Raw genomic sequence first — 115,343 nt, 5'->3', positions numbered from 1 at the left:
GCGCGTGGATGGCCTTGTCAGCCAGCGCCACGATGCTGCGGCCTTCCGGCGTTTCGTCGGCCAGCGAGGCCAGGCGGGCCGCATCCGCCAGTTCACGCGGGGACACGCCCGGCGCGGGCAGGAAGGTGGAGGCCTGGCGGTTGCCGAAGGTGATGGTGCCGGTCTTGTCCAGCAGCAGCACGTCGACGTCGCCCGCCGCTTCCACCGCGCGGCCCGACGTGGCGATGACGTTGGCGCTCATCATGCGGCTCATGCCCGCCACGCCGATGGCCGACAGCAGGCCGCCGATGGTGGTGGGGATCAGGCAGACCAGCAGCGCCACCAGCACGGTCACGGTGACCGCCGAGCCGCCGCCGGCCGCGCTGACCGCGTAGATCGAGAACGGCATCAGGGTCACGACGACCAGCAGGAACACCACGGTCAGCCCGACCAGCAGGATGGTCAGCGCCAGTTCGTTCGGCGTCTTCTGGCGCTTGGCGCCTTCCACCATGGCGATCATGCGGTCCAGGAAGCTCTCGCCGGGATCGGCCGCGATGCGCACGAAGATCCAGTCGGAGAGCACGCGCGTGCCGCCCGTGACCGACGAGAAGTCGCCGCCGGATTCGCGGATGACGGGCGCGGATTCGCCGGTGATGGCGCTTTCGTCCACCGAGGCGACGCCCGCGATCACTTGCCCGTCGCCGGGGATGGTCTCGCCGGCTTCAATCAGCACCACGTCGTCGCGGCGCAGCAGGCCCGAGGGCTGGCTGACGGCCTGGTCCCGCCATTGCCCGGGTTGCGCGTCGCGGATGTCCGCCTCGCGGAAATTCTTTAGCAGACGGGCATTGATGGTGGTGCGCAGGCCGCGCAGGGTGGCCGCTTGCTGCTTGCCGCGCCCTTCGGCCAATGCTTCGGCGAAGTTGGCGAACAGCACGGTGAACCACAGCCATACGGAGATGGCCAGGATGAAGCCCGCAGGGGCCTCGGCCTGGCCGCGCAGGGCCATCACCCACAGCAAGGTCGTCAGGATGCTGCCGACGTAGACCACGAACATCACGGGGTTCTTCAACTGCGCGGCGGGCGAAAGCTTGCGCAGGCTGTCCAGCACGGCTGGCCCGACCAGCGAGCGCGACCACATGCCGAAGGAACGGTCTTGGGACGCAGCGGCGGGCGCGCGGGCGGCACCGCCGCCTGCGCTGGTTGTTGGCATTTCAATCTTGGCCATTTTCTTTCCTAGCCTGTTGCATTCAGGGTTGCAGGTGTTCCGCGACCGGGCCCAAGGCCAGCGCGGGCACATATGTCAGGGCGCCCACCAGCAGCACGGCGCCGATGAGCAGCACCACGAAGAGGGGGCCGGTCGTGGGCATGCTGCCGGGGCCGGCGGGCAGCCGGCGCTTGGCCGCCAGCGACCCGGCCATCGCCATCACGGCGATGATCACGGCGAAGCGGCCGAACCACATGGCGATGCCCAGCAGCACGTTGTAGAAGGGCGTGTTGGCGGACAACCCGGCGAAGGCGCTGCCGTTGTTGTTGGCGGCGGACGACAGCGCGTAGAGGATTTCCGAGAAGCCGTGGATGCCGGGGTTCAGCACCCCCGCCTGGCCGGCCGACACGGAGACAGCCAACGCGGTGCCGCCCAGCACCAGCAGCGGCGTGGCCAGGATGACGATGGAGACCATCTTCATGTCGTAGGCCTCGATCTTCTTGCCCAGGTATTCGGGCGTCCGGCCGATCATCAGGCCGGCAATGAAGACCCCCAGGATGGCAAAGGCGAGCATGCCGTAGAGACCGGAACCCACGCCGCCGTAGACCACTTCGCCCAGCTGCATCAGCAGCATCGGCGACAGCCCGCCCATCGCGGTCAGGGAGTCATGCATGCCGTTGACCGCGCCGCAGGAGGCGGCCGTGGTGATGACGGCGAACAGCGACGTCGCGGCGATGCCGAAGCGCGTTTCCTTGCCTTCCATGTTGCCGCCCGGCGAGAACGCCGTCATTGCGCTGTCGGCGCCGGCCTGGGCCGCCATGGGGTTGGGCTGCTGCTCAAAGTAGGCGGTGCCCAACGCGAAGACGGCGAACAGCACCGTCATCGCCGCCAGGATCGCGATGCCCTGGCGCCGGCTGCCCACCATCTCGCCAAAGGTGAAGCACAGCGCGGCGGGGATCGCCAGAATCGCCAGCATCTCCAGAAAGTTCGCCAGCGGCGTCGAGTTCTCGAACGGATGTGCCGAGTTGGCGTTGAAGAAGCCGCCGCCGTTGGTGCCCAGCAGCTTGATGGCTTCTTGCGAGGCGACCGGGCCCATCGCCAGCGTCTGCGTCGAGGTGACGGCGGGATCGGTCACGGGCTGGCCCTTGGCATCCAGCACCGGCTGGCCCTGGGCGTCCACGCGCGGCTGGTCGTAATGCAGGGCTTCCACCGTCTGCACGTCCTGGTAGGGGCTGAAGTTCTGGATCACGCCCTGGCTGACGAGCGCCAGCGCCAGCACGAAGGACAGGGGCAGCAGCACATACAGCGTGCAGCGGACCATGTCGGCCCAGAAGTTGCCGACGGTGGCCGAGCAGTGCCGCGCCAGCCCGCGGATCAGCGCGAACAGGACGGCGATGCCGGTGGCGGCCGAGACGAAGTTCTGCACCGTCAGCGCCAGCATCTGCGTCAGGTAGCTCATCGTGGATTCGCCGGCATAGCCTTGCCAGTTGGTGTTGGCGACGAAGCTGATGGCGGTGTTCAGGGCCGAGTCCGGCGTCACGGCGCCCATGCCGGCCGGGTTCAGCGGCAGCATGCCCTGGAGCCGTTGCAGGCCGTAGACGACCACGATGCCCAGGATGTTGAAGGCCAGCACGGCCAGGGTGTAGCGCTTCCAGCCCATCTCGGCCTGCGGGTCGATGCCCGCAAGCCGGTAGATGCCGCGCTCAAGCGGGCGGCCCCAGGCGGTCAGCCGGGATTGCCCGTTTTCCATGGCGATGCGGATGTAGCGCCCGAGCAGGGGCGCGATCGCAAGCAGGACTGCCAGGTACAGGACCAGCAATCCGACGAATTCGGCGGTCATCAGAATTTCTCCGGTTTGAACAGGGCGACCAGCAGGTACACGAACAGCAGGGCGGCGGTCAGGCCGCTGACCCAATAGAGCCAGTTCATGACGGCTCTCCCGTAGACAGGGCTTCGCAGAAGCGCAGCAGGGCGACAGTCAGCCCGGCCATGACGGCGAAGACGGCGATATAGATGGCATCCACGTTTTTCCTCCCGGGAGCACGGCTCCCTTCGAACGACGGGCCTGCGCGGCAAAGGCGGATGCGCGCCGGGCAGGCCAGGTGACCAATCAGGACACCGGCAGGTTACGGAGCAGGGGATAAAAACGGGATATACGTTCGGGAGGGGGGTGTAAACAAAAAATAAAGAGGGGTGGGCCCCCACGCCGCACTCGCTTCGCGAGCTTGCTGCCCCCCAAGGGGGCTGCGCCGCCTTGGGGGCGGCCCGGCGGCGGCGCAGGGAGTGCCCCCACGCTGCGCGCGCTTTGCGCGCTTGCTGCCCCCCAAGGGGGCTGCGCCGCCTTGGGACGGCCCGGCGGCGGCGCGGCTATTCTGGCGGCGTGTGGGGCGTTCTTGCGAGCGTTGCGGGGTTCTTTTGAAGGGTGTTGCTGCCCTTTGGAGCCGCGCCCGATTCCGGGCATGCTGCGGTGGCGATCGTCATATTCCGGGATCGGCGGGATTTCTGAACTTGGCTCAATTCGTGCCTTTTCGCCAAAAAATCCCAATATTTAGAACTTTTCGGTCAAATTGCACTACTGTGGTGCATGGAATATGTAAATGAATGCTCCGTCTTAGGGCATTCCCCTAGTGTGGCATTCCCGCACTTGGTGCAGAATCTCTTCCCATGCAGGTGAGGAGACAAAGCCCTGCATGGGCAAATACCGGCGGCACCGGTACATAAAAAAAGTAAAGCAGTACTCAAAAAAAGCAAAACGCACAACGGCTGGCACCAGGCAGTGCCAGCCGTTGTCGCATAAAAAGCCCGAATATCATCCGCCAGGGCTTTTCAGACGCAGCGTTTCGCGCTATCCAGGTAGGGTCTGAACATCCTAGCTATGCCCGAACCCCTCGCTTCTACCTCCAAGCCCGCTTCCACCCCCTATTGGCGCCGCAATTTGCGGCTGATCGTGTTGCTGCTGGCCGCCTGGGCGGCGCTTACCTTCATTCCCGCCTTTTTTGCCCGCAGCCTGACCTTCGATTTCATCGGCTGGCCGTTCGCTTTCTGGATGGCGGCCTACGGGGCGCCGCTGGCCTACCTGATCATCATCGGCGTGTATGCCCGGATCATGAACCGGGCCGACGAGCGCGCCGAGGCAGAAGCCGCGGGCGGGGACCGCTGATGCCGTTTTTCAGCGGAGACACTCCCCAGGAATTTCGGATCCGACTGCGCCGCATCTACGTGTTGTACACGGCCGGCTTCGCGCTGATGATCCTGTTGATGGCGCTGGCCGAAATCCTGGGCATGCCGCGCAACTGGATCGGCTACGTCTTCCTGCTGGTCACGGTCAGCCTGTACGCGGGCATCGGCATCGTGTGCCGCACCTCGGACCAGGTCGAATACTACGTGGCGGGGCGGCGCGTGCCCGCCATCTATAACGGCATGGCGACGGCCGCGGACTGGATGTCGGTCGCGTCCTTCATCGGGGTCGCGGGCACGCTGTACCTGACCGGCTATGGCGGGCTGGCCTACATCATGGGCTGGACCGGCGGTTACGTGCTGGTGGCGATGCTGCTGGCGCCATACCTGCGGCGCTTCGGCCAGTACACCATTCCCGACTTCATGGGCGCGCGCTATGGCGGCAACATGCCGCGCCTGGCGGGCGTGGCCTGCGCCATCCTGTGTTCGTTCACCTATCTGGTGGCGCAGATTTACGGCGTGGGCATCATCACCACGCGCATGACCGGCATTTCGTTCGAGCTGGGCATCTTCGTGGCGCTGGGCGGCATGCTGGTCTGTTCGTTCCTGGGCGGCATGCGCGCCGTGACGTGGACACAGGTGGGGCAGTACATCATCCTGGTCATCGCCTACCTGGTGCCGGTGGTGTGGCTGTCGATCAAGCACACCGACATGCCCGTGCCGCAGCTGTCGGCCGGCGTGGTGCTGCAGCAGGTGACCGAAAAAGAGATCTACCTGCAGAACGACCCGTCCGAAATCGAGGTGCGCCGGCTTTGGCAGCAGCACGCCGACCAGATGGCGCAGCGCGTGCAGGCGCTGCCCGAATCCTGGACGCTGGAAAAGGACAAACTGCGCAGCCGGCTGGCGCAGTTGAACGCCAGCGATGCGCCCATGGTCGAGATCCGTTCCGCCGAACGGGAATTGGCCGCCTATCCCGCCAGCGTGGAAGATGCGCGCGTGCTCTGGTCGCAAGCCCGTGCGACCTTCGAAGCGCGGGCCGCTCCGCCCACACCGCATGCCGAACCCTTTCCCGCCAAAGACCCGGAAGAGCGGCGCAACATGCGCATCAATTTCCTGGCGCTGGTGCTGTGCCTGATGCTGGGAACCGCGGGCATGCCGCACATCCTGATGCGGTCCTACACCACGCCCTCGGTGATCGAGGCGCGCAAGTCGGTGTGCTGGTCGCTGCTGTTCATCCTGCTGCTGTATTTCATGGCGCCCGCGCTGGCCCTGCTGGTCAAGTACGAGGTCTATACGCAGGTCGTGGGGTCGAATTTCCTGAGCCTGCCCAATTGGGTACACGCCTGGAGCGCGGTCGACAGCAACCTGCTGGACGTCACCGACATCAACCGCGACGGCGTCGTGCAGCTAAGTGAAATCAGCATGGGCGCCGACGTGGTGGTGCTGGCCATGCCCGAGATCGGGGGGCTGCCCTACGTGATTTCAGGCCTGGTGGCGGCCGGCGGGCTGGCGGCCGCGCTATCCACCGCCGACGGCCTGTTGCTGACCTTGTCCAATTCCCTGTCGCACGACATGTGGTACCGGATGGTGTCGCCGCGCATGTCGGCCGCGCGCCGGGTGATGGTGTCGAAAATCCTGTTGCTGGTGGTGGCGTTCGGCGCGGCCTGGGTGGCGGCGCGCAAGCCTGCCGACATCCTGTTCATGGTGTCAGCCGCCTTTTCGTTCGCGGCGTCGTCCTTTTTTCCCGCCCTGGTCATGGGCGTATTCTGGCGCCGCGCCAACAAATGGGGCGCCACCTTGGGCATGGCGGCGGGGCTGGCGGTGACCTTTGCCTACATGACGCACACGCATCCGTGGCTGCGCGAATGGGTCCTGGGCATTTCACGCACGCAGCCGGTCGACCTGTGGTGGGGCATCCAGCCTATCGCGGCCGGCATATTCGGCGCGCCCGTGGCATTTCTCACGATCATCGTGGTGTCGCTGCTGACGCCGCCGCCTGACCGCGCGACGCTGGCGCTGGTGGATTATCTGCGCCACCCGGGCGCGCCTCGCCCGCCGGCCGAAAACGCCTAAGGCGCGCCGCAGGCGTCGGTCTTGCGGTTGTCCGGATCAGTGCAGGCCGCCCACGCCGCGTCGGGCATGGCTTGCAACAAGGTAAACGTCTGGCCCGGCGCCCATAGCCATTGCACACCGCCCGGCGTCTGGCCGGCGGCTTCCCAGATGCGCTGCTTCTGCGCGGCGGTCAGGGCGAACTGGCCGCCATTGCCGCTGTTGCCTTTGGCCAGCACCTGTGCGGGGTCGCGCTTGGCGGCGTAGATGTCGCGGCCGCCGTTGCCGGGCGTGGGCCGCACGATGGCCCAGTCATAGTGGTACGAATCCAGCGCGGGCGGCTTCCAGGTCGGGCCCGGCAATACCAGCACGGCGTAGTCGCTTTGAATCTCGCGATAGGGCAGCCCCAGCGCAGGGCCGTCTTCGGCCCACCCGATGTGGGGGCGCAGGTAGCGCTGCACCGTGCGGCCCTGGCCGTCATAGGCCACGACCTGCGACGCCTCGCCGGATTTCTCCTGATACGCGATGACGCGCAGCAGCCGGCCTGCCGCGTCATGCACGTAGCGGGTCATCGGTTGGGAGGCGGCGGCGCAATCGTTGGCACCCAGTTCGGCCAGCCAGCCGTGTTCGTCATAGCGCAGGCAGTAGCGTACCGGCGGGTTCGGGCGGCCGTCCGCCGCGCGGGAGCGCTCTTCATAACCGGTCAGACGGTCGCCATCGCCATAGTAGTAGCGGGTTTCCGAGTCAGGTGACGGCAGGGCGGCCTTGCGGGATTCACGGGCCGCATCCACGGCGTTGGCGCTGTAGCGCGCGATGCCGCACAGATGCCGGCGCCCGTCGGCGCCGGTTTCGAAGCGCAGCATCGCGACGCCGATACGCGCATCCGGCGCGGCGGCGTACACCGACCAATCCACGTGTTCGGCCCAGATCACAGGCGTGGCGCGCGCGCCGGTCTCCACCGAGACGGCGGGCTGCCATGACTGGATGCGCGAACCGTCCAGCGCCAGCAACGTGTTGGTGCCCTCCAGCGGGATGTCCGCCACCTGGGTCTGGCGCTGCGCGGACGCCGCCAACGGCTCGCAGAGCGCGCTGGCCAGGCCGGGCGCCATCGACAACGCCGTCAGCGCAAGCAGGCGCAGGACGGGTTCAATGCGCGGCATTGTGCAGGTAGGCAACCAGCCCCCAGAGTTCGCTGCTGACCCCGCCCAGGCGCAGCGCGCCGCCGTGCGTATCCATCAGCAGGAACGGGTAGGCGTTGCGTTCCAGCTTGCCGGGGGGCGGCAGCCGGTAGGGCGTGAAATGCTTATCCGACAGCAGGTAGGTATTGGTCATGTCGCCCACGTCCACGTGCAGATACCAGACGGTCAGGTCCGCGACCTTCAACGCCGGGTCAGCTTCCGGATACACGCCGCCCTGGCCGGCGGGGATGCCGCTGTCCAGCACGCCCAGGAACACCGCGCGCGGACCGTGTTGCGGGAGATAGGCCCCGTCGCTGCCACGCCGCGCGAAGCTCTGGCGGATGAATCCCGCTGCGCGCGATCCGGGCACCACCGTGCGGGCGAACATCGAGTCCAGCTCGGCCTCGGATAGCGGGCGCCGCGAGGCGGACAGGCGGTCCAGATCTTGCTTGAAGTCCGTCAGCCAAGCCCGGTAGCGCACGAGCTCTGCGGCGCGGTTGAACTCCTGTGACCACGCGTTGCCGGCCAGCAGGAAGGCAAGGCAGCCCACGCACAACCAGGCCGCCAGCCAGCGGCGGACCCACGACGCAGCCGGCGGCGCGAGGGGGCGGCTCAATGCGAGACGGATTTCGAAAACACGTTCATCACCACCACGCCGGCGATGATGAGGCCGATACCGATCATCGCCGGCGTGTCCAGGTGCTGCTTGAACAGCACCGCGCCCACGATCGAGATCAGCACGATGCCGACCCCGGACCAGATGGCGTAGGCGATGCCTACCGGGATCTCGCGCAGCGTCAGCGACAGGAAGTAGAAGGAGATCAGGTAGCCGGTGACCGTGATGAGGGACGGCACCAGGCGGGTGAAGCCTTCAGAGCCCTTCAGGGCGCTGGTGGCGAAGATCTCGGCGATGATCGCCACGCCCAGGTAGAGCCATTTCATTTGCGCATTCCTTCGGATTGCCGCAACAGCACCAGCAGGGCGCCTGCGCCGCCTTCGCGTTCTGGCGCCTCGGAAAACGCCAGGACTTCATTCTTCTGCACCAGCCAGGTGCGCGCTTTGTCTTTCAACACCGGCTCCAGCCCTTGCGAGCCATAGCCCTTGCCATGCACGACGCGCACGCAGCGGATGCCGTGTTCCTGGCATTCGTCCAGAAAGGACAGCAGCGCGTGGCGGGCCTGTTCGACGCGCAGGCCGTGCAGGTCCAGCTCCGCGCCCGCACGCCATTGGCCGCGGCGCAGGTTGCGGGCGGTGTCGGGTGCTGCGTCGCTGCGCACGAAGGCGGTGCCGCCTTCGGACAAGAGGTGCGTGATTTCGCCGCCGTCGGACACGCCGGCGTCTGCGCGGGACGGCGTTTCGCCCAGCGCATTGGCGCGGCGCAGCGCCGGGGCGGGTTCCGCCACGGGCTTGTGCTCCGCGCGGGCGGCCGCCTTGATCGGCGTGACGGACTTCATCGTGCGCTGGAAAGCGGCAATGTCATCCAGGGGCGCGCTTTCCGGTTTCTTCAGCACCGCGACCCGCTTGGCGAGCGCTTCGCGTTCGCGCTCGGCCTGCAGGTCTTTCTTCAGGCGTTTCAGGTCGGCCAGGCCGACCTTACTGCCCCGCATTCTCCAGCCACCGTTGGGCGTCCAGGGCAGCCATGCAGCCCGTGCCGGCGCTGGTGATGGCCTGGCGGTAGACGTGGTCCTGGACGTCGCCCGCGGCGAACACGCCCGGGACGGAGGTCATCGTGGCCATGCCGGACAGGCCGCTCTTGGTGACGATGTAGCCGTCCTTCATTTCCAGCTGGCCCTGGAAGATTTCCGTATTCGGCTGGTGGCCGATGGCGATGAAGGCGCCGGTGACCGGCATGTCTTCGGTGACGCCAGTGTCCACGTGGCGTACGCGCACGCCGGTTACACCGCTGTCGTCGCCCAGCACTTCTTCCAGCGTGTGGAAGGTCTTGAGCGCCATGTTGCCGTTCTCGACCTTGGCCATCATCTTGTCGACCAGGATCGGTTCGGCGCGGAATTTGTCGCGGCGATGGATCAGGGTGACCTTGCGGCAGATGTTCGACAGGTACAGGGCTTCCTCGACGGCGGTGTTGCCGCCGCCGACCACGACCACGTCCTGGTTACGGTAGAAGAAACCGTCGCAGGTGGCGCAGCCGGACACGCCGCGGCCCATGAAGGACTGCTCGGACGGCAGGCCCAGGTACTTGGCCGAGGCGCCGGTGGCAATGATGAGGGCGTCGCAGGTGTAGATCTTGCCGGTGTCGCCGGTCAGCGTGAACGGGCGCTTGGACAGGTCGACCTTGGCGATGTGGTCGAACAGCATTTCGGTGTTGAAGCGTTCGGCGTGCTTCTGAAAGCGCTGCATCAGGTCCGGACCCTGCACGCCATCCGCGTCGGCCGGCCAATTGTCGACGTCCGTGGTGGTCATGAGCTGGCCGCCTTGGGCCAGACCTGTAACAAGAACAGGGCTCAGATTGGCGCGTGCCGCATAGACGGCCGCCGTGTAACCGGCAGGGCCGGAACCGAGTATCAAAACTTTAGCGTGCGTAGGCGTGGACATGGGCGGGTATCTTTAGGTTAACGCCCAATTATAATGAGCCGCATGCCGCGTATCTCGACTGCTTCTCCGCGCGCCTCGCGCAACACCCGCAACGGGCCTTCGCCGCTACAAACGCGTATTTCCGCGTTGCTGCGCGAAGCCCGCTGGATCCTATTTGCCGCCCTGGCGGCCTGGCTCACCCTGGTGCTGGCCACCTGGAGCGCGTCCGACCCTGGCTGGTCGCACTCCGTGCCCGGCGACGTCGTGCGCAACCACGGGGGACGGCTGGGCGCCTATCTGGCGGACATCCTCCTCTATCTCTTCGGCTTCTCGGCCTGGTGGTGGGTCGTCCTGCTGCTGCACCGGGTGCGCGCGGGCTACCGGCGACTGGCCAGCCAGCTTAAAGTAACTAATAGTAAACAACCGGAAGTGTTGCCGCGCGTCCACTGGGAAGAGGGCATCGGCTTCTTCCTGCTGCTGCTGGGTTCGCTGGGCATGGAAGCCCTGCGCCTGGCCAGCCGCGGCACGCATCTGCCCGGCGCTTCTGAATCCGCCAGCGGAGCAGGCGGCGTCATCGGCCATACGCTGGCCGACCTGATCAGCCGCAGCATCGGCTTTACCGGCAGCACGCTGGCCTTCCTGGTCATGCTGGCCATCGGCCTGAGCCTGTTCTTTTCGTTCTCGTGGCTGGCCGTGGCCGAACGCGTGGGCTCCTGGATGGAAGGCCTGATCCGCCGCGTCCGCAATTCCTACGCCGCCCGCGAAGACCGCAAGGTCGGCCAGGTGGCCAAGGCCGTGCGCACCGAGCAGGTCGAGGCCAAGCAGGAAAAACTGGTGCACGAGCAGCCGGTGCGCATCGAACCCGCCATTACCGTCGTGCCCAAGTCCGAACGCGTCGAAAAGGAAAAGCAGCAGTCGCTGTTCTTCGCGCCTTCGGGCGGCGCCGAAGGCGACCTGCCGGCCATCAGCCTGCTGGACCCGCCGCTGACCAATCAGGAAACGGTGTCGGCCGAGACCATCGAATTCACCTCGCGCCTGATCGAAAAGAAGCTGGCCGACTTTGGCGTGTCCGTCACGGTCGTGGCGGCGCAGGCCGGCCCGGTCATCACGCGCTACGAAATCGAGCCGGCCACCGGCGTGAAGGGCAGCCAGATCGTCAATCTGGCCAAGGACTTGGCCCGTGCGCTGAGCCTGGTCAGCATCCGGGTGGTGGAAACCATCCCGGGCAAGAACCTGATGGGCCTGGAACTGCCTAACCCGCGCCGCCAGATGGTGCGCCTGTCTGAAATCCTGGGTTCGCAGACCTATCACGCCAGCCATTCGGTGGTGACGATGGCGCTGGGCAAGGACATCGCCGGCAACCCGGTCGTGGCCGACCTGGCCAAGATGCCCCACTTGCTGGTGGCCGGTACGACGGGTTCGGGCAAGTCGGTGGGGATCAACGCCATGATCCTGTCCTTGCTGTACAAGGCCGACGCGTCCCACACCCGCCTGATCCTGATCGACCCGAAGATGCTGGAAATGAGCGTCTACGAGGGCATCCCGCACTTGCTGGCCCCCGTCGTGACCGACATGCGCCACGCGTCCAATGCGCTGAACTGGTGCGTGGGCGAAATGGAAAAGCGCTACCGGCTCATGAGCAAGATGGGAGTGCGCAACCTGGCGGGCTACAACACCAAGATCCGCGACGCCATCAAGCGCGAAGAACCCATTCCGAACCCGTTCTCGCTCACGCCCGACCAGCCCGAGCCGCTGTCGCCGCTGCCCACCATCGTGGTGGTCATCGACGAGCTGGCCGACCTGATGATGGTGGTGGGCAAGAAGATCGAAGAACTGATCGCCCGCCTGGCGCAGAAGGCGCGCGCCGCCGGCATCCACCTGATCCTGGCCACGCAGCGCCCCAGCGTGGACGTCATCACGGGCCTGATCAAGGCCAACATCCCCACGCGCATCGCGTTCCAGGTGTCGTCCAAGATCGATTCGCGCACCATTCTTGACCAGATGGGCGCCGAAACCCTGCTGGGCCAGGGCGACATGCTCTACATGCCGCCGGGTACCGGCTTGCCGGTGCGCGTGCACGGCGCGTTCTGCAGCGACGATGAAGTGCATCGCGTGGTGGAAAGCCTGAAGGCGCAGGGCGAACCCAACTACATCGAAGGCCTGCTGGAAGGCGGGGTCGAGGGCGACAACGGCGAAGGCGCCAGCAGCGTCACCGGCATCGGCGGCGACGCCGAGTCCGACCCGATGTACGACCAGGCCTGCGAAGTGGTGCTCAAGCACCGCCGCGCCTCGATCTCGCTGGTGCAGCGTCACCTGCGCATTGGTTACAACCGCGCGGCCCGGTTACTCGAGCAAATGGAGCAATCGGGTATGGTGTCGGCGATGCAATCCAATGGCAACCGGGAAATCCTGGTCCCTGCCGCAGCCGCCGCCCGAGAGGAAGCATGATGAAGACGTTTCGCCGCCTGGCCATCGCCACCGCCTTGAGTCTGGCGCCTGCCCTGGTGTTTGCCGCCAGCGCGCAAGAGCAATTGAAGGCCTTCGTCTCGTCCGTCACGGCGGCCACCGGTTCGTTCTCGCAGTACACGGTGAACAACCAGGGCCGCACGCAGCCTGCGCAGACCGGCGTGTTTTCGTTCCAGCGCCCGGGCAAGTTCAAATGGGCGGTGCAGAAGCCGTACGAACAGCTCGTCATCTCGGACGGCCGCACGGTCTTCCAGTTCGACCCTGATCTGGCGCAAGTGACCGAGCGCAAGGTGGATGCCGCCATCGGCACCTCGCCCGCCGCGATCCTGTTCGGCTCCGGTTCGCTTGAGCAATCGTTCGACGTGTCGGCGCTGCCGGCCAAGGACGGCGTGGAGTGGTTGCGCGCCAAGCCGCGCACGGCCGACGCCGGTTTTTCGCGCGTGGACATCGGCATGAAGGACAACCTGCCGGTGCGCGTCGAACTCCTGGATTCCTTCGGCCAGACGACGCGCGTGGACTTGTCCGCAATCGCGGCCAACCCGTCGCTATCCGCCAAAGAATTCCAATTCACGGCGCCCAAGGGCGTAGACGTCGTAAAAATGTAGGCAGGGCCGTAGGATGGGTGAAGCGCGAGAGAACTGTGCGCAAAACACCAGCCGCCCAGCGCGCGCAACCCATCAAGCAGCGGTTGTGTTGTGGCTAAATCAGATAAGAAGCGTGGCGCTGCTTGATGGGTTGCGCGCGCTAGGCGGTGGTGTCTTTGCGCACATTCTCTCGCGCTTCACCCATCCTACGTAGCAACGCCTCCATCAAGGCCGCTTGTACGCCACGCAATCGATCTCGACCTTGGCGTCCACCATCAGGCTGGACTGCACGCAGGCGCGCGCGGGCGGGTTTTCGCCGAAGTATTCCTTGAAGACCTTGTTGAACGACGGGAAGTCGCGGGCGTCGTCCAGCCAGACGCCGCATCGCACCACGTGTTCCGGGCCGTAGCCGGCTTCCTTCAGGATGGCCAGCAGTTGCTGGATGGCCTTGTGGCACTGCGCCACGGTGCCGCCTTCGATCACTTCGCCGTTTTCCATCGGCACCTGGCCGGACACGTGCAGCCAGCCGTCGGCGGCGACGGCGCGCGCGAACGGCATGTGCGAACCGCCCTGGCCGGTGCCGCCGGCGACGCCGTAGCGGGTGATGCCATTCTTGTCGGGCGTGGGGGCATTGCTCATGGTGAGACTCCTATTGGGATGGGGTTGATGCCGGAGAAAGGGAAGACGCCGCCGCGAAGCTCGCGCGCAGGTCGCCGTTGCGCGGCAGCCAGCGGCCGGCGCGGTCGCCGGTGGGCTGCCCCTGGTGGTACGACAGGGTGCCGTTGACCCAGACGGCTTCGATGCCGGCGGCGGTCTGTACCGGCGCGGCGAAGGTGGCGCGGTCGATGACAGTGTCCGGATTGAACAGCACCAGATCAGCGTGATAGCCCTCGCGCACCAGGCCGCGATCGGCCAGACCGAAGCGGGCGGCGGACAAGCCGGTCATCTTGTGCACGGCCTGAATCAGCGGGAACAGCCCGACGTCGCGGCTGTAATGGCCCAGCACGCGCGGGAAGGCGCCCCACAGGCGCGGATGCGGCATCGGGTCGTTGGGCAGTCCGTCCGACCCCACCATCGTCAGCGGGTGCGACAGCACGCGGCGCACGTCGTCCTCATGCATGTTGTGATAGACGGCGCCGGCCGGTTGCAGGCGTTGCGCGGCCTCTCGCAGCGTCACGCCCCAGTCGGCCGCGATGGCGGCCAGTTTGCGGCGGGCTTGCTCGGGATGCGGCACGGACCAGGTGATGTCGATGTCGAACTCATCGGTGACCTGCTTCAAGTCCAACGTGGACGAGCTGGCCGAATACGGATAGCAGTCGCAGCCCACGTGTTGCAGGCGCCCCGCGTTCTCCAGCTTGAACAGCACTTCCTTCGTGCGGCCCCAGTTGCCGGCGCCGGCGCATTTTAGGTGCGACACCACCACCGGCACGCGGGCGTGCAGGGCGATGTCGAACGCTTCCTGCATGGCCTCGAGAATGGCCGCGAACTCGGAACGCAGGTGCGTGGTGTACAGCGCGCCGAATTCATCCAGCGCTTCGGCCAGCAGCTTGACCTCGGCCGTGTCGGCCTCGAAGGCGGACGCATAGGCCAGGCCCGTGCTCAGCCCGATCGCCCCGTGTGCCAGCGCATCGCGCAGTTGCTCGCGCATGGCCAGCACTTCGTCCTGCGTGGCGGCGCGGTCCAGGCGGTCCATGTGGTTGCTGCGCAGGGCGGTGTGGCCCACCAGCGCGGCTACGTTCACCGCCGGTTGCGCGGCTTCGATGGCGCGCGTGTAGTCGGCGAAGGTGGGGTAGTTGAAGTCTTCGCGGCCGCCCAGCAGGTTCATCGGATCCGGGGGCTCGGCGCGCAACGACACGGGCGAAGCGCTGATGCCGCAATTGCCCACCACCACGGTCGTCACGCCCTGGGACAGCTTGGGCAGCATGCCCGGCGTCCGGATGACGTTGGTGTCGTCATGCGTGTGCACGTCGATGAAGCCGGGGGCCAGCGCCAGTTCCGTGCCGTCGATGATGTGGCGGGCTTGCGCGCCGGGCAGGGCGCCGATGGCGGCGATGCGGCCATCGGCCAGGGCCACGCTGGCGCGGATTTCGGGGCCGCCGGTACCGTCCAGGACGCGGACGTTGCCAATGAGGGTGTCGTACATCTTGGGTTCCAGGTTCAATCGCCCAGCGGCAAACGGTTCGGGCCGCCGCGGTGCTCGTCCAGCGCCAGCTTGATGCGGCGCAGGCGTTCGCGGTTTTCCTCTTGGTTCAGCATGGCCAGTTCGGTCGACAGCAGGTCGATGGCCAGCATCATCGCGTAGCGCGATGCCGAGGGTTTGTAGATGAAGTCGGTTTCGTCCGTGCGGATCGGCAGCACCACGTCGGCCAGCTTGGCCAGTTCAGAGGTGGCGTCCGTGATGGCGACGATGCGGGCGCGGTATTGCTTGACGATGCGGGCGGCGCCGACGATTTCGGGCGTCAGGCCGGAGGCCGACAGGATGAGGACCGCGTCGCGCTCGTCCAGGGTGGCGGCCACCATGCGCAGCAGCACCGCGTCGCTGTAGACAGCGATGGGATAGCCCAGGCGCACCAGGCGCGACTGCACTTCCTGCGCCAGCACGGCGGAGGCGCCGCCCATGCCGAACACGTAGATCATGCGCGCGCCGTCGACGATGGATGAGGCCTGCTCGAACAGCTGTTCGGTGAAGGTAGGCAGATGCGCGCGCAGCGTACTTTCGATGTCGGCGTAGATGCGGGCGTAGAAGGTGCTTTCCTCGGCGGGCGCGCTGGGGTCCAGGAAGCGGCTGCCTACCGTGCTGGCCTGCGCCAGCTTCATCTTGAGGTCGCGGGTGTCTTCGCAGCCCACCGTGCGCGCAAAGCGCGAGATGGTGGCGATGCTGACGCCCGCCTTCGTCGCCAGCTGGTCGACCGTGGCGCTGGCGCCCCACATGATGTCGTCCAGGATGGCGTCGGCGACCTTGCGTTCAGTCACGCTCAATGCGTCCCGCCGACTGCGTATCTGGAAGACGATGTCGCGGATGATGTTCATGTGGGGTTCCTGGATCAGATCGGGGCGGGGCAAAGGCTAGGCCAGCTCGGGGTCGTCGATGCGCGAACAGGCCACGAAGTGGCCGGGGCCCACGCTGACGGCCTGCGCGTCGATCGTGGCGCAGGCGTCGATGGCATGCGGGCAGCGCGTGCGGAACACGCAGCCGGATGGCGGATTGACCGGGCTGGGGATATCGCCTTTGAGCAGAATACGCGAACGCGGCGCGCGCGGATCCGGCACGGGCGCCGCGGACAGCAGCGCGCGGGTATAGGGGTGGCGCGGGCGGGCGTAAACCTCGCTGGTCGGGCCGCGTTCCATGACGCGGCCCAGGTACATCACGACGACCTCGTCGCACAGGTAGTCCACCACCGCCAGGTCGTGGGCGACGAACAGCATGGTCAGGCCCAGGTCGCGCTGCAGGTCCTGCAGCAGGTTCAGCACCTGCGCCTGCACCGACACGTCCAGCGCCGACACGGGTTCGTCCGCCACGATGAAGTCGGGCTCCACCGCCAGCGCCCGGGCGATGCCGATGCGTTGGCGCTGGCCGCCCGAGAACTCGTGCGGGTAACGGCGGCTGTGGTCGGCGTTCAGGCCCACGCGCTCCAGCAGTTCGCCGATGCGGGCCGAACGACGATGCTGCGCCAGCCGGTGCGTGTCCAGCGCCTCGCCCAGGATCTCGGCCACCGTCATGCGAGGGTTGAGGCTGGCGTACGGGTCCTGGAACACGATCTGCATGCGGCGGCGCCACGGCAGCATCTGCTTTTCATTCAGCGTGGTGATGTCCTGCCCGTCGAACAGGATGCGGCCGGCGGTTGGCGCGAACAGGCGCAGCAGCGCGCGGCCGGTAGTGGTCTTGCCCGACCCGGATTCACCCACCAAGCCCACGATGGTGTTTCTGGGCACGTCGAAGCTTACGCCGTCCACGGCCCGCACGACGGGGGCGTTGCGCGCTTGCGAGGTCGGGAAGTGGACTTTCAGGTCTTCAATGCGGACCAGCGGATCTTCGGCGCGCACGCTCACTTGGGGGCTCGTCATATCGGTTTCACCTTGATGCAGCGCGCGCGGTGTTCGGGTTGCACGGCGATCAGTTCGGGCACGGCGGCGCGGCAGTCGTCAGCAGCCAGTTCGCAGCGCGGCGCGAACGTGCAGCCCGCCGGCAGCGACAGCACGCTGGGAACGTTGCCGGGGATGGCGCGCAGGCGTTCGCCCGAAGCCAGCAGGGCGGCCGTGGGCAGACAGGACAGGAGGCCGCGGGTGTAGGGGTGCGTGGGCTTTTCGAACAGGTCGTAGACGCCCGCGTCTTCCACCACGCGCCCGGCGTACATGACGGCCACGCGATGCGCGATCTCGGCCACCACACCCAGGTTGTGGGTGATGAACAGGATGCTCATGTTCATCTCTTTCTGCAGCCGGCGCAGCAGGTCCAGGATCTGGGCCTGCACGGTCACGTCCAGCGCGGTGGTGGGCTCGTCGGCGATCAGCACCGCCGGGTTGCAGGCCAGCGCCAGCGCGATCATCACGCGTTGGCGCATGCCCCCCGACATCTGGTGCGGGTACTCGTTGACGCGGCGGTCGGCGGCGGGGATCTCCACGCGTTCCAGCATGTCGCGGGCGCGCCGGATCGCCGAGGCATAAGAGCCGCCTTCGTGCTGCAGTACGGCTTCGGCGATCTGGTCGCCCACCGTGTACAGCGGGTTCAGGCTGGTCATCGGTTCCTGGAAGATCATGGCGATTTCGGCGCCGCGGATCTTCTGCAGGGTGGCGGGCGTGGCGCGGGCCAGGTCGTGCTGCGTGCCCTGGCGGTCGCGGTACAGGATCTTGCCGCCTTCGATGCGACCGGCCGGTTTGGGCAACAGGCCCATGATGGACAGGCTGGTCACGGATTTGCCGGAACCGGATTCGCCCACGATGGCCAGCGTTTCGCCGCGGGCCAGATCGAAGGTGACGCCGTCCACGGACTTGGCGATGCCGTCGCGGCTGTGGAACCAGGTCTTCAGCCCTTCCACGGACAGCACGACGTCTCGGGTGCTTGCCGTCATGATTACAGCTCCTTGCGCAGGCGCGGGTCGAGTACGTCGCGCAGGCCGTCGCCGACCAGTTGCAGCGACAGCACGGACAGGACAATGGCGATGCCGGGGAAGATCATGATCCAGTCGGCCGAGCCCATGTATTGCTGGCCGGCGTTGATCATGGTGCCCCAGGTGGGGATGTCGGGCGATACGCCCACGCCCAGGAACGACAAGCCGGCTTCGGCCAGGATCGCGTAGGCGAAGATGAACGTGCCCTGCACCAGGATGGGCGACACCAGGTTGCGCAGCACGTGCACGGTGACGATGCGCCAGGTCGGCACGCCCAGCGCGCGGGCTGCCTCCACGAAAGGCAGTTCACGGATCACGAGCGTCGAGGCGCGCACGATGCGGGCCAGGCGCGGCGTGTAGACGATGCCCAGCGCGATCACCACGTTGATCAACGACGGCCCCAGCGCGGCCACCAGCGAGATGGCCAGCAGGATGTCGGGAAACGCCATCATGGCGTCGATCAGGCGCGAGACGAACTTGTCGGCCGAACGGAAGAAGCCGGCGACAAGGCCCAGCGCGATGCCCAGCACGCTGGACACGATCACGACGGAAAAGCCCACCATTAGCGACAGCCGGCCGCCATAGATGACGCGGCTGAACACATCGCGTCCGAAGTCGTCGGTGCCGAACCAGTGCGCGGCGCCCGGCGCCTTCAGCCGGTTCATGATGGACAGCTTGAACGGATCGTAGGGGCTGACCCACGGCGCCAGCAGCGCGGCGGCCACCAGCACGATGATCACGATCAGGCTGATCAGGACCGTCTTGCGCGACACCAGCAGGCGCAGCACCTGCCAGCGGTCGGTTCCGGAATTCACGGTAGTCCCGGTTGTCATGTCAGTTGCTCCACTTGCGGTGCATCGGTAAGCGCTGCGGGCGCTTCGGGGGTAAGACGCATCATCAGTAACGGACCCGAGGATCGACCACCAGGTACAGCAGGTCGATAAGGAGGTTGATCAGCACGTAGATGGCCGCGATGACCAGCAGCGCGCCCTGGATGACGGGGTAGTCGCGGCGCAATACCGCCGACACCACCAGGCTGCCCACGCCGGGCAGGCCGAACACCGTTTCCGTCACGACCGCGCCGCTGATCAGGAGGGCCGTCGTCAGGCCCAGCACCGTCAGGATCGGGATCAGCGCGTTGCGCACGGCATGCTTCAGGATGACCTTGCTTTCCGGCAGGCCTTTGGCCCGCGCCGTGCGCACGTAGTCGTCGCGCAGCACGTCCAGCATGCTGGCGCGGATGAAACGGGTGATCAGCGCGGAATTCACCAGGCCCAGCACCACGGCGGGCAGGATCAGGTGCGACAGGCGCGTGGCCAGCGACGCATCGGGGCCGCCATAGCCGGACACGGGCAGCCAGCCCAGTTTCACCGAGAAAATCTGCATCAGCAGCAGGCCCAGCCAGAAGCTCGGCACGCTGGAGGTGAACATCGAGAACGACAGCACCGACTGATCCAGCGTTGTGCCGCGTTTGACGGCGGACAGGATCCCCACCGGCAGCGCGATGGCGCTGGCGATCAAGAGCGACATCAGCGTCAGCAGGATCGTCGGTTCGGCGCGGTCGGCCAGCGCCGACAGCACGGGCTTGTTCATGAAGATGGATTGGCCCAGGTCGCCCTGCGCCAACTTGCCCAGCCACGACAGGTACTGGATCGCCATGGGCTGGTCCAGCCCCAGCTGCGTGCGCAGCGCGGCGATGTCTTGCTGGCTGGCCTGCGGACCCAGCATCACTGCGGCCGGGTCGCCTGGCGTGACGCGGATGATGACGAACACGATGGTCGCGACGATGAACATCACGGCCACCAGCCCGACCAGCCGGTTTAAGAGATAACGCAACACGATGATGTCCTAAAAAGCGTCGTTCGGTGCAGGGAGACGGTTCGTGGGGGGCGTAGGATGGGTGTAGCGCGAGAGTGCTTGGGCAAGAACATTGCCGTCGAGCGCGCGCAACCCATCAAGCAGCGGTGATTTCTTGGCAACTTCAGCCACAACGCAACCGCCGTTCGATGGGTTACGCGCGCTGGGCAATCGAGTTCTTCGTTAAGAACTCGCGCGCTTCATCGATCCTACGTACCACGTGCCGTCACTTCGGGGCCTTCCAGGCGTTCCAGAAGAACGGCCACGGGGCGGGCTTGGTGCCTTGCAGCGACGGCGAGCGCGCGGCCTGGGCGTTGAAGTCACCGACCTTCACGAAGGGGATCTCGTCATACACGGCCTGCTGCACGTCGGCCCAGCGCTTGATGCGCTCTTCCTGCGTGCGTGCCTGGTTGAAGGCGTCCATCACCTGCGCGCGGCGCGGCGTGTCCCACCAGCCCGGCGCGTCCTTGGACGGGAAGTCGATCAGCGCGGGTTCCGGCAGGAACACGCTGTGGGTGATGAAGATGTCCCACACGGCCGGATCCTGGCGGCGTTGCGTCAAGGTGGCCCAGTCAACGACCTGCATGTCCACCGTGAAGCCGGCGGCCTTCAGATATTCCGCGGCCACCAGCGCCATCTTGTAATGGAACTCGTACTGCTGGCTGGTCAGGATGCGGATCTTCTTGTCAGCCACATTGGCGCTGTCCAGCAGCTTCTTGGCGGCAGCGGAGTCGGCCTTGTTGTAGACCTTGCCGCCCAGCGACGTGGCCCACGGGTAGCCTTCCGGATACAGGTCGCCGTTCAGCTTGTAGAACTCCTTGTTGCCAAAGGCGGCGAACAGCATGTCCTCTTCGTTCAGCGCCAACTGCACCGCCTGGCGCACGGCCAGGTTGGACATGATGCCTTGCTTGGTGTTGAGCACCAGGCGCGGCCAGCCGAAGGGCTTGAGCATCACCGGGTCCGAACGGCCGCCCTTGAGCTTGTCCAGCGCTTCCACGGGCAGCGAGTCGACATAGTCGAACTGGCCGGCGGCGGCGGCTTCCGAACGGGTATTGGCATTGCTGACCGGCACAAAGCGGATTTCGTCCAGGTATTGCTTGCGCGCGCCGCCGTAGCCGTCGGGCTCGCCTTCGCGCTGTTTGTAGCCTTCGAAGCGCACCAGCTGGATGTACTGGTCCGGCACGCGGGCCTTCAACTGATAGGGGCCCGTGCCAACGATTTCGGTCAGCACCGGCGCGATCTTGCCCTTGGGCATGATGACGGCCGCGGCATTGTTCATGGCCAGCAGTGCGGTCAGCGGCGCATACGGTTCTTTCAGCGTGATGCGGATGGTGTTGGCGTCCGGCGCTTCGATGCTGCTGATGACCTTGGCGGCGCCCTTGCCGCGCGTGGCGGTTTCGGTCCAGCGCTTCAAGGAGGCCAGCACGTCAGACGAATCCATCTTCGAGCCGTCATGGAACGTGATGCCCTGGCGCAGCGGGATCGTGTAGATCAGGCCGTCCGCGGAAACCTCCGGCATCTTGTCGGCCAGCAGCGGGGTCAGGTTCCACTTGGCGTCGAAGGTGTAGAGCGTTTCGAAGAAATGCTGCGTCAGGATGCCCACCAGGTCGGCGGTGCTGGTCATCGGGTCCAGCGTGGGCGGCTCACCGATGGTGGCGACGGATATCGTGCCTCCCTTGACCGGCGCGGCACAGAGGGCGGGGGACGACAATGCGGTCAAGCCAATTGCGCCGGCCGCGAGCAGGCTGGTCAGCCCACCGCCTCGCCGGGAGGTACGGAAGTTCATGATTCTCTCTCCAGAGGGTCAAAAACAGGTTGTCGCGTGGTATCGGGTAAGCGCCGGGATCCCAGGTCTTTCAGCCCCCTCGGGCCTGGCGCGGTGCGGCAGGCAGGGGGCGTTCAGAAGAAGGTTTCGGCCACGTCGGTGACGCGGTACTGCTCGTCCACCAGCAGCACCTGGCGCCACTTGTCGAACGTCAGGCAGGGGTGGGAGATATCGAAGGCGATCATGTCGCCGACCTGGATGTCGTCGCCTTCGCCGATCTGCATGAAAGCGTGCTGGTCCATCATGGCGGTCAGCTTCCACGTCTGGGACGCGAGGGCGGGCGCATCCTGGCCGGGACGGAAGTGCAGGGCGGGCGTGGGCAGGCCGGCGTCAAACGCGGCGTCGCGCTTGCCCATCGCGATGATGGCGCGGCCGGGTTCGGGCAGCGATTGCACATAAGCCCAGACCTGCAAGGCCGGCAGCAGGCCCGGTTCCATTTTCTTGGCCACCGGGTTGTGGGCGTTGATGCGTTCAGCAGCCGAGCGGTAGACGCCCACGTCGTGCGACAGGTAGCAGCCGGGGCGCAGCACCACTTCCAGCGGCGTGCCGATATCCAGCTGCGAGAATTCTTCGGCCACCACGTCGAACCAGGCCGAACCGGCGCCGGAAATCAGCGCGGGGCCGCTCTTGCGCAGGCGGCCGGCGGTGGCCAGGCCGCGCAGGGCGTCGGTGGCGCGGCGCAGGAAGGCGCGGATGGCGCCTTCTTCCTGCAGCACGCCTTCATAGACTTCGATGCCCGCCAGCGCCAGGCCGGGCCAGCGGCCGATTTCCTCGACCACCGCTTGCAGCTGCGCGTCGTCGCGCACGCCCGTGCGCCCGCCGGTCGGGCCCAGTTCGATCAGCACGGACAGGGTCAGGTCCTGTTCGCCGAAAAACTTGCCCAGCTGGGCGGCATTGGCGGGGGAATCCACAATGCAGAAATAGGTAAAGGCCGGATCCTGCAGCAGGCGGGCGATGATGGCCATGTTGGCGTGGCCAACCAGTTGGTTGGCCATCAGCACCCGGCGGATGCCGTGCTGATACGCGGCCAGCACCTGCGGCGCGGTCGCCAGCGTGATGCCCCAGGCGCCGTTGTCGATCTGGCGCTTGAAGAGCGCCGGGCTCATCGTGGTCTTGCCATGCGGGGCCAGCTTGACGTGGTAGGCCTCCATGAACTCCTGCATCCACTGCAGGTTGTGGCGGACACGGGCTTCGTACAGCACCGCCACCGGCAGGCTGATGTCTTCGTCCAGCAGGTTCCAGTTCAGGGCCGCCACGTCGGCGGTAGTACAGGAGTCGGGAAACGCGCCCAGGCCTTTGCCGTTCACGTCCAACAGGGCTGCGGGGGAGGAAGAGTTCGTCATGGTGGGCGCCATCTCTGGAAAATATTTACGTCAAATGCTGTTTTTTTCATTATCGTGAAAGAAATTTACAAGCGGGAGCTAGGAGTTTCCCGTAGTCGGCGCGCAGCGCCGGTTGGCGCGACAATAGGAAAACCCGGGAAATTGCCCGAAAAACGATCCCTCAAGGAAAGAGTCATGCTGAAAGTCGCTTTGGGCCAGTTCGCCGTCAGCCGCGTCTGGGAAGAGAACGCCCAGGTCTGCGTCGACCTGATGGAGCGCGCCCGCGAGGGCGGCGCCGACTTGCTCGTGCTGCCCGAAGGCATCCTGGCCCGCGACATCACCGATCCGCAGATCGTGCTGAAGGCCGCGCAGCCGCTGGACGGGCCCTTCATGACGCGCCTGCGCGAGGCCAGCCGCGGCTCGTCCCTGTCGACGATGATGTGCGTGCACATCCCGACGGGCGAAGGCCGGGTCTGGAATACGCTCATTACGCTGCGCGACGGCGAGATCGTCTCGCAGTACCGCAAGCTGCATCTGTACGACGCCTTCAACATGAAGGAGTCCACTAACGTCACCCCCGGCACCGAGATCCCGCCCTTGCTGGAAATCGCCGGCCTGCGCGTGGGGCTGATGACCTGCTATGACGTGCGCTTTCCCGAAATGGCGCGCCGCCTGGCGCTGGACGGGGCCGATCTGCTGGTGCTGCCGGCCGCCTGGGTGCGCGGCCCGCTCAAGGAAATGCACTGGGAAGTCCTGGTCACGGCGCGTGCCCTGGAGAACACCTGCTATGTGGCGGCCACCGGCGAATGCGGCGAACGCAATATCGGCTGCAGCATGGTGGTGGATCCGCTGGGCGTCGTGACGGCGCGCGCGGGCGAAGCGCCGGCGCTGGTGTTCGCCGACATCGACCCCGAGCGCCTGGCGCATGCCCGCCGCGTGCTGCCCGTGCTGGCCAACCGCCGTTTCGCGCCGCCGGAATTGTCCTGAACGCCGCGCTGCCCGCTGGGTCGGGCGGGGGCGGCGGGCATGGTGTAATACCGACTTGAACTTCTTGCTGTCTTCCCTCATCTGCTGCCAATGAGCAACGATCTCTTCGCGGCCGATCCAGCGCATCGGCCCTATGTGCCCCTGGCCGAACGCCTGCGCCCGCGCACCTTGTCCGACGTGGTCGGGCAGTCGCACCTGCTGGGCCCGGACAAGCCCCTGCGCGTCGCTTTCGAATCCGGTCGTCCGCATTCCATGATCTTCTGGGGGCCGCCGGGGGTGGGCAAGACCACGCTGGCGCGGCTGATGGCCGACGGCTTCGACGCCCAGTTCATCGCCATTTCGGCCGTGCTGGGTGGCGTCAAGGACATCCGGGAAGCCGTGACGGTGGCGCAGGTGGCGCAAGGCCAGGGCCGCCGCACCATCCTCTTCGTCGACGAAGTGCACCGCTTCAACAAGGCGCAACAGGACGCGTTCCTGCCCTATGTGGAAAGCGGGCTCTTCACCTTCATCGGCGCCACCACCGAAAACCCCTCGTTCGAGGTCAACTCGGCCTTGCTGTCGCGGGCGCGGGTGTACGTGCTGCAGTCGCTCTCCCCCGAAGAACTGCAGCAACTGGTCGACCGCGCGGTCGACGCGCTGAACGACGGCCTGGAAGAGGGCGAGGCCATCCGGGTGGAGGCCGACGCGCGCGAGCAGCTGGCGGCCTGGGCCGATGGCGACGCGCGCCGCCTGATCAGCGCGGTGGAAGTCGTGGCCGAATCCGCGCAGTCGGCGGGCCGGGACTCGGTAGACGCCGCCTGGCTGGAGATTTCGCTGTCGCAGAACCTGCGGCGCTTCGACAAGGGCGGCGACGCCTTCTACGACCAGATCAGCGCGCTGCATAAATCGGTGCGCGGCTCCAACCCCGACGCCGCGCTGTACTGGTTCTGCCGCATGATCGACGGCGGCGCCGATCCCAAATACCTGTCGCGCCGGCTGGTGCGCATGGCGGTCGAGGACATCGGCCTGGCAGACCCTCGCGCCACCGACCTGGCGGTCAACGGCGCCGACATCTATGAACGCCTGGGTTCGCCCGAAGGCGAACTGGCGCTGGCGCAAGCGGTGGTCTACATGGCCTGTGCGGCCAAATCGAACGCCGTCTACAACGCCTACAATCAAGCCCGCCAGTTTGCCGCCGAGCACGGCAGCGCGCCGGTGCCCATCCACCTGCGCAATGCGCCCACCAAGCTGATGAAGCAACTGGGCCACGGCAAGGCGTACCGCTATGCCCACGACGAGCCGCACGGCTACGCCGCGGGCGAACAATATTTCCCTGATGGACTGAAGCCTTCCTTCTATCGGCCGACCGATCGGGGGCTGGAGGCTAAAATCCAGCAGAAGTTGGCATTCCTGCGCGAGTTGGACGCACAGGAACGCGCCAAGAACCGGTAACGGGCCACGCCCGTTGCTTTCCGCCACCTCACTGACATCACCATGCTAGACCCGATACTGCTGCGCAAAGACCTGCAAACCGTCGTAGACCGCCTCAAGAGCCGTGGCGTGTCCTTCGACACGGAACGGTTCAACGATCTGGAGTCTCGCCGCAAGGCCGTCCAGACCGAAACCGAGTCCCTGCAAGCCCGCCGCAACGCGCTGGCCAAGCAGATCGGTCAGTTGAAGGCGAAGGGCGAAGACGCCAGCGCCGTCATGGCCGAATCGCAGGCCGTGCCGGTCCGCTTGAAGCAGCTGGAAGAAGAGCTGGCCGCGCTGCAGGCTCCGCTCAACGACCTGCTGATGTCGGTGCCGAACCTGCCCCACGCCAGCGTGCCGCTGGGCGAATCCGCCGACGACAACGTCGAGGTCCGCCGCTGGCTGCCTGGCGCCGCCGGCGCTGACGGCAACCCGCCGGCTCTGGCGTTCGAAGCGCGCGACCACGTCGCCATCGGCGAACCGCTGGGCCTGGATTTCGACATGGCGGCCAAGCTGTCGGGCGCGCGCTTCTCGTTCATGCGCGGCCCGATCGCCCGTCTGCACCGTGCGCTGTCCCAGTTCATGCTGGACCTGCAAACGGGCACGCACGGCTACACCGAGTGCTACACGCCCTACATCGTCAACGCCTCGACCCTGTACGGAACGGGCCAGTTGCCGAAGTTCAAGGACGACATGTTTGCCGTGTCCAAGGGCGGCGGCGACGACGATCCCAAGGTGGACGCGGCCGGCAACCCGTACGTGCGTGAAGACCAATACCTGATCTCCACCTCCGAAATCACGCTGACCAGCGTGGCGCGCGACACCATCCAGGCCGCCGCCGACCTGCCGCTGAAGCTGACCGCCCACACGCCTTGCTTCCGCTCGGAAGCCGGCAGCGGCGGCCGCGACACCCGCGGCATGATCCGCCAACACCAGTTCGACAAGGTCGAAATGGTGCAGATCACGCAACCCGACCAGTCCTACGAGGCACTGGAAGACATGGTCGGCCATGCCGAGCGCGTGCTGCAGTTGCTGGGCCTGCCGTACCGCGTGGTGCTGCTGTGCACGGGCGACATGGGCTTTGGTTCGGCCAAGACCTATGACCTGGAAGTGTGGCTGCCGGCGCAAAACACCTGGCGCGAGATTTCGTCGGTGTCCAACTGCGAGACCTTCCAGGCCCGTCGCATGCAGGCGCGTTTCCGCAATGCCCAAGGTAAACCGGAATTCGTGCATACCTTGAACGGTTCCGGCCTGGCGGTCGGCCGCGCATTGGTGGCCGTGTTGGAAAATCACCAACAAGCCGACGGCAGCGTGCTGATTCCGGAAGCGCTGCAGCCTTATATGGGCGGCATTTCGGTGCTGAAACCCTGACGCGCAACGCGCCTATCCTCCATTTGGCGGATAAAAAGACGGAGCCTGCGGGCTCCGTTTTTTTTTATCATGCGACATATTCCTGTCGCTTTTGCTCATTATCGTGAGCGCGTGTGTGCTTGATTTTGATGTGAGCAATTGTGTATTTTCAATAAAAGGGCCGGATAGTTGCGGCACAATACACCCGCGTTCTACACGCTTCATTCACATATAAAACAAGGAGTTGTCCATGACTTCAAGAATGATTGGAGATTTTCGTGTGAGATGCTCTGTCGCTCATGAAGACGAACAGGGCTACCGCGTGCAGATATGGACCCGCCGAGTCGGCGGTACCGCACCGGAAAAATGCTGGACTGTGCCGGGACAGGCGCCGTTCTCTGACTTGCACGAAGCAGAACAGGAAAGCCGTCAATTGTTCCAAGAAATCAATGGTGTGCGTTTTAACGGTGAACCGGAGTTTGCTCATGCGTCCGCATAATGGTTGGTGGCGGGCGTCAAGTGCGCCCCGTAGATGGATCGATCTTGTTCAGGAATCGTCGCAAGAGGCCAATAAGGCCAACGCGGCATTGCAAAAGCCGGCCGCCCTGGCTGGCAAACCGGTACCGGCTCCCGCAGCTTGATACCGCTCCAACGGGGCACCGGACAATGTCCCCAAGGAAAAAGCAGTGCAGCCCTCCACGCGTCTCACGCGTTGCGGGCAATAAAAAAAGGCCACTCATCGAGTGGCCTTTGCCTTTTTAACGGCGCCAATCGCCGTGGCCGTGCCCGTGTCCGCGGTAATAACCCGGGCCCGGGCCGTAGTAGCGCGGGGGCGGGCCGCCGCGCCAGTAGGGGCCGCCGCGGTAATAGACCGGAGCGGGGTAGACCACCGGGGGCGCCACGTACACGGGGGCCGGGCGGTAGTAGACGGGCGGCGGCGGGGCCACGTAGACCGGTGCGGGCGCGACATAGACCGGCGCCGGATAGACCACCCCGGGTACGCCGATGGAAATGCCCACATCCACACGGGCCAATGCGACGCTGGAGATCAGCAGACCTGCGGCACCGGCACCTGCGATAAGCCATTTTTTCATGTTGCACCTGCCTGCTGCACGACACAGCAAAGTTGAGTATTCGACGGCCCTATTTTCGGACTTTCCCGCTCGGTTTTCGTAAGCGGGCCTCCCTCAATAGCGACAATCCGCAACCGCTCTGTTGCCTGCATCCCGGTTCGTGCTGCACTGCGGCGTGGTGCGTCCGCTCTGGTAAACCCGCACTTGAAATCGATTGAAATCAGCTGGAATAGGATGAAGTTCAACAGGGGTGTTACACGTCGTCACCATCGTGGCAGGGCCTGCAAGCCGCACGCCCGTGAGCAACGCGCTATTCGGCCTGCTGACGGCGGAATTCCACTACCCAGACCCACGGATTCGCGGCCCAGGCGTGGGAGCCGTAACGCTCACACCACGTCAACGCAAACGCAGTTTGCAAGGGCACGCCCGGCAGCAGCGCCGAGGATTCATACAAGGCTTGTGTGCCTTCGGCGCGTGCGTCGGCTTCGGTCAGGTTCTGTAAACGCTGTATGCGTACGCCCACGATCACCGCGGTCGCGAACGGCTGGCCCGCTTCATCCGTCAATATGATGCTCTCGCCGGATTTCCCATAGGGACATCTGACCCAGCTGGAGGTCTTGCGCAGTTCCGAAGGGTTGTCGCGGCCAGGGCCCATGGCGACCCATCTGCCGGAGTCCTCCGCATCCGCGTACCAGACCGTGGTGGGTTTAGTCGGCTGCGGCTTCAAAATGCGGCGGCTCTGCACTTTTGAACCGTTCAAGACGGCTTGCTTAAGCGGTTCGCTGAATTGAAGTGACTGCCTTTTCATGCGCTCGCTATTCTCCTCTCGATTAACGTCCCGCGCGTTTCCGCTCGCGCGTCGAAATCGATGTGTGACCAGTGCACCAGCTATTTTTATCTAGGTGGAGGCAGTATGACGTGTCGTGTTCATGATGTCAGGCACGGTTTGTATTAGTGTTGTCTTTTTGTACCGCCGTCGTTATTTGTATACTCAAGGCATGACTACAGACCTGCATGACCTCAAGCCTGGCTACTACTGGTACACCATGGCCAACGACCCGCTGGCCGTCATCCACATCCATGAAGACGGCGGCGCATCGCTGATGGGTACGGACTACCGCATCGGCGCCGAAGGCGTGGCCGACATGGTCCGCCAAGGTGAACGCTTCTTCTGGATCGAACCGCCGCAAGGTTGATGCCGAAGGGGTTTGCGTAGCCGGCCGCTGGGGCCGGCCGCCTGCGCTTGTGCGGAACACACCATGACCGACCTGTTATTGAAGAATGTCCGCGTGTCGCCCGCCGATACCGTGGACGTGCTGGTGCGCGCCGGCCGCATCGCCCACATCGGCGCTGCCATCGAAGGCGCAGCCGATGCCCTGGTGGAGGACGGCGGTGGCGCCTTGCTGCTGCCGGGCCTGATCGAAGGGCACACCCACCTGGACAAGACCAACTGGGAATCGCCCTGGTACGTCAACGAGGTCGGGTCCGCGCTGACGGACCGCATCGACAACGAACGCGCCTGGCGCGCCAGCACGGGCCATGACGCCGCCAGCCATGCGCGCGCCTTGGCGCTGGCCTTTCTGCGCGAAGGCACGACGCGCATCCGCAGCCACGTCGACGTCGATACCGATGCCGGCTTGCGCCACCTGGATGGCGTGCATGCCACCCGAGAAGAACTGGCCGGCCGCATCGAAATCCAGACGGTGGCTTTCCCGCAATCGGGCTTGCTGATCCGTCCGGGTACGGCCGAATTGCTGGACCAGGCGCTGGCCCAAGGCGCCGACGTGCTGGGTGGCCTGGACCCGTCCGCCATCGACCGCGACCCCGCAAGATCCCTGGATGTGCTGTTTGGCCTGGCCGACAAGCATGGCAAGCCCGTGGACATCCATCTGCACGAACCCGGCGAGCTGGGCGCGTTCACGCTGGACCTGACCCTGGACCGCGTCGCGGCACTGGGCATGCAGGGCAAGGTGGTCATCAGCCATGCCTTCTGCCTGGGCGGGATCGACGCCAAGCGGCTGGACGGCCTGCTTCGGCGGCTGGCCGCGCTGGACTTGGCCGTGCTGACCACGGCGCCGCCATCGCGGCCCGTGCCGGCCGTGCGCGCCTGCCGCGAGGCCGGCGTGACGATCTTTGGCGGCAATGACGGCATCCGCGATACCTGGACGCCTTATGGCAGCCCCGACATGCTGGCGCGCGCCATGATGATCGGCTTGCGCAACGACCTGCGTCGCGACGACGAGGTCGAATGGGCATTCGACTGCGTGACGGGAGCCGCGGCCCGCGCCTGTGGTTTCGCGGATTACGGCCTGACGCCGGGCGCGCGCGCCGATCTGGTTCTGGTGGATGCCAACTGTGTGGCCGAAGCCGTGGTGACCCGCAAGCCCCGCCGCCTGGTCGTGTCCGCCGGCGCGATCGTGGCACGCAAGGGGCAGGACGCGATTGCCTAAGGCTGGGACAGGCCGAGCTGCGACTCGGTCAGTTCCACGAAGGCCCGCATCAGCTCCGACCGCACGCCGGCGCGCAACCAGATCGCGCCTACCGTGCGCACCGGGCAGGGCGCCGGCAACGGCCAGCGCTTGACCCGCGCCGCCAGCGTGTCGGAGGCGGCCCAATCCGGCAACAGCGCCACCCCCAATCCCTCTGAGACCAGCTTGGCGATGGAATCGATGCCATCGAGCTCGAATCGTACGTGCGGCCGCAGGTTGCGCGCCCGCAGATAGTCGTCCGCCATTTTCCCGCCAACCACGCTGCGGTCGTAGCAGATGTAGGGCTCGCGCGCGATTACCGCCAGCGGGTCGCGCACCTTCATGTCGGCGGGGGTGACCAGCACCAGCGGTTCATGGCGCAGGTCGCGCCACGCGCAGGTCTTGGGCAGAGAGAACAGTGGGTGCACCAGCAACGCACCGTCCAGTTCGCCCGACAGCACCTTGCCGTACAGCAGCGTGGTGGGCGCGGGTTCGATATAGATTTCGATGTGCGGGTGGCGGGCGACCCAGGTGCGCAGCACGGGCGGCATGATGCCGGTCAGCGCGGTGGGCGTGGCGCCCAGCCGCAAGGGGCCGGCGGGCAGCTCGGTGTCGCTGGCGGCCGAGCGCAGGTCCCGCACGTCGCGCAGGATGTGGCGCGCGCGGTCCAGGATGCGCAGGCCGGCCGGCGTCGGTTTGACGGTGCGCCCGGAGCGGGCGATCAGCGCGCTGCCTACATCAGCTTCCAGCGCCCGCAGCCGCTGCTGCACGGTGGCCGGCGTCAGCCCCTGGTGCCGCGCGGCCTGGGCGATGGACCCCAGTTCCACGACATGCACATAGGTTTGCAGAAAGCGCGAGTCCACGGCGGCAAGCCTCTTGGGAAGATGGAATATCCATATTCTAAAGATGCATGACGATAATTGTTGTTTTCTTTGGCGAGGGGAAGAATACGTCCAGAGCATTCAGCCCGCGCAAGCTGCGTTGGCGCCGCCTGTCGGAATTTTTCCCTTATCAAGGAGCCTGCCGTGCCCATCATTGAATCCATTGACGTATGCGCCGCCGCGGTGCCGTTGGACAAAGTCACTTCCTTCTCGAACCGCACCGTCTCCACGCGGCACTATGGCCTGGTCAAGGTGCGTTCCAGCGACGGCGTGGAAGGCATCGGTTTTTGCTACGTGGGCAGCGCCGGTGGCGCCATCTTCGAGGCGGCGGTGCAAAGCCTGCTGGGGCCCGTGCTGCTGGGCAAGGACTCGCATGCCGTGGAAGGCCTGTGGCAGGCCATGTACCAGGAGGCGCTGCTGCAAGGCCGCCAGGGCACCGTGATGCGCGCGTTGAGCGCACTGGACATCGCGCTGTGGGACCTGAACGCCAAGACGGCCGGCCTGCCGCTGCACAAGTTCCTGGGCGCCGTCGAACTGGAAACCGTACCCGCCTATGCCAGCGGCGGCTACTACCTGGACGGCAAGACGCCGCAGCATCTGGGCGAAGAAATGGCCAGCTATGTGGACAAGGGCTTCAAGGCGGTCAAGATGAAGACCGGCCGCTTGTCGCCGCGCGAAGAAGAAGCGCGCTTGAAGGCGGCACGCGAGGCAGTAGGCCCGGACGTCGAACTGATGATGGACTGCAATAACGCCTGGCAGGACGTGACTCAGGCCATGCAGTACATCCGCCGCTTCGAGCAGTACGAGCCCTATTTCATCGAAGAACCGTTCAGCCCGGACGATATCGACAGCCATGCCAAGCTGGCGCGCTTGACGCATCTGCCGATCGCCACCGCCGAAATCGGCTATGGCCGCTGGTATCACAAGGAGCTCTTGGACAAGGGGGCGGCAGGCATCCTGCAGACGGACGCGGCGGTGTGCGGCGGCATCACTGAATGGAAGCGTATTGCGGCGACTGCCGCCAGCTATGGCGTGGTTGTTTGCCCGCACTGGTTCCACGACGTGCACGCGCCGCTGGTCGCAGCCACGCCTAACGCCCGCTACGTGGAATTCTTCTGGGACGACCAGGTGCTGAACTTCCGCAAGCTGGTCGATCGCCAACTGACCCATAAGCAAGGACGCGTGGTGTTGCACCAGGAGCCCGGCTTGGGCTTCGGCTTCGACGAACGCATGGTCGAACGGTTCGGCAAGTGGACCCGCGTCGGCCGCTGAGGTCGCATTACCCGCAGGCAGTGCTTCCCTAAAACCAGTCGCCGGCCTACGGGACCGGCGCGAGGAGACAAGAATGCAACGCAGGCAATTCATGACCGGCGCCGCGGCGCTGGGGGTGGGGCTAGTCCTGCCCGCCGCGGCCCGGGCGCAACAGCCGGACTTGCCGTCCGGCCCCGTGAAAATCGTGGTGGGCTTTCCGGCAGGCGGCGGCACTGACGTGCTGGCCCGCTTGCTGGGGCAGAAGCTGGGTGTGATGTGGAACATCCCCGTCATCGTGGAGAACCGCGCGGGCGCGGCGGGCATCATCGCCGCCGAGCAGGTGGCGCGCCAACCCAACGACGGCAACACCCTCTTGATGGCGCATGTGAACAGCCACGGCATCGCGCCGGGCCTGCAGCCCAAGCTGGCCTATTCGGTGGACCGCGACTTCTCGCCCATCGCGCTGGTGGGCAAGACGCCCACCATCCTGATCGGCGGCGCGTCGCAGCCGGCCAAGACCTTGCCCGACCTGGTCAAGCTGTGCCGCGCACAGCCCGGCAAGATCGTGTTTGGTTCCGCCGGCGCCGGTTCTGCGCAGCACCTGGCGCTGGAGATCTTCAAGGCGCGTGCCGGCATCGACGTGCTGCACGTGCCGTACAAGGGCTCCGCGCCGCTCATGAATGACCTGATGGGCGGCCATGTGCAGTACTGCTTTGAAGGCATGACGACCGCGACGCCGCTGCTGCAGTCGGGCAAGGTGATCGCGCTGGCGCAGACCCTGCAGCAGCGTTCGAAAAGCCAGCCGGACGTGCCGACGGTAGCCGAACAGGGTTATCCGGGGTTCGAGGCCAGCATCTGGTTCGGCATGGTGGGGCCGGGCAAGATGCCTGAGGGCATGGTCCAGCGTATGAACCGCGACATCGACCGTGTGTTGGCCATGGCGGACGTGCAGGAAAAGTTGGCGCAGGTGGGGGCGGAAGACGGCGGCGGCAGCGTCCAGCGTTTTGCCGACTTCATGACGCAAGAGCAACAGAAATACGCCAAGACGATCAAGGATGCGAAGATCGTCGTCGAAAGCTGACGCGGCAACGGGCCCGCGACGTGGCGGCTCAGCGCGCGTCCGGGTCCACCCAGCCCGCCATCGCCGAGATCGAACGGGCTTTTTCCCGCAAGAGGCGCGCGGTGCCGGACTCCAGTTCATCATCGATCGCGCCCACCGGACCCATCAGGGTAATGGCCGCGGTCATCTCGCCCAGCATGTCGAAGATGGGCGCCGACAGCGACGTGAAGTGCGGCAGCAGCGCGTGGCGGCAACGGCTGATGTGATGCTTCTGCACTTCGTCGCGGATCGCCTGCACGTCTTTCATCGTGTAGGAATTGCCCGGCGTGCCGCCATGGCTTTCCGGGACTGACGAAGCCAGTTCCTGCGTCAGCAGGTCGCGTGTCAGGGCATCCGGCAGATGGGCCAGGAAATTGCGCCCCAGCGCGGACGACAGCAGCGGCATCACGCTGCCCACGCGCAGTTCCAGCAACGGACGGCTGCGGCTGCCTTCGACGCGATAGACGATCGTCGGCCCCTTATTGCCCCATACCCCCAGGAACACGGTGTGCCCGGTGACGGCGGCCACTTCGGCCATGATGGGCCGTGCCGTGGTGAACACGTCGAACTGCTCCAGGGCTGCCAGGCCCAGCCGCAAGGCATAGGGCCCCAGGCCGTAGTGGCCGGTGTCGGCATGCTGCTGCACCACGCCCACCTTCTGGAAGCTGACCAGGTAGTAGTGCACGTTGGGCACGGTCAACTCACAGGCGTCGGCGATTTCCTTCAAGGGCATGGGACGGCCGGTCTTGCGGATCACGTCCAGGATCCGGAACCCCACTTCGATCGATTGGATGCCCCTGCGCGCAGCGGTCGGCGCCTGTTCCGCGTTCTTTTCAACCTTGCCGGCGGGCCTTGCCATCACTGCCTCCACTGTGTCTTTGGCGGCAGTGTAGCAGCGGCCCCGCCGCGCTTCGGACGATGGCGGGGACAGGTTTTCCGGGTTTCCCCCAGCTAGGTGCGGCCTGGATTCAAGTTTGATAATAGTTAATGCGTACAGCAGTATCAATTAAAAACGATCGGGGAATGCAAGCATGGAAGCCAATGTCGCAATGCCGCGGATAGACGCCGCGCCGACGCTCAGCCGGAAAGAGGAACGCCAGGTGGTGGTGGCCTCAACCTTGGGCACGTTGTTCGAGTGGTACGACTTTTTCATCTACGGGACGCTGGCCGTCTTCATGAGCCAGGTGCTGTTCCCGCAGGACAACCCCACCGTGGCGCTGCTTGCCGCCTTGGGCGCGCTGGCGGTGGGCTTCATCATCCGCCCGCTGGGCGCGGTGATGTTCGGCTATCTGGGCGACAAGTGGGGCCGCAAGTACACCTTCCTGATCACCGTGGTGATGATGGGCGGCGCCACCGTGCTGATCGGCTGCCTGCCCACGTATGAATCGGCAGGCCACCTGTCGTGGATCCTGCTGCTGACGCTGCGCGTCGTGCAGGGTCTGGCGGTGGGTGGGGAATACGGCGGCGCCGTCATCTACGTGGCCGAGCACTGCGAACCCCGGCGCCGCGGCCTGTTGACGGGCTGGATCCAGATCACCTCGTCGGCCGGCCTGATCCTGTCGCTGGTCGTCATCCTGTGCACGCAGGCCGCCATGAGCGCCGAGGACTTCCGCCAATGGGGCTGGCGCCTGCCGTTCATCCTGTCGATCGTGATGCTGGCCATTTCGATCTATGTGCGTGCCAAGCTGCATGAATCGCCGGTCTTCACGCGGATGAAGCAGCAGAACCGCCTGTCCAAGAACCCCATCAAGGAAACGTTCGGCCAATGGTCCAGCCTGCGGCTGGTGCTGCTGGCGCTGATCGGCGTGACCGCCGGGCAGGGCGCGACCTATTTCACGGGGCAGTTCTACGTGATGATCTTCCTGCAGCAGGCGGTGCAGATCGACCAGACCAGCGTCTACACGCTGATCCTGATCGGCTTCATCATCGGCGCGCCGACCTTCGTGTTGTTCGGCTGGCTGTCCGACCGCATCGGCCGCAAGTGGATCATGATGGCGGGCCTGTTCATCGCCGCCATCGGCTACCACTCCATGTTCGACGTGCTGCTGAAAGCTGGCAACCCGGCGCTGGCGCAGGCCATGCAAAGCACGCCGGTGCGGGTGCACGCCGACACCAGCGGCGGCGCTTGCGACTTCGGCCTGCAGGCTGCGATGATCGGCAGCCACGCCGACCACAAGAAGGTGTGCGTGCAGGCCAAGAAATTCCTGGTGGGCAAGGGCATCAACTTCGAATACGCCGCCCCGCTGCCGGGGCAGGACATCGCCATGAGCGTGGGCGGCGTCACCGTCAATGGCTTCGACCGCGCTGGCTACGCGCGTGCGCTGACGGCCGCCGGCTACCCGGACCGCGCCGATCCCGCACGCGTGGACCGCACCACCATCATCCTGATTCTGGTGCTGATGACGGCGGTGGTCGCCATGGTCTATGGACCGGTCGCGTCCTATCTGGTCGAACTGTTCCCGGCCCGCATCCGCTACACCGCGCTATCCTTCCCGTATCACATCGGCGCCGGCATCTTCGGCGGGATCGTGCCGTTCACTGCGACGTACCTGGCGCAGGCAAGCGGCAATATCTTCGGCGGTTTGATGTATCCGGTGGTCGTGATGGTGGTGGTGGGCATCATCGGCAGCCTGTTCCTGCCGAACACCCGCGCCCAGGCCATCGACGAAGACCCCATCCACTAGAAAAGCGAGGAGAGACATGTCCGTGCAATCCAGTTTCAAGGCTGCCGTCATCCAGGCGGCGTCCATCCCGACCGACAGCCTGGCCTGCGCCAACAAGGCGGCCTCCCTGATCCGCCAGGCGGCAGAGCAGGGGGCGCGCGTGCTGGTGTTCCCCGAAGCCTTCCTGGGCGGCTACCCAAAGGGCAATTCCTTCGGCGCGCCCATCGGCATGCGCAAGCCCGAAGGCCGCGATGCCTTCGCCAGCTATCACCAGCAAGCCATCCGCCTGGACGGCGAGGAAGTTGCGGTGGTGGCCCAGGCCGCGGCCGACACCGACACCTTCGTCGTGATGGGCTGCATCGAGGCCGACGGCGGCACGCTGTACTGCACCGTGCTGTATTTCAATGGCCAGGAAGGCCTTGCCGGCAAGCACCGCAAACTGATGCCGACCGCGGGCGAGCGGCTGATCTGGGGCTTTGGCGACGGCTCGACGATGCCCGTCTTCGATACGCCCTACGGCAAGATCGGCGCCGTCATCTGCTGGGAAAACTACATGCCGATGCTGCGCATGTACATGTACAGCCAGGGCGTCGCCCTGTATTGCGCGCCGACGGCGGACGACCGCGACAGCTGGATCCCCAGCATGCGCCACATTGCGCTGGAAGGCCGCTGCTATGTGCTGACCGCCTGCCAGCACTTGCGCCGCGACGCGTATCCGGAAGACTTCGAGTGCGCGCTGGGGGACAGCCCGGACACCGTGCTGATGCGCGGCGGCAGCGCCATCATCGATCCCTTGGGCGAGGTGTTGGCGGGCCCGGACTTTTCCGCCGAAACGATCCTGTACGCCGACATCAACCCCAATCAGATCCTGCGCGGCAAGTACGACTTCGACGTGTCCGGCCACTACGCGCGGCCGGACGTGTTCCAGCTGCACGTCGACACCCGCGAGAAGCGGGCGGTATCCGCCATCAGCGCGACTGGCCCGCAGGAGCCCTGAGCCATGCATTTCGATTTCAGCGCCTTGCCATCGCAGACGGTCTACAAGCTGTTGACCTCGACCGTCACTCCGCGTCCGATCGCGTGGGTCACCACAATATCGGACGAGGGCTGCGTCAACGCGGCGCCGTTCAGCTTCTTCAACGTCATGGGCCACCAGCCGCCCACGGTGGCCATCGGCCTGATGCGCCGAGCCAATGGCGAGCTCAAGGACACCAGCGCCAACATCATCGAGAACGGCGAATTCGTGGTGAACCTGGTGGCCGAGTCGATGATGCAGCAGATGAACCAGACCTGCGCGGACTACCCGCCCGGTGTGGACGAGCTGGCCAAGGCGGGGCTGACGGCGTTGCCGGCCGCGCATGTGCGGCCGCCGCTGATCCAGGGCAGCCCCGTATCGTTGGAATGCGTCAGCCAGGCGACGATCGTGACCGGGCCGCACCAGGTCGTCGTCATTGGCCGGGTGCTGGGCGTGCACGTGGATGACGCCTTTGTGGAGGATGCCGAGCGCGGGTACGTGAAGACCACCGAGATGGGCCTGGTTGCCCGCATGCACGGCAGCGGTTGGTATGCCCGCAGTACGGACCTGTTCCAGCTGGCGCGGCCTACTGTCGCAGACTGATGGTCCAGGCGGCCGTGATGGCCGCCTTTTTTTTGCCCGCGGCGGCCTCGGGCCGGTTTTGCAAACGCGGGAGCTTCTGTCAAAAAGTTCTCCATTTCCCCCGATGCCCGCCAAATTCCGGCTGCTAGCATTTGCCGGACCGTTGCGGGAATCCTCGATTCCGACTTCTCCGGCGGCATTTTTTCGACACAACGAACACCAATATTTTGGGGGCGGATCATCCAGGGGCTTGCGGGCGTCTGGCTTGCAGGGGTTTCGGCAGCTGGCCGGCGCCCGGCAACTGCCGAAACCCGCATCCGAGCGCCTGGCTGGATGCTGGAGGCAGTATGAAGAATATGAAGCTTGGAACCCGCCTTGCGGGGGGCTTTTCCGTTTTGCTGGCCATGATCATCCTCATGTGCGTCGTGGGGCTGGTCAGCTTGGCTAACATCAATGAATCGGTCGAAACCGTCACGCAACGTTCGCTGATCAAGGAACGCCTGATCAACGATTGGGCCCGCAATATCCAGACCGGGGTCACCCGGACCACCGCCATCGCCAAAAGCGCCGATGCCAGCCTGGCCGGCTTCTTCACCGAAGAGGCCGCCACCTCCACCCGCAATTCCTCGGCGCTGCAGCAGCAGATCGAACCGCTGATCGAAACCAGCGACGAAAAGCTGCTGTGGGACGGCATCCGCAAATCCCGCGGCGAATACCTGCGCACGCGCGACGCCATCTTCAAGGCCAAGCAGGACGGCGACGTGGAGGCCGCCAACAAGGTCTTCACGCAGGAATTCCTGCCGGCCACACGCCAGTTCATCGATCAGATCACCAAGCTGTCGAACCTGCAGCGCGCCGAGATCGACGCGAGCGCGGCGGATATCCAAGGCGCCCACCGCAGCGCCAATTTCTGGATGATCGCAATCGGTTCCATCGCGGTTGTCAGCGGTTTGCTGCTGGCCATCCTGCTGACCCGCGGCATCACGCGGCCCTTGTCCGCCGCCGTGCGCGTGGCGCGCACCGTCGCGGGCAATGACCTGACCAGCGTGATTACCGTGAAGTCGCGCGATGAGATCGGCCAATTGATGCAAGCGCTGGAGTCCATGAACGCCAATCTGGCCGGCACCATTGCAAGCATCCGTACCGGCGTGGACAGCATGGCGTCCGCCTCGGGCGAAATCGCGGCCGGCAATACCGACCTGTCTTCCCGCACCGAGCAGCAGGCTGCCTCGCTGGAAGAGACCGCGGCGTCCATGGAGCAGCTGTCTTCCACCGTGAAGCAGAACGCTGACAGCGCACGCCAGGCGAACCAGTTGGCCGCCGCCGCGTCCGACACGGCATCTCGCGGCGGGGCCACCGTGTCCGAAGTGGTCAGCACGATGAACGCGATCTCGGCGAGCTCGGTCAAGATCGCCGACATCGTTTCGGTCATCGACGGCATCGCCTTCCAGACCAACATCCTGGCGCTGAACGCGGCGGTGGAAGCGGCGCGGGCGGGCGAACAGGGTAAGGGCTTCGCCGTGGTTGCCGCCGAGGTCCGCACCCTGGCGCAGCGCAGCGCCCAGGCCGCCAAGGAAATCAAGACGCTGATTGAAGATACCGTGCAGAAGATCAGCCAGGGTTCGGTCAGCGCCGAGCGTGCGGGCTCGACGATGCAGGAAATCGTCAGTTCGGTGCAGCGCGTAACCGACATCATGGGTGAAATCGCCGCGGCGTCCGCCGAACAGGCCGACGGCATCGAACAGGTCAACCGGGCCGTGTCGCAGATGGATGAAGTCACGCAGCAGAACGCCGCGCTGGTGGAAGAGGCTGCCGCGGCGGCAGGCTCGATGCAGGATCAGGCAGCCGAGCTGACGCGGGCAGTCAGCGCGTTCAAGCTGCCGGGGGCGGGGCAGGCGGGCGGAGGCGAGGCGCAGGCGGTGCGGCTGGCGGCGCCTGTCCGGCAGATTGCGGCGTATTGATGCGGGTAAAGCTTCGGGCGGGGTTTCCCGCCTGATCTTTCACTAGAGACACACAGAAAAACACAAAGAAAAAAGCCCCTGATTTCTCAGGGGCTTCGTTCTTGAATACTGGCGGAGAGGGTGGGATTCGAACCCACGGTACGGGGATACCGTACGCCTGATTTCGAGTCAGGTACATTCGACCACTCTGCCACCTCTCCGTGGCTGGGTTCCAAAACGGCGTTGCCTCTAAGAGACTTCACGGAAAGATCCCTGGTCGGAAGGATCTTCGTTGTTGGAGCAGCGAAGCCCGCAATTCTACAGGATTTTTTTTGCTTGTGTAAAGGGGGCGCGAAAAAATCTTTACAGGGGCTTATCCCGGGCTTCCGGCGGCGCTGATCTTTGCCCAGAATCGGGTCCATGGATCTAATCCTCATCCTCCTGCTTGCCGCTGTCCTGTGCGTGCCCATCACCCAGCGGCTGGGGTTGGGCGCCATCCCGGGCTACCTGATCGCGGGCGTGCTGATCGGGCCGTCATGCCTGAAGCTCGTGACCAATGTGGACACCATGATCAGCGTGTCCCAATGGGGCGTGGTGATGATGCTGTTCATCATCGGGCTGGAGCTGTCGCCCAAGCGGCTGTGGGCCATGCGCAGCGAGGTCTTCGTGTTGGGGTCGCTGCAGATGCTGGCCTGCGGCCTGCTGCTGGGGCTGGTGTTCGGGGCGGCGCTGCGGCATCTGGCGGGCATGGAGTGGCAAGCGGCGGTGCTGTGCGGGCTGTCGCTGGCGTTGTCGTCCACGGCGGTGGCGCTGCGGTTGCTGGACGAGCGCACGCTGACGCGTACGCCGTTGGGCCGGTCGGCGCTGGGCGTCCTGCTGTTCCAGGACATGGCGGCGATTCCGATGCTGGTGGCAGCCGGGCTGCTGGGCTCGGACGGCACGTCGGCGCCGTCTTTCAAGGAAGCGCTGATTGCCGTGACGGTCGTGGCGGTGGCCTACCGGCTGCGGCTGCTGGGCTGGGCCGCGAAAGCGCAGTTGAACGAGCTGTTCACGGCGGCGGCGCTGTTGATGGTGGTGGGCGCGGCGCAGTTGTTCGACTATGCGGGATTGTCGGCAGGCCTGGGCGGCTTCCTCGTCGGGGTGCTGATGGCGGAATCGCGCTACCGGCACGATCTGGAAAAAGCGATCGACCCCTTCAAGGGCCTGCTGCTGGGCCTGTTCTTCCTGGCCATCGGCATGTCCATCAACCTTGGGGTGGTGGAGGTCCACTGGAAACTCATCCTGGCGGGCGTGGCGGCCTTGCTGGCGGTCAAAGCGCTGGTCCTGTATGGATTCGCGCGCTTTCTGGGGTTGCCGCGCTACCACCGGCTGCTGTTCGCCATGGTGCTGGCGCAGGGCGGGGAGTTCAGCTTCGCCATCTTCAACGAAGCCTGGGACAACCATCTGATGAACCTGGAGCAGCGCGACGTGCTGTCGGTGGTGGTGGCGGTATCGATGGGCGTGGTGCCGGTGCTGATCAAGCTGCTGGAACGCGTGCCCGAGAACCGGGGCGGCATGGCCGATCTGCCGACTGCCGAGCCCGTCGCGGCCAACGCTGACGACGCGTCGCCGCCCACCGAACCCCGGGACAAGCCGCCGTCCGCTTGACCCCGCGCACTGTGGGGACATGGCATGATCGCCGTCACGCGAGGCAGCTACACTTGAACCCCGCTTTCGCATCCCGCACACCGCCAGATCACAGGAGAATGCTCATGCTCAAAGGAAAAGTCGCCCTTGTCACCGGTTCCACCAGCGGCATCGGCCTGGGTATCGCCACCGCCTTCGCCCAGCAGGGCGCCGATATCGTCCTGAATGGTTTCGGCGACGCGGCCGAGATCGAAAAGGTGCGCGCCGGCCTGGCCGACAAGCATGGCGTGAAGGTGATCTACGACGGCGCCGACCTGTCCAAGGGCGACGCCGTGCGCGGCCTGGTCGAGAGCGCGGTGCGCCAGTTGGGCCGCATCGATATCCTGGTCAACAACGCCGGCATCCAGCACACCGCGCTGATCGAGGACTTCCCGGCTGAAAAGTGGGATGCCATCCTTGCGCTCAACCTGTCGGCCGTGTTCCATGGCACCGCCGCCGCTTTGCCGTACATGAAGAAGCAGGGCTTTGGCCGCATCATCAACATCGCGTCGGCGCACGGCCTGGTAGCTTCGGCCAACAAGTCGGCCTATGTGGCCGCCAAGCACGGCGTGGTGGGCTTCACCAAGGTCACGGCGCTGGAAACCGCCGGCCAGGGCATTACGGCCAACTCCATCTGCCCGGGTTGGGTCCGCACCCCGCTGGTGGAAAAGCAGATCACCGCGCTGGCTGAGAAGAATGGCGTCGACCAGGAAACCGCTGCGCGTGAATTGCTGAGCGAAAAGCAGCCGTCGCTGCAATTCGTGACGCCGGAACAACTGGGCGGCACCGCCGTGTTCCTGGCCTCGGACGCCGCGGCCCAAATCACTGGAACGTCCGTCTCCGTCGATGGCGGCTGGACGGCGCGTTAATCAAGTAAAGGAATCCCCGAATGTTGTTTCTGCTTTCCCCCGCCAAGAAGCTGGACTACGACTCGCCGCTGCACATCGAGACGCATACCCAGCCGCTGTTCGTGGACCAGGCCGCCGGCCTGATCAAGGTCTTGAAGACCAAGTCCGCGGACGATATTTCCGAACTGATGAGCCTGAGCCCGGCGCTGTCCGAGCTGAACGCGCAGCGCTACGCCCACTGGAAGCGCACCTTCACGCAGACCAACTCGCGCCAGGCCGTGCTGGCCTTCAATGGCGACGTGTACGAAGGGCTGGACGCGTCGACCCTGTCGGCCAAGCAGCTGGAATGGGCGCAAGAACACGTGGCCATCCTTAGCGGCCTGTACGGCGTGCTGCGCCCGCTGGACCTGATGCAGCCGTACCGCCTGGAAATGGGCACGCGGCTGGAGACGCCCAAGGGCAAGAACCTGTACGAGTACTGGGGTTCGACTATTGCCGCCTACCTGAACGAACGCCAGGAAGGCAAGAAGTCGCCGGTGATCGTCAACCTGGCGTCCGAAGAGTATTTCAAGTCGGTCGACCTGAAGACGCTGAAGGCTCGCGTGGTGCAGTGCGTGTTCCAGGACTGGAAGAACGGCGCCTGGAAGATCATCAGCTTCCACGCCAAGCGCGCACGCGGCCTGATGGCCCGTTACGCGATCCAGCACAAGGTCACCAAGCCCGAAGGCCTGCAAGGCTTCGACCTGGAAGGGTACGCGTACGACGCGTCGGCATCGTCGGAAGACAAGCTGGTGTTCCGCCGCAAGCTGTAAGGGGCGATTGCCGTATGGGGAGGCCGGACGCGCTTGTGATGGCGCGCGGGTTTATCGACCGTAGGATGGGTGAAGCGCGAGAGGGCGTAGGCAAGAACTCGTTTGTCGATCGCGCGGAACCCATCAAGCGGCGGTGAATCCTTAACGGCTTCAGCCACAACGCAACCGTTGCTTGATGGGTTCCGCGCGTTTGGATATCAGGTTCTTGCGGGCATTCTCCCGCGCTTCACCCATCCTACGACCCTGACGTTAAGCGCCCGTGTTCAGGACGCCGCCGCCGCCACCGGCGGCGCGTGCGTCGGGTCGGCCAAGGCCTGCAGTTCTTGCCGGATCATGTGGGACGCCTTCAGCATCTGCTTGACGGGGTAGGCCAGCGCGGCCTGTTCGCCTTCGGTGTCGAACTGCGTGGGCAGGTTCGCGGCGATCTCGGGGCGGCGTTCATCCAGCAGGTCGACCATGCCGTTCATGGCCAGTTGCACCGCTTCGGGCGTCTTCGGCAAGGCCGCCAGAATGGGGATCGCCGCGGTGATCTGCGAGGCCAGCACGTGGTTCTGGATCAGCAGGTTGTTCAGTTCCGGCACGCTGACCTGGTGCGATTTCGGCTCGCTCATCATGCGATAGAAGGCTTCGGCGAAATTGCTGAACGCGATGTGCACGTTCTTGCGCGCCAGGCGCCAGGCCAGGTCGGCATCGATCACCGCCGGCTTGTCGGCCGCGGCGTCGCCGACCGGTGCGCCATGCGCCTGCATGGCGTCGGCGTAGCGCAGGCCGGCGATCAGGTATTCGCGGTTGGCGCGCGTGGCGGCGGCAGCCAGAGGCTTCAGGTAGCGGGCCTCCCACCACGGCAGGATGTAGCTGCACACCAGCGCCAGCGCGCAGCCCAGCAGCGTGTCGAGGGCGCGTTCGCCGATCACGGACATGGACACGGTGCCCGGCGACACGAAGTGGAACACCAGCACCACGAAGAGCGTGTTGAAGATGGCGCTGGCCATGTAGTTCAGCTGCACCAGGCTGTTGCCCATGACGCAGGCGCCCAGCAGCACGGCGAAAAGTATCTCTGGCCGGTCGGTGACGTTGAACAGCAGCAGTGCGCAGATGCAGCCGATCAGCGTGCCGCCCAGCCGCCAGCCGTTGCGCTGCCGCGTCAGCGCAAAACCCGGTTTCATGATGATGACGATGGTCAGCATGATCCAGTAGTTGTGCGCCGAAAACGCCGGCGACAGCCAGCGGCTGGCCAGCGTCATGGCGATGGCCGCCGCCGCCGTCACGCGCAGCGCATAGCGGAAATGCGGCGAATCCAGCCGCAGGTTGCTGGTCAAGAGACCGAAGCGGAATTCCTGGCGCGAGATGAATCGGGTCAGCGACTTGTTGATGCGCAGCACGTCGGTGGGCTTGGCATCCGGCGAAGCCGCGGTGTGATCGGCCAGCCGGTCGACGATGCGGGCGGAATTGCGCAGCCGGCGCAGCACCTGGATGATCAGCGCCAGCATCTCGGGTTCGCGCTCGCCCAGGCCCTGTTGCTTCAACTGTTCGATCTCGTATTCGATGGCGCGCAATTCGGCGCGGGCGCTGCTGCGGTACTGCACCTGGCGGCCGCGCGACACGTCCAGCGCGATGCGGTTCAGCTCCAGCGACATCTTCACCAGCGCGTCCCGCATGAACATCAGGCAGTCGTTGCCGGCCAGCGTGCGGCGCAGCGCCGCGTAGTCGGTGTGCGTGGCCACCAGCGTGTCCAGCAACTGCAGCATGTCGACGAACATGTTCCAGATCATCACCCGCTGGCGGTCGCCCAGGCCTTTGCCGCGGGGCAGGGCGCGCAAGACCATGTCGCGGGCGGCCTGATGCTTTTCCGTCATGACGGACTGGCGCTGGATCAGCGTTCGGTAGGCCTCGTCCAGGTCGGCGGTCGCATCGTAGAAGGCGGCGCGGGCCGCCACGTAGTCGCCGGTGGCGAACAGCGCCACAGACATGGCCTGCTGTTCCTCGCGCAGCCAGAACAGGCGCGAAAAGCCCAGGCTGAACACCACGTAGAACAGGGCGCCGCCCAGGGTGGCGGCGGCATGCGCCAGGACCTCGTGCGGCTCCAGCGGCGAATGCATGGTCAAGGTCATCAGGAGCAGGCCGGCAAAGCCGATCAGCCCGCCGCGCTTGCCGAACACGGTGAACATCGAATAGACGAAGCACTGGGCAATGACGACCAGCCAGATCAGCACCGGGTGCGTGGACGCCAGCCCGGTGATGATGACGGTCAACGTGCCCAGCGCGGCCCCGCCCAGCATCTCGTTCGTGCGATGGCGCTGCGGCCCGCCCGGCTGGTCGATGATGGCCAGGCACTGCGCACCGAAAGTCGCGACCAGCCCCGTGGTGTAGTTGCCGAAGATGCCGCCCAGCACCAGCACGGGCAACAGCATGCCGACCCCCTGGCGCACCCCTCCGAAGAAGTAGTGGCTATAGAGGAAGCGGCGGATGCTGGCAATGCGCAAATCCATGGGAAGGCGGCGGGCTGTGGGCGACCGGATAAGTATAGAGACGTCGTCTGGATTTTTGGGGTCAGATCGTTACCGGAGTTTCCCTGCATGCTTGGTGCATCGCCCGTGCAACGGTTGTCAAACCTTGATTTGCTACCTTTGACGCAACGCGGTAAATTCCATCTCTTGCGTCGGTCTGCCTATCCGAAACCGGCGCGTTGAGGCGGATGGTCAGGGTCACCTCCCAGCCATCCTGCCGCAGTGATACTTGCTGTTGGCCGCGCCACAAGCGTGTGTTGCCAAAGCTTCCATTTCGACCTCCAGCGTCCCCAAGGGGCGTTTGCACTGCGTTCTGTCGAGCGTGTGCCGGGTCGGCAGGGTGTCCGGGTGGCGTGGCTCCGTGAGCCGCTAAGCGCCGGATCATGTTGTCGTAGCCGGTATGGGTTCCGTTGCCGCCGTATCCGGGCGAGCAGCAGTCAGGGTTGCAGGGCCGGTACTGAAAGGAAATACAACATGGAAATGAATGGCGCCGATATCGTCGTGCGCTGCCTGGCCGATGAGGGCGTGGAACACGTTTTCGGCTATCCCGGCGGCGCAGTGCTTTACATCTACGACGCGATCTTCAAGCAAGACAAATTTCAGCATATCCTGGTTCGTCACGAGCAAGCCGCCGTGCACGCCGCCGATGCCTATTCGCGCTCGTCGCAAAAGGTCGGCGTCTGCCTCGTGACCAGCGGCCCGGGCGTGACCAATGCCGTCACCGGCATCGCCACCGCCTATATGGATTCCATCCCCATGGTCATCATCAGCGGGCAAGTGCCCACTGCGGCCATCGGCGAGGATGCCTTCCAGGAATGCGACACCGTCGGCATCACGCGTCCCTGCGTCAAGCACAACTTCCTGGTGCGCGACGTCAAGGACCTGGCCGAAACCATGCGCCGCGCGTTCTATATCGCGCGCACGGGCCGTCCCGGCCCGGTGCTGGTGGATATCCCCAAGGACATCACCGTCGCGCAGTGCAAGTACACGCCGCCCAAGGGCGAGATCTCGATGCGTTCCTACGCGCCCGTGAACAAGGGCCACCAGGGGCAGATCAAGAAAGCCGTGCAGATGCTGCTGGCCGCCGAGCGGCCGATGATCTACACGGGCGGCGGGGTCATCCTGTCGAACGCCGCGCCCGAGCTCAACAAGCTCGTGTCGCAGCTGGGCGCGCCCTGCACCAGCACCCTGATGGGTCTGGGCGGCTACCCGGCCAGCAGCGGCCAGTTCGTGGGCATGCCGGGCATGCACGGCACGTACGAAGCCAACATGGCGATGCAGCACTGCGACGTGTTGCTGGCCATCGGGGCCCGTTTCGACGACCGTGTGATCGGCAATCCCAAGCACTTCGCGCAGAACGCCCGCAAGATCATCCATATCGATATCGATCCGTCGTCGATCTCCAAGCGCGTGCGCGTGGACGTCCCGATCGTCGGTAACGTCAAGGACGTGCTGGCCGACCTGAGCGCCCAGTACGAAGTGGCGGCCGCCGAGCACAAGCCCGCCTCCATCACCAAGTGGTGGGAGCAGGTCGAGACCTGGCGCGGCAAGGAATGCCTGAAGTTCGCCAACTCGGATGAAGTCATCAAGCCGCAGTACGTGGTGGAAAAGCTCTGGGAAGTGACCGGCGGCGACGCCTTCGTCACGTCCGACGTGGGCCAGCACCAGATGTGGGCGGCCCAGTACTACAAGTTCGACAAGCCGCGCCGCTGGATCAACTCCGGCGGCCTGGGCACCATGGGTGTGGGGCTGCCGTACGCGATGGGCGTGCAGATGGCCAACCCTGGGCACGACGTCGCCGTCATCACCGGCGAAGCGTCGATCCAGATGAACATCCAGGAACTGTCGACCTGCCACCAGTACCGCCTGACGCCGAAGATCGTCTGCCTGAACAACCGTTTCTTGGGCATGGTCCGGCAATGGCAGCAGATCGATTACGGCTCGCGCTATTCCGAGTCCTACATGGATTCGCTGCCCGACTTCGTCAAGGTGGCCGAGGCCTATGGCCACGTGGGTCTGCGCATCGAGCGTCCGGCAGATGTCGAACCGGCGTTGCGCGAAGCGTTCGGCAAGCACAAGGAACGTCTGGTCTTCCTGGATTTCATCACCGACCGCACCGAAAACGTGTGGCCGATGGTCAAGGCAGGCCGCGGGCTGACCGAAATGCTGCTTGGCTCTGAAGACCTGTAAGGAGGCCACTATGAAGCACGTGATTTCCGTCCTCCTCGAGAACGAACCCGGCGCGCTGTCGCGCGTGGTGGGGCTGTTTTCCGCGCGGGGCTACAACATCGAGACCCTGACCGTGGCGCCCACCGAGGATTCCACGCTGTCGCGCATGACCATCGTGACGACCGGTTCCGATGAAGTCATCGAACAGATCACCAAGCACCTGAACCGCCTGGTGGATGTCGTTAAAGTGGTGGACCTGACCGAAGGCGCCCACATCGAGCGCGAGCTGATGCTCGTGAAGGTGCGCGCCGTGGGCAAGGAACGCGAAGAGATGAAGCGCATGGCGGACATCTTCCGCGGCCGCATCATCGACGTCACCGACAAGTCCTACACCATCGAATTGACCGGGGTGCAGGAAAAAGTACAGGCCTTCCTGGAGGCCCTGGACCGCAGTGCCATCCTTGAAACCGTACGCACCGGCGTGTCCGGCATCGGACGCGGTGAACGGATTTTGAAGATTTGACCGGCCTTCCAGGCCAAGCCGCACCCTACATCTGAACCAATCGAATATCCAAATACTGGAATCTGGAGCACAACCATGAAAGTTTTCTACGACAAAGACTGCGATCTGTCCCTCATCAAAGGCAAGACCGTTGCCATCATCGGCTATGGTTCGCAAGGCCACGCGCACGCGCAGAACCTGCATGAGTCGGGCGTGAAGGTCGTCGTCGGCCTGCGCAAGGGCGGCGCTTCGTGGAACAAGGCCGCCAACGCCGGCCTGGAAGTTAAGGAAGTGGCTGATGCCGTCAAGTCCGCCGACATCGTCATGATGTTGCTGCCCGACGAGAACATCGCCTCGGTCTACAACAAGGAAGTGCACGCCAACATCAAGGCTGGCGCCGCCCTGGCTTTCGCCCACGGCTTCAACGTTCACTACGGCCAGGTCGTGCCGCGTGAAGACATCGACGTCATCATGATCGCCCCGAAGGCCCCGGGCCACACGGTGCGCAACACGTACAAGCAAGGTGGCGGCGTGCCCCACCTGGTGGCCGTGTACCAGGACAAGTCGGGCGCCGCGCGTGACGTGGCCCTGTCGTACGCCAGCGCCAACGGCGGCGGCCGTGCCGGCATCATCGAAACCAACTTCCGCGAAGAAACCGAAACCGACCTGTTCGGCGAACAAGCCGTCCTGTGCGGCGGTACCGTCGAACTGATCAAGGCCGGTTTCGACACGCTGGTGGAAGCCGGCTACGCGCCCGAAATGGCGTACTTCGAATGCCTGCACGAACTGAAGCTGATCGTCGACCTGATCTATGAAGGCGGCATCGCCAACATGAACTACTCGATTTCGAACAACGCCGAGTTCGGCGAGTACGAAACGGGCCCGAAGATCGTCACCGACGAAACCCGCAAGGCCATGCGCCAGTGCCTGACGGACATCCAGACCGGCGAATACGCCAAGAAGTTCATCCTGGAAAACACCGCCGGCGCCCCGACCCTGACCTCGCGCCGCCGCATCAACGCGGAATCGCAGATCGAGCAAGTGGGCGGCAAGCTGCGCGCCATGATGCCCTGGATCGCCGCCAACAAGCTGGTGGACAAGTCCAAGAACTGATCGACGCCCATGCGCGGGGGGTTAACCCTCGCGCAACAGCGATCAAAGCGGCATGCCTGCGAGGGCATGCCGCTTTTTCTTGGCTTATTGCTCAGGCACGCGGCTTGCTCTGTCCCGCAAGCGGGGCCAGATGGGTTAACCTTTCACAGTCCGTTGTAAGTTATTGAGACCATGCCCAATTTTTCCATGCGCGATTCCGAGAACCGCCACCGAAGCATCTACCTGCTGCCCAACGCATTCACCACTGCGGCGTTGTTTGCGGGGTTCTATGCCGTGGTGCAGGCCATGAACGATCGCTTCGAAGTCGCCGCCATCGCCATTTTCGTGGCCATGGTGCTGGACGGCATGGACGGCCGGGTTGCCCGGCTGACCAACACGCAGTCCGCCTTCGGCGAACAATACGACTCGCTGTCGGACATGACGTCCTTCGGCGTGGCGCCCGCGCTGGTCATGTACGAGTGGATCCTGAACGACTTGGGCCGCTGGGGCTGGCTGGCCGCCTTCGTCTATGTGGCCGGTGCCGCCTTGCGCCTGGCACGGTTCAACACCAATATCGCCGTCGTCGACAAACGCTATTTCCAGGGCTTGCCCAGCCCGGCTGCGGCCGCGCTGGTGGCGGGTTTCGTCTGGCTGGCCGTGGACAACAAACTGCCTATCCATGACAGCCTGATGGCCTGGGTGGCGTTCACGCTGACCATGTACGCCGGCATCACCATGGTGTCGAACGCCCCGTTCTTCAGCGGCAAGAGCTTCGCCCTGGGCCGCAGCGTGCCGTTCTGGGGCATCTTGCTGGTGGTGGCCGTGTTCGTCTTCGTGTCCAGCGATCCCCCGGTCGTGCTGTTCGGTCTCTTCGTGCTGTACGGTCTGTCGGGCTGGATCATGTGGGGTTGGCGCTGGAACAAGGCCCGTCGCCTGACGCAAGAGCGCCGCGGCCATTCTTCCTGATCCGCTCGCACCATTCAAAACAAAACCCGCCGATCCGGCGGGTTTTGTTTTTGAGGCGGGGGAAGTCAGCGCCACATGAACTTGTCGTCGTCGTACATGGGGTCGGGGCCGGGGTGGAAGTGCGTCAGCTTGCTGCCGTCGCGGCCCATGTAGACGTACATCAGCGAATTCCAGACGCCGTTTTCCTTGTAGCGATACGACCACACGACTTCGCGCTTTTCGCCCAGGCCCGCTTCTTCGATGCGCGCTGGCGGCCCGAATTCGCAACGCACGCGGTCCGGTCCCCATTCGCCCACTTCCAGCACCTTGAAGTGCTGGTCGGTCAGCAGCGGCACCACTTGGCCCACGCGGCCGTCGGTGCCCACATTGGTCCCCCAGGCGAATTGGCCCATGGGCTGTTGCGTCCAGATCACACGTTGGCCGCCGCCGGCTTGCGGGCAAGTAAAGTTGGGCTGGCCGAACTGGGTCAGGACCTCGCCGTAGGGCGTGCCGGGGGGCACCTGGGCCAGGTTGGCACAAGCCGCAAGCCCGGTCAGCGCCAGCGAGGCGAGGGCGGTGCGGGCGATTTTGTAATATTTAGACATATATTTGCTCCTCTGGGGCGCCCGTCGGGCACCTACCGGCCTCTGCCGATCGGCCGAAACCGTCTCTGGGGTAATTCTAGCGAATCAGCTATAATCATCGAGCTTTATCAAGTGTATTGATTTTGCAAGATGCTTTGCGCCGGCAGTCCGGCTGGAGAAGGAACCGCCTTCAGAGGGCCCCTTCACAGCTATTGAAGCAGCAGTGAGAAAGCAAAAACGCTTATCGCCGGGATCGCAAATTTTTTCCAAACCACGTCAGGGCACCTCGGCCCTGTCGCATGTCCGAAGAGGTCATCAATGTCTGTAGCTGACATCAAGAAATCCGATATCGTTGCGCAATTCCAACGCGCTCAAGGCGATACCGGCTCCCCCGAAGTTCAGGTGGCTCTGCTCACCGCCCGTATCAACGAACTGACTGGTCACTTCAAAGAACACATGAAGGACCATCACTCGCGCCGCGGTCTGCTGCGTATGGTCAGCCGTCGCCGCAAGCTGCTCGACTATCTCAAGGGCCGCAATCCCGATTCGTACCGCGCTCTGATCGAAAAACTCGGTCTGCGTAAGTGATCGACGGGGCTGGCTCCCCATGACGCAATAACCGTGGTCGGTGCGACGTATTGTCGCGACGGCCACGGTTTTTCATTTGTAAGGAATAATCGTCATGTTCAACAAAGTGACAAAATCGTTCCAATACGGCCAGCATACGGTCGTTCTGGAAACTGGCGAAATCGCTCGCCAGGCCTCCGGCGCCGTTGTGGTGTCGATCGAGGACACCGTTGTTCTGGCCACCGTTGTGGCTTCCAAGAAGGCCAAGCCGGGTCAAACGTTTTTCCCGCTGACCGTCGACTACATCGAGAAGACCTACGCTGCCGGCCGTATTCCGGGTGGGTTCTTCAAGCGTGAAGGCAAGCCGTCCGAAAAGGAAACGCTGACCTCGCGCCTGATCGACCGTCCGCTGCGTCCGCTGTTCCCCGAAGACTTCTACAACGAAGTCCAAGTGGTCATCCACACGCTGTCGGTCAATCCCGAGATCGATCCCGACATCGCCGCCATGATTGGTGCCTCGGCCGCTCTGGCCATTTCGGGCATCCCGTTCAACGGCCCGATCGGCGCCGCGCGCGTGGGCTACATCGATGGCCAGTACGCCCTGAACCCGACCGCTTCGCAGCTGAAGTCGTCCAAGCTGGACCTGGTTGTCGCCGGTACCGAAAACGCCGTGCTGATGGTGGAATCGGAAGCCCAACAGCTGTCCGAAGAAATCATGCTGGGCGGCGTGGTCTACGGCCACGAGCAGATGCAGGCTGTCATCAACGCCATTCACGAACTGGTGAAGGACGCTGGCAAGCCCGACTGGGACTGGCAAGCTCCGGCCAAGGACGAAGCCCTGATCGCCGCCGTGACCTCGGCTGCCCAGGAAGGCCTGAACGCCGCCTACCAGATCCGCGAAAAGCAAGCCCGTACCGCCAAGCTGCGTGAAGTGTCGGCTGACGTGTCGGCCAAGCTGGCTGCCGCCGCCGCTGAAAAGGGCGAGTCGCTGCCGGACGCCGTGACCGTCGACAACATCATGTTCTCGCTGGAATCGGCCATCGTCCGCGGCCAGATCCTGAACGGCGAACCGCGTATCGACGGCCGCGACACCCGCACCGTGCGCCCCATCAGCGTGCGTCTGGGCGTGCTGCCCCGCGCACACGGCAGCGCGCTGTTCACCCGTGGTGAAACGCAAGCGCTGGTCGTTGCCACGCTGGGCACCAAGCAAGACGAACAGATCATCGACGCGCTCATGGGCGAGTACCGTGACCGCTTCATGATGCACTACAACATGCCTCCGTTCGCCACTGGCGAAACGGGCCGCATCGGTGTGCCCAAGCGCCGCGAAATCGGCCACGGCCGTCTGGCCAAGCGCTCGCTGATCCCGCTGCTGCCGGCGCCTGAAGACTTCCAGTACACGATCCGCATCGTGTCGGAAATCACCGAGTCCAACGGCTCGTCGTCGATGGCTTCGGTCTGCGGCGGCTCGCTGGCCATGATGGACGCCGGCGTGCCGGTCAAGGATCACGTGGCCGGCGTGGCCATGGGCCTGATCCTGGACGGCGGCAAGTTCGCTGTGCTGACCGACATTCTGGGTGACGAAGATCACCTGGGCGACATGGACTTCAAGGTTGCGGGCACCGAAAACGGCGTCACCGCACTGCAGATGGACATCAAGATCCAGGGCATCACGAAGGAAATCATGCAAGTGGCGCTGGCGCAAGCCCGCGAAGGCCGCCTGCACATCCTGACCAAGATGAAGGAAGCGCTGGACGGTTCGCGTGGCGAGCTCTCGGCTTTCGCCCCGCGCATGCTGACCATCAAGATCAACCCCGAGAAGATCCGCGACGTGATCGGCAAGGGCGGCGCCACCATCCGCGCGCTGACCGAAGAAACCGGCACGCAGATCGACATCTCCGACGACGGCACGATCGTGATCGCCAGCGTCGACGAAGCGCAGGCCAAAGAAGCCCAGCGCCGCATCGTCGAACTGACCGCCGACGTCGAAGTGGGCCAGATCTACGAAGGCTCGGTCCTGCGTCTGCTGGACTTCGGCGCCATCGTGCAAGTGCTGCCGGGCCGTGATGGTCTGCTGCACATCTCGGAAATCGCCAACTACCGCATCGCGAACATCAACGATGTGCTGAAGGTCGGCCAGCAAGTCCGCGTCAAGGTCATCGAGGCCGACGACAAGGGCCGCCTGCGCCTGTCCATCAAGGCGATCGGCGGCATCGAAGCGCAGCAACCCGCTGCCGCTACCGAAGCTGCCCCCCAATCGGAACCGCAAGCTGAATAAGCTGGCAGGCTGATTGAACGAAGAACGGCGCCGCGAGGCGCCGTTTTTTTTGCTGCGCCACAATAAATCGGCCAGCGGCCTGATTCATCTTCTTGCGACTTCACCCCGCTGACGTCTCCCATCTTCGCCGACCTTGCTGTAAAGTCTTGCGGCAGAAAAGGGGGAATCGGATGAGTCAGGTATGACGGGATGGCCAGGTGGCGCCACCGCCGCGGTGCTGCTTGCCGTGCTGCTGACTGGCTGCATGAGCAGCCCCGGTCCGGGCCAGCGCGGACCCAATAGCGAAGACATGTCGGCCGACCAGTTCGGACAGACCGACTTCAACCGCACCGTCACGCTGGAAGTCCGCGACAACCTGGCGAGCCTGTATTCCCTGCTGGACAAGCTCTACCGCCGAAACCCCCGAGAATGGCGCAAGACCGGCGTGGCGGACCAGAAGACGGCCGTGAATCGCGTCAAGCACGCCATCGAGGTCCGCATCCCGCCCAGCGACCTGGCCGGCCTGCGCGACATCCAGATCCTGGCTGTGTCGCTGGACCCCAACTACTCGGGCGACCGCGTCGGCGCCTTCATCTACGGCCTGGCCGACACCATCATCGCGGCCCACAACGGCAAGACCCGGCTGTATGCCACCGACGCGCTGGACGGCCAGCGGGTCTACAATGCCGCACGGAATGTCGAGGCCGCCGCCTGGTTGCTGGCGTCGCGCCGCAACAACCAAGGCGAGCCGCTGTTGCTGGCCAACGAAATGTCCCCCAACGCCACGAACCTCAGCTTCGAGCGGGAGTTCGGCGCCATCATCGGCCGGCTGGACCTGATCGCCAACCTGCTGGGTGAAAACTCGCGGCGCATCGGGATCAACTATGCGCAGGGCCTGCTGCTGTTCAATTTTCTGCCTGTCCGCTAACCGGATCTACCCATCGTGATCGATATCGCCTCTATCCAGACCGCCCGCGAAAACCTGCGCGGCCAGGTGCTGAAGACCCCCTTTACCCTGTCGCGCACGCTGTCCGACATTTTCGGCGCCGAGATCTGGCTGAAGTTCGAGAACCTGCAGTTCACGGCTTCGTTCAAGGAACGCGGCGCGTTGAACCGCATGCTGACCCTGTCCGACGAAGAGCGCGCCAAGGGCGTGATCGCGGTATCGGCCGGCAACCATGCCCAGGGCGTGGCTTACCATGCGCAGCGCATGGGCGTGCCCGCCGTGATCGTGATGCCGCGCTTCACGCCGACGGTCAAGGTGGCCAACACGCGCCGCTTCGGCGCCGAAGTGGTGTTGGCGGGCGACACCTTCGACGACGCCAAGGCCCATGGCTATGAGCTGGCGCAAGCGCGCGGGCTGATCATGATCCACCCCTATGACGACGAAGCCGTCATTTCGGGGCAGGGCACCGTGGCGCTGGAGATGCTGGAAGACCAGCCCCAGCTGGACACGCTGGTCATCGCCATCGGCGGTGGCGGCCTGATCTCGGGGATCGCCACGGCAGCCAAGGCCTTGAAGCCGGGCATCGAAATCGTTGGCGTGCAGACCGAGCGCTTCCCGTCGATGTACGCCGCCGTCAAGGGCGTGTCCATGCCGCAGGGCCAGTACACCATTGCCGAAGGCATCGCCGTGAAGTCGCCGGGCGCGTTGACCCAGCCCATCGTCAGCCAACTGGTCGACCAGATTGAACTGGTCAGCGAAAGCGATATCGAGCACGCGATCGTGGTGCTGCTGGAAATTGAGAAGACCGTGGTGGAAGGCGCCGGCGCCGCGGGTTTGGCCGCACTGCTGCGCGCGCAGGAAGCGGGCAGCGACCGCTTCAAGGGCAAGCGCATCGGGCTGGTGCTGACGGGCGGCAACATCGATCCGTTGATGCTGGGCGAACTGATCGAACGCGGCATGGTACGCGCCGGGCGTCTGGCCCGCATCCGCGTGGACTTGCGCGACTTGCCGGGTGCTTTGGCGCACGCCACCAAGCTGATCGCCGACGCCCAGGCAAACATCACCGAAGTGCATCACCAGCGCGCGTTCACCTCATTGCCGGTGCGTAATGTCGAAGTGGACTTCGTGTTGCAGACGCGTGGTCCCGACCACATTCTGGAAGTGATCGACATTCTGAATGCTGCCGGGTTTGCGGCCAGCAATCACGATCACTAGAAACGACGGTTAGCCGGGCGATCAGGCGGCGTCGCGTTGCGCGGCGTCGCGCGCCACCAGGCTCTTCAGGCCGTACAGGCGTTCGCGATGCAAGGTCGTGGATAGGGGCTCGGGCTCGCGGCCCAGCGCGACGTAGTCGGCGGGAATCTGGGCGATGGCTTCGCGCATGCGCGCCGCGTTGGCCTGCCACCATTGCACCAGCATCCGGTCCGGGTTGTAGACATCCAGCCCTTGGCGGCGCAATTCCGACCGGTTGAAATCCTTCAGGTTCCAGGTGGCGATCTGCACGACGGGCGGTTGTTGCAGCCCGCAGCGCGCGCGCCGCGCCAGGCCGGCCGCGATCACGTGGAAGTCTTTCGGGTCGCTGTAGCGCAGCGAGGCTTCGTACACCTGCGTGTCGGCTTCGTTGGCCTCGGGAAATCGCGCGTTCATGTCGGCCCAGAATTCCGCCAGCACTTCCGGCGGGATGTCCCAGATGCGTGACGCGTTTCGGCGCCATTCTTCGCCGATGCGTTCCGTCCAGACCGGAATGAACACGCCGGCCTCGGCCAGACGCAGCAGCAACCGGCGCAGAATGCCGGACATCAGCACGCAGGCGTCCAGGACGATGAAGGGGGCGGGGGCGGCAGGAGCGGTCAAGATGGGAATGTGAAAGGCCAAGGCCTTCGAACGGCAAAAATAGTGGTGCCCGAGACCGGAATCGAACCGGTACGACCTTGCGGCCGAGGGATTTTCTTACCACTTCGGCTTTCGCCGCCAGCGCGGGGCGCTGTTCGTGGTCTGGAGCACGCCTTCACCATAGCCTTGCGGCCTTAGGTGCCCGCCGTCTGCTCTCTACACCTTCCCCGGTTTTTCAACCGGGGCTTGGCTCGGCGTTGGCTCGGAACAGGTCCAGGGCGTTCGCCGAATTTGACGGGCTACACCTTTGGAGTTTCCTCCAAAGGGCTCAAATTAGTTTAAGTCCCTTGTGTCTACCAATTTCACCACTCGGGCGTTGCACGGCTCATGCAGGGCCGGCAGCGGGCGTGACTATACCATCTTGGGCGCAGGGATATTGTCGCGCCCGCGGCAAACCGGGGCAACCACGCGCCTACTTCCGGCCGAACAAGCGGCCAAGGAACCCGCGCGGTGCGGCAGCGGCATCTTCCGCCGCCTGGGCGCGGCGCAGCGACAGATCCTGGTATTCGGGCTTGCCATTCTGCTGGTATGAGGCCGCTGCCTGGCGGAAGGCCATGGCCGATTCTGCATGGCGCTTCAGGTGGCCGTAGATTTCGCCGCGCGAAAACATGGCCCAGCTGCGGTAGTCGGGATCCAGCCCGATCAGGCGGTCGCACGCGGCAAGCGCTTCTTCCTGTTGCTTGGCGGCAATCAGCGCGTTGATGCGTTCGGCGTGCAGGGGGCCGCTGTCCGGCCACTTCGTGAGTGCGCGGTCGGCATCGGCAACCGCCTCGGCGCCACGGCCCAGGTTCGTCAGCGCGTCGATGCGGACCCGGCGCCACTTCAGCCAGTCGGGGTCCAGCGAAATCGCCACTTCCGACAACGGCAGGGCTTCGGCGTAGCGCTCCAGGCGGGTCAGCATGTCGGCGGCGTTGCCCGGCAGGAAATCGTTGTCGGGCGCAAGTTCATAGCCGCGCAGGTAGTAGGCAAGCGCGGCTTCCCAGTTGCGCTGGTCGCGCTGCGCGTTGCCGGCGACGAAGAGCAATTGCGCGTCGCCGCTGTTCATCGGATCCAGCCCTTGCAAGGCTTGCTCGGCCAGCTCAGGGTCGCCGCTGCGCACGTACTCACGGGCCTGTTCCTTGCGGCCTTCCCAGCCGTTGTCCGACAGCGCGTCCAGATGCCGCCACAACGGCACGGCCTCTTGGGCGCGGCCCAGGCGGTGCAGCGACCGCGCCTTGCCTTCCAGCGGCCAATCCCAATCGGGTTCGCGGCGCAGCAGGCTGGTCCATTCTTCAACCGCGTCTTCATGACGCTCCAGCGCTTGCAGGCATGACGCCCGGTTGTGCTGGATGGCGTTTTCCTCGCCCAGGATGGCGCGGGCGCGGTCGAACATCGCAATGGCGTTCTTCAGGTCGCCCAGGCGGCGGTAGTTGTTGCCCGCGTCATACAGGAAGCCGCCGTTGTTGGGCGCAAGCGCCACGGCGCGCTGATGGTAGGGCAGGGCGTCCTGGTAGCGGCCGGCGTTGTGCAGGTTGGAACCGATGTAGCAATGCGGGGCCGCGGCGGACGGCCGTAGCTGGGAGGCGCGGGTCCAGCATTCGATGGCGTCTTCCAGCCGGCGGTCGTTGATCAGCAGATAGGCTTCGGACATCATCAAGCCGAAATGCGAGGGCGCGCGCTGCCGCGCGTCGCGCAGCAGGCGCCAGGCTTCCTGCTGTTCGCCGGCGTCATAGAGCGCGGTGGTGCGCACGCGCAGGGCGTCGCTGCACTGCGGGTCCAAGGTCAGCGACCGGGCTAGGTCGGCATCGCGCAAGGCGTGGGCGCTGCGCTTGTCGTGATAGCGGGCGCGCAGGGCCCACATCACCGCGGACCCGGGCTGTTCGCGCACGCCCTGTTCGCACAAGGCGAGCATCTGCGCGTGGTCGTGGCCGTCGTCGGCGCGGTGGATGGCTTCGATCAGACTGGACATGCGGGGTGTTCCGTATTCAAAAGGGCGGACTAGCGCGCAAAGGCGCTGGTGTCGTGGCGGCAGCTATAGGGGCGGTCGGCTTGGGCGATATCGTCGCTGCCGCACTGCCAGCGGCGGATGCCGCCGCCTTTCTTCTCCGATCGCAGCTCCGGCAGGTACATCAGGTGCTTGCCCGCCAGCGTGGGAAAACCGTCCTCGCGCGGCGTGCCGGCAATCGTCAGCCGCAGCACGCCGTTGATGGGGTTCATCTCCAGCTTGGAAAAGCCGCTGTTCTGCAGCGATTCCTGGGTCATGCCGATATCTTCCAACGTTGCGGGAAAGGCCTTCTTGCTGCGGTAGTGGTTCTCGACCAGCATGCGGATGGGGTCGGACACCAGGTCAAAACGGCGGACGTCGGCATGCAAGGGGTTGTCGCTATCGTCCCCGCTCATGACGCCCACCCCGATGACCACGCCGCCCAGCACCAGCGCCAGCACGCCGAATACGAAGAACAGGAACTTGCCCGTGCCGGTGACCGCGGGCGCCTTGGCGACGGCTGCCTGCACCGCACGCGGGTGCGCCCGGCTGGCGACGACGTGCGTGCCGGCCAGGGCGTTGTGCATCGCCCGTTCGCCGAAGATGGCTTGCTGGATATGGTGGAACAGACCCGGCAGCGCCAGGTTCAGCGTGTACTTCAGCGTGTGCCGCCATATCGAGCGGGCGAGGCCCGGGGCCTGCCCCTTGCGGTTCACCACGCGCAGTTTCAACAGGCGTTTGCCGGGGGATCCATTGGTCCAGGCGTCCATGAAGGCCGGCAGCAGCCAGCCGATCAGCCCGGCCAGCACCAGCAGCAGCACGGGCCGGGGCTCGCCGGTCAGACCCTCGTAGGTAAGCGAGGCGGCCCAGATCAAAGTGAATATCGCCGCCACCATGAACAGGCCGTCGATGGCGGTGGCGCCCAGCCGGACCCAGATGCTGGGGAACACGGGCGCATTCTGCGCCGGGGCTGCCCGCTTGGCGGGGGCGGACGCAGGCGCTGCCGCTTTGACCGGCAACGGCGCTTGGCAACTGAAGCACAGGGTATTGGAGGCCGGGTTCTGCCAGTTACAGCGTGGGCATTGCATGGGGGCGCGTGATCCGCAAAACGAAGGCCGCTGAGCGGCCGGACTGCGGATCATACCCAGGTCCTGCGTGCGGGAAAACCCCGATCCCTCCTCGGGCGGGCAACGCGGGACACTTCCTGCCATGAAGCCTGTCCTGCCTGTCCCGTCAGCCCCCCGTGATATCGACCCCGTATCGCTTCGATTGTTCTTGTCCGCCTTGGAAGAAGGCAGCCTGGCCCGCGCCGCCGCGCGCGAAAACATCGTGCCGTCCGCCGTCAGCAAGCGCATGTCCGAGATGGAAGAAGCCTTTGGCGTGCCCCTCCTGGAGCGCGGCGTCAAAGGGGTGCAACCCACGCCGGCGGGCAACGCGCTGGCCACCCATGCGCGCCGCCTGCTGCAGGACATGGACCGCATGCATCGCGAGATGGCGGGGTTTGCGACCGGCGTGCGCGGCCATATTCGGCTGGCCGTCAGCGTGGCGGCCCTGTCGGGCGAGCTGCCCGCCCAGATCCAGTCGTTTCGCCGGGCCTATCCGCAAATCGATATCTCGCTGGAAGAAGACACGACCCAAGCGGCGTTCCGCGCCGTGCTGGACGGCCACGCCGATGTGGCCGCCGGGTCGGATTTCGGCCATGACGGCTTGCAGGTGTTCGCCTGCGGCCATTGCGAGCTGGCGGCGGTGGTGCCGGGCCAGCACCTGCTGGCCGACCGCGAGATGCTGGATTACGCGCAATTGCTGCCCTTTGAGCAGATCGAGCTGAACCGCGACAACGGCATCAGCAGCGTATTTGAACAGGCCGCGAAAGACGCGGGCGTGATGCGGCGCATCAGCGCGCGGGTGAGTTCGCACGAGACCATCTGCATGTTGGTCGCGCGCGGCATGGGCGTGGCCGTGGTGCCGCAGTACCTGAAGGCGCGCTTGTCGCACCTGGACATCCGCTTCGTGCCGTTGACTGGCCCGTGGTCCAGCACGCCGATCTGTATTGCAGTGCGGGATCCGGATGCCCTGTCGCCCGCCGCCCGGGCCTTGCTGGCCCATTTGGGCGTGCTGCCGGCAGGCGAGCGTTAGGGGCAAACCCGGACGTTCCCAAACGAGAATGCCCCCGTGCTGAAAGACCGCTACCCGGAAGACGGGCAGGCCCGCGATGATGGACGCATTCGCGGGGCGGCATGACGGTCTTCTGACCTGGCCGGCACGCATCCGACCACCCGGCAGGCAGAGGAAACGTTGATGAGCGCAGCACCGGCTTCACCCTTCATGGATAGTTCTGAGTTACCCCTGCGGGGAATCAAGGTGCTGGAACTGTCCCACATGATCATGGGGCCGGCCGCCGGCCTGTCGTTGGCAGACCTGGGCGCCGACGTGATCAAGGTGGAACCCATCGACGGCGACCGCACGCGCCGCCTGAAAGGGTCGGGCAGCGGTTATTTCCCGGTGTTCAACCGCAACAAGCAGAGCCTGGCGATCGATCTGAAATCGCCTGAAGGGCAGGACGTGGTGCGCAAGCTGGCCCTGCAGACCGACATGGTGGTGGAGAACTTCCGCGATGGCAGCCTGGCGCAGTACGGGCTGGACTACGAGTCCCTGTCGGCCGAAAACCCGGGGCTGATCTATGTGTCGTTGAAGGGTTTTCTGTCGGGCCCGTACAAGCATCGTACGGCGCTGGATGAAGTCGTGCAGATGATGGGCGGGCTGGCCTATATCAACGGCGGCGCGGATACGCCGCAGCGGGTGGCGGCGTCCGTCAACGACATTCTGGGTGGCACCTTCGGGGTGGTGGGCGCGCTGGCTGCGCTGCACGACCGCCATGCTACGGGCCGCGGCCGCCATGTGCGGTCGGGCCTGTTCGAGAACAACCTGCTGCTGGTGGCGCAGTTCATCGCGCAATATCAGCTGACCGGCACGGCGCCCAAACCCATGGGCGCGGAGCGCAAGCCGCCGTGGGGCGTGTACGACGTCTTCGAGACGGCGGACGGCCGCGTGTTCGTCGCCGTGGTGGGGGATGCGCAGTGGCGCAATTTCGCTCAGAAATTCCTGCCGCCGGAGTGGGCCGCCGACCCGCGGCTGGCCACGGCCGTCGACCGCGAAGCCGCCCGGTCATGGTTGGTGCCCGGCGTGGCCGAGATCCTGAAAACCTGGAAGACCGATGCATTGTGCGAGGCCCTGGAGGCCGCCAATCTGTCTTACGGACCGATCCGCCAGCCGCATGACTTGCTGGACGACGCGCACCTGAATGCGGGGGGCGCATTGCTCAAGACCCTGCTGCCCGACGGCAGTGAAATATCCACGGCTGCGCTGCCCATCGAATTCGACGGGCGCAAGGCCGGCAAGCGTTGCGATCCGCCCGTACAAGGCGGCCAGACCCACGCCATCTTGCAGAGCCTGGGGCTGGATGCGGCGCGTATCGATGCGCTGCGCGCGGCGGGAGTCATTGCATGACCAGGCCATAGCGCTTGTGCCCTGTCGACGCGGCGCCAGACCGCCAAGACATCCATCAAAGAGGAGACCCCATGATTCGAAAACTGATTGCGCTGGCCGCGTTGGCCGTCGCCTGCACGGCCAACGCGCAGGACTATCCCAACAAGCCCATCCGCATCATCATCCCGTCCACGCCGGGCGGCGGCACCGACTACATCGGCCGCCTGATGAGCAACAAGCTGCATGAGCTGAACGGCTGGGCCGTGGTGCCCGAGAACAAGCCCGGCGCCGGCACCGCGCTAGGTCTGGCTGAAGCGGCGCGCGCACCGGCGCAAGGGTATGACCTGGTGATCGGCCAATCCGACAACGTCACGCTGATTCCGTTGCTGATGAAGGTGGCCTACGACCCCATCAGGGATCTGGCGCCCGTGGCCTTGGTGGCCACGACGCCCATGGTGCTGCTGGTAGCCGAGAACTCGCCCTACAAGACCTTGCCGGAAGTGATCGACGCCGCCAAGAAAGAGCCCAACAAGATCTCCTATGGCACGTCGGGCACGGGCGGCGGGGTGCACATCGCCATGGAAATGCTGCAGCACGAGGCCGGCTTCAAGATGCAGCACGTGCCGTACAAGGGATCGGCACCCGCGCTGGCCGACCTGATGGGCGGGCATCTGCAGTTTGCCGGGTCGTCGATCTCGTCGGCGGCCTCGCTGATCAAGGCGGGCAAGGTGCGCGCGCTGGCGGTGACGTCGCCCAAGCGCAACCCCGCATTGCCGGATGTGCCGACCGTGGCCGAGCTGGGCTACAAGGATTTCAGCGTGGTGACCTACTACGGCGTGCTGGCGCCGGCCAAGACGCCCGCCGACATCGTGGCGCGCTTGAATGCCGATTTCAACAAGCTGCTGTCGCGCAAGGACGTGCAGGAGGCATTGGCGTCCCAGGGGCTGGAAACGGACCCGGTGTCCAGCGCGCAGTTCGCCGCCCTGATCCAGTCGGATATCGGCAAGGCGCAGCAGACGATCAAGAGCGCCGGCATCGTGGTGCAGCAATAGGCTGCGCAGAGGCTTGGGTACACGACAGGAGAGCACATGAACCAGGAAGTCAGGCTTTGTGAGGTGGGGCCACGCGACGAGCTGCAAATGGCCAAGGGCATGATGCCGGCGGCCGACAAGCTGCGCTGGATCCGCCAGATGGCAGAGGCGGGCTTGCGGGAAATCGAGGTGGGCAGTTTCGTCTCGCCGCGGTTGGTGCCGCAGATGGCGGACACGGGCGTCCTCCTGCCTCACGTGCTGAAGATAGACGGCCTGACCGTCTGCGCGCTGGCCTGCAATCTGAAGGGCGCCATCGCCGCCTACGAGGCGGGCGCGCACGTGCTGTCGTTCCCGATCTCGGTCAGTGACACGCACAGCCATGCCAACGTGGGCAAGGGCACCGACGCGCAGGTGGAGATGATGGCGTCGATCGTCGACTGGGTGCGGTCGCAGCCGCGCCCCATGCGCATCGACGCGGCAGTCGCCACGGCGTTCGGGTGTTCGATGGAAGGGGACGTGCCGGTGCGGCGCGTGGCGTTGGTGGCTGCGGCCGTGGCGCGAACCGGTGTCGATGAAATCGCGCTGGCCGACACCGTGGGCTATGCGCATCCGGCTCAGGTGCGCGACGTGGTGCGCGCCACGCAGGATGCGGTGGGCAGCCAACTGACCAAGCTGCATCTGCACGACACCATGGGGTTGGGCCTGGCCAATGCGCTGGCTGGCTTGAACGAAGGCATCCGCAGCTTCGATTCCTGCCTGGGCGGCCTGGGCGGATGCCCCTTTGCGCCGGGCGCATCGGGCAACATCGTCACCGAGGACTTGGTGTTCATGCTGGAAAGCATGGGCTACCGGACGGGGGTGGACCTGGGCCGGTTGCTGGCCGCGCGCGCGTTGCTGGCCGAAGCCTTGCCGCAAGAGACCCTGCGCAGCGGCGTGGCCGCTGCAGGCATCCCCAAGACGTTCCACGGCGCGGCGGCCGTGGCGTAACGGCCCGCAGGCCTAGCGGTACACCAGTACCGGCACGGTCGAGTGCGCCAGGACCTTTTGCGTCTGGCTGCCCAACAACAGGGCGGCCATGCCGCTGCGTCCGTGCGAGGTCATGGCGATCAGGTCGCAGCCTTGCGTCAAGGCGATGTCGATGATGACCTGGTAGGGCGTGTCGCTTTCCCGCATTTCAGTCGTGCAAGGCACGCCCAAGGCCTGGGCCCGGGCGGCGGCTTCTGCCAGGTACGAGCCAGCCAGTTCCTTGGCCTGGTGTTCGTAGGTCTTGCGCACGCCCTCCAGCTGCACGGTTTCCATCGATGGCATATGGAAGGAGCCGTATGCCGTCACCACGGTAACGCTGGCGCCCAATGCGCGGGCCAGGCCCAGCCCTTGTTCCAGGCCGGTATTGGCCAGGCTGGATCCGTCGATGGGGATAAGAATGTGCTTGTACATGGCAACCTCCGAGGGTGGGGAGGGCGGCGCGGGTCATGGCCGCCACGCGGGGCGAGGACAACAAGTCCCATACTACGCCTGCGCTACCCGGCCCGGTAGGCGCGCGTCCGCCCGCGCCTGACGCGGATCAAGCGCCGGCTACGAAGCGCAGCCGGCCGGTCTTCACCAGCGGTAAGTGGCGGTGCCCACGACGGTGCGCTGGTCGCCGTAGTAGCAGTTGCCATAGCCGCAGTTGGCGATGTAGGTCTTGTTGGTCAGATTGCGGGCGTTCAGCGCCAGGGTCCAGTTCTTGATCTGGTAGCCGATCATCGCGTCGAACAGCAGGAACGACGGCACCTTGGCCGGCGCGGCTTCGCCGTCGCCGAAGTTCGTGCCGGTGTAGCGTGCACCCACGCCGACCTTGATGGCGGATTCGAACCGGTAGTCCAGCCACAGCGATGCGCGATGCTTGGGTACGGCGGTGGCCTGCTTGCCGACCTCTGCGGGATTGCTGCTTTCGACCACGTCGGCCTTGGGCGTCCAGGTATAGGCGGCCACGACATTCAAGCGGGGCAGGGGTTGGAAGGTGGCTTCAAGCTCCAGGCCGCGCACCAGCACTTCGCCCTTCTGGCTGGGCATCGATTGGTCGTCGTAGGTGATGTAGTTCTTGCGGCGCAGCTCGAAGACCGCGGCGCTGTAGCTGTCCGTGCGTCCGACCGGTTGGTAGCGCACGCCGGCTTCGTATTGCTTGCCGGTTTCGGGCTTGAACGGGGTGCCGCTGACGGGATCGATGGTTGCGGTGGGGGAGAACGATTCCGAATAGCTCAGGTACGGCGCCCAGCCCGTCGGATCCACATACACCAGGCCGGCGCGGCTGGTGAAGTGGTTATCCGGAAAGCGCGTGGTGGATCCGTCTTGGCGGTTGCGCATCTTGCCCGATACGTCGTCGTACCGGCCGCCCAGGGTCAGGACCCACCGGTCGTTCCATTTGATCTGGTCTTGCAGATACACGCCGGTCTGCGCCACGCTGATGTCGGCGTCCATCCACGGCGTCGGCCGTTCGATGCCGCCCCGGCCATAGACGGGATCGTAAATCGACAGCGGAGGGACATAGCCGCCGTTGAAGCTGACTTGGTCGATAGTGGTGCGCTGGTAGTCCACCCCCAACAGTATCCGATGCTGCCAGTTGCCGAAGCGCAGATCGGTCTGCGCCTGGTTGTCGATGGTGAAGCTGGAAATGTTCTCTTTGCTGCCGGAGACGCTGCGCCGCAAGGTCTGATAGTTGGCCGGATCGGACGGATCTTCATTAACGGGCAGGTAGCCCAGGGACTGCACCGCGGCGTAATCCACCCGCAACTTGCCATAGCGCGCGTTCTGGCGCAGCGTCACCGCATCATTGACGCGGTGTTCAAACAGGTAGCCGACCATCCATTGCGTCTGGTCGAAATTGTCGTAATCGGGTTCGCCCACGAACAGGTCGGTGGGGATGCGGGTGCCAATGGGCGTGGGCACGAGAGAACCCACGGCCGGACGAACGCGCGTATAGGTGCCGCCCTCTTTGCGGCCGTATTGCGACAGCAGCGTCAGCGAGGTGTCGGCGGACGGGCGCCACGTCAACGACGGGGCGATGTACAGGCGGTCGTTGGAGATGCCGTGGGCCGGCATCTCGGAATCCAGCCCCATCGCCGTGATGCGGTACAGCCACTTTCCGTCTTCGTCGAGCGGCCCCGAAAAGTCGCCGGCTAATTGCCGTCGGGAATGGTCGCCCAACTGGGCCTGCAATTCGTGCAGGGGCTCTTCGGTCGGTCGCTTGCTGACCACATTGACGAGGCCGCCAGGGCCTGTCTGCCCGTACAGCACCGATGACGGCCCTCGCAGGATCTCGATCCGTTCCGCGCCGTAGTTTTCTGTCTGCCATATGCCCCAGTTGCCGTTATTGCGCAGCGGCATGCCGTCCAGGTAGAAGCCGGGGGAATAGGCGTCGAAGCCGCGGATCGCGATCCAGTCGTAACGGGAATCGGCGCCGTAGGTGGTGGTGGCCACGCCTGGTGTGTAGCCCAGCGCATCCTTGAGCGTGGTGGCGCCAATGGCGCTGATGCGGTCGGCGGTGACGACCGAGATCGATTGCGGTGTTTCGAGGATGGCCGTGTCGGTCTTCGTGCCGGTGGCGCTGCGCTTGGCCACGTATCCCGTGACCGGGCTCCAGGCCGTTTCCGCGTTGGCGGTCACGTTGATCGGCGCAAGCGTCGTCACGGCTGACTGCGGGACGCGGCGCACGGTCAACGCGCCGCCGGGCAGCGTCACCACTTCCAGGCCGGACCCGGCGGTGATGCGGCCCAGCGCGTCGGTGAACGAGTAGGTGCCGCTAAGCGCGGGCGCGTCGATATTGCGGACCATCGCGGGGTCGACCGACAGCACGCGGTTGTTCTGCGCCGCGATACGGTTCAAGGCGACCGCCAGCGGCCCGGCGGGAATGTCGTAGTGCTGGGAAGTGGGGGCCGGCTGCGCAAGCGCGGCAGGGGAGACCACGGCGACGGCCACCGCAAGGCTGGCCCGATACAAAGGATGCATGACGTACAACTCCGGGTTGCTGATTTCTCGAATTCCTACCCAGAGGTGTATCGGCGCCGGAAAACCGGACAACAAAATTGTAAAAAGCGCGGGTGCAGGGTCAGGCCCGGTCCACCCAGGTCAGCAGGCCGCCGTAATGGTTGATGCGCAACGGCAACGTCGCTGCCAGCGCGGCCCAGGCCTCATCGGGCCGGTCCAGCGAAAAGACCCCCTGCACCCGCAGCCGGCCCGCCGCTTCCGACACATGCAGCGTTGCGCGCATGTAGGGGCGCAACGCCGAGGCAACTTCTGCAAGCGACGCGTCCAGCACCTCGATCCGGCCTGCTTCCCAGGCCGCCAGCGCGTGGGCAGGGGAGCCGCTCAGCCGCCGGACGCCCGAGGCGTCATAGACGGCCGCCTGTCCTTCGGCCAGTTGTTCCGTTGCGCCATTGCGCGCCCGGACCCGTACCGTATGCTCCAGCACGGCAGCCACGCTGTGGTCGCTTTCCTTTTGCACCATGTAGCGGGTGCCCAGCGCCCACACCGTGCCGTCATCGGTGCTGACGCCAAACGGGCGCGATTCGTCAGGCGCCACGGCGGCGATCAACGCGCCGCGCAGCAGCCGCACGCGGCGCACCGCAGCGGTGAATTCCAGCCGTATGCGGCTATCCGCGTTCAACTGCAATTGGCTGCCGTCATCCAGCGTGACGGAACGTCGCTCGCCCGTGCCGGTGACCTGGTCGCCACGCTGCCGCCATTGCTGCGCACCCAGCCAGCCGGTGCCCACCGCCACTCCCGCCAGGGCCAGGGTCTTGCCCAGGAAAAGGCGCCGTGACGGGCCCCGGACCAGCATGCCGCGCAGCGTCGCGCCGGCGGAATCCTGCGTCTGCGCCGCGCCCAGCGCGCGCAACGCCTGCAGCGGGCCCGCCACGCTTTCCTGCAGGGTGGTCCAGGCCAGGGCGTGCGCGGGGTCGGCCTGCCGCCATTGCTGGAACCGCAGTTGTTCAGCGGCATCGGCGTTGCCGGCATTCAGGCGCAGCATCCATTGCACGGCCTGGCGATCGATCTCGGGGCTCATGCGTGCCCCTCGCGGCGCACGCGCAGGCAGCGTTCAAGCGCCAGCGCCATGTGCCGCTGCACCGTGCGCACCGACAAGCCCATGCGCCGCGCGATGTCTTCATAGCCCAGGCCGTCCAGCTGGCTATAGAGGAAGACGGCGCGCACCGCCGGAGGCAATCCGTGCAGGACGGCATCCACCCGCATCAGCATTTCCACGTCCAGCGCCACGGCTTCGGGCGAGGGCGCCATGTCGTCGGCGTGCAAGGCCAGCCATTGCAGATACGCTTGTTCCAGTTCGCGCCGGCGCCAGAAATGGAACAGCAGCCGGCGGGCGATGGTGGACAGGTAGGCCTTGGGTTCTGCGATCGCCGCCACGGGTTCGCGGCTGACGGCGGCTTGCAGAAACGTGTCGGAGGCCAGATCTTCAGCGTCCGCCTGATTGCGCAGACGAAAGCGCAGGCGGTCCACCAGCCAGGGGCGATAGTTCACGTACAGGGAAGCCAGGGCGGAATGGGCGGAGTGCTTTCCCATGAACTGAAGATCTTAAAAAATAGGAATAAGTATCATTCAGTATATAGAAAAAGGCGCGCCGCAAACAGCAGGGGAAGACCCGCAGGGCTCAGCCGCTTGCCCAGATGCTGTCTTGCGGGCCGTTGCGGGCACGCCGCCGGGCGGCGACGGCCGTCCGCCACAGGAGGGCCGCGCCCGCCAGGGCCACCGCATCTACCCCTGGAGCGCTTAGCGCCACCTGGGCGTTCCAGTCCGACAGCGCCCACGCCAGCAGAGTCGCCGCTGGAATGGCCAGCGTGGCCGCCGCGGCCGCCCGCGGCAGGGCCGTGGCGGCACGGGCCGGCCCCAGGGCAAATGCGGCGCCGGTAAACCCCAGAAAGGTCAGGTAATAGAGCGCCCAGGCCGGGCCCTCCACGAAACGCGCCGCGGCGATCGCCACTGAAACGCCCGCGATGCAGCCCATGCAGGCGCCCACGGTCAACGCCCCCATGGCGCGGACATCCCGGCGCTGCGTGACATTGCCCGATGCGCCTCGCGCGCGTTTGCGCCGCGATTCTATCCAGAGCAGGTTGCCCGTGTAGAACAGAAAGGCGCCGGCCAGCCCCAAGACGAAGTAACCCCAGCGCACGGGTTCGCCGCCATAGCTGCCGAAGTGCAGGGCGAAGAATCCGGTCACCCAGCGCATCCACCCCTGGCCCCCCGGCCCATATTCCCGGTTCAGCACCTGGCCGGTTTCCGCGCTGACCAACAGGAACCCGCCTTCGGGCTTGCGCATGAACTGGCGGTCGTCGCGGCCTTGCAACCAGACCGTGGCGCCTGTCTGTCCATAGTGGCGATAGGTCAGCCGCAGGGGCGTGACGCCGGGTTCCTGCTCGCGAACTCGAGCCAGAAGATCCGCGACGGGCAGCATGGCGCGGGCGCCTTCCCCAGCGCGGGCTTCCCGCATGGGGCTGCTTTCCTCGTACATCCGGGCCAATTGCCCGTCGTACACCAGGCGGTCTTGCACGGCGTAGATCGGGTCATGCAAGCCGAAGACCATGGCGCTCAACGCCATCGTCACATGAAAGGGCAAGCTGACGATGCCGATGACGTTGTGTGCATCCAGCCACAGGCGCTTCAGATTGGCGCCCCAGCGCAGCGCGAAGAAATCCTTGATCAGGGTGGGCCACAGCACGACCACACCCGACACCAGGGCAAGCGCGTAGAGGCCGCTGATGACGGCCATCACCAGGACGCCGGACTCCAGGTCGGCCGGAAGGCCGGCGGTGCGATGCAGCTCATCCACGAATTGCCCGATGCGGCTTTGCCGGACCGCGTCCACCTGCAGAGTGCCGTCGGTTTCCTGGCGCGCCGAAAACGTCGTGCCGGCGCCGGGCGGCTTGCCTGCAGCCCCCGGTTCTTGCCAGTGCAGAGCGGCGGCGCCGCTCGGGTCCGCGGCCAACTCCACCACGAACGCGCCGGCGGCGGCCGGGTGCGCGGCTATCACCTGGTCAATCAATGCGGGCAACTGCGGCAACGTCGTCTGCAAGCGGGCCTGGGGAGCCGACCAGCGCGCAATCGGTTCCTTGAACATGGTGATCGCGCCGGCATAAAAGGCCACGAACAGCGCCAGCCCGCTCAACAAGCCGGTCCAGGTGTGCACCTGCTTGTACGTTTTGATCAGACCGGCGCGCGAGGTTGTGCGCAACGAGAAACCGATACCAACCACCGCGACCCAAAGCGGCGGCACCATCCACATCGCGACCTGGTATTTGTTCAGGTGCATGATGCCGTCTCCGGCCAGCGCGAAGCAGGCCGGAACGAAGAACGCGAGCGTCAGGCCAGCCGTGCTACCGGCCAGGATCCGCCAGCACCAGTCCCACGCGGTCCAAGGTTTAGCCGCCATGTCCGCCCTTGTTTCGCCGTAGCCAGATCGCGCCGTAAGGCAGGGCGATCCACGTCGCCATGGTAAGGATCAGGGCGGTGCACAGGCCCGCCGCTACGTGCATCAAGCTCGCCCAAACGCACGTGCTCAGGCCCAGGACCATCGCGCCCAGCCAGCCGCTTGCGCGCCCCAGGGGGTGCGCAAGCCACTGCTGATGGCGGGAGCTCAAGTGCATCAGTGCCGCGCCCGCGACGGTGGCCGCCGATGCGCCGACCAGAATCATCGGCGTCATGGGTTACCAACGATAGGTCAGGTTGGCGATGACGCTGCGGCGGGCGCCGTAGTTGCAGGTTGCGCCGGTCGCGTTCAGGCAGTGCGACACATAGGATTTGTCGGCCAGGTTCCAGACCGAGACGCGCAGCATGGTGCCCTTGAGCGTGTTGCTGACCGCGCCGAAGTCATAGGCCACGCTGGCGTCGGCCAGGAACAGTGACGGAATCGTCAGATCGGGGTTGTAGTCCGATGCCGTGTCATAGGAAGACATGAAGCGGCCGCCGATGCCCACTTGCAGGCCGGGCACGGCGGGCAGCCGATAGTTGATCCACGCACTTGCCTGATGCTCCGGCACGTACAGCATGTGGCGGCCGACGTCAGCCGGGTTGCTGCTGGAGCGCACCTCGGAGTTCATGTAGGAATAAGACAGCAGGAAATCCAGGTTGGTGGAGAGTTGCGCCTTGCCTTCGAATTCGATGCCTTGCACGCGCTGCTTGCCCGATTGCACGAAGAAGATCGAGTCGACCGGATCCGGCGTGCGGGCGTTCTTCATGTCATTGCGGAAGAACGACAAGGTCGCAAACCCCCAACCGCCTGCCGGTTCGTACTTCGCGCCGAATTCGAACTGGCGTCCGGTCTGCGGCTTGAAGGTATTGCCCTGGCGGTCCAGCCCGGTAGTGGGCAGGAAGGAGGTGGAGTAGCTGGCATAGGGCGCGATGCCGTTGTCGAAGACATAGGTCAGGCCGGCACGGCCGGTGACCTTCGAGTCGGACGTGATCGTGGTCGCGTTCGTGATGCGGTTATTGGCCGATATCCGCGAATCGTCGTGACGCAGGCCCAGCGTGGCGATGGCCCGCCCGAAGCGGATCTGGTCCTGGGCGTACAAGCCCACCTGGCGCACATTCTGGAAGGACGACGAGGTGTAAGCCGGGGGCTTGGGGATGACCCGGTCGTAGATAGGGTCAAGAATGTCCAGCGGCGGGACGCCGATGGAACTGTTGGCGAAGTTGTTCGACAGCGTGCCGCGCTGGAGGTCCAAGCCCACAAGCAAGGTGTGGCGCAACGCACCGGTGTCAAACCGGGTTTCGATCTGGCTGTCGACCGCCAGCGATTTGATGCTGTCGTCCGAGATCGCCGAGACCCGGTTCAAGGTGTGGCCATCCGGCTGATAGGCCACGAAGGGATGCGCGCGGATCAGGAACATGTCCTGCTTGCCCTGCGCGAAACGCAGGTTCTGCCGGACCGTCGTGGTGTCGTTGAACTTGTGTTCGAACTCGTAGCCGATGGATTGATAGGTGCGGTTGAAGCTGTCGGATGACGGCTCGCCCAGGTACATGCTGCGCGGGATGTTGCCCGCCGGATTGTCGTGCAGCGTGCCCTTGGCCGGGTAGAAGCGCGCGCTCATCTGGGGCTTGTCTTTCTGGTAGAACGCATTGAGCGTCAGCGATGTGGCCGCCGATGGCCGCCACGTGAGGCTGGGGGCGACCAAGGTCTGGCGATCGCGTTCCAGGTCCACCTGGGTATGCAACTGGCGTTGCAGGCCGACGACCCGGTATAGCCACTGCCCGTCCTCGGTGACGGGCCCGGTTAGGTCGGTGGCGAACTGCGTTCCGCCGAACCCGCTGGCCTGCACCTGCACTTCGCGCATGGCTTCTTCCTGCGGCCGCTTGCCTACCTGATTCAGCAGTCCGCCCGGCACGCTCTTGCCGTAAAGGACCGATGCGGGGCCCTTGATGACTTCCACGCGCTCCAGCGCGTAGCCGTTGATGCGCGGCACGGCATAACTGCTGGGGTCGCCCGGCAGCGCCAGGCCGTCCAGCCACTGCGTGCCCATGGTGGAGTAGCCGCGCACGTAGTTCCAGTCGTAGCGCACGTCGAACCCGTTGGGTTCGGCGATGACGCCAGGCGTGTACCGCAAGGCCTCGGCGACGCTGTTGGCGCCCTGCTGGTTCATCTGGTCGCGCGTAATCACGTTGATGACCTGCGGGGTTTCCAGCAGCGACGTGTCCGTCTTGGTGCCCGCCAGGCTGCGCGTGGCCACAATGCCGTCGACCGCCCCGCGCGCCGTATCCTGGCGGCCGCTGACGGTGACGGGTTGCAGGGTCGTCACACCCGGGGCCGGCGCGGCCTGCACCAGCCACGTGCCGTTGCTTTGTTGCGCCGCGCGCAGGCCCTGTTCGCCCAACACGCGCGACATGGCTTCCTGAGGGGTGTACGTGCCGCTCAGCCCGGAGCTGCGCTTGCCGCCCGTCAGCGCGGAATCCGCCACCACGAAGATCTTTGCCCGGGAAGAGATCTGCGTCAGGACCTGGCTGAGGGGGCCGGGCGGGATGTCGTAGTGGATTGCCGCCGGCGCCGTGGCAGCTTGGGCCAGGGTAGGCGCAGGCTGCGCGCCGGATGCCGCCAGCGCCGGCTGCATGGACAGGCCCAGCGGGGCCAGCAACGTCAATCGGGACAGCAGGCGGCCGTGGGAGCGGTGTCGCGCGGGCAGGGGCAATGAGGTCATGGCAGGGTTCCGATCCGGAAATAGAATTACGTGTTCTTCCGGTATGACGGACAGGCCGCAAAAAAAGGGAACTTGCCTAGCGCGGATCCACGGTGGTCCACCAAGGCAGCGTCGTGCGCACGCGCACGGGCAAGGCGGCCGCCAGCATTTCCAGCGCCCGGTCGGTGTCGTGAATCGGAAAGGCGCCGGTGACCCGCAAGGCGGCCACGCGGGGATCGCACCCAAGGTAGCCGCTGCGGTATTGGCTCAAGGTCCGCACCAGTTCGCCCAGTGCCGTGTCTTCCGCCAGCAGCACACCCGAGGCCCAGGCTTGCCGCGCCGGTTCCGCTGCCTGCGCTGCGCCGATCGCGCTTCGGGTAAAGCGCAATTGCTGTCCCGAAGCCACCACCTGCGGCGGTGTGGCGCCGTCGGCAGGCCGCACTTCCACCGCGCCTTCGTAGACCGCCAGAAAGGTCTGGCCCGGTTCCAGCTTGACCGTGAACCGCGTTCCCAGCGCACGCAGCAGGCCGTCGGCGGTGCGTACCGTGAAGGGCCGCGCGGGATCCGCGGCAGTTTCGACCAGTATTTCACCTGACAGGCAGACAATTTCCCGAAGTCCGTCGGTGTAATGGGTGTTGAAGGCGGTATCGGCATTGAGCCAGATTCGGGTGCCGTCCGGCAGCGTGACGGCGCGCGTCCCGCTGAAAGGGCTGCGGTAATCGGCGTTCATCGCCGCCAGCCAGGCAGCGCCGCGCCCATCGCGCCATGCCGCCCAACCCAATAAGGACCCCAACCCCAGTGCAGCCAGGCCGGCCAACGCGCGGCGCCGCGTCGCCTGACGCCTGCGCTCGGCGGATTGCAGTGCCGCCATGGACGGGACGCGGGTGGCGTCGGTGGACAAGGGAGAAAATTGGCCGCTGATGGCTTCGACCCGGGCCCAGGCGTGCCGATGCTGCGTGGAATCCGCCAGCCATCGGCGCCAGCCCTCCTGATCCTGGGACGTCACCGAATCCGACGCCAGCAGCGCGAACCAGTTGGCGGCCTCCTGCAGGATGCGGAACTCCACCGAATCCGCGGAAGCCTCCGGCGGGCGTTGCGGCATGGTGGACTACGCCGCCGGCGCTGCGGACATGTCCAGCGCCAGGCAATGCAGCATGGCCTGCGCCATGTACTTCTTGATCATGCGTTCGGACACGCCCAAGGCGGTGCCGATCTCGTGATAGCGCATGCCGTAGACCTGCGACATCAGGAACGCCTGCCGTGGCCGCTCGCCCAGCCGGTTGAGCATGGTGTCCACCGCCATCAGCGCTTCCAGCGCCAGGGCGGTTTCTTCGGGAGACGGAGCGAACTGCTCGGGCTGCGCCGCCACGGTCTCCAGCCAGGCCTGTTCGATCTGCTGGCGACGCCAGTGGTCAAACAACAGATGGCGGGCGATGGTGGTCAGGTAGGCGCGCGGCTCGCGGACCTGATCCAGGTCCGAGGGCTTGCTCAGGACTCGCACGAACACGTCGTGGGCCAGATCCGCCGCCTGATGCACATTGTTCAACTTCCCGCGCAGCCATGTCCGAAGCCAACTGTGGTGGCTGTCGTAAAGCTGGTGCACTTGATCAGAGGAGGTCGACACAAAGCACGTCGCAGGGAAGTGGGAGCCCTGGAATATTAAAGGATAATCGTTCTCATTGTAAAACCTGCCGAATCCGGGTGGCGCGCGCGCAATCCTTCACACAAAAGTGTTGCAGGGCAGGGCTTTACGTCGGAAGAGGAGGGAGCCGGCGGCCACGGCCGGTGATGGCGCGCAGCCGAAGGCTTGCACGGGGGGCGGTTCGGGCCGCAGTCTGACGACGGGCCCTGATGATGCCGATATTTGGCGGAAGCGGTGAGATTCGAACTCACGAACGGTTGCCCGTTGCCGGTTTTCAAGACCGGTGCAATCGACCACTCTGCCACGCTTCCGGGGTCTGCTGATTTGTCTTGCGGGTGAAGGCCTGGTTGACCTGCACTCGCTGTCCGGCGATTCGGCCGTCAGGCAAACATTCTGCCCGAACGACAACGCGATATGCCGTAAAGGGCGCAATAATAATCCATTTGCTGCAAAGGAGGCACGCGATGCAAGCTGTAGAAATCTCCCGCCCCGGCGGCCCCGAGGTTCTGGTCCCCGTAGAACGCCCCACGCCCGAGGCCGGCGCGGGTGAAGTCTTGATCAAAGTCAGCGCCGCGGGCATCAACCGCCCCGACGTGTTCCAGCGCAAGGGCAACTACGCCCCGCCGCGCGGCGTGTCCGACCTGCCGGGCCTGGAAGTGGCCGGCGAAATCGTGGGCGGCGACGTGGCCGGCAGCGGCTTTGCCGTGGGCGACAAGGTCTGCGCGCTGGTGGCGGGCGGCGGTTACGCCGAATACTGTGTGGCGCCCGTCGCCCAGTGCCTGCCCATCCCCAAGGGCCTGTCCGACATCGAAGCGGCCGGCCTGCCGGAAACCTACTTTACCGTCTGGAGCAACGTGTTCGACCGCGGCCGTCTGTCCGACGGCGAGATCCTGCTGGTGCACGGCGGCGCAAGCGGCATCGGCACCACGGCGATCCAGTTGGCCCGTGCAATGGGCAACAAGGTCTACGCGACGGTCGGCAGCGACGACCGCGCCCGTGCCGTCGAAGCGCTGGGCGCCGAAAAGGGCATCAACTACAAGACGCAGGACTTTGTGAAGGAAGTCATGGACGCCACCAGTGGGCGCGGCGTGGACGTCATCCTGGACATGGTGGCCGGCGACTACATCGCCCGCGACATGCAATGCCTGGCGGATGACGGCCGCATCGTCATCATTGCCCAGCTGGGCGGTGCGCGCGCCGATGTGGATACGTCTCAGGTCATGCGCCGCCGCCTGACCATCACCGGGTCCACGCTGCGTCCCCGGTCCATCGACTTCAAGGGCGCCATCGCGCGCGCCCTGCGCGAACACGCCTGGCCCTTGCTGGAAAAAGGGGCCATCAAGCCGATCGTGCACGCGACTTTCCCCTTGGCCGAGGCCTCCAAGGCGCACGCCATGATGGAAGGCGGCGAAAATATCGGCAAAATCATCCTGACAATGTAAGAAACGCGCGGCGTTCGGCGTATCGCCGCGCAACAGGATACAATCTCGGGTTTCGCCTGGAATTTTTTCCAGGCAGGCCCGTGGGCGGTCGCGTCATCCCCCGGGACTCACCCTCTCTGACAATTGCGCCATGACTTCAGTCGAAAACCGCGCCCGCCTCGTGCTGGGCAACTGGAAGATGCACGGCAACCTGGCCGAGAACGCCGCGTTGCTGACCGAGTTGCGCGCCGCGGATGCCGCGAGCCACTGCGACATCGGCATCTGTGTTCCGTTTCCCTACCTGGCGCAAGCCGGTTCGGCCCTGACCGGAAGCAGCGTGTCCTGGGGCGCGCAAGATGTCAGCGCGCACGAAAAGGGTGCCTACACCGGCGAAGTGTCCGGTGCGATGCTGAAAGAATTCGGCTGCCGCTGGGCGCTGGCCGGTCACTCCGAGCGCCGCGTGCTGCACGGTGAAACCGATGAAGTCGTGGCCGCCAAGGCGCAAGCCGCGCTGGCCGCCGGCCTGACCCCCGTGGTCTGCGTAGGCGAGTCGCTGGCCGACCGCGAGGCCGGCAACACCCTGGCCGTCATCGAACGCCAGTTGAAGCCCGTGCTGGCGCTGGGCGCGGACGCTGTGTCGCGCATGGTCCTGGCCTACGAGCCCGTCTGGGCCATCGGCACTGGCCGCACCGCCAGCCCCGAGCAAGCGCAAGAAGTCCACGCCGCCATCCGCGCCGCCTTGCGCGCGCTGGGCGCGGCGCAGGTGCAGGTTTTGTACGGCGGCAGCGTCAAAGCTGCCAACGCCGCCAGTTTGTTCGCCATGACTGATATCGACGGAGCCCTGGTCGGCGGCGCGTCGCTTGTGGCTGAAGAATTTTTGCGTATTGCCGCCATCTAAGTTTCCGTTCCGGAGTCTGTAATGCCCTTGATGCTTAAACTTCTGCTGGCCGTCCAAGTCTTTTCGGCGCTGGCTATCATCGTTCTGGTCCTGCTGCAGCAGGGCAAGGGCGCCGACATGGGTTCCGCTTTCGGTAGCGGTTCGTCCGGCAGCCTGTTCGGTGCCACCGGCGCCGCCAACTTCCTGTCGCGCGCGACCAAGTGGGCCGCCGTGGTCTTCTTCGCATCCACCGCTGGCCTGGCTTACGTCAGCCACAAGGGCACCAACGGCCCGGCCGTGGATTCCGGCGTGATGCAAAGCTTCCCGTCCGACCGTTCGGTTCCGCAAGTGCCGGGCTCTGTGCCCGCCGCGCCGGGTGCAGGTGCATCGTCCGTCCCGGGCGCCGCTTCGGTTCCTGCCGCGCCGGCCAAGCCCGACGCTTCCGTGCCCACGGCTCCGGCTGCGCCCGCAGCAGGCGACAAGCCGGCCGACACGCCCGCAACGCCGGCGAAGTAAGCGCCAGCGTAGACAAGAAGGCCGGCGTCTGACGCCGGCCTTTTTCATTGGTGCCGTGCCTCGGGCTGCAAGGCCGGATATCCTGTCATCGCAGTCCGGCTCCCGCGCCGGACATTTCGGATCGGCCCCCATGGAAAAGCGTTTGATGCCGTCGATGATGGCGCTCCAGAGCTTCGATGCGGTCGCGCGGCACATGAGCGTCACGCGCGCCGCCGAAGAACTTCACATGACCCAAAGCGCGATCAGCAAGCAGATCGCGCAGCTGGAGGCGCTGTTGCGCAACCCGCTTTTTCTGCGCGTGCGCCGGCGGCTGCAATTGACGCCCGCGGGGGCGCTGTACCAGTCCGAGGTCAGGGCGATCCTGAACCAGGTGGACATGTCGTCCCGCTACATCCTGACCTACGGCAGCGAAACCCAGGTGCTTACCATCGGCACGCAGCCCACGTTTGGCGCGCGGTGGCTGATTCCGCGGCTGCAGCGCTTCATGGCCGCGCATCCGGATATCCAGGTGAAGGTACGCAGTGAAACCCGGCCGTTCGATCTGATGCAGGCCAAGATCGACATTTCCTTCTTCTTCGGCCATGGCACCTTGCCCGGCGCCCAATGCCGCGAGCTGTTCGCAGCCGAGGTAGTGCCGGTGTGCGCGCCCGGCTTTCTGCCCGGAGATGCAGTGCCCAGCCTGGAGGCGCTGAGCGACCACGCGCTGATCCAGTGCGCGTCCCGCCCGGAAGCCTGGCACGACTATTTCTCGCATCAGCAATTCCAGTCCGACCGCAGTTATCACGGACCCCGGTTCGACACGTTCTACATGTGCGTGCGGGCAGCCGAAGGCGGCTGCGGCATCGCCTTGACCCCAAGATTGCTGGCCGAAGAAGAACTGCAGGCTGGCAAGCTGGTCATCCCCTGGGGCTACGTGCAGCCCAGCGACGGCGCCTACTTCGTGGCCTATTCCGAACACTCCGCCGAAGTCCCGAAGATCAAGCAATTCGTGGCGTGGGTTGAAGAAGAGGCCACGCAAAAGCGAGACCGCGACGCCCTGCGCGCGCGATCCATGAAAAAACGGACTGATTAGGCCGAATTTTTTCATTTGATTGCGCCTGCCGGGCGTGATTTCATGCGGGCCATCCCTGTTTACCGATGTGCCGAACCCGCCATGAGTCAGAACTTCGTCAATCCCGATCAGATCCGCGCCTGGTTCTCCCGCGCCATGTCCGACATGTACAAGGCGGAAGTGCCGCTGTACGACACGTTGCTGGACCTGGTGGCTGAGGTCAACGCCAAGACGCTGGCCGAGCAGCCCGAACTGGCCGAGCAACTGGCGCGCACCGGCGAAATCGAACGCCTGGACATCGAGCGCCACGGCGCGATTCGCGTAGGCACGCCCCAAGAGCTTTCCAACATGCGGCGTGTGTTCGCCGTGATGGGCATGCAGCCGGTGGGTTACTACGACCTGTCGCCGGCCGGCGTGCCGGTGCATTCGACGGCATTTCGCGCCACGCACGAAGCCTCTCTGCAAGCCAGCCCGTTCCGCGTCTTCACGTCGCTGCTGCGCTTGGAACTGATTGACGACGTCGCGTTGCGCGACAAGGCCGCCCGTATTCTGGCCGCGCGCCAGATCTTTACGGCTCGGGCTCTGGAATTGGCTGGCCGCTTCGAAACGCAAGGCGGCTTGAACGACGCCGACGCCCGGGAATTCGTCACCGAAGCGCTGCATACCTTCCGCTGGCACAGCGAGGCGACGGTCAGCCTGGATGACTACCGGGAATTGCACGGCCAGCATCGCCTGATTGCCGATGTGGTGGCCTTCAACGGACCGCACATCAACCATCTGACGCCGCGCACGCTGGACATCGACGAGGCCCAGGCCGAGATGCCGCGCCGTGGCGTGTCGGCCAAGGCGGTGATCGAAGGTCCGCCGCTGCGCAAGTGCCCGATCCTGTTGCGTCAAACGAGTTTCAAGGCGCTGGAAGAGCCGGTCCTGTTCGCCGGGGCGGACGGCCAGAACGGGGTGGGCAGCCATACCGCCCGCTTCGGCGAAATCGAGCAGCGCGGTATCGCCCTGACCCGAAAAGGCCGGGCGCTGTACGACCAGTCGCTGGATCTGGCGCGCAGCCGTATCCAGGGTGCACCCAATGAAAGCAATGCCGCCGCCTACATGCAGAACCTGCAGGACTGTTTTGCCGCGTTCCCGGACGACTATGCGCAATTGCACGATCAGGGTCTGGGCTATTTCCGCTACTTCCTGACCGGCAAGCAAGGCCCCGCGCCAGCGGGCGACGTGCAGTCGCTGATCAGCCTGGGCTACATCCGGTTCGAGCCGCTGGTGTACGAGGACTTCCTGCCGGTCAGCGCCGCGGGCATCTTCCAGTCGAACCTGGGTGACAAGGCCCAGGCCGAGTACGCGCAGAACGCCAGCCAGACCGCCTTCGAAGCCGCGTTGGGCGCGCCGGTGCAAGACGAACTGGCGCTTTACCAAGACACGCAGGACCGTTCCCTGGCCGCTTGCCTGCAGGTGCTCGGCCTGCAAACCGGTACCCCGGTGGCGGCATGAGCCGCTTGAACCGCTGCTTGTCGGTGCGCGACTTCGAACGTGAGGCGCGCCGCATCCTGCCGCGCTGCGTCGAAGGTTACGTCTGCGGCGGCACGGAAGACGGCGCATCGCTCGACGAGAGCGTCCGGGCACTGCGCGACATCGGTTTTCGGCCCCGCGGCCTGCGCGTGGTGGATCAGCGCAGCAGCCAGGTCGAGCTTTTCGGCCAGACCTATGCCATGCCGGTCGGCTTCGCACCGACGGGGTTCTCCGCCATCGTCATGCACGAGTGCGATCTGGCACTGGCGCGCGCTGCGCAGGATGCCAAGATTCCGTTCATCATCAGCGGCGCCTCCAGCGTGCCGTTGGAGCGGCTGCAGGAGGCGACCGGCAAGCGCTGCTGGTATCAGGCCTATCTGCCGGGCAACGTCGATCGCATCGGCAAGCTGATCGCGCGTCTGCGCCAGGCCGAGATCCCCGTGCTGGTGGTGACCATCGATACCTGCGTGGGCGCCAATCGCGAAAACCTGCAGAAGCTGGCATTCACGGTGCCATTCAAAATGAGTTCCAGCGTGGTGCTGGACGGCATGCGCCATCCGCGCTGGAGCGTGAACGTCTTCATGCGTACGCTGCTGGGCAGCGGGGTGCCGCGTTTTGCGAACCTGTATGAGGAAATCGGACCGCCCATCACTCAAGACCCGCCCAACGGCTTTCGTGGCGAGCGCGACAAGCTGTCTTGGGAGCATATCCGCTGGATCCGGGAAAACTGGCCGGGCAAGCTCGTGCTCAAGGGCGTGATGCACGCGGAGGACGCGCGGCTGGCCGTCGACGCAGGCGTGGACGGTGTGATTGTTTCCAACCATGGCGGGCGTCAGCTTGACGGTTGCATATCGCCCTTGCAGGCGCTGCCCGAGGTCGTGGCCGCCGTGCCCGCGGGTTTGCCGGTCATGGTCGACGGCGGCTTTCGCCGCGGCTCCGACGTGCTCAAGGCGGTGGCCCTGGGCGCGAGCATGGTCTTCACCGGCCGTCCCCAGCTGTTCGGCGCCGCCGTCGGCGGCAACGCCGGCATCCGCAAAGTCGCCGAGATATTCCGCAGCGAAATCTCGACCAACATGGCGCTGCTCGGTTGCCGGACGTTGGCTGACGTCACGCCGGACTTGATCGCGCCGGTGCGCGCGGCCTGCGCCGCCTAGAACGGCCAGGCGGCCGACCGGCCGTACCGGGGCAGCATTGCCCCACACCACTAAAAAATACGGGCGCACCCATTGCCGTGCGCCGATCCGCTTTCAACAGGAGGAGACATGATGAAGATGAATTTCAAAATGGCCGGCATGGCTGCGTTGCTGGCCTGCGCGGCCACGGGCCACGTGCAGGTCCAGGCCCAGGCCCAGGCCGACAGCTATCCGGCGAAGCCTGTCCGGCTGGTGGTGGGCTATGCCCCGGGCGGCACGACCGACATCAGCGCCCGCATGATTGCGGACGTGCTGGGCAAGGAACTTGGCCAGACCTTCATTGTGGAAAACAAGCCGGGCGCCAACAGCAACATCGGCGCCGAAGCCGTCGCCCGCGCTCCGGCCGACGGCTACACTTTGTTCGTCGGGTCGATTTCCACGGCGATCAACCAGTCGCTGTATTCCAAGATGTCGTACGACGCGCTCAAGGACCTGGACGCCGTCGCGCTGTTGAACGTGGTGCCCAACATCCTGGCCGTCAATGCCAGCGTGCCGGTCAAGTCGGTGCAGGAATACATCGCCTATGCCAAGAAGAACCCCGGCAAACTGACCTGCGCGTCGCCCGGCAACGGCTCGTCCGCGCACTTGGGCTGCGAGCTGTTCAAGATGAAGACCGGCATCGACATTCTGCACGTTCCCTATCGCGGTAGCGGCCCGGCCGTGGCCGATTTGCTGGGCGGCCAGGTGGACTCGATCTTCGACAACCTGCCGCCGCTGCTGCCGCATGTGCGGGCCGGCAAGCTGACTGGCCTGGCGGTGACCACAGCGGCCCGCGTGCCCTTCGCGCCGGAAATTCCCACCATCGCCGAATCCGGCGTGGAAGGCTTCGACGTGGCGGCCTGGTTCGGCCTGTTTGCGCCGGCCGGCACCCCGCCGGAAATCGTGCTGAAGGTGAACGCCGCCATCAACAAGGCGCTGACTTCGGACACCGCCCTGGCCGCCAACTATCAGACCAACGGCTTTTTGATGCCCCCGCCGCCCAACACGCCGCAAGCATTCAAGGCCTTCATGGAAAGCGAAACCCGCAAGTGGGGAGAAGTCGTCAAAGCGACGAACCTGCAGATCAACTGATTGCCCTAGGCGGGGCAGGGCGGTGATCCGCCCGGCTCCCGCCCGCGCACCCGGCTGGCTGAGGGGAAGGTCGGGCCCAAAAACGGGGCCGACTCGCCAGAACGCCTAATTGCGTGATAGAATGCTCGACTTTCCAGGAAGGCATGCTTTTCTGGTTTGGATTTGCCGACGTGGTGAAATTGGTAGACACGCTATCTTGAGGGGGTAGTGGCGAAAGCTGTGCGAGTTCGAGTCTCGCCGTCGGCACCAAGAATTCCTCGTAAAAAGCCCGCTGAAACGTCAAGTTTCAGCGGGCTTTTTGCTTTTGCTTTTGCTTTTCTTCTCTTGCTTCTGGGGGCGGAGCAGTCCGTCTAGGACATCTGCGCGGCCCCGCATTTCGACTGGCGCGAGGCCGACCATGTCGTCGCGTCTTGGCCGATCCGTTCGGCCAACGCCGCGATCAAGCGCTGCTGCGCTTGCACAAGCGCGGGATAGCCGGCGGCCGCGGGTTCCTCGAAGCGTCCGTGGCAGACCAGCCTGGCGCTGCCAGGGGCCCGCGCGTCCCCCAGGGTCCAACCCGCTTCCAGCTGCACCCGCTTTCCCGGCCACGCGTCAAACCGGCGGATCTGCAATTTCACCCTGATCACCTGCCCGTCGCTGGGCAAGGACAGGCCGGCGACGTCCTGGGTGCCCAGGCGATCGACCAACTGCGCCGACAAGGCGTTGCGTATCTCTTCGTCCAGCGGCCCCAGCCACCGCTCGTCATCCAGGACGGCGAGCATGCCGCTGTCGTCTTGCCTGACCACCAGTTGGGGTTGATTCAGATACTCCGGCAACGTCACGGGCAGCACGTCGACCACGAAGCGCGCTGGCGGCCCCTGAGGCGCCACGTCCCCCTGAGGGGTGAGCAAGGTGTAATGGCGGACAGGTGTAGACGCGCTGCAAGCTGCCAGCGCCAGGGTCAGGGCGAGGAGGCTGATACGAATAGGTCGGGTCATCGCTGGGGAGTCTCCATCGTGTGGGCTGGCGGCTCTGTGGAAGCCTCGAGGGTGGCGTTCTTGGGGCGGCCCCGCACCATTGCCTCGGGATATCGGCTTAACAGGTCGGTCAAGGTGCGTACCGAGCGCGCGGCGCGCTGGATTTCCTGAAGGGCCTGGCCCAGGTTCTGCCGTAACGTGGCATCTTCGGCAAGCATGCCGTGCGCGGCGCCGATGGTTTGTTGGGCCTGGCGCAGGGTCTGCGTGGCCTGCGGCAGGACCAGGCCGTTGACCTGCTGCAGCGCTTTATTCAGGTTGGCAAAGGACGCGTCAAGATTGCGGCCAATGCTGTCCAAAGGCATCTTGTCGATCTTGCCCACGATGCTGGCGACCCGCTCCTGCAATTGGTCGAAGCTGCCGCTGACGGTGGGCAGCATTATCGGACGACGTTGCGGATCAAAAACGACCTTGGGCGTATTCGGGATGAAGTCCAGGGCAATGTAAAGCTGGCCGGTCAGCAAATTTCCTGTTCTTGCCTGAGCCCGCAGGCCGTGCGCCACCATTTCTTGCAGCATGTGCACCAGCCGGTCTTCCTCGGTGCCGTCGACGGCCGGCATTTTCTCCATGATCTCGCCCAGCCGCTGCGGATAGACCACAACGCCGACCTTGGACTGAAAGCGGCGCCGGTCGGGGTCGTAATCCGGCTTGATGGAGATGACCTTGCCCAGGTCCATGCCATCGAACTGCACGGGCGCGCCAATGGTCAGGCCGCGCAAAGATTGCTCGAAGACCAGATAGGCGGTCTGCGACGGCCCGTCGGGCGGGGCCAGCGCGGCCTGCTGATCCTTGGCCAACTCGTAGGCCGTATCTTCGGCAGCGGGTTGGCCGGCCACGCCTGGGGCCGTCCCGAAGGACACACCCCCCGCCAGGATGGTGGCGATCGATTGCGTTTGCAGCTTGAATCCGTCCGCACCGAGCGAGACGTCCACCCCGCTGGCGTTCCAGAAGCGCGTTTCCGTGGTGACAAAACGGTCGTAGGGCGCGTTGACGAAGAGGCGCAGGGCGACCGCTTTGCCATCCTCGCCCAGTTGGTATGACGCAACACGGCCGACCTGGATCCGTCGGTAATAGACGGGGGAACCGACGTCCAGCGAGCCGAGATCTTCGGTATGCAGAACGAAAGACCGGCCAGGTGTGTCGCCGATGACGGTGGGTGGGCTTTCCAGGCCCGTGAATTCCTTGCCGGGCTCTGTCGATTGCCCCCGGTCAACGCCGATATATGCCCCGGACAGCAGCGTATCCACGCCGGAAACCCCATCGATGCCGATGCGCGGGCGCACCACCCAAAACCGGGAGTCCTCACGCGCCAGGCTCGCGGCATCCTTATCCAGCGCGACCGTTGCGACCACACGGGAACCGTCTTCGCTCAAGCCGATCGCCGTCACCGTGCCCACGTTGACGTCCTTGTACTTCACCAAGGTCTTGCCCTCTTCCAGGCCGGCGGCCGTGCGAAACGTGATACTGATCACGGGGCCTTCGGTCATCCAGGTTTGCACCAGCATGGAAAGGCCGATCAGCGCGGCGATGACGGGCACCAGCCAGATAAGCGAGATCCGCCATTTTTTGCGCGGTATCACCGTAGGAGCGTCGAGCCCGTGGAGCTCCCGGGAAGCATCATTCATTCATCACCACCATTGATTTCACCATCCCAAATATGTCGGGGGTCGAACGACATGGCCGCCAGCATGGTGAAAATCACGACCATGCCGAAGAAAAGGATGCCGACGCGAGGAGAGATGTCGGTAAGGCCTTGGAACTGCACCAGCGCGGCCACCACGGCCACCACCAGCACATCCAGCATCGACCAGTACCCGACGAACTCCACCATGCGGTACAACTTGGCGCGCTCTCGCGTCGCCGATCGGCTACGCCGTTGGGAGGTCGCGAGCAACAGTCCGAGGATCAGGAATTTCGCGCAAGGCACTGCCACGCTGGCGATGAAAATCACGAACGCGATGCCATAAGAGCCCGATGTCCAGAACTCCACCGCGCCTTCCATGATGGTGCTGCTGCTGCCCTTGCCCAGCAGGCTGGTGTGCATGACGGGCAGCACATTGGCCGGGATGTAGCAGATGACGGCTGTCAGCAGCAGCGCCCAGGCGCGCGCAATACCGTTGGGACGGCGATGGTGGAGCGTCGAGCCGCAGCGAGAGCACTGTTGCGTTCGCCCGGACGTATCCAGGTCGCAAACCAGGCCGCAGGTGTGGCAGCCGACGATCGACAAATCGCCTGCGAAGGGCTGCCTGCTCATGCCGCGATGCCGCTTCGCAATGCCGGATCGCCTTCGGTCTGATCCCACAGCGCAGCAAGGTCTCGATGGGCAATCACGGTCAGCAATACCATCAGGGCGGCGGTCGCCCAGACGCCCGCGCCCAGAGTGACTTCCACCAGGCTGATCAGCTTGATGATCGCCACCAGGATGCCGAGGATGCCCACTTCGACCATGCTCCATGGCCGCAACAGCGTCAGCATCCGCAAGGCCCGGGCAAAACCCGGCGCGCGATGGCCAGCTCGCGCATAAAGCAGCACCCATGCAAGCAGGACAATCTGCGCAAGCGGCACCAGGATGATCACCAGCGCGGCGATGATCGCAAGGGGCGCCACGCTGCCCTGGGCGAGGGACCACGCGAATTCCCACAGCGTCGCCTCTCTATGCGTTCCGTTCAGGCTGATGCGTACGACGGGGCAGACATTCGCGATCACGAATACGACCGCTGTCGTGAGGGTCAACGCCAGCCACCGATTCACATCCATCGGGTTGGCGCGTTGGAGCACGGCGTCGCATCGACGGCAGCGCGCGACCTCGCCTGCCGCCAACGTGCAGCGCTGGTACACGCTGTCGCAATGTTCGCAGGCCACCAAGTGTGGATAAACGTTCATGTCTTTGAATGGATAACCGTGCTGTTGCCTTGCGAAGGCCTGCGCCTTGCAACCGACTGCCGCTGTTGAGTTGCCCGCTAGCGCAGCCCCGCGAGGCTACAGAAGATGCTGCGCCCGGGCTTGCCATTCGATGCCAAAGTGCTTAGCCAGTACTAACGCTCGCGTTGCGCCGAACGGAAATGGGACGGGGTATGGCCCGTCCAACGCTTGAAGGCACGAGTGAAATGCGCCGGATCGCTATACCCGACCATGTAGGCAATTTCGGTCGCGGAATACTTGCCCAGCCGGATCAACCGAAGCGCCTCGCTACGGCGGGTCTCGTCTCGCAAGTCTTCGAAATCGACCCCGCTGTGCTTGAGCCGCCGTTGCAGCGTCCGGGCAGACATGCCGATTTCTTTCGCGACGGATCTGAGGTTGATGTCATCTTGCTCCGAAATCCGCTCGATCAGCAGTCCTGCGGTATCGACCGTCGACTGCAGCGCCTGCGTGATCTTGTGAGAGTCGTCCTTCAATGGTCGAAGCGGCGCTTCAAGCAAGTCGCGGTCGAATTCGATCATGTTGTAGTCGGCCCCGGTTTCGATGTGGGGGCCCAGGCATTCTTCCAACGCGTCATCGCCCCGGGTTCGCGAACTCTGCAAGTGAACGCGTATGGCCGAGGGTTCGCCGGACATCAGCGGCACCTTGCGAAGCACCGCGAGACTTCCCAGGATGAACTGCTGCGGATCTGCTTCCAGCGCGCCCGTGAAACGATGGATCAGCCGCGTCGTGCGACCTTCCGTGACGATGCGGACTTCTCCGCCCTGATGCAGCATTTCCGCATTGAGCGCTGCCATGGCACAGGCCTGGGCCACATTCTCCGACCGCAGCACCAGATGCCCCCATGCGCCGAGTGAACCCAACTCCATCAAGCGGCCGACGTAGGCGCCGGCAAAGGAGTCTTCTGCGATGGCCGCCATGTCGTTGGCGATCTGAAAGCACAGAGTGCGTGGAAGCCAGATATCAGGCGTCTGGAAAATATTCGGAGAAACTCCCACGCGCTGAAAGAATTCAAGCGGAGAGACGCCCCGACTGGCCAGGTAGGGGCTGATGTGCAGGAAGCTTCTGAGTTTGATGGACGGGTTGGCGTTCGACATGGATCCAGGCTTTACCGTCAGCCAGATTGCCGGACGCTCCACCTCTGCAGAAAATTGTTTGCCCTACGCATCGATTTGCGAGAAATCGTGGGCGAATTTACATCGCGCTCCTTCGGGAGGAATTGAAAAAAATCCGGGTGAGACAAACCGGTGCAAAAAAGGAGACGGCGGCGTTCGCCGCCGACGCGTCTCTTGCCCAGCCATCGATGTCGTCAGGGAGTGATGCTGGAAATCTTGGAGCCTTCAAGACCCATGCCCGCCATCAAGCCCTGGGCGCCGAAGGGCACGGCAAAAACGTCTTGGGACAAGGTGGTGGTAGACAGGCTGGAAGCCACGGATTTATCCCAGGCGACCAAGCTCGGGCCGCTGCCCAACGCCCAGCCATCGCTCTTTTCGAGATAGTTCAGCGACTTCTGGTTCATGAAGAAAAGCGCATAGCCGAACGTCTGCGCACCTGCCTGCAGGCCCAGGGACATGGCGGAGATTTCGTAATAGCCGATAGGCTCCTTACCCTTGAACAGGGTGCCTTGTCCGTGCTCACCGCCAACAACGAAGCCGGCCTTGTAGATCTTGGGAAAAACCAGCACCGCCACCGCTTTTTCGCCCAGTTCTTTCGTGCTTGGCTCGGCAGCGTAAAGGTGTTGCAACGCGCTTGCGGAATCATTGCGGATCGCCAGCGCAGAGTCGGCAAAGGCTGCGCCCGTCGGAGCCAGTGCGCAGGCGAACACCAGCAAGGCCGACTGCAGATAAAAAGAAAAACGACTGCGAACACAATCCAAGTGTTTACGACTTGCCATGAACATGAAAGACCTCGGGTTTCGTTATACGCCTAATAAGTCGGCGCGCAGCGAGTATTCAGACCGAGGTAATGCTTGTCAATAGGGCGTATTGAGGCTTTGCTCGCATTTTCTTATCGAGCCAATTGCCTGTTTTTTATTTGGCGCCAAATGGCAAGACGTCGATGAATTATTGGCTTAATCTACGCTAGATTCCCGCTCTGCTGCAAGATGGGTCGATATCCAGAATTAATACGGTCAGGAATTATTAACGTCGCGGTTTCCGGGAGATGAGCCGGGAATCGGACTCAAGTCCCGTCAAGGTCAGCGCAATCGGAAGCGCCCGGTATCGACCGCCTTGCCGATCGCAGCACAGGTGTCGTCAACGCTCAGACCTTCAACCGACAGGGAATGGGCTTCCAAGGTGCCCAGGTTTTCGAACTGCTGGTACAGCACAGAAATCGCAGCAGGATCCGTCAGCGTGTCCCCGCCCCGATCCTGGCAGCGCCTGATTGCCTGCGCAAGATCCGGACGAAGCACGATGTAGTGTAGGGCCACCCCTAGGCCGCGGAAAGCGTCGAGAAACCACGGCCCGATAATGCCGTCCACCAACACAAAGTAGCCTCCGTTGGTGTAGCCGGCCGCCGCCTGGGCCAAGACATTGATCACCGTGGCATTCTGGCCTTGGGCTTCGGTTTGCCAAGGCGGGATCGACCCCGTCTTGATGAAACGCCAAAAGTCGTCCGCATGCAGGTGGACCTTTGGACTGCCTGGCAGTTGCGTAATGATGTTCGCCGCGGTCGTTTTGCCAGAACCGGGTGGCCCTGTCAGGACGAGGATTTCTTTGGGGCTGAACATATCGTGCCGTAGAAGTGGATTTTTCAATAGGGGCCCGCAGGCAATATGTCTTCAAGGTACGCAGGCGGGTTGGGCTTGGTGGTCAGCATGTGCCGCACCCAAGCGTTGCGCTCATGCGTCGTGACGACCAGTTCCCAGACGCACGCCAGTGCCGGCGCGCTCACCGGCGTGAACCGGTCCGGTTGCGCCAGAGGCGCTGACAGCATCTGCTGGCACACGATCCCGCCCGAGATCCACCAATCCACCAGCAGCCATACGGCTTCCTCTCCGACGTGCACGATGCAGAATCCCAGCCCATAGCTACGCTCGTCGCGCGCAGGGGTGGTCAGCACATCTTGTACGGTGGCGCGCGCCGAGGCGATGACGGCATCGGAAAGAATAGGGGAAGCCCAATTGGGATCCCGATGGATGCCATAGACCTTGATCGCGTGGTCAGCAGTGCGCCAAGTGTCGATGTGGGCAATACGGCGCGGGGTGTAGGGTTCCGGTGCGAGTGCCATGTTGAGTGATGCGTGGTGGCGGTGTGTGCATTTTAAGGGCGAGACATGCGTCACGGATCGCGGGTGCCATTATTGAGTGGTCTGTCTGTGATCTGTATAGGCGCGCGCTGACAGCGGCGTTAGCTACGCCACTTGTTCTGCCAATTCGCATAATTGGGCCTATTGGGGAATTCTTCCTCGCGGACTTCGAGATTCCATTCGGAAACGCGCAGTTGAAGCCGGTTCTGCATGTCGACAATCGTTTGGGAGTAGACCGCCGGCCCGATTTCCTCCTGGAGGACTGTCGCGGCCTCTGAGGGAGAGCTTCTGACTGCTTCCGACCCGTCTCTGCCATTCGGACGCTACCGCTCAATGTCCGTTTTGCAGCGGATGCAGTCGGTCAGTGAGTTCACTCCAATGTCAAATGTTTTGTAACAAGCAGTCATTCCGTTCGGATAATGAATGCTGGGTTTATCTTTCCAAAGCAGGGGTAAAATGAAAATTATGTAACAATATAATTTCTTCTGCCTGATGCGCACAATTTTTGCTTGGATAGGTAATACAGACCTCCGCGCCTCGGAGGATGCATCGGGCGCGGACTGCGGCCCCATCTTGATGGCGCTGGAGACGGGGGCGTATGAGCGTCTGGTGCTCCTGTCAGATCACGGGCAGCAGAAAACGCAGAACTTCGTTGCGTGGCTGAGCGGAAAATTTACGGGCGCTACAGATGTGCGGTACGCAAAACTGCGCAGCCCCACCGATTTCGAAGACATATACGTTGCAGCCAACGGAGCGGTGTCTGCGACGCTCTCTTCTTCACCTGAACTGCCAATCACTTTCCATGTGAGCCCGGGCACCCCTGCCATGGCTGCTGTGTGGGTGCTGTTGGCGAAAGCTAAGTACGGCGCCAGCCTCATAGAGTCCTCTCGCGAGCATGGCGTGCGTCCTGTCGTTGTTCCATTCGACTTAGCCGCTGAATTTCTTCCAGTTGCAAGCAAGCAAGCTGATGAGGCTCTCGCGCACCTTGTTCAAGGATTGCCTCCCGCTGCACCAGAGTTCACCAGCATCATTCATCGCTGCAGTGCGATGAAGCGCGTCGTCGCGATGGCGCAGAGACTGGCTCAACGGGATCTGCCGGTGTTGATCCAGGGTGAGTCTGGGACCGGCAAGGAACTCTTCGCGCGGGCGATCCATGCCTCCAGCAAGCGAAAAGACGCACCATTCGTCGCGGTCAACTGCGGAGCTATACCTCTCGAACTCATTGACTCCGAGCTGTTTGGTCACGAAAAGGGTGCGTTTACCGGCGCTCATGCCGGTCGCGTTGGTCACTTCGAGGCGGCTGATGGCGGGACGCTTTTTCTGGACGAAATCGGTGAGCTACCGCTGTCGTCACAAGTTCGGCTGCTTCGCGTGCTTCAAGAGCATGAGGTGACCCGCCTGGGCGCCAGCAAATCTCGAAAAGTCGATGTGCGCATCGTTGTCGCTACCAACCGAGTCCTGCCGGAAGAGGTTCGGGCAGGTCGATTCAGAGAGGATGTGTTTCATCGAATCGCGGTTGGCATCTTGGCGTTACCTCCACTACGCGCTCGCGAGGGAGATCTCAATCTGTTGATCGATGCTTTGCTCGCCCAGGTCAACCGCGAAGCGACATCACAGCCAGGCTTCAAACATAAACAATTGTCTGTAGGCGGAAGAAATCTTCTTCTTCGCCACACCTGGCCGGGCAATGTGAGGGAGTTGCACAACGCTCTTTTGAGGGCCTCCATCTGGGTTCCAGGAGAGGAAATAGCAGCCGAGGATGTCGCTGAGGTTCTCTCGCTCACATCCAGTGGCACAGACGGCTCCATTCTTGGGGCTGCACTTGGAGAGGGATTCTCGCTGCCTGATCTGATGGCAGATGTAGCTCGGCACTACCTCGGGAGGGCCATGGAACAGAGTCACGGAAACAAGACTGACGCGGCGAAGCTGTTGGGTCTTGGTAGCTACCAAACATTGACGAATTGGCTGCTCAAGTACCAGTCAAAAATATCTGGCACGAATTGTGCTTAATGATAAGAACTTTTATTAATTGGAGGCTGGGTCATGGGATTTGCAAAATACCAAGAGGACATCGTGAGCCGGTACGTCGGCGATTTCGCGATGCGTCCGACTCAGTCGCCGGTTTCGCCACCCAAAGCCCCAACCCCGAATACGAAAAATCAATCTGATCAAAGGACAAAGAAAATGAGCAGTCTCAAAAAATTTGCTGTAGCCACGCCCCGGCCTCTACCCGTGATCGTATTAGCTGACGCGAGTGGCAGTATGGGGGAGAACGGCAAGATGGAGGCGCTCAACGCTGCGATGAAGGACATGGTCTCGACTTTCGCCAAGGAAAGTCGTCTGCGCGCCGAGATCCAAGTGGGCTTGATCACCTTCGGCGGCAAGGCGCAGATGCACCTACCGGTGGTTGCGGCACACAGCGTCGCCGGGTTTGCGGAGTTGAAGGCTGAAGGGGTAACGCCGATGGGTGCTGCATTTGACCTTGCCCGTCAGTTGCTAGAGGACAAGGATCGCATCCCCTCTCGAGCCTACCGGCCCGTTTTGATTCTTTTGTCTGATGGGCAGCCGACCGACGACTGGGAGGCTCCCTTCAAGGCTCTCTGCGATTCTGAGCGGGCGCAGAAAACAACCCGGCTTGCAATGGCAATTGGCCCGGATGCCGACGAAGCCATGCTGAGAGATTTTGCAAACGACGCAGAAGCGCCCATTTTCAAGGCCCACAACGCCCGGGACATCCATCGTTTCTTCCGTGCAGTGACCATGAGCGTTACCACTCGCACCGCAAGCCAAAATCCAGACCTATCAACCACGTTCGTTGTCCCGCCGCCGGATGACGACGCACTGGACCTCGACTTCCAATGAGGTTTATTGCCTGCGGCGCGAGCGTCATCGGCCCCCGACACCTAGACCTGGGCGAGCCTAACCAGGACGCGATGGCTTTGACGGGCTGGCGGGACGGGTGGATTGCGGCCGTCGCTGACGGATTGGGATCTCGAGCACGTAGTGAACTGGGTGCACGCAGTGCCTGCCAGGTTTCCCGACGGATCTTGCGCGCCGCATCGAGCAGCTTCGATCTACCTGCAACGCTGCCATTGATTCATCAGCAATGGCTAAAAGCCATTGAGCCGACAACTCCAAGAGACGCTGCGACAACCCTGTTGTTCGGTCGCGTGACAGTTGAAGGCGATGTCCATGCAGCGCAACTGGGTGACGGGTTGCTGCTGGTGAGATGCGCTGGCCAGTTCCGTCGCGTCACACCAGACCGCACAGCTTATGGCAATCAGACGTGGGCATTTGAGTCCACTCACGTGCAGGACAAATGGAGCACCACACAGGGCCAACTCACAGAGTCAGGTGATGGTGTTGTCTTGATGACAGATGGCGTTGCCGATGATCTCGAACCAGCCCAACTCGCAGATTTTTTTGAAGCGCTTTATCAAGACCTAAGCACTCGGAATCGCCGCCGAGGCAGACGCTGGCTGCAGTCTGAATTGAATGATTGGGCGACCCCCTTGCACAGCGATGACAAGACACTGGTGGCCATATTTAGGGCATCCGAATGAGCATAACAACAGCAGAAGCACCGAAGAAAAACAGGACGGTGCTAGACCAACATGGTCAGTCCTATGAGTTGACGGGGCGTATCGGCGAAGGTGGACAGGGGATCGTCTGCACGACCAACTACCCCAATGTTCTCGTCAAAGTTGCGCGCGCAACCACAGAAGAAAAGCGAGCCGGTTGGACGAACAAGATCCGCGCACTTATGCGCCAGCCACTTGAAGGGCTTCCTATTGCACATCCGTTGGCCGTCATCACGCAGCCGCAGCCCGGCTACGTGATGGAATTGATGGATGGATTGGCCCCAATGACTGAGCTGATGCAGGTGGCGACTGACTCCTTGATGTCAGATGATGGCATCTCCGGCTATGTGAAAACAGGCGGCCTACTGCGTCGGTTGAAGATGCTTGCGCGACTGGCACGGGTGTTGGCTCAGTTGCATGGCCGTGGATTGGCCTATGGCGATCTCTCCCCTGCAAATGTCTTCGCATCGCAGTCACTGGAGTACGCCGAAGTCTGGTTAATCGATGCAGACAACGTAGCGAGTCAGTCGCGTGATGGTCAGCATGGCGTCTTCACTCCTGATTACGGTGCGCCCGAGATTCTCCGGGGGGAGTCTGGCATTAATACGCTGACAGACAGTTGGAGTTTTGCGGTCATGGCATATCGCATCCTCACGCTGGTCCACCCACTCAAAGGGGATGTCGTTCTTGACGAGGAGCCCGAGCGTGAAGATGCGGCTCTCCGTGGCGAACTCCCTTGGGTAGATCACCCAGCTGATCGCAGCAATGCCTTGTCGATTGGTCTGCCCCGCGAGATCACGCTCAATGCGCCACTGCGAGCGCTGTTTGAACGATGCTTCAATGCCGGGTTGAATAGTCCCGGCGAGCGACCAAGTCTGAGTGAATGGGCTGATGCCTTCGAGGCTGCAACGGGTCATTGCGATCAATGCGAGTCCTGTGGCAGCACGTTCTTCTACACCTCAAAGCAGACTTGTCCATTTTGCGATCACGCTCAGGATAAGAATCGCACGATCCTCTTGCAGGAATATCGCTATATGCCGCCCGAGCTGCTTCGAGAGGGCTTGCCCGAGGACGTTCCAGAGTCGTTGATTCGCAAGGAGTGCTGGACTCGCACAGGTAAGGCCCTGGTGTTAAGTATGAGCCCAGCCGAATTGAAGACCTTGCCCTTGGGAACGTCCTTGTACGCGGATGCGAGTCCGCTATGTACTGTCCAGCTTGCCAAGGATGGGTTGTGGATAGAGCCCTCAGCCGGTGCGCGAATTTCCTTGCAGAGAGCATCCGATGACAAAGTCGTAGCCGTTGCGCGTCGGCAGCGGCTCAAGTCAGACAGTCGTTCAGGTGTGTCTTTCTGGCTCCATCTAGGAGCGGTAGAAGAAGAGCACGTCGTATGGCGTTTCAACTGGTGAGCCAACGATGAAACTTTGCGATTTTTCTCTTCTGTCGAGTGAACTTTTCCAATTCTCTTGTGACGACCTGGATGCTGATTGGCAGATCGGCGAGGCAGTATCAGTGCAGGCACACGGCAATGACTATCTCCTACGTCAGGGGGATTTCGTCTGCGTCGGCAAAGTAGCCGGACACCAAGATCGAACTGCGATTCGGGTGCAGCGTGGCTTGACGTTGTGGGTTTTAAGAAATCGACTCGAAAAGGTGCTCCACCTTCAATCGCTGGATTTGGTCGAGCAGATCCAGTTGGATATGGCGATTTCTGTTGATGAGGCCATTGCGGAGCAATTAGCCAGCAGGGGTGAGATTTCCGCACCGGACGTACAGGCTGCTGTGGGTTGGTTGAGAGATCAATTTATCTCTGCTGATGGCGCGGCGACCGAAGAAATGAATCGTGTTTTTCTTGGCCGCTTCGACAACGCTTCCGATGAAGGTTTCGTTCTGTTTGGAGCGGGTTGGCGAGGCACCGTAAAACGAGATGCGGGCGTGCTGAGACTGATGAGCGTCACACGTCTCAAGGGGACTACTGCACGTGTGGCGATGGCCGTAGGCAGGATCTCTTTCCAAGATGCCAGTGTCGCCGTTCGGCTTCAGAGTACAGAGCAGCGCGCACTTTTGGATGCTGCGCTACGCGACAACGGAAGCTACCTGCGCCTATGGCAGGAATACGGCGCGCTTGAATGGGAACAGGCGAGAGATTGCGCGAGGGAGCTTGGCTCTCTTCGGTTCAAGAACGCGGATCTCATCGAGGGTGAGCTCTGGGCATGGTTTCTAAAAGTTGATGTTGACCACCTGAAGGATTTCCGAAAACGATGGAAAACCTTGGGTTTATCAGCCACGACACAGGTAGAACTTGGGGAGAAAGAACTCGATCTTGATTCCGAAGTTGAAGACACACCGGAGAAAGGCGACCGGGGACGGCGTCGCCCAGTTCGAGGGGTATTGCGGTTTGAGAAAGACGGCGTTGTCTTGATTCCAAGCCAGGACCGGCGCTCGGAACGGCCACCAGCCAAGGGCTTCATCTACTACTCTCTATCGGGTGACGAAGCTGTACAGACCCGTCGTGCGCGAGCAAGGCAATCCATCAATGATGGACGCCGATTACCGCAATTGAGCTACCTGCTGGAAGGGGTGGCACCGCCAAGCGCCCGGCGGCGTCAGCTCGATGGCTTATCCGCCTACGCCAAAGCTTGCTTCAAGGGTGTTCCTACCAAGCGCCAGATTGAGGCATTGGAGAAGGCGATAAATACACCTGATATCGCGCTTATCGTTGGTCCACCAGGAACGGGCAAGACCCAGGTCATTGCAGCTTTGCAGCGTCGCCTTGCCGAAACACTGAGTGAAAACTCGCTGCAGCACCAAGTGCTGATCAGTAGTTACCAGCACGATGCCGTCGATAACGCCCTTAATCGTGCTGAAGTCTTTGGCTTGCCTGCCGTTCGCATTGGCGGTCGCGGGCGTCTTGACGAAGGCGGTGTCGACCCCGTTGGTGTTTGGTGTGAACGCAAACGAAAGGAAATCGCTGTTCGACTCGACGCGATTCAGTTGGACGAGCCCCTGACTCAGCCCTTGGAAGAGCTTGATCGGCGTATCACGGCATTGAGACTTGCAAGTTTGTCGGTACAGGAACGCCAAACACAGTTCGAGCAAATTGATGTTTTGTTGCGGCAGTTGGTCGATCTGGATGTTCGTCTCCCGGCCAATATTAAAGACCAGTGGGATGAGTTCCTTGCTCAGCAGAAAAGAGTCGAAACCCAGCGTCAGGCCAACGAGCCCGCTGGGCTTGTGCGATTGCTCCGGGCTCTGCGCACCAGCCCCATCGGGTTCGCCGATGACGGCCCCGACAGAGCTCATCAGCTTGAGCGCACTCTGCGACGAGGCGGAGTCAAACTCGAAGAGTCGGAGTGGATGTTGCTCCAGCGACTTTCAACGGTTGCCGAGGCTACAGAAGCAGACCTTTCTGAATTGGCTGCCTTTAAGCGGTCCATGCTGGATCGACTGAGCCAGGACTACAGGCCCCCGCAGCTTAAGCAGGCGTTGAGCGGAGAAGCACTTGGTTTCTTGGCCGATCTCGAGCACGCAATCGACGCGCCGTTGCGCCAATCTCGCCGTGGCATCTCCGCGGTAATGGCCTCGTACCACGCGGCACTTGCCCAGGCTCCCAATGAGGCAGCGAGAGCGGTCCGCGAGTACGCCAGCATTGTCGGTGCGACATGCCAGCAGTCAGCTGGTAAGGCGATGAGCAGTTTGAAGGAGTTGAGCGACCTAGATGCGTCAGAAGGAATTGAGTTCGACACGGTTGTCATTGACGAAGCGGCAAGAGCAAACCCCCTCGACCTTTTCGTTCCTATGGCGATGGCGCGGCGCCGCATCATCCTGGTTGGCGACCATCGACAGCTACCTCACCTTGTTCAGCGAAAGTTGGAAGATGAACTCATTTCCAGGCAAAGCCTGACTGAGGCTCAAGCGAAGGCGTATGAGCAGAGTCTCTTTGAGCGGCTGGTGAAACAGCTTAGGGAGCAGGAGAAAGTCGATAATATCAAGCGCGTCGTAATGCTCGATACGCAGTACAGAATGCATCCGACACTGGGTGACTTCATTAGCAAGCAGTTCTACGAATCTGTGGGACTTGACGTCTTGCACTCAGGACGACCCGCACAGGATTTCGCCCACACGATTCCGGGCTACCAAGGCAAATGTGCTGCTTGGTTGGACGTGCCTCTGCAGGACGAGAAAGAAAAATTCCTAAAACCCGGTTATGAAAGAAGGGCTGAGGCGATTGCGATTGCAAAAGAAGTCAAACGAATCGCAGATTCTTGTGGGCCGACATTGAGTATTGGCGTCATCAGTTTTTACCGCGCGCAATGTGACCTCATTCTTGACGCGTTCGTCGACCAGGGCCTTGCGGAGGAGGAGGACGGTGAAATCCGGATCGCTAGATCCTACCGGCGGACTGAATCAGGTGATGAACGCCTGCGCGTCGGCACGGTCGATGCGTTCCAAGGCAAAGAGTTTGATGTCGTCTTCCTATCTATCGTGCGAGCTAACGATGTGGTCGTTTCCGATCAAAAGGAAGGGGATGAGCGTGAACGATTGCTTAACGGTAAGTATGGTCACTTGCGGCTGGAAAATCGCTTGAATGTGGCGATGAGTCGCCAGAGAAAGCTCCTGGTTGCGGTTGGTGACAAAGGCATGGCTGAAGGCCCCGAGTCCGAGGAAGCCGTCCCGGCTCTGACTGCGTTCCTAAAGCTTTGCAGAGAGGAGATGGCAAATGGTCGCTGATCGCTATCTCCGCTTTGATGTGAGTCGTCCCCCTGGTGGGCGTCCGTTTCTGTGGCCTGTTCGAGTTTGGAAGGTTCTATATCCAACAAAGCGTGTCCTAAAGCTGAATCTGTTCCAGCAGGCGATCCTTGGACTTGCACGGGCTCGATGCCAGGATAGCTTGGAGATGGCGGAACTGCTGGGGCTAGACAGAGAGCTCGTGGCGTTCATCATTGCGACACAGATGATCCCCAACGGCTGGATGACTACCTTAGGGGCAGTTACTCCTCAAGGTGAGCGTGTTCTCGAAGAGGCTCAGGATGCCAGCGAGGAAGTCCGCATGGGATACGCGTATCAGGATGGAATATCGGGAAACTGGCTGCCTCGATTCACTGAAGAACTTCCAGAAATTGAAGCGAAGAGAATCGATGAACGTGGTTACCCTATATTTCTGCGTGATTTGGATTCTGGAAAGGAAGATCGACCGTTCCGCATAAATCATTTCCGGGAAAGTGCACTGGACATGGGTGCGCTCTTTGATGCGTTCGAGCGCTATCGGACGGATCACGACCACGCCAAGCAACGTGATGATGAACTTCCGACACGTGTCCGCATGGAGCGCCTGAGCTTTGTTGAAGATTCGACGCAGCCGATGTGGTTGTGGACCTGGATCTTCCCAGACGACGCCGGGCCACAACCCTGGCTTGTTGCCGACCCGTTCGGTCTTCAGCAGGCGGCATCATGGTTGCGCAAGCCATTGCAGGAAGTCCTGCCTCGTAACGATGGTCTGGCGCGCTACATCGCTGACGCAGTAGGTGAGACGAGATCGAATGACTTGTCGGCCGAGGAGTGGCTGCGATCGCTTGAGAACCAGATCGACTTGATACTGCTAGCGGACTACAGCTGGTCACGGAAGGTGCCACTTGTTGAGGGATTTCTCGCCAGCGTTTTGAGAAGAAGAGCCGTACTCGCAGGTCAGGAGAGATCTTGGCAGGAGGATGTGACGAGCCTTTTGATTGAAACCCATAACTTGGTAGAAAGCGTGCTGCAGTGGCTGCTGAAAGCGTACCCAGCTGATATCAGGAGACTGCCCCACTGGAAAGATCAGCGGGACTGGAAGGACGGAGAAGCTCAGTACTACCTCCAGTTCTTCAATCTTCCGTGCTTGACAGGAGATGTCATTAAGCGGTTGTCCGAGCAGCGCTTGGATCAGGTGAGAACTGCTGCAAAGCGAGGGGGCAGTTCGCTTAAGGCATTGTTGTTTGCGGGTCTGCTAGGGACGGTTGATCAAGTTGGCCATCCTTTCCTCAAGTTATCCGCTGATGAATTGCGACTGAGTCGCCTGCTGGATATGGCCGACGCGCGAAATAAAAAAGCCGGGCATTCAGGGGGAGAAAGGATCGATCGAGAAGAAGCCATGGAATACGCTGACTTTGTCATCGGATGGGTTCAAATTTTTAAGGGCTGGTATTGATATGGCAAAACACAATAAGGGGAACAAAGCCCCAGTGGCGCAAAACACGAATGCTGCACAAATTGCAGTCGCATCGGCATGGCAGAAAGCAACTGCTGGTATTAGCTCCCTTGCATCGCTGGTGCAAAGCGATGCTTCCGTCGTGCTGCTCCCCGACCTGGACAAAGATCATGTCAGCGAGTTGGAAAAAGCCGAGCCTGAGAAAAAGGTTGAGCTCGAGAAGCTGTTGGCGGATGTCTCCGATGTCGCAAAGAAAGTTCGTGAGCTGTATGGAGATGTACAGAAGCGCACGGAGGACCTGACTCGCAAGGAAGAGGCATTCTCCCGCCGAAGTGATGAGAACAAAAAACGAACCGAAGAGATCCACAAACTCGACGATGAGTTGAAGCAAAGACAAGCTGAGATAAAAAAATCCGAATCAAGTTTGGCTGATAAGGAGCGTGAACTTGAAAAGCGCGAGCTGGATGCGCGATCCGGTTTTGCCGCCCAAAACGTCGCAGCACTCAGTGACCTAAAAAAGGAGATCGTGGAGCTAGAGTCCAAGAAAACAGAGATTCAACTTGGCATCCTTCAAGCAGAGCAGAAAGCACGTGACGATGAGTCTGCGCGCGCCTCCGAACTGATGGGGCGTGAAGCGGAGATTGCAAACAAGGAGAGAGGTCTTCAGCAGCAACAACGACGGCTAGATGCAGAGTGGAAAGAGCTTGAGCGCGAACGGACACAGATCCGTGAAGATGCGCTTCGCGAGGCCAGCCAGGAAATTGCGAGATTGACCGAGGCCCGACAACGAGCCGAGTCTCGCCTCGAAAAGGTGTACCGAGATTGGACCTTGACTGACCAAAAATTAGAACAATATCGAGAGTTCTCAGAGGCATTGGCGGGACGGTCTGCACGCGAGATTCTTGACGAGTTAGCTGCTCACAAGCGTCGAGTCACTCAGCTGGAGAACCAAGTTGCAAATAGTCAAGATGATCAGTTGCAATTTGAGAACGAGGCGCTGCGAAAACTTCGTGATGAGCAAAAGACTCAACTTGATGAGGTTCATGTGGACTTGGCTGATGCAAAAGCTCAGCTTCATCGCCTGCGACTCGGCGTCAGTGACAAAGAGAACCTTGAAAAAGAGAAGCGTGCTCTCGAAAAAAACAATCAGATTTTGAGTGCAAGGCTGAATGACTTGGGTAAAACGGTGGATGACCTAACCCAGTCACAGCAGTCCGAAAAACCATTTCCCCAGATGGCATGGATGGATTCGGCATCCAATGCAGACTGGATCAAGGATCGCAAAGCCAAGGAGTTGGGCCTGCCGGAGCAGGACGTTCCTGATCTGAAAAAATTCTCGATTGAATTGCAGCACAGGATCGCTCAAGCGGAGGAAGGTGCAACACTGCATTTCCGTCTCGAAGATATTCAGTTGCTCATTGCCGGATTGGCTATGAGCCAGCTTCACATCTTTCAGGGGATCAGCGGCACGGGAAAAACGAGCTTGGCGAAGGCATTCGCAAAGGCTGTGGGGGGGCATTGCACTGACATTGCCGTCCAGGCTGGATGGCGAGATCGTGATGACCTACTGGGGCACTACAACGCATTCGAGAAGCGCTTCTATGAGCGCGACTGCCTGCAAGGTCTCTACCGTGCGCAAACTGCCGCCTACAAGGACCGGTGCAACATCATCTTGCTCGATGAGATGAATCTCTCGCGCCCGGAGCAGTATTTTGCTGAATTCCTTTCGGCTCTCGAAAAAAATGATCCAAGAGATCGATTGATCAGCCTGTCGGAAAGTCAGTTGCCAAATGCACCGGCGCTGCTTGTCGAGGGTCGAAGGATTCGAGTCCCCCATAACGTCTGGTTCGTAGGCACTGCAAACCACGATGAGACCACGAACGAGTTCGCTGACAAAACCTACGACCGTGCTCACGTCATGACGCTTCCCCGCCACGAGGCAGGATTCAAGATTGAGCCGAAACCGAAGGCCAGCTTTAGTTATGGATTATTGATGGAGCGCTTTGATGGCGCTGTGACTCAGAACGCCGACGAGGTTTCAGAGTTGTTGGCAGAGTTGACCACGGGGCCGCTCACAAGCATTTTGCAGGATCGCTTTGACCTGGGATGGGGCAATCGACTCGAGCGTCAGGCCATGCGATTTGTCCCCGTTTACATGGCTGCGGGTGGCCGGAAAGAGGATGCTCTGGATCATTTGCTTGCTAGCAGAGTATTTCGGCGCGGTAAGGTCACTGGTAGATACGATGCGACGATCGATGATTTAACTGCCATCGAACAAGCACTTACTACTGTTTGGAAGGGGTGGAAATCGGAGCCTCGCCGTTCCATTGCCCTGTTGGCCGAAGACCGTCGCCGTAAGGAACGTGGCGCATGAGATTTCTGGACCGCCTTACCGGTGGGACGCTCAGTGACCTGCCCGACGCGTTCCTGCCGGGGCGGTATTGCTTGCTTGAGCCTCTCGTGGTTAACGGACACAGCCACTTGCAGCCCGGTGATCTGTTGTCGGATGACGGCTCTGGCGTCATCCGGATTCAGGACGCTGAACGCCAAGTGCTCTCCAGCGATCAGACCGACGAAGATCAGGCTGACTCCGATCTTTCCGCCGAGGCGATTATTTCGATTGCTGGCAAGCTCGCTCACGCACACGATGCAAATGTCTCACCGATGCTACCGGCTGAGATGGCCGCGCAATGTGCACTTGAGGAACTCGAACAAAACTTGGCGACGGTACTCAGAAATGGTCATTTGCACTCGATAGCTGACCGGCCTCGCAGAGACCTTCGGTATGACGATTTGGTGGCACCCGTGGCACGAGCTCGACGCCTTGCAACCTCGGCTTTAAGTCACCTTGCGTCACACTCAGATTGCTGGCAGCAGCGCACGCTCAGCGGCGTCCAACCTCGCAAGATTCTGGCTCGTTTCAGCGAGGACGACTATGCCATCTATGAGAACAGGCTTTACAAGCGATTGCTGGATCGGCTTGATCGGCACCTTGCCAGGCGACTGGCTCGCATCCGGGGTGTCAATTCACGGCTGAAGCGAGCTTTGGAGTTTCAAGGCTCAGAGCAGACGCATTTTCGACTTCGCCAGGATATTTGCCGCCTTTGGGGAGAGTCATATCTTGATGACAAGACCGGGATGCAGTTGGAAGCAGGAAAGCGCGCTCTCAGCGAGTTGGAGTCTCAGTTACGTGCAATCAGAGAATTGAAGCAACGGGGCGTCTATTCACTGGTGCCCGCAGCTTCGGTAGTCCCCGCCCAAATTCATCGCACAAACATTCTGAATCATGATCCTCACTATCGTCATCTGCCTCCTCTGTGGGAGAAGCTGAAAGATGATCGAGAGGAGCGGCTATTGCCTCCGGAAGAGCGCTTGGCGCGACAACTGCAATTGCAACACGCTTACGTCAGCTACGTCGGTCTAGTGGTCAGGCGCGCGCTGGAACGCTATGGTTTGCGCAGCGTAGATGGAAATTTTGTGTTCAGTTGGGCTGGTCGGAATTTCGTACTCAAGCATGATGCGCATGATTGGGTCGTAACTCAGTCTGACGGATCTACTCTGAGGATCGTACCGATTGCCTGGTTCGGCGCTTCCATAAATAGCAGCGAGAGTCTGGAGTCTGGCCGCATCGTGTGCTGGCCAGGTGCTCCAACCAGTGTCGCATCGCCACAGTGCCTTCCCGTTTCACCGCTGGATCTTTACGTTGTAGAGAAAGTGGGGAAGTTGATCGATGAATGGATGTTGCGGCAATTGCTCAGCGCTCATGGGCGAAAACTGGGGCCATTGCCTACACCGACAAAAAGACTGACCGAGGCCTGGCGGGAACAGTTTGAATCCATTTCTCCAACGCACGTTAGGCTCCTCGCGCCAATCGATGCTCAGAAAGCCGCCGAACTGAAGGCGGTGCTCCGAGCTTCGGCGAATCCACAAGTTGAGCACGCGGTCGGGGTTGCCATCGAACAGGTTGCAGCGCTTGCTCAGCTCTGTGGCCATACAGCGCGATTCGAACCCGGGCAGCAGCAAGACTTCTACTGCCAATGCGGGATTTGTCAGACGACTTGGTCGCTCAAAACAACAGGGAAACGGCGACACTTTTCCATGCGACCGAAGGGCGCGTCGAACATACCTGAGGCGGACGGTTTTGTATGGTCTGGCAGGGATTGGCTGGAGTTCGACTTGGATGCAGCTCAATGAGGGTAGCGTGAGCAAAACGGTCACTTTCTTGACAGCGTCAAAATACTGCTCGTATGCATGAGGCTCGTAGTCTGTTGGCTGACAACGACTGCTTTAAACTTTAGCGGACGATGGTTATCGAGAATTAGATGACTGCCTGCAGCCTTTAGCAGCCGGTGAGGACAAAGCGCTCAAAAGTCCGCTTCTGGCCGGGAGCCGCCGTTGACGACAGACCGCAGCCTCTAGTGTGTTGCAACGACCGGTTGAACGCACAAACCATGGCGGCCACGCAAGACGACTGGCCTCCAAACACCCGCTGAAATGTTCGGCGAATCCGTTGCGTTGACCTGTTGAATCCGCCACCCAAAGCAGACATCCGATTCAAAAATCTCGGATCCAGATTGCAGACTCCCAATGGCCAGATGCATAGGGTCCGGTCGCTTCTTAACTGCGGAGCCGTTCCATGGGACCGGAAAATACCCAGCGTACAGGCGTCGCCAGCAGTTTCTCCAATTCCGTAGGGACCAATCGGGTGAGGGCATCGCGGACGCGTTCGCGGATGTCGGTATCGAGGGGCGTTGAAGCACATCCTTCGAAATGTTCGCCGAATGCTTTGGTGGCGACGTACGAAGTGGTCGCAACCCGATAGGCCTCGGCAGGATTGATCCGGCGGGATATTCCCTGCCGATCGACGATCTCGACCTCCGTGGTTGTGGCGGCCGCCCGCACTCTCATTCCCGCGATCTGAACGAAGTTGCCGTCGCCTTCCTTAGCATCGCGATTGCGCAATGCAAGGGCGTTATGCAATACGGCCAGCAAGGCTGCACCGGAGATGGTGTAAGAGCGAACCTCGTTGCTGTGATAGAAGATGTCGCACAAGGTCCGATCCGAGATAACCTCGCCCGTCTGCAGGTTGCGGTCGATCCTGAAGCTGCCGCTGTTGATGATCGCGACGTCGACATCCCAACGATCGGGCCGGTCGATCGTTGGGATGCCGAGCAGCACATCGGCGACGAAATTGCCGAAGTTAGTTGATTTGCGGCGTATCTCGCAATCGAGCAGAACCATTTCACAAGGTGCCAGGGCCAACTGATCGGGGAGGTGGTTAGATCGCAGGTTCCAGGTCTCGATGCAGGTCTGTACTGGCTCATCTGGCGGTAGCAGCCGTGTGAATGACCGTGTGCCGGTCGCCAGGCTCAGGCTGAAGGTGAATACGTAGTCTTCTCCTACAGAGCGCCCCAGCACCTCGTAGCCGTGCAGTCCTTTAGGGCCGAACACGTTGGCGAGATCTCGCAATTGCTCATGGGTCGGCGTACTCGTGCCCAGCAGGGCATCCCGCAGCGGCTTCAGTCCGGTTTCGAAGAACAGGTCTTTTGCGAACTTCTCAAATCTTGTGGCATCGGTTCTGCGGTCCGGAATCGGCTCGCCGTTACTTGTCCGCCGAGGAATCGTCACGATCCAGTTGAAACGAGTTGTCCTGGCATTGGACGCAGTCTTGACTACCAAGCAATGACCCACCAACTCTCGGACAACGACGTTGTGATCATGGCCGCCCATGACGAGCCTAAGTTCTGGGAAGGACTTGGCCAGCTTGCAATCCTCTTCGACGGTCTGGTGCGTCATGGCCACCAGGGTGAAATCAAGTTCGGTCTTTCCGGTGGACGCCTTCAATTCGCTTCGCACTTCGGCGACAACGCTGGAGAGATCCTTGATCATCTCGTACTGGTCGATGACGCGGCCCAGGTGCTCCGGCGTTTCCGCACCGAGAGCTCCGAAGATGGCAACGGCATGGGTTGCCGACGGCCGGATGACATGGATCGACGACATTTTCCCTGCGTCGACCATTCCCTGCTCAAACTGCGTGTCGTGAAAGGCGAAGTTCAAATTAAGCCACTCGAATCTCGATTCGTTCATCCGGGCTTCGAGGTCTGCTTGTGAGATGTCGGCTTCGAACTCATGGTTGCCCAAACTTACCAGGTCGACGCCCATCAGGTTCATCACCTGAACCATCTGCTTACCCTTGAACTCCTTGCTGAGGCACGAAGGGGCCAAGAAATCGCCCGGCACGCAGAACCGGGTCCAGTCGCTTCCATAGTAATCTCGTAAGCGCTTGGTAAGCGTGGCGATGCGCGGCAGCACCAGGGTGTCCTGATCTGTGTAGTCTGCCCGCGTGTCGATGTGATAGAGGTCGTTCAGCTGTATCAACAGGATCGGCTTTGCCGTGACGGTCTCGTCGGACATGGACACTCCTTCGTGGGGTGCGTCGGTTGTGGTCACAGTTTAGGCAGCCCGATACTCGAAAGTACAGATGACTTACAAACATCCGCCCTTCGAACTGCCCGCGATGAGTACGGAGGTGAGGGGACTTGGTAGCGGTGACAGCGTGCGCTGTCCAGCCGATCATCCGATTCCACGGCCACGACGACGGCGTGAACTCGGGCAGGCCAAGGTCGGAGTTCACTTTACTCGGACATGTGCATAGTCCTCGAAGGGAGACTCGACGCCTCAGGCGTAAGGCGCAATCGCAAGTTCTGCCGGGGCGCCTTTGAGCAGACAATGACGAACAACCGCTGCTGGCCAGAAGCCGACATCCGAGTGCTGGAAAATTCGGCGACAGATCACGCAGTTGCGCCCAAAATCCCCAATAAAAATCCCGCTGAAACGATAAGCCTCAGCGGGATTTCTACATTGGCGTTGCCTATGCAACGCCAACCTTACAAACTGCAGGTTTAAGCGCCTGCCAACATATACCGGGCCGAAACAGCCAGAATCCGCTGTGCGGATTCATTCAGCATCCGGGCTTCACGATGGGCTTTCAGCGAATACACCGCGTCATAGCGGCGGCCACTGCGCGGGCCGGCGAGTAGTGCCGGGCGGCGGGTCAAAATGGGGGAGATCAAGCGTTGCATGTCGGAGCATTCCTGCGGGCACCGGGCCCAGTAGATGCTAGGCATCGTAAGCCGGCTTCTTGCTCAGCCCAACGATTTACCATTCATATGAATATCCAGGGTTGGCCCGACCCAGATCGGGTTCCCCAAGCATCTTGTCGACAAGTATGGCCGGCCTGTGTGACAGCCATATGCCAGCGCAAGCCGAAAATCGCATTCCGAAGCCGCAGCCCCATCAGCCCCCCTTCAGCCTGGAGGGAACATCTTCGGTATCGCTGCATATCGCCAGAACCTCGGCCGGTTTCCGGCTGAGCGACAGGTAAACGTGCCCGATGCTGCTGTCGAAGTACGCCGATTCCAGCTTCGCGAGCACGACGCTATCGCCATTTTCGAACTGGATCCGGACTTTGCCCGACAGCACCACGACGAATTCCTGCCCCGGGTGCCGGATGTAGTCCTCAAACTCCACCACCTTCCGCGAATCGATCAGGGCCACCATCGGCAGCATCTTCTTGCCGGGGTATTCGCCCATCAGCAGGCGGTAGTGATAGTTTTCCGTGATGTAGTCGCGGGCGTCGCTGAGCTTGTTCTTGACGTAGGTGGGGGCGACGGCGGCTTGGGAGGCGTCGCGCAGCATGAACATGCGGGTCATGTCGATGTCCAGCGCGCGCGCCAGCGCGGCGAACTTTTCGTAGCTGAGGGCGATTTGCCCGAGCTCTGCCTTCGATAGCGTCGATACCGCGATGCCGCTGGCCTGCGATAACGCCTGCAAGGTCATCTTTCTGGCCTTGCGCTCGGCGCGCAGGCGAGCGCCCATTTCTTCCTTGCCGACGATTTCGGGCGGGGATGTATTGCCGGGTTGGGCCATGTAGCGATCTGGCATCAAGGGGTTGAGGGCTGGGGCAGGGCCCGCAAGCCCTGCCGCGTCTACGCCGGATTGTAAGGGGTGGGCCTGCCTTCAGGCGGGGGTCCGGTTCAGGACGCGGCCGGCGTGCTGGCCGGTGAAGGCCTGGTCTTCCCAGACGGGCGCGCCGTTGACATAGACGGAATGGATGCCGGCGGCTCGCTCGGTGGGGCGTTCGAAGGTGGCGGCGTCCGCGACGGTGGCGGGGTCGAAGACGACCAGGTCGGCGAAGTAGCCGGGCTGGACCTGGCCGCGTTCGGCCAGGCCGAACTTGGCGGCGGTCAGGCCGGTCATTTTCCAGACGGCGGTCTCCAGGGGGAAGAGCCCCAGGTCGCGGGAGTAGTGGCCCAGCACGCGGGGGAAGGTGCCCCACAGCCGCGGGTGGGGGCGTTCGTCGTGGGGCAGGCCGTCCGAGCCGATCATGGTGGGGCCGAACTTCAGGATGCGCTGGACGTCGGGCTCGTCCATCATGAAGTAGATGGCGCCCGCGGGTTGCAGGTCTGGCACCACGTCGAATTTGGATTTGCCCCGTTCGGCGGCGACGTCGTCCAGGTCGCGGCCGCTCAGTTCCGGGAACGGCTTGCACCAGGTGATGATTGTGCGGCCGGCCAGCAGCACTCGGTCTTGCTTCAACATCGTGGAGCCGGCCACGTAGGGGTAGGCGTCAAGCGAGACGTCCTGCTTGGCCATGGCGGCTTCGATCAGGGGCAAGGTTTCCTGGGAACGCCCGAAGTTGGGCTGGCCCATGACCTTGTGGTGCGAGATCACGACGGGTACGTCCAGTTCGCGGCCGATGCGGAAGGTTTCTTCCAGGGCCGCGACGATGTGTTCGCCTTCGTCGCGCATGTGGGTGGCGTAGATGCCGCCGTGGGTGTTCAGCGGCCGGCAGACTTCGATGATCTCTTCGGTGGTGGCGCGCGCGGCGGGCGGGTAGAAGGTGCCGGTCGAGATGCCGATGGCGCCGCTGGCCAGGGCGTCGTCGGCCAGCGACTGCATGGCCTGCACCTCGTCTGGTGTGGCTTCGCGCTGCAGGTCGGGCATGACGGCGGCGCGCAGCGTGGAGTGGCCGACCATGCAGGCGGCGTTGACGGCGGCGGGGGTTGCGCGCAGCGCATCCAGGTAGTCGGAGAAGCGCGCGAAACGGTACGAGCCGCCTTCGTCCAGCAAGTCCAGCGGGGCAGGCGGGCTGGCGTGGGCCAGCGGCGCCAGGCTGATGCCGCAGTTGCCGGTGACGACCGTGGTGACGCCCTGCGAAATCTTCGGCGTCATGTCGCGGTGCTTGAGCAGGTAGTTGTCGTCGTGCGTGTGCGAATCGATGAAGCCGGGCGCGACCACCTTGCCGCTGACGTCAATGCGGCGGTGCGCGGCGCTGGTGGAGAGGTCGCCTACGGCGGCGATCCGGTCGCCGCGCACGCCCACGTCGGCGCGCTGGCCGGGGGTGTTGGCGCCGTCGATGACGGTGCCGCCGGCAAGGATGTAGTCAAACGGGGTGGCGTCAGGCTGGGACATGCGGATCTCCGGCTAAGTGGGTTCAGGCAAAGTGGCAGGCGACTTGCTGTTCGGGGGCCACTTCGCGGGGCAAAGGGGTTTCTTCGGCGCAGCGCGGCTGCGCCATCGGGCAGCGCGTGCGGAAGGCGCAGCCGGACGGGGGCGACAGCGGGCTGGGGATTTCGCCTTTCAGGACCTCGACGGGCGTGCGCTGGCCCTGGCGCGCCGACGGCACGGCCGCCAGCAGGGCGCGGGTGTAGGGGTGGGCGGGGCGGTCGAAGATGGCGTCGCGGGTGCCGATTTCCACGATCTTGCCCAGGTACATCACGGCGACGCGGTGGCTGATGTGGCGCACCACGCTCAGGTCGTGGGAAATGAATACGTAGGTCAGGCCCAGGTCGCGCTGCAGGTCCATCAGCAGGTTGATGACCTGCGCCTGGACGGAGACGTCCAGCGCCGATACCGGTTCGTCGCAGACGATCAGGCCGGGGTCCAGCGCCAGGGCGCGCGCGATGACGATGCGCTGGCGTTGCCCGCCCGAGAACTCGTGGGGGTAGCGGTCGGCGGCATCAGGACGCAGGCTGACGCGCGCCAGCAATTGCGAAACGCGTTCACGGATGGCGGCACGGTCGTGGCCGAAGTTGCGCAGCGGCTCGCCGATGATGTCGCGCACGCGCATGCGCGGGTTCATGGAAGAGAACGGGTCCTGGAAGATGAACTGCATGCGCTGGCGCATGGCGCGCAACTGGCTGCTGTTCATCGTCGCCAGGTCTGCGCCTTCCAGCAGGATGCGGCCTTCGGTGGGGTCGGTCAGGCGGATCAGGCATTTGCCGGTGGTGGATTTGCCGCAGCCGGACTCGCCCACCAGGCTCAGCGTCTGGCCGCGCGGGACGGATAGCGATATGCCGTCCACCGCGCGCAGGACTTTCGCGCCGCGTCCGCTGTCGACGGGGAAGTGCTTTTTCAGCCCGATGACTTCCAGCATGGGCACCGCGGCAGGGGCGGTGCGGGCCGAGGCCGCGGACGAGAGAGGAATGTCGTGAAGGTTCATGGCGGGTCTCAGGCGGTCATGGCGACAGGCGCCGGCTCGGACAGGCGCGCCCAGCACCAGACGCGGTGGCGGCTGCCGGCATCGATAGCGGGCGGCGCCTCTTCCGTACAGCGCGGCAGCGCTTGCGGGCAGCGCGCGGCGAAGGCGCAGCCGCGCGAGGCGGGCGTCATCACCGGCACGATGCCGGGCAGTTCGGCCAACCGCGCCGTGTGGTCCTGGCCGTCGACGAAGTCGGGCAGCGACCGGATCAGCGCCTGGGTATAGGGATGCTGAGGACGGTCCAGCACGTCGTCCACGCTGCCTTCTTCCACCTTGCGGCCGGCGTACATCACGATGACACGCTGGCACATCTGGGCGACGACGCCCAGGTCGTGCGTGATCAGCACGATGGCCGTGCCCAGGCGGGCCTGGATGTCGCGCAGCAGGTGCAGGATCTGCGCCTGGATGGTGACGTCCAGCGCGGTGGTGGGCTCGTCGGCGATCAACACCTTGGGCTGGCACGCCAGCGCCATGGCGATCATGGCGCGCTGACGCATGCCGCCGGACAGCTGATAGGGATATTCGCGCACGCGGCGCGCGGGGTCCGAGATCTGCACCAGCTCCAGCAGCTTCTCGGCCTGCGCCAGGGCGTCGCGGCGCGACAGTCCCTGGTGCAGCATGAGCGATTCGCTGATCTGCTTGCCCACCGTGATCACGGGATTCAAGGAGGTCATGGGCTCTTGGAAGATCATTGAGATCTGGTTGCCGCGGATGGCGCGCATGGACTTTTCGGGCAGGGCCAGCAGGTCGCGTCCGTCGAACTCGATGCTGCCGCCCGCGACCCGGCCGGGGGCGCGCAGCAGGCGCATGATGGACAGGGACGTGACGCTCTTGCCGCAGCCGGATTCGCCAACCAGGCCCAGCGTTTCGCCGGGCAGGAGGTCGAACGAGAGCTTGTCGACAGCCACGACGGTCGTGTCGTCGCCGTCGAAACAGGTGGTCAGGTCATGCACGCGCAGGACAGGGGTGGGTTGCATGAGCGCTCCTACAGCTTTTTGGCCAGACGGGGATCGAGCATGTCGCGCAGCCCGTCGCCCACCAGGTTGACGGCCAGTACCGCGACGCCCAGGAACAGGCCGGGATACAGGATGATGTGGAACGCCACGGCGACGAAGTTGCGGCCTTCGGCCATGATGTTTCCCCAGCTGGGAATCTGCGGGGGGATCCCCACGCCCAGGAAGCTCAGCACGGCTTCGGTCAGGATGGCGGATGCGGCGATGAACGTGGCTTGCACCATCAAGGGGGCGAACAGGTTGGGCAGGATGTGGCGCAGCAGGATCGACGGCACGCGCGTGCCTACCGACACGGCCGCCTCGATGTAGGGCTGTTCGCGGATCGTCAGCACCAGCGCGCGCACCAGGCGGACGACGCGCGGCACCTCGGGGATGACGATGGCGATGATCACGGTGCCCAGGCCGCCTTTCAGGGTGGCCATCAGGGCAATCGCCAGCAGCACGCCGGGAATGGCCATCAGGCCATCCATGATGCGCATGATGAGTGCGTCGACGCGTCGGAAGTAGCCGGCCAGCATGCCCAGCATCACGCCGGCGACGGTCGAGACGACCGCCACCACGATGCCGACCAGCAGCGATACGCGCGCGCCCCATACGGTGCGCGAATACACGTCGCGGCCCAGCGCGTCGGTGCCGAAGAAATGTTCGGTCGACGGCGGTTTCATGCGCGCCATCGGGTTGATGTCTTGCGGGTCGACGGTGGCGAGCCATGGGGCGGCCAGCGCAATGGCCGCCAGCACCAGCAGGATCGCGCCGCCCACATACAGCATGGGATGGCGGCGCAGCGACCGGACGGCGCGGCGCAGGCGCGGGCGCGGTATCGCAAGCGGGAGGGTGGTCGTGTTCATGCTTTGCCCTTCTCAGTAGCGGATGCGGGGGTCGAAGAGCCGGTAGCTCAGGTCGACCAGCAGGTTGATCAGCACGTAGATGCCCGAGGCCACCAGCAACACGCCCTGGATCACCGGGTAGTCGTGGCGCAGCACGGCGTCGATGGTCAGGCGGCCCAGGCCGGGAATCGCGAACACGGTTTCGGTGACCACGACGCCGCCGATCAGCAGGGCCACGCCCACGCCGATGGTGGTGACGATGGGGTTGGCGGCGTTCTTCAACGCATGCCACACGATGGGGCCCGACGACAGGCCCTTGGCGCGCGCGGTGCGGATGTAGTCCTCGGACAGGGCCTCCAGCATGGTGGCGCGCGTCATGCGTGTCAGCAGCGCCATATAGACCAGACCCAGCGACAGGCAGGGCAGCACCAGGTGGCGCAGATACGGCACAAGGCCGTCCGCGAGGGGCTTGTAGCCCTGCACCGGCAGCCAGCCCAGCTTGATGGAAAAGCCATAGACAAGGCTGTAGCCGATCAGGAATACCGGCACCGAAAACGCACAGACCGCGCCGATCATCACCAGGCGGTCCAGCCAGCGGCCGGCGTTCCAGGCAGCCAGCACGCCCAGGGGTACTGCCACCAGCACGGCGAACAGCATCGTGAAAAGGGCGATCGACACGGTCGGCCCCATGCGTTGGCCGATCAGTTGCGATACCGGCATCTGCGAGGACATCGAGGTGCCCAGGTCGCCCACGGCGATGTGGCTGATCCAGATGACGAACTGCTGCGGCAGCGGCTTGTCCAGGCCCAGGTTCTGACGGATTTTCTCGACGTCCTCGGCGGTCGCGTTGTCGCCGGCGATCACCGCAGCCGGATCGCCCGGCGACAGATGGATCAGCAGGAACACCACGACCGCGACGACGGCCATGACTGGAATGACGGCCGCGATGCGGCGCAGGATGTATTTCACGCTGGATTCCCCTTGGCTTGCGGCCGGGCGCTCGATGCGCCCGGCGTCTGCCTTACGGCTTTTCGATGTTCCACATCACCGGGATGCCGTTCTTGATCAGCTCGGTGTGCTTGAGGCCGCGCACGGCGAAGACGGGCTTGAATTCCCCCCACATGACGTAAGGCACGGTCTGGTAGGCGCGCGCTTGCATCTGGGCGGCGATCTCCTTGCGCTTGGCGGCATCGGTCTCGCGGATCCAGTTGGTGCGCAGCGTGTCCAGCTCCTTGTCGCAGGGCCAGCCCGGCAGGCTGTTGCCGCAGGCAGCCGACAGCCAGGGGTTGGTCACCGGCGTGCTGGCGTCGTAGTAGCCGCCCCAGGTCAGGAAGATGTTCCAGCCGCCCTGTTCGGGCGGATCCTTCTTCAGCCGGCGGCCGGCCAGCGACGCCCAGTCCATCGACTGCACGTCCACCTTGATGCCGGCCTTCTTCATGTTTTGCGCCAGCACCATCACGGCGGGCGCGCTCAGGTGGTCGGTCGGATACAGCAGCACCACTTTTTCGCCCTTGTAGCCGGCTTCCTGCAGCAGTTGCTTGGCGCGCGCCGGGTCAGGCTTGGCGTAGGGCGCGGCGCCGGCGTCGGTTGCCAGCGGCGAGCCGCAGATGTACAGGGTGGCGCAATAGTCGACGCGGTATTTCTCCGGGTAACCCATGGCCGACAGCATTTCCTTCTGGCTTACCAGGTGGTAGAGCGCCTGGCGGGCCAGCGGATTGTTGAACGGCGGATGCAGCGCGTTGACGATGACCATCCCTTGCGACGCAACCGACGTGCTCAGGGTGATGTCCGGATTGCTTTCCACCACGGGCAGGAAGTCGGGCGTGATCTGCTCGATCATGTCGACCTCGCCGTTCATCAGCGCCGCCGTGGCGGTGTTGCCGTCGGGGATGTACAGCCATTCGACGCGGTCCACCTTCACGTTCTTGCCGCCCGCCAGGCCGTCGGCCGGCTCGGCGCGGGGCACGTAGGCGGGGTTCTTCACGTAGACAACCTTGTTGCCGGGCACCCATTCATCGCGCTTGAACAGGAACGGGCCCGAGCCGACCATTTCGGTGACCTGCGTGTTCGGGTCCGTCATGGCCAGCCGCTTGGGCATGATGAAGGGCGGCATGCCCGACGGCTTGGACAGCGCGTCCAGCACCAGGCCGAAGGGCTCCTTGAGCGTCAGGGTGAACGTGTTGTCGCCGGTGGCGGCCAATTCGGCGCCGGCCGCCATCATCGCCTGGCCCAGGGTGTCCTTCTTGGCCCAGCGCTGCAGCGATGCGATGCAGTCCTCGGCCGTTACCGGCGTGCCGTCGTTGAACTTCAGGCCGGGGCGCAAGGTGAAGGTCCACGTCTTGCCGTCTTCGGACGAGGTCCAGGTGTCGACCATCTGGGGCTTGACCTGGCCCTTGCTGTCTTGCGAGAACAGGGTGTCAAACACCATGTAGCCGTGGTTGCGCGTGATGTAGGCCGTGTTGAACAGCGGGTCCAGCGTCTTCAGGTCCGCGTGCGGCACCATGCGCAAGGTCTTGGTCTGGGCGAGCGCGCCGGTGGCGGCGCTCATGGCCAGGAGCGCCGCGGCCCCCAGCAAGCTGAAACGTCTGATCATTGTTATCCCCTTATTCATTCTGGATGCCCGGTCAGGGCGGCAATGGATGGCGCCTCAGGCCTTGAACGGCCACTTGGGCAATTTGCGCTTGGTGAAAGGCAGGGCGTTGACGTCCTGGGTGATGGCGCCCGGCGTCTCGACGTAGATGACGTGGCGGCCCACCTTCGAGTACGAGGCGTAGAAGTGCTGGGACGACTTCACGATGATGAGCTTCATCGCCTGCAGGTCCACACCGAACTGCGTGAACAGGTCCGTGCCCATGGCCTGGGTGCGCGAGGTGTTCATGACGATCGTCACGCCCTGGGTGCGCACGACGGCAACATCGCCCAGCAGCGCGGGCGTGCCCGCAAGCCCTGTCATGACGGCGTCGCGCTTGAGCGCCAGGATTTCGCAGTCCAGGTCCAGCGGCTGTCCGGACACGGGCGCCACCTTGCCGCCCACGCGCAGCTTGATCTGCGCGCCTTCGCCCGCTTCAAAGCAAAGCTGCACGGCAACCGGGTCCCAGAAGGGGCCGGTGGCGACGTCGGTGATGCCGCGCGCCAGCACGCGTTCCAGGATGAAGGTGGCGTCGCTGGGGGCGCCGCCGCCGGCGTTGTCGGCGGAGTCCGCCAGCACCACCGGGAATTCCTTTTTCGCCAAGGCTTGGTCCAGCGCCTCGTCCGCGCCGGGGTA

The 115,343-nt window shown here is 63.7% G+C and carries 100 protein-coding genes and 3 tRNA genes (2 of these 103 only partly in view); 48 read left to right on the top strand and 55 right to left on the bottom strand.

All coding sequences use genetic code 11. The features are described from left to right. The 3 genes in view from kdpB to kdpF are tightly spaced (at most 22 nt apart) and all read right to left on the bottom strand, a layout consistent with a single transcriptional unit that may run on beyond the window. Positions 1-1,204: the 5' portion of a potassium-transporting ATPase subunit KdpB gene (gene kdpB / locus AC27VE_RS00770; protein WP_488702826.1), read on the bottom strand. The gene continues 956 nt to the left of window position 1, outside the view; the window shows 1,204 of its 2,160 coding nt (coding positions 1-1,204); the start codon lies at positions 1,202-1,204; its stop codon lies off the left edge, out of view. Positions 1,205-1,226: 22 nt separating this feature from the next. Next, complete coding sequence (gene kdpA / locus AC27VE_RS00765; RefSeq protein WP_315138858.1) at positions 1,227-3,023, bottom strand: potassium-transporting ATPase subunit KdpA; 1,797 nt, start codon at positions 3,021-3,023, stop codon at positions 1,227-1,229. Then, entirely contained in the window at positions 3,023-3,112 is a 90-nt protein-coding gene (gene kdpF, locus AC27VE_RS00760) for a K(+)-transporting ATPase subunit F (RefSeq protein ID WP_006223569.1), read from the bottom strand. Before kdpF ends, kdpA begins: the two co-directional genes overlap by 1 nt. A gap of 946 nt (positions 3,113-4,058) precedes the next feature. Here kdpF and AC27VE_RS00755 point away from each other — a divergent pair. Together AC27VE_RS00755 and AC27VE_RS00750 are read left to right on the top strand one after the other, a co-directional pair. Continuing rightward, positions 4,059-4,343 carry a DUF4212 domain-containing protein gene (locus AC27VE_RS00755; RefSeq protein ID WP_488702825.1) on the top strand — a complete coding sequence of 95 codons (285 nt, stop codon included), beginning with the start codon at positions 4,059-4,061 and terminating at the stop codon, positions 4,341-4,343. After that, positions 4,343-6,433: a sodium:solute symporter family protein gene (locus AC27VE_RS00750; protein WP_088587787.1), complete on the top strand. Its 2,091-nt coding sequence runs from the start codon at positions 4,343-4,345 to the stop codon at positions 6,431-6,433. The genes AC27VE_RS00755 and AC27VE_RS00750 overlap by 1 nt, the downstream gene beginning before the upstream one ends. On the opposite strand, the gene AC27VE_RS00745 is transcribed toward AC27VE_RS00750, so the two are convergent. The 5 genes from AC27VE_RS00745 to trxB are packed head-to-tail and all read right to left on the bottom strand — an operon-like array spanning position 6,430 to position 10,140. After that, positions 6,430-7,569, bottom strand: a complete 1,140-nt coding sequence (locus AC27VE_RS00745; RefSeq protein ID WP_488702824.1) for a hypothetical protein — start codon at positions 7,567-7,569, stop codon at positions 6,430-6,432. The two genes, AC27VE_RS00750 and AC27VE_RS00745, sit on opposite strands and share 4 nt — an antisense overlap. Beyond that, positions 7,556-8,203 carry a hypothetical protein gene (locus tag AC27VE_RS00740; RefSeq protein ID WP_488702823.1) on the bottom strand — a complete coding sequence of 216 codons (648 nt, stop codon included), beginning with the start codon at positions 8,201-8,203 and terminating at the stop codon, positions 7,556-7,558. The genes AC27VE_RS00745 and AC27VE_RS00740 overlap by 14 nt, the downstream gene beginning before the upstream one ends. Then, complete coding sequence (locus AC27VE_RS00735) at positions 8,200-8,529, bottom strand: DMT family transporter (protein ID WP_006223575.1); 330 nt, start codon at positions 8,527-8,529, stop codon at positions 8,200-8,202. The genes AC27VE_RS00740 and AC27VE_RS00735 overlap by 4 nt, the downstream gene beginning before the upstream one ends. Further along, positions 8,526-9,194 carry a Smr/MutS family protein gene (locus AC27VE_RS00730; protein WP_488702822.1) on the bottom strand — a complete coding sequence of 223 codons (669 nt, stop codon included), beginning with the start codon at positions 9,192-9,194 and terminating at the stop codon, positions 8,526-8,528. Before AC27VE_RS00730 ends, AC27VE_RS00735 begins: the two co-directional genes overlap by 4 nt. Further along, positions 9,181-10,140 (bottom strand): thioredoxin-disulfide reductase, encoded by a 960-nt coding sequence (gene trxB, locus AC27VE_RS00725; protein WP_006223577.1) that lies wholly within the window; start codon positions 10,138-10,140, stop codon positions 9,181-9,183. The genes AC27VE_RS00730 and trxB overlap by 14 nt, the downstream gene beginning before the upstream one ends. A gap of 42 nt (positions 10,141-10,182) precedes the next feature. On the opposite strand from trxB, the gene AC27VE_RS00720 reads away from it, so the two are divergent. Both AC27VE_RS00720 and lolA read left to right on the top strand, forming a co-directional pair. Further along, on the top strand, positions 10,183-12,567 hold the full coding sequence (locus AC27VE_RS00720; protein ID WP_427962083.1) for a DNA translocase FtsK: 2,385 nt from the start codon (positions 10,183-10,185) through the stop codon (positions 12,565-12,567). Beyond that, positions 12,567-13,190, top strand: coding sequence for an outer membrane lipoprotein chaperone LolA (gene lolA / locus AC27VE_RS00715; RefSeq protein WP_006223579.1), 624 nt, complete (start codon positions 12,567-12,569; stop codon positions 13,188-13,190). The genes AC27VE_RS00720 and lolA overlap by 1 nt, the downstream gene beginning before the upstream one ends. 204 nt (positions 13,191-13,394) lie before the next feature. On the opposite strand, the gene AC27VE_RS00710 is transcribed toward lolA, so the two are convergent. From AC27VE_RS00710 to AC27VE_RS00670, 9 genes are all read right to left on the bottom strand, one after another. Then, positions 13,395-13,808: a RidA family protein gene (locus AC27VE_RS00710; protein ID WP_105555293.1), complete on the bottom strand. Its 414-nt coding sequence runs from the start codon at positions 13,806-13,808 to the stop codon at positions 13,395-13,397. 10 nt (positions 13,809-13,818) lie between these two features. Further along, positions 13,819-15,312 carry an N-acyl-D-amino-acid deacylase family protein gene (locus AC27VE_RS00705; RefSeq protein ID WP_488702821.1) on the bottom strand — a complete coding sequence of 498 codons (1,494 nt, stop codon included), beginning with the start codon at positions 15,310-15,312 and terminating at the stop codon, positions 13,819-13,821. A gap of 14 nt (positions 15,313-15,326) precedes the next feature. Beyond that, a complete protein-coding gene (locus AC27VE_RS00700) occupies positions 15,327-16,199 on the bottom strand; it encodes a MurR/RpiR family transcriptional regulator (protein ID WP_006223582.1) in 873 nt (290 codons plus the stop codon). A 36-nt stretch (positions 16,200-16,235) separates the two neighbouring features. Next, positions 16,236-17,234 carry an ABC transporter ATP-binding protein gene (locus AC27VE_RS00695; protein ID WP_006223583.1) on the bottom strand — a complete coding sequence of 333 codons (999 nt, stop codon included), beginning with the start codon at positions 17,232-17,234 and terminating at the stop codon, positions 16,236-16,238. Further along, positions 17,231-18,238, bottom strand: coding sequence for an ABC transporter ATP-binding protein (locus AC27VE_RS00690; protein ID WP_280025856.1), 1,008 nt, complete (start codon positions 18,236-18,238; stop codon positions 17,231-17,233). The genes AC27VE_RS00695 and AC27VE_RS00690 overlap by 4 nt, the downstream gene beginning before the upstream one ends. Positions 18,239-18,240: 2 nt before the next feature. Beyond that, on the bottom strand, positions 18,241-19,110 hold the full coding sequence (locus AC27VE_RS00685) for an ABC transporter permease (protein ID WP_006223585.1): 870 nt from the start codon (positions 19,108-19,110) through the stop codon (positions 18,241-18,243). 64 nt (positions 19,111-19,174) lie between these two features. Beyond that, positions 19,175-20,116: an ABC transporter permease gene (locus tag AC27VE_RS00680; RefSeq protein WP_006223586.1), complete on the bottom strand. Its 942-nt coding sequence runs from the start codon at positions 20,114-20,116 to the stop codon at positions 19,175-19,177. Between the two features lie 244 nt (positions 20,117-20,360). After that, positions 20,361-21,920, bottom strand: a complete 1,560-nt coding sequence (locus tag AC27VE_RS00675; protein ID WP_006223587.1) for an ABC transporter substrate-binding protein — start codon at positions 21,918-21,920, stop codon at positions 20,361-20,363. A gap of 113 nt (positions 21,921-22,033) precedes the next feature. Next, positions 22,034-23,302, bottom strand: a complete 1,269-nt coding sequence (locus tag AC27VE_RS00670) for an amino acid deaminase (RefSeq protein ID WP_488702820.1) — start codon at positions 23,300-23,302, stop codon at positions 22,034-22,036. 174 nt (positions 23,303-23,476) lie between these two features. On the opposite strand from AC27VE_RS00670, the gene AC27VE_RS00665 reads away from it, so the two are divergent. The 4 genes from AC27VE_RS00665 (at position 23,477) to AC27VE_RS00650 (ending at position 27,566) form a co-directional block, all read left to right on the top strand. After that, positions 23,477-24,268 (top strand): deaminated glutathione amidase, encoded by a 792-nt coding sequence (locus AC27VE_RS00665; RefSeq protein ID WP_006223589.1) that lies wholly within the window; start codon positions 23,477-23,479, stop codon positions 24,266-24,268. A gap of 90 nt (positions 24,269-24,358) precedes the next feature. Further along, on the top strand, positions 24,359-25,699 hold the full coding sequence (locus AC27VE_RS00660) for a replication-associated recombination protein A (RefSeq protein ID WP_315132983.1): 1,341 nt from the start codon (positions 24,359-24,361) through the stop codon (positions 25,697-25,699). Positions 25,700-25,741: 42 nt separating this feature from the next. Continuing rightward, positions 25,742-27,088, top strand: a complete 1,347-nt coding sequence (gene serS / locus AC27VE_RS00655) for a serine--tRNA ligase (protein ID WP_006223591.1) — start codon at positions 25,742-25,744, stop codon at positions 27,086-27,088. 229 nt (positions 27,089-27,317) lie between these two features. Then, the gene (locus tag AC27VE_RS00650; RefSeq protein ID WP_081534068.1) at positions 27,318-27,566 is read left to right on the top strand and encodes a hypothetical protein; all 249 of its coding nucleotides are present in this window, start codon (positions 27,318-27,320) and stop codon (positions 27,564-27,566) included. A 259-nt stretch (positions 27,567-27,825) separates the two neighbouring features. Here the strand turns inward: AC27VE_RS00650 and AC27VE_RS00645 are convergent, their stop codons facing one another. Next, entirely contained in the window at positions 27,826-28,161 is a 336-nt protein-coding gene (locus AC27VE_RS00645) for a hypothetical protein (protein WP_006223592.1), read from the bottom strand. A 289-nt stretch (positions 28,162-28,450) separates the two neighbouring features. Continuing rightward, positions 28,451-28,948 (bottom strand): hypothetical protein, encoded by a 498-nt coding sequence (locus tag AC27VE_RS00640; protein ID WP_427959650.1) that lies wholly within the window; start codon positions 28,946-28,948, stop codon positions 28,451-28,453. A gap of 190 nt (positions 28,949-29,138) precedes the next feature. Between AC27VE_RS00640 and AC27VE_RS00635 the strand changes: the two genes are divergently transcribed. Then, positions 29,139-29,336 carry a hypothetical protein gene (locus tag AC27VE_RS00635; RefSeq protein WP_006223594.1) on the top strand — a complete coding sequence of 66 codons (198 nt, stop codon included), beginning with the start codon at positions 29,139-29,141 and terminating at the stop codon, positions 29,334-29,336. Positions 29,337-29,399: 63 nt separating this feature from the next. Next, positions 29,400-30,590 carry an amidohydrolase family protein gene (locus AC27VE_RS00630; RefSeq protein ID WP_488702819.1) on the top strand — a complete coding sequence of 397 codons (1,191 nt, stop codon included), beginning with the start codon at positions 29,400-29,402 and terminating at the stop codon, positions 30,588-30,590. Here AC27VE_RS00630 and AC27VE_RS00625 read toward each other — a convergent pair. Further along, the gene (locus AC27VE_RS00625; RefSeq protein WP_488702818.1) at positions 30,587-31,471 is read right to left on the bottom strand and encodes a LysR family transcriptional regulator; all 885 of its coding nucleotides are present in this window, start codon (positions 31,469-31,471) and stop codon (positions 30,587-30,589) included. The genes AC27VE_RS00630 and AC27VE_RS00625 overlap by 4 nt on opposite strands. Positions 31,472-31,633: 162 nt before the next feature. On the opposite strand from AC27VE_RS00625, the gene AC27VE_RS00620 reads away from it, so the two are divergent. Together AC27VE_RS00620 and AC27VE_RS00615 are read left to right on the top strand one after the other, a co-directional pair. Continuing rightward, the gene (locus tag AC27VE_RS00620) at positions 31,634-32,761 is read left to right on the top strand and encodes a mandelate racemase/muconate lactonizing enzyme family protein (RefSeq protein WP_315132962.1); all 1,128 of its coding nucleotides are present in this window, start codon (positions 31,634-31,636) and stop codon (positions 32,759-32,761) included. 73 nt (positions 32,762-32,834) lie between these two features. After that, on the top strand, positions 32,835-33,821 hold the full coding sequence (locus AC27VE_RS00615; RefSeq protein WP_427959657.1) for a Bug family tripartite tricarboxylate transporter substrate binding protein: 987 nt from the start codon (positions 32,835-32,837) through the stop codon (positions 33,819-33,821). A gap of 28 nt (positions 33,822-33,849) precedes the next feature. On the opposite strand, the gene AC27VE_RS00610 is transcribed toward AC27VE_RS00615, so the two are convergent. Then, positions 33,850-34,698, bottom strand: a complete 849-nt coding sequence (locus AC27VE_RS00610; RefSeq protein WP_488702817.1) for an IclR family transcriptional regulator — start codon at positions 34,696-34,698, stop codon at positions 33,850-33,852. Positions 34,699-34,870: 172 nt separating this feature from the next. On the opposite strand from AC27VE_RS00610, the gene AC27VE_RS00605 reads away from it, so the two are divergent. From AC27VE_RS00605 to AC27VE_RS00590, 4 genes are all read left to right on the top strand, one after another. Next, the gene (locus AC27VE_RS00605) at positions 34,871-36,523 is read left to right on the top strand and encodes an MFS transporter (RefSeq protein WP_488702816.1); all 1,653 of its coding nucleotides are present in this window, start codon (positions 34,871-34,873) and stop codon (positions 36,521-36,523) included. 16 nt (positions 36,524-36,539) lie between these two features. Further along, a complete protein-coding gene (locus AC27VE_RS00600) occupies positions 36,540-37,499 on the top strand; it encodes a carbon-nitrogen hydrolase family protein (RefSeq protein WP_488702815.1) in 960 nt (319 codons plus the stop codon). A gap of 3 nt (positions 37,500-37,502) precedes the next feature. Then, a complete protein-coding gene (locus tag AC27VE_RS00595) occupies positions 37,503-38,120 on the top strand; it encodes a flavin reductase family protein (RefSeq protein WP_488702814.1) in 618 nt (205 codons plus the stop codon). A gap of 326 nt (positions 38,121-38,446) precedes the next feature. Continuing rightward, complete coding sequence (locus AC27VE_RS00590; protein WP_488702813.1) at positions 38,447-40,060, top strand: methyl-accepting chemotaxis protein; 1,614 nt, start codon at positions 38,447-38,449, stop codon at positions 40,058-40,060. Positions 40,061-40,169: 109 nt separating this feature from the next. Here AC27VE_RS00590 and AC27VE_RS00585 read toward each other — a convergent pair. Continuing rightward, positions 40,170-40,260: transfer RNA gene (locus AC27VE_RS00585), tRNA-Ser, on the bottom strand. A gap of 199 nt (positions 40,261-40,459) precedes the next feature. Here AC27VE_RS00585 and AC27VE_RS00580 point away from each other — a divergent pair. The 3 genes from AC27VE_RS00580 to yaaA all read left to right on the top strand — a co-directional run bounded on the left by AC27VE_RS00580 (position 40,460) and on the right by yaaA (position 43,364). Continuing rightward, positions 40,460-41,686, top strand: coding sequence for a cation:proton antiporter domain-containing protein (locus AC27VE_RS00580; RefSeq protein ID WP_424625422.1), 1,227 nt, complete (start codon positions 40,460-40,462; stop codon positions 41,684-41,686). 104 nt (positions 41,687-41,790) lie between these two features. Further along, a complete protein-coding gene (locus AC27VE_RS00575; RefSeq protein WP_006223605.1) occupies positions 41,791-42,573 on the top strand; it encodes a 3-hydroxybutyrate dehydrogenase in 783 nt (260 codons plus the stop codon). A gap of 20 nt (positions 42,574-42,593) precedes the next feature. After that, positions 42,594-43,364: a peroxide stress protein YaaA gene (gene yaaA, locus AC27VE_RS00570; RefSeq protein WP_088587809.1), complete on the top strand. Its 771-nt coding sequence runs from the start codon at positions 42,594-42,596 to the stop codon at positions 43,362-43,364. Between the two features lie 263 nt (positions 43,365-43,627). On the opposite strand, the gene AC27VE_RS00565 is transcribed toward yaaA, so the two are convergent. Continuing rightward, complete coding sequence (locus AC27VE_RS00565; RefSeq protein WP_006223607.1) at positions 43,628-45,853, bottom strand: FUSC family protein; 2,226 nt, start codon at positions 45,851-45,853, stop codon at positions 43,628-43,630. 438 nt (positions 45,854-46,291) lie between these two features. Between AC27VE_RS00565 and AC27VE_RS00560 the strand changes: the two genes are divergently transcribed. From AC27VE_RS00560 to pssA, 4 genes are all read left to right on the top strand, one after another. Beyond that, positions 46,292-48,061, top strand: a complete 1,770-nt coding sequence (locus tag AC27VE_RS00560) for an acetolactate synthase 3 catalytic subunit (RefSeq protein ID WP_255221298.1) — start codon at positions 46,292-46,294, stop codon at positions 48,059-48,061. 10 nt (positions 48,062-48,071) lie between these two features. Then, on the top strand, positions 48,072-48,563 hold the full coding sequence (gene ilvN / locus AC27VE_RS00555) for an acetolactate synthase small subunit (RefSeq protein WP_006223608.1): 492 nt from the start codon (positions 48,072-48,074) through the stop codon (positions 48,561-48,563). 75 nt (positions 48,564-48,638) lie between these two features. After that, the gene (ilvC, locus tag AC27VE_RS00550) at positions 48,639-49,655 is read left to right on the top strand and encodes a ketol-acid reductoisomerase (protein ID WP_427957869.1); all 1,017 of its coding nucleotides are present in this window, start codon (positions 48,639-48,641) and stop codon (positions 49,653-49,655) included. A gap of 171 nt (positions 49,656-49,826) precedes the next feature. Next, entirely contained in the window at positions 49,827-50,600 is a 774-nt protein-coding gene (gene pssA, locus AC27VE_RS00545; protein WP_006223610.1) for a CDP-diacylglycerol--serine O-phosphatidyltransferase, read from the top strand. Between the two features lie 65 nt (positions 50,601-50,665). On the opposite strand, the gene AC27VE_RS00540 is transcribed toward pssA, so the two are convergent. Beyond that, positions 50,666-51,184 carry a hypothetical protein gene (locus tag AC27VE_RS00540; protein ID WP_488702812.1) on the bottom strand — a complete coding sequence of 173 codons (519 nt, stop codon included), beginning with the start codon at positions 51,182-51,184 and terminating at the stop codon, positions 50,666-50,668. A gap of 297 nt (positions 51,185-51,481) precedes the next feature. On the opposite strand from AC27VE_RS00540, the gene rpsO reads away from it, so the two are divergent. The 4 genes from rpsO to AC27VE_RS00520 all read left to right on the top strand — a co-directional run bounded on the left by rpsO (position 51,482) and on the right by AC27VE_RS00520 (position 56,148). Then, entirely contained in the window at positions 51,482-51,751 is a 270-nt protein-coding gene (rpsO, locus tag AC27VE_RS00535; RefSeq protein WP_006223612.1) for a 30S ribosomal protein S15, read from the top strand. Positions 51,752-51,845: 94 nt separating this feature from the next. After that, positions 51,846-54,008 (top strand): polyribonucleotide nucleotidyltransferase, encoded by a 2,163-nt coding sequence (gene pnp / locus AC27VE_RS00530; RefSeq protein ID WP_006223613.1) that lies wholly within the window; start codon positions 51,846-51,848, stop codon positions 54,006-54,008. A gap of 181 nt (positions 54,009-54,189) precedes the next feature. Further along, entirely contained in the window at positions 54,190-54,915 is a 726-nt protein-coding gene (locus AC27VE_RS00525) for a hypothetical protein (RefSeq protein ID WP_088587811.1), read from the top strand. Between the two features lie 15 nt (positions 54,916-54,930). Then, a complete protein-coding gene (locus tag AC27VE_RS00520; RefSeq protein ID WP_006223618.1) occupies positions 54,931-56,148 on the top strand; it encodes a threonine ammonia-lyase in 1,218 nt (405 codons plus the stop codon). Between the two features lie 21 nt (positions 56,149-56,169). Here AC27VE_RS00520 and AC27VE_RS00515 read toward each other — a convergent pair whose 3' ends face one another. The 3 genes from AC27VE_RS00515 to AC27VE_RS00505 all read right to left on the bottom strand — a co-directional run bounded on the left by AC27VE_RS00515 (position 56,170) and on the right by AC27VE_RS00505 (position 59,739). Continuing rightward, complete coding sequence (locus AC27VE_RS00515) at positions 56,170-56,796, bottom strand: PIN domain-containing protein (protein ID WP_427957925.1); 627 nt, start codon at positions 56,794-56,796, stop codon at positions 56,170-56,172. A gap of 442 nt (positions 56,797-57,238) precedes the next feature. Beyond that, entirely contained in the window at positions 57,239-58,774 is a 1,536-nt protein-coding gene (locus tag AC27VE_RS00510) for a tetratricopeptide repeat protein (protein ID WP_488702811.1), read from the bottom strand. A gap of 29 nt (positions 58,775-58,803) precedes the next feature. Beyond that, on the bottom strand, positions 58,804-59,739 hold the full coding sequence (locus AC27VE_RS00505) for an RDD family protein (protein ID WP_488702810.1): 936 nt from the start codon (positions 59,737-59,739) through the stop codon (positions 58,804-58,806). A gap of 325 nt (positions 59,740-60,064) precedes the next feature. Between AC27VE_RS00505 and AC27VE_RS00500 the strand changes: the two genes are divergently transcribed. The 4 genes from AC27VE_RS00500 to AC27VE_RS00485 all read left to right on the top strand — a co-directional run bounded on the left by AC27VE_RS00500 (position 60,065) and on the right by AC27VE_RS00485 (position 64,293). Beyond that, the gene (locus AC27VE_RS00500; protein WP_488702809.1) at positions 60,065-60,925 is read left to right on the top strand and encodes a LysR family transcriptional regulator; all 861 of its coding nucleotides are present in this window, start codon (positions 60,065-60,067) and stop codon (positions 60,923-60,925) included. A gap of 189 nt (positions 60,926-61,114) precedes the next feature. Then, positions 61,115-62,296: a CaiB/BaiF CoA transferase family protein gene (locus AC27VE_RS00495; RefSeq protein WP_488702808.1), complete on the top strand. Its 1,182-nt coding sequence runs from the start codon at positions 61,115-61,117 to the stop codon at positions 62,294-62,296. Positions 62,297-62,367: 71 nt separating this feature from the next. Further along, complete coding sequence (locus AC27VE_RS00490) at positions 62,368-63,327, top strand: Bug family tripartite tricarboxylate transporter substrate binding protein (protein ID WP_088587816.1); 960 nt, start codon at positions 62,368-62,370, stop codon at positions 63,325-63,327. Positions 63,328-63,363: 36 nt separating this feature from the next. After that, on the top strand, positions 63,364-64,293 hold the full coding sequence (locus tag AC27VE_RS00485) for a hydroxymethylglutaryl-CoA lyase (RefSeq protein WP_488702807.1): 930 nt from the start codon (positions 63,364-63,366) through the stop codon (positions 64,291-64,293). Between the two features lie 12 nt (positions 64,294-64,305). Here AC27VE_RS00485 and AC27VE_RS00480 read toward each other — a convergent pair whose 3' ends face one another. From AC27VE_RS00480 to AC27VE_RS00435, 10 genes are all read right to left on the bottom strand, one after another. After that, positions 64,306-64,743, bottom strand: coding sequence for a universal stress protein (locus AC27VE_RS00480; RefSeq protein WP_088587818.1), 438 nt, complete (start codon positions 64,741-64,743; stop codon positions 64,306-64,308). 162 nt (positions 64,744-64,905) lie between these two features. After that, on the bottom strand, positions 64,906-67,293 hold the full coding sequence (locus tag AC27VE_RS00475) for a TonB-dependent siderophore receptor (RefSeq protein ID WP_488702806.1): 2,388 nt from the start codon (positions 67,291-67,293) through the stop codon (positions 64,906-64,908). Positions 67,294-67,393: 100 nt separating this feature from the next. Continuing rightward, a complete protein-coding gene (locus AC27VE_RS00470) occupies positions 67,394-68,350 on the bottom strand; it encodes a FecR family protein (RefSeq protein WP_488702805.1) in 957 nt (318 codons plus the stop codon). Further along, positions 68,347-68,862, bottom strand: coding sequence for a sigma-70 family RNA polymerase sigma factor (locus AC27VE_RS00465; protein ID WP_488702804.1), 516 nt, complete (start codon positions 68,860-68,862; stop codon positions 68,347-68,349). Before AC27VE_RS00465 ends, AC27VE_RS00470 begins: the two co-directional genes overlap by 4 nt. Positions 68,863-68,950: 88 nt before the next feature. After that, on the bottom strand, positions 68,951-70,726 hold the full coding sequence (locus AC27VE_RS00460) for a PepSY-associated TM helix domain-containing protein (protein WP_488702803.1): 1,776 nt from the start codon (positions 70,724-70,726) through the stop codon (positions 68,951-68,953). Next, a complete protein-coding gene (locus tag AC27VE_RS00455; RefSeq protein WP_088587823.1) occupies positions 70,716-70,997 on the bottom strand; it encodes a hypothetical protein in 282 nt (93 codons plus the stop codon). Before AC27VE_RS00455 ends, AC27VE_RS00460 begins: the two co-directional genes overlap by 11 nt. A gap of 3 nt (positions 70,998-71,000) precedes the next feature. Then, entirely contained in the window at positions 71,001-73,484 is a 2,484-nt protein-coding gene (locus tag AC27VE_RS00450; RefSeq protein ID WP_488702802.1) for a TonB-dependent siderophore receptor, read from the bottom strand. A gap of 76 nt (positions 73,485-73,560) precedes the next feature. Beyond that, positions 73,561-74,565 (bottom strand): FecR domain-containing protein, encoded by a 1,005-nt coding sequence (locus AC27VE_RS00445; RefSeq protein WP_488702801.1) that lies wholly within the window; start codon positions 74,563-74,565, stop codon positions 73,561-73,563. A gap of 6 nt (positions 74,566-74,571) precedes the next feature. Next, on the bottom strand, positions 74,572-75,066 hold the full coding sequence (locus AC27VE_RS00440) for a sigma-70 family RNA polymerase sigma factor (protein WP_202803393.1): 495 nt from the start codon (positions 75,064-75,066) through the stop codon (positions 74,572-74,574). 262 nt (positions 75,067-75,328) lie between these two features. Next, positions 75,329-75,416 (bottom strand) — tRNA-Ser (locus AC27VE_RS00435). Between the two features lie 153 nt (positions 75,417-75,569). Here AC27VE_RS00435 and AC27VE_RS00430 point away from each other — a divergent pair. From AC27VE_RS00430 to AC27VE_RS00395, 8 genes are all read left to right on the top strand, one after another. Next, complete coding sequence (locus AC27VE_RS00430) at positions 75,570-76,547, top strand: NAD(P)H-quinone oxidoreductase (protein ID WP_006223633.1); 978 nt, start codon at positions 75,570-75,572, stop codon at positions 76,545-76,547. Between the two features lie 130 nt (positions 76,548-76,677). After that, complete coding sequence (gene tpiA / locus AC27VE_RS00425) at positions 76,678-77,424, top strand: triose-phosphate isomerase (protein WP_006223634.1); 747 nt, start codon at positions 76,678-76,680, stop codon at positions 77,422-77,424. Between the two features lie 21 nt (positions 77,425-77,445). Continuing rightward, positions 77,446-77,919 carry a preprotein translocase subunit SecG gene (gene secG, locus AC27VE_RS00420; RefSeq protein WP_088587840.1) on the top strand — a complete coding sequence of 158 codons (474 nt, stop codon included), beginning with the start codon at positions 77,446-77,448 and terminating at the stop codon, positions 77,917-77,919. 130 nt (positions 77,920-78,049) lie between these two features. After that, entirely contained in the window at positions 78,050-78,991 is a 942-nt protein-coding gene (locus AC27VE_RS00415) for a LysR substrate-binding domain-containing protein (protein WP_424626755.1), read from the top strand. An 81-nt stretch (positions 78,992-79,072) separates the two neighbouring features. Next, on the top strand, positions 79,073-80,470 hold the full coding sequence (gene hglS, locus AC27VE_RS00410) for a 2-oxoadipate dioxygenase/decarboxylase HglS (RefSeq protein ID WP_488702800.1): 1,398 nt from the start codon (positions 79,073-79,075) through the stop codon (positions 80,468-80,470). Further along, positions 80,467-81,642, top strand: coding sequence for an alpha-hydroxy acid oxidase (locus AC27VE_RS00405; RefSeq protein WP_488702799.1), 1,176 nt, complete (start codon positions 80,467-80,469; stop codon positions 81,640-81,642). Before hglS ends, AC27VE_RS00405 begins: the two co-directional genes overlap by 4 nt. Positions 81,643-81,750: 108 nt before the next feature. Continuing rightward, positions 81,751-82,752: a Bug family tripartite tricarboxylate transporter substrate binding protein gene (locus AC27VE_RS00400; protein WP_280025801.1), complete on the top strand. Its 1,002-nt coding sequence runs from the start codon at positions 81,751-81,753 to the stop codon at positions 82,750-82,752. A gap of 164 nt (positions 82,753-82,916) precedes the next feature. Next, positions 82,917-83,001, top strand: a tRNA-Leu gene (locus AC27VE_RS00395). 101 nt (positions 83,002-83,102) lie between these two features. Here AC27VE_RS00395 and AC27VE_RS00390 read toward each other — a convergent pair. From AC27VE_RS00390 to AC27VE_RS00355, 8 genes are all read right to left on the bottom strand, one after another. After that, a complete protein-coding gene (locus AC27VE_RS00390) occupies positions 83,103-83,729 on the bottom strand; it encodes a PqiC family protein (RefSeq protein ID WP_488702798.1) in 627 nt (208 codons plus the stop codon). Then, complete coding sequence (locus AC27VE_RS00385; RefSeq protein WP_488702797.1) at positions 83,726-85,390, bottom strand: PqiB family protein; 1,665 nt, start codon at positions 85,388-85,390, stop codon at positions 83,726-83,728. Before AC27VE_RS00385 ends, AC27VE_RS00390 begins: the two co-directional genes overlap by 4 nt. Beyond that, on the bottom strand, positions 85,387-86,019 hold the full coding sequence (locus AC27VE_RS00380; RefSeq protein WP_488702796.1) for a paraquat-inducible protein A: 633 nt from the start codon (positions 86,017-86,019) through the stop codon (positions 85,387-85,389). The genes AC27VE_RS00385 and AC27VE_RS00380 overlap by 4 nt, the downstream gene beginning before the upstream one ends. Then, on the bottom strand, positions 86,016-86,648 hold the full coding sequence (locus AC27VE_RS00375) for a paraquat-inducible protein A (protein ID WP_488702795.1): 633 nt from the start codon (positions 86,646-86,648) through the stop codon (positions 86,016-86,018). The genes AC27VE_RS00380 and AC27VE_RS00375 overlap by 4 nt, the downstream gene beginning before the upstream one ends. Positions 86,649-86,800: 152 nt before the next feature. Then, positions 86,801-87,781 carry a helix-turn-helix transcriptional regulator gene (locus AC27VE_RS00370; protein ID WP_488702794.1) on the bottom strand — a complete coding sequence of 327 codons (981 nt, stop codon included), beginning with the start codon at positions 87,779-87,781 and terminating at the stop codon, positions 86,801-86,803. Between the two features lie 212 nt (positions 87,782-87,993). Continuing rightward, positions 87,994-88,584, bottom strand: coding sequence for a lipid-binding SYLF domain-containing protein (locus AC27VE_RS00365; protein WP_234818228.1), 591 nt, complete (start codon positions 88,582-88,584; stop codon positions 87,994-87,996). A 297-nt stretch (positions 88,585-88,881) separates the two neighbouring features. After that, on the bottom strand, positions 88,882-89,415 hold the full coding sequence (locus AC27VE_RS00360; RefSeq protein WP_488702793.1) for an AAA family ATPase: 534 nt from the start codon (positions 89,413-89,415) through the stop codon (positions 88,882-88,884). Between the two features lie 23 nt (positions 89,416-89,438). Continuing rightward, positions 89,439-89,915: a hypothetical protein gene (locus tag AC27VE_RS00355; protein ID WP_488702792.1), complete on the bottom strand. Its 477-nt coding sequence runs from the start codon at positions 89,913-89,915 to the stop codon at positions 89,439-89,441. A 627-nt stretch (positions 89,916-90,542) separates the two neighbouring features. Between AC27VE_RS00355 and AC27VE_RS00350 the strand changes: the two genes are divergently transcribed. The 8 genes from AC27VE_RS00350 to AC27VE_RS00315 all read left to right on the top strand — a co-directional run bounded on the left by AC27VE_RS00350 (position 90,543) and on the right by AC27VE_RS00315 (position 103,889). Beyond that, positions 90,543-91,943 carry a sigma-54 interaction domain-containing protein gene (locus tag AC27VE_RS00350; RefSeq protein WP_488702791.1) on the top strand — a complete coding sequence of 467 codons (1,401 nt, stop codon included), beginning with the start codon at positions 90,543-90,545 and terminating at the stop codon, positions 91,941-91,943. A 33-nt stretch (positions 91,944-91,976) separates the two neighbouring features. Next, the gene (locus AC27VE_RS00345) at positions 91,977-92,795 is read left to right on the top strand and encodes a vWA domain-containing protein (protein WP_488702790.1); all 819 of its coding nucleotides are present in this window, start codon (positions 91,977-91,979) and stop codon (positions 92,793-92,795) included. After that, positions 92,792-93,496, top strand: a complete 705-nt coding sequence (locus AC27VE_RS00340; RefSeq protein ID WP_488702789.1) for a PP2C family serine/threonine-protein phosphatase — start codon at positions 92,792-92,794, stop codon at positions 93,494-93,496. The genes AC27VE_RS00345 and AC27VE_RS00340 overlap by 4 nt, the downstream gene beginning before the upstream one ends. Further along, positions 93,493-94,920, top strand: coding sequence for a protein kinase domain-containing protein (locus AC27VE_RS00335; RefSeq protein WP_488702788.1), 1,428 nt, complete (start codon positions 93,493-93,495; stop codon positions 94,918-94,920). Before AC27VE_RS00340 ends, AC27VE_RS00335 begins: the two co-directional genes overlap by 4 nt. Positions 94,921-94,927: 7 nt before the next feature. Continuing rightward, positions 94,928-98,242, top strand: coding sequence for a DEAD/DEAH box helicase (locus AC27VE_RS00330; RefSeq protein WP_488702787.1), 3,315 nt, complete (start codon positions 94,928-94,930; stop codon positions 98,240-98,242). Positions 98,243-98,408: 166 nt separating this feature from the next. Beyond that, positions 98,409-99,695, top strand: a complete 1,287-nt coding sequence (locus AC27VE_RS00325) for a hypothetical protein (RefSeq protein ID WP_488702786.1) — start codon at positions 98,409-98,411, stop codon at positions 99,693-99,695. 1 nt (position 99,696) lies between these two features. Beyond that, complete coding sequence (locus AC27VE_RS00320) at positions 99,697-102,069, top strand: AAA family ATPase (RefSeq protein ID WP_488702785.1); 2,373 nt, start codon at positions 99,697-99,699, stop codon at positions 102,067-102,069. After that, positions 102,066-103,889: a DUF2357 domain-containing protein gene (locus AC27VE_RS00315; protein WP_488702784.1), complete on the top strand. Its 1,824-nt coding sequence runs from the start codon at positions 102,066-102,068 to the stop codon at positions 103,887-103,889. Before AC27VE_RS00320 ends, AC27VE_RS00315 begins: the two co-directional genes overlap by 4 nt. 423 nt (positions 103,890-104,312) lie before the next feature. Here the strand turns inward: AC27VE_RS00315 and AC27VE_RS00310 are convergent, their stop codons facing one another. Continuing rightward, positions 104,313-106,109, bottom strand: a complete 1,797-nt coding sequence (locus tag AC27VE_RS00310) for a 5'-nucleotidase C-terminal domain-containing protein (protein WP_488702783.1) — start codon at positions 106,107-106,109, stop codon at positions 104,313-104,315. A gap of 315 nt (positions 106,110-106,424) precedes the next feature. Between AC27VE_RS00310 and AC27VE_RS00305 the strand changes: the two genes are divergently transcribed. After that, the gene (locus tag AC27VE_RS00305; protein ID WP_488702782.1) at positions 106,425-106,601 is read left to right on the top strand and encodes a hypothetical protein; all 177 of its coding nucleotides are present in this window, start codon (positions 106,425-106,427) and stop codon (positions 106,599-106,601) included. Here AC27VE_RS00305 and AC27VE_RS00300 read toward each other — a convergent pair. The 9 genes from AC27VE_RS00300 to AC27VE_RS00260 form a co-directional block, all read right to left on the bottom strand. After that, a complete protein-coding gene (locus tag AC27VE_RS00300) occupies positions 106,598-106,777 on the bottom strand; it encodes a hypothetical protein (protein ID WP_006223653.1) in 180 nt (59 codons plus the stop codon). The genes AC27VE_RS00305 and AC27VE_RS00300 overlap by 4 nt on opposite strands. 214 nt (positions 106,778-106,991) lie before the next feature. Then, positions 106,992-107,624, bottom strand: a complete 633-nt coding sequence (locus tag AC27VE_RS00295) for a helix-turn-helix domain-containing protein (protein WP_088587860.1) — start codon at positions 107,622-107,624, stop codon at positions 106,992-106,994. Between the two features lie 90 nt (positions 107,625-107,714). Next, positions 107,715-109,169, bottom strand: a complete 1,455-nt coding sequence (locus AC27VE_RS00290) for an N-acyl-D-amino-acid deacylase family protein (RefSeq protein ID WP_488702781.1) — start codon at positions 109,167-109,169, stop codon at positions 107,715-107,717. A gap of 22 nt (positions 109,170-109,191) precedes the next feature. After that, positions 109,192-110,199: an ABC transporter ATP-binding protein gene (locus tag AC27VE_RS00285; RefSeq protein ID WP_280025781.1), complete on the bottom strand. Its 1,008-nt coding sequence runs from the start codon at positions 110,197-110,199 to the stop codon at positions 109,192-109,194. Between the two features lie 8 nt (positions 110,200-110,207). Next, complete coding sequence (locus tag AC27VE_RS00280; RefSeq protein WP_488702780.1) at positions 110,208-111,215, bottom strand: ABC transporter ATP-binding protein; 1,008 nt, start codon at positions 111,213-111,215, stop codon at positions 110,208-110,210. Positions 111,216-111,223: 8 nt separating this feature from the next. Further along, complete coding sequence (locus AC27VE_RS00275; protein ID WP_006223658.1) at positions 111,224-112,099, bottom strand: ABC transporter permease; 876 nt, start codon at positions 112,097-112,099, stop codon at positions 111,224-111,226. 12 nt (positions 112,100-112,111) lie between these two features. Further along, entirely contained in the window at positions 112,112-113,047 is a 936-nt protein-coding gene (locus tag AC27VE_RS00270) for an ABC transporter permease (protein ID WP_006223659.1), read from the bottom strand. A 52-nt stretch (positions 113,048-113,099) separates the two neighbouring features. Continuing rightward, positions 113,100-114,671, bottom strand: coding sequence for an ABC transporter substrate-binding protein (locus tag AC27VE_RS00265; RefSeq protein ID WP_006223660.1), 1,572 nt, complete (start codon positions 114,669-114,671; stop codon positions 113,100-113,102). A 54-nt stretch (positions 114,672-114,725) separates the two neighbouring features. Next, positions 114,726-115,343, bottom strand: partial view of a M81 family metallopeptidase gene (locus AC27VE_RS00260; RefSeq protein WP_488702779.1) — the final stretch only. The gene runs 828 nt beyond the window's last position; the window shows 618 of its 1,446 coding nt (coding positions 829-1,446); its start codon lies beyond the right edge, outside the window; it ends in the stop codon at positions 114,726-114,728.

Source organism: Achromobacter sp. 18P8.1.1, from assembly GCF_057799415.1.
Note: the sequence above shows the minus strand (reverse complement) of the source record. Positions and strands in the feature narration are given on the sequence as shown.

Bases quoted from the DNA above. Each gene is read 5' to 3' on its own strand.
- kdpA (WP_315138858.1), bottom strand. From the start codon at position 3,023: ATGACCGCCGAATTCGTCGGATTGCTGGTCCTGTACCTGGCAGTCCTG.
- kdpF (WP_006223569.1), bottom strand. From the start codon at position 3,112: ATGAACTGGCTCTATTGGGTCAGCGGCCTGACCGCCGCCCTGCTGTTC.
- AC27VE_RS00755 (WP_488702825.1), top strand. From the start codon at position 4,059: ATGCCCGAACCCCTCGCTTCTACCTCCAAGCCCGCTTCCACCCCCTAT.
- AC27VE_RS00750 (WP_088587787.1), top strand. From the start codon at position 4,343: ATGCCGTTTTTCAGCGGAGACACTCCCCAGGAATTTCGGATCCGACTG.
- AC27VE_RS00745 (WP_488702824.1), bottom strand. From the start codon at position 7,569: ATGCCGCGCATTGAACCCGTCCTGCGCCTGCTTGCGCTGACGGCGTTG.
- AC27VE_RS00735 (WP_006223575.1), bottom strand. From the start codon at position 8,529: ATGAAATGGCTCTACCTGGGCGTGGCGATCATCGCCGAGATCTTCGCC.
- AC27VE_RS00730 (WP_488702822.1), bottom strand. From the start codon at position 9,194: ATGCGGGGCAGTAAGGTCGGCCTGGCCGACCTGAAACGCCTGAAGAAA.
- trxB (WP_006223577.1), bottom strand. From the start codon at position 10,140: ATGTCCACGCCTACGCACGCTAAAGTTTTGATACTCGGTTCCGGCCCT.
- AC27VE_RS00720 (WP_427962083.1), top strand. From the start codon at position 10,183: ATGCCGCGTATCTCGACTGCTTCTCCGCGCGCCTCGCGCAACACCCGC.
- lolA (WP_006223579.1), top strand. From the start codon at position 12,567: ATGAAGACGTTTCGCCGCCTGGCCATCGCCACCGCCTTGAGTCTGGCG.
- AC27VE_RS00710 (WP_105555293.1), bottom strand. From the start codon at position 13,808: ATGAGCAATGCCCCCACGCCCGACAAGAATGGCATCACCCGCTACGGC.
- AC27VE_RS00705 (WP_488702821.1), bottom strand. From the start codon at position 15,312: ATGTACGACACCCTCATTGGCAACGTCCGCGTCCTGGACGGTACCGGC.
- AC27VE_RS00700 (WP_006223582.1), bottom strand. From the start codon at position 16,199: ATGAACATCATCCGCGACATCGTCTTCCAGATACGCAGTCGGCGGGAC.
- AC27VE_RS00695 (WP_006223583.1), bottom strand. From the start codon at position 17,234: ATGACGAGCCCCCAAGTGAGCGTGCGCGCCGAAGATCCGCTGGTCCGC.
- AC27VE_RS00690 (WP_280025856.1), bottom strand. From the start codon at position 18,238: ATGACGGCAAGCACCCGAGACGTCGTGCTGTCCGTGGAAGGGCTGAAG.
- AC27VE_RS00685 (WP_006223585.1), bottom strand. From the start codon at position 19,110: ATGACAACCGGGACTACCGTGAATTCCGGAACCGACCGCTGGCAGGTG.
- AC27VE_RS00675 (WP_006223587.1), bottom strand. From the start codon at position 21,920: ATGAACTTCCGTACCTCCCGGCGAGGCGGTGGGCTGACCAGCCTGCTC.
- AC27VE_RS00670 (WP_488702820.1), bottom strand. From the start codon at position 23,302: ATGACGAACTCTTCCTCCCCCGCAGCCCTGTTGGACGTGAACGGCAAA.
- AC27VE_RS00665 (WP_006223589.1), top strand. From the start codon at position 23,477: ATGCTGAAAGTCGCTTTGGGCCAGTTCGCCGTCAGCCGCGTCTGGGAA.
- AC27VE_RS00660 (WP_315132983.1), top strand. From the start codon at position 24,359: ATGAGCAACGATCTCTTCGCGGCCGATCCAGCGCATCGGCCCTATGTG.
- serS (WP_006223591.1), top strand. From the start codon at position 25,742: ATGCTAGACCCGATACTGCTGCGCAAAGACCTGCAAACCGTCGTAGAC.
- AC27VE_RS00650 (WP_081534068.1), top strand. From the start codon at position 27,318: ATGACTTCAAGAATGATTGGAGATTTTCGTGTGAGATGCTCTGTCGCT.
- AC27VE_RS00645 (WP_006223592.1), bottom strand. From the start codon at position 28,161: ATGAAAAAATGGCTTATCGCAGGTGCCGGTGCCGCAGGTCTGCTGATC.
- AC27VE_RS00640 (WP_427959650.1), bottom strand. From the start codon at position 28,948: ATGAAAAGGCAGTCACTTCAATTCAGCGAACCGCTTAAGCAAGCCGTC.
- AC27VE_RS00635 (WP_006223594.1), top strand. From the start codon at position 29,139: ATGACTACAGACCTGCATGACCTCAAGCCTGGCTACTACTGGTACACC.
- AC27VE_RS00630 (WP_488702819.1), top strand. From the start codon at position 29,400: ATGACCGACCTGTTATTGAAGAATGTCCGCGTGTCGCCCGCCGATACC.
- AC27VE_RS00615 (WP_427959657.1), top strand. From the start codon at position 32,835: ATGCAACGCAGGCAATTCATGACCGGCGCCGCGGCGCTGGGGGTGGGG.
- AC27VE_RS00610 (WP_488702817.1), bottom strand. From the start codon at position 34,698: ATGGCAAGGCCCGCCGGCAAGGTTGAAAAGAACGCGGAACAGGCGCCG.
- AC27VE_RS00605 (WP_488702816.1), top strand. From the start codon at position 34,871: ATGGAAGCCAATGTCGCAATGCCGCGGATAGACGCCGCGCCGACGCTC.
- AC27VE_RS00600 (WP_488702815.1), top strand. From the start codon at position 36,540: ATGTCCGTGCAATCCAGTTTCAAGGCTGCCGTCATCCAGGCGGCGTCC.
- AC27VE_RS00595 (WP_488702814.1), top strand. From the start codon at position 37,503: ATGCATTTCGATTTCAGCGCCTTGCCATCGCAGACGGTCTACAAGCTG.
- AC27VE_RS00590 (WP_488702813.1), top strand. From the start codon at position 38,447: ATGAAGAATATGAAGCTTGGAACCCGCCTTGCGGGGGGCTTTTCCGTT.
- AC27VE_RS00580 (WP_424625422.1), top strand. From the start codon at position 40,460: ATGGATCTAATCCTCATCCTCCTGCTTGCCGCTGTCCTGTGCGTGCCC.
- AC27VE_RS00575 (WP_006223605.1), top strand. From the start codon at position 41,791: ATGCTCAAAGGAAAAGTCGCCCTTGTCACCGGTTCCACCAGCGGCATC.
- yaaA (WP_088587809.1), top strand. From the start codon at position 42,594: ATGTTGTTTCTGCTTTCCCCCGCCAAGAAGCTGGACTACGACTCGCCG.
- AC27VE_RS00565 (WP_006223607.1), bottom strand. From the start codon at position 45,853: ATGGATTTGCGCATTGCCAGCATCCGCCGCTTCCTCTATAGCCACTAC.
- ilvN (WP_006223608.1), top strand. From the start codon at position 48,072: ATGAAGCACGTGATTTCCGTCCTCCTCGAGAACGAACCCGGCGCGCTG.
- ilvC (WP_427957869.1), top strand. From the start codon at position 48,639: ATGAAAGTTTTCTACGACAAAGACTGCGATCTGTCCCTCATCAAAGGC.
- pssA (WP_006223610.1), top strand. From the start codon at position 49,827: ATGCCCAATTTTTCCATGCGCGATTCCGAGAACCGCCACCGAAGCATC.
- AC27VE_RS00540 (WP_488702812.1), bottom strand. From the start codon at position 51,184: ATGTCTAAATATTACAAAATCGCCCGCACCGCCCTCGCCTCGCTGGCG.
- rpsO (WP_006223612.1), top strand. From the start codon at position 51,482: ATGTCTGTAGCTGACATCAAGAAATCCGATATCGTTGCGCAATTCCAA.
- pnp (WP_006223613.1), top strand. From the start codon at position 51,846: ATGTTCAACAAAGTGACAAAATCGTTCCAATACGGCCAGCATACGGTC.
- AC27VE_RS00525 (WP_088587811.1), top strand. From the start codon at position 54,190: ATGACGGGATGGCCAGGTGGCGCCACCGCCGCGGTGCTGCTTGCCGTG.
- AC27VE_RS00510 (WP_488702811.1), bottom strand. From the start codon at position 58,774: ATGTCCAGTCTGATCGAAGCCATCCACCGCGCCGACGACGGCCACGAC.
- AC27VE_RS00495 (WP_488702808.1), top strand. From the start codon at position 61,115: ATGGATAGTTCTGAGTTACCCCTGCGGGGAATCAAGGTGCTGGAACTG.
- AC27VE_RS00490 (WP_088587816.1), top strand. From the start codon at position 62,368: ATGATTCGAAAACTGATTGCGCTGGCCGCGTTGGCCGTCGCCTGCACG.
- AC27VE_RS00485 (WP_488702807.1), top strand. From the start codon at position 63,364: ATGAACCAGGAAGTCAGGCTTTGTGAGGTGGGGCCACGCGACGAGCTG.
- AC27VE_RS00480 (WP_088587818.1), bottom strand. From the start codon at position 64,743: ATGTACAAGCACATTCTTATCCCCATCGACGGATCCAGCCTGGCCAAT.
- AC27VE_RS00475 (WP_488702806.1), bottom strand. From the start codon at position 67,293: ATGCATCCTTTGTATCGGGCCAGCCTTGCGGTGGCCGTCGCCGTGGTC.
- AC27VE_RS00470 (WP_488702805.1), bottom strand. From the start codon at position 68,350: ATGAGCCCCGAGATCGATCGCCAGGCCGTGCAATGGATGCTGCGCCTG.
- AC27VE_RS00465 (WP_488702804.1), bottom strand. From the start codon at position 68,862: ATGGGAAAGCACTCCGCCCATTCCGCCCTGGCTTCCCTGTACGTGAAC.
- AC27VE_RS00460 (WP_488702803.1), bottom strand. From the start codon at position 70,726: ATGGCGGCTAAACCTTGGACCGCGTGGGACTGGTGCTGGCGGATCCTG.
- AC27VE_RS00455 (WP_088587823.1), bottom strand. From the start codon at position 70,997: ATGACGCCGATGATTCTGGTCGGCGCATCGGCGGCCACCGTCGCGGGC.
- AC27VE_RS00450 (WP_488702802.1), bottom strand. From the start codon at position 73,484: ATGACCTCATTGCCCCTGCCCGCGCGACACCGCTCCCACGGCCGCCTG.
- AC27VE_RS00445 (WP_488702801.1), bottom strand. From the start codon at position 74,565: ATGCCGCAACGCCCGCCGGAGGCTTCCGCGGATTCGGTGGAGTTCCGC.
- AC27VE_RS00430 (WP_006223633.1), top strand. From the start codon at position 75,570: ATGCAAGCTGTAGAAATCTCCCGCCCCGGCGGCCCCGAGGTTCTGGTC.
- tpiA (WP_006223634.1), top strand. From the start codon at position 76,678: ATGACTTCAGTCGAAAACCGCGCCCGCCTCGTGCTGGGCAACTGGAAG.
- secG (WP_088587840.1), top strand. From the start codon at position 77,446: ATGCCCTTGATGCTTAAACTTCTGCTGGCCGTCCAAGTCTTTTCGGCG.
- AC27VE_RS00415 (WP_424626755.1), top strand. From the start codon at position 78,050: ATGGAAAAGCGTTTGATGCCGTCGATGATGGCGCTCCAGAGCTTCGAT.
- hglS (WP_488702800.1), top strand. From the start codon at position 79,073: ATGAGTCAGAACTTCGTCAATCCCGATCAGATCCGCGCCTGGTTCTCC.
- AC27VE_RS00405 (WP_488702799.1), top strand. From the start codon at position 80,467: ATGAGCCGCTTGAACCGCTGCTTGTCGGTGCGCGACTTCGAACGTGAG.
- AC27VE_RS00400 (WP_280025801.1), top strand. From the start codon at position 81,751: ATGATGAAGATGAATTTCAAAATGGCCGGCATGGCTGCGTTGCTGGCC.
- AC27VE_RS00390 (WP_488702798.1), bottom strand. From the start codon at position 83,729: ATGACCCGACCTATTCGTATCAGCCTCCTCGCCCTGACCCTGGCGCTG.
- AC27VE_RS00385 (WP_488702797.1), bottom strand. From the start codon at position 85,390: ATGAATGATGCTTCCCGGGAGCTCCACGGGCTCGACGCTCCTACGGTG.
- AC27VE_RS00380 (WP_488702796.1), bottom strand. From the start codon at position 86,019: ATGAGCAGGCAGCCCTTCGCAGGCGATTTGTCGATCGTCGGCTGCCAC.
- AC27VE_RS00375 (WP_488702795.1), bottom strand. From the start codon at position 86,648: ATGAACGTTTATCCACACTTGGTGGCCTGCGAACATTGCGACAGCGTG.
- AC27VE_RS00370 (WP_488702794.1), bottom strand. From the start codon at position 87,781: ATGTCGAACGCCAACCCGTCCATCAAACTCAGAAGCTTCCTGCACATC.
- AC27VE_RS00365 (WP_234818228.1), bottom strand. From the start codon at position 88,584: ATGTTCATGGCAAGTCGTAAACACTTGGATTGTGTTCGCAGTCGTTTT.
- AC27VE_RS00360 (WP_488702793.1), bottom strand. From the start codon at position 89,415: ATGTTCAGCCCCAAAGAAATCCTCGTCCTGACAGGGCCACCCGGTTCT.
- AC27VE_RS00355 (WP_488702792.1), bottom strand. From the start codon at position 89,915: ATGGCACTCGCACCGGAACCCTACACCCCGCGCCGTATTGCCCACATC.
- AC27VE_RS00345 (WP_488702790.1), top strand. From the start codon at position 91,977: ATGGGATTTGCAAAATACCAAGAGGACATCGTGAGCCGGTACGTCGGC.
- AC27VE_RS00340 (WP_488702789.1), top strand. From the start codon at position 92,792: ATGAGGTTTATTGCCTGCGGCGCGAGCGTCATCGGCCCCCGACACCTA.
- AC27VE_RS00335 (WP_488702788.1), top strand. From the start codon at position 93,493: ATGAGCATAACAACAGCAGAAGCACCGAAGAAAAACAGGACGGTGCTA.
- AC27VE_RS00330 (WP_488702787.1), top strand. From the start codon at position 94,928: ATGAAACTTTGCGATTTTTCTCTTCTGTCGAGTGAACTTTTCCAATTC.
- AC27VE_RS00325 (WP_488702786.1), top strand. From the start codon at position 98,409: ATGGCGGAACTGCTGGGGCTAGACAGAGAGCTCGTGGCGTTCATCATT.
- AC27VE_RS00320 (WP_488702785.1), top strand. From the start codon at position 99,697: ATGGCAAAACACAATAAGGGGAACAAAGCCCCAGTGGCGCAAAACACG.
- AC27VE_RS00315 (WP_488702784.1), top strand. From the start codon at position 102,066: ATGAGATTTCTGGACCGCCTTACCGGTGGGACGCTCAGTGACCTGCCC.
- AC27VE_RS00310 (WP_488702783.1), bottom strand. From the start codon at position 106,109: ATGTCCGACGAGACCGTCACGGCAAAGCCGATCCTGTTGATACAGCTG.
- AC27VE_RS00305 (WP_488702782.1), top strand. From the start codon at position 106,425: ATGACGAACAACCGCTGCTGGCCAGAAGCCGACATCCGAGTGCTGGAA.
- AC27VE_RS00300 (WP_006223653.1), bottom strand. From the start codon at position 106,777: ATGCAACGCTTGATCTCCCCCATTTTGACCCGCCGCCCGGCACTACTC.
- AC27VE_RS00295 (WP_088587860.1), bottom strand. From the start codon at position 107,624: ATGGCCCAACCCGGCAATACATCCCCGCCCGAAATCGTCGGCAAGGAA.
- AC27VE_RS00290 (WP_488702781.1), bottom strand. From the start codon at position 109,169: ATGTCCCAGCCTGACGCCACCCCGTTTGACTACATCCTTGCCGGCGGC.
- AC27VE_RS00285 (WP_280025781.1), bottom strand. From the start codon at position 110,199: ATGAACCTTCACGACATTCCTCTCTCGTCCGCGGCCTCGGCCCGCACC.
- AC27VE_RS00280 (WP_488702780.1), bottom strand. From the start codon at position 111,215: ATGCAACCCACCCCTGTCCTGCGCGTGCATGACCTGACCACCTGTTTC.
- AC27VE_RS00275 (WP_006223658.1), bottom strand. From the start codon at position 112,099: ATGAACACGACCACCCTCCCGCTTGCGATACCGCGCCCGCGCCTGCGC.
- AC27VE_RS00265 (WP_006223660.1), bottom strand. From the start codon at position 114,671: ATGATCAGACGTTTCAGCTTGCTGGGGGCCGCGGCGCTCCTGGCCATG.